Here is a 115,343-nt window from a genome sequence, read left to right on the forward strand (position 1 = left end):
TGACTGCACTATCATCTATGGTGGGTTAAGTTTTTTTATCGCTTGGGCAGTTGTTCCTTGTATGTTTCTTACGGTTCTCATTATATTAGACATTCTATTCCTATATATAAGGTACACCGAATTCTAAATCAAATATACAACTCCCCGCGTTAGGGATAGTAGCAAAAATCCCGCAGCCAAGTGAAGTGTAACGCAACTTGACGAGGACTTGTAGCGAATAGCCCGACCCTATGTAAAAAAGAGGCTACTACCCATTTAGATAATAGCCTCTCTTTTATAGAGGGAAACGCCCAAATGAAGTTTAATCGAAACGGATGGCTTTTACTGGTGCTATTTTGGTTATTATATAGGAGGGAATTAATAATACCAAAAAACAAATAGCAACTGTAAGGACATTAAGCAGAACTATATATCCCCAGTTCAAATAAACTGGCGCTTGATTGACATAATAATTTTCTGGATTGAGTTTGATGACACCAAAATATTGTTGGATCAACAACAACGATATCCCTATCAAGTTTCCCCAAAACAGTCCTCTCACTATAAGGTAAAAGGCATTGTACAGAAATATTTTTCTAACTGACCAATTATTTGCCCCTAAAGCTTTAAGGATTCCTATCATTTGAGTGCGTTCAAGGATGAGGACTAAAAGCGCAACAACCATATTGATGGTGGCGACGAGTATCATGACCGCTAAAATTACTATAATATTAAAATCGAACAATTGAAGCCATTCGAATATATAACTGTATTTTTCGATTATGGTTTTCGTATCTAATGTAGAAGACGTTTGTGCATAAACCTGCTCACCTGTTTCCTGAATAGTATTAAAGTCATCCACAAAAACTTCAAAAGCTCCCACTTGATCGGGACTCCATTTATTAATACGCTGCAAGTGTCGAATGTCACCTATTAAATAAGTAGCATCAAATTCCTGAAATCCAGAATTAAAAATACCTGTGATTTTAAATCTTCGGATGTTTGGTAGTTTGTTTTGACTTTCTTTAATGAAAAACGTATTAAAAGAATCACCTACTTTTAGATTTAACCTTTTAGCCAAGAACTGAGAAATTAACACCTCTTGATTAAGCTCTTTTGAAAAATCAGGCAATTTACCTGAAACCAGATATTCTTTAATATTATTCCATTGGTAATCCTTACCAACTCCTTTGAGGATTACTCCTTCGAAAGCAGTTTCGGTTCTTATTATTCCTGCTTTGGTTGCGATGGCTTGAATGTGACTTATTCCAGAAACTGAAGTGAACTTAGGATAAAAATCTTGTTTTTTAGAAATAGGAACAAGTGTAACTTCCGATTGATTATTATCATAATTCGAAATAATAATATGGCCATTGAAAGCCGAAATCTTGTCTCGGATTTTTTGTTGCAATCCAATACCAGTTGCTACCGAAACAATCATCATGATCATTCCTATGGCAATTGCCGAAATTGCAATTTTTATAATTGGCGCAGATATACTACTTTTATAATCTTTAGCAGTGATAAGTCGTTTGGCAATAAAGTATTCTAAATTCAATTTGATATGGTATCTAGTTTGGTGTTCAAAAATACATTTTTATTATTTGTTTTACTAATCGTGTCTTGCGGAAGTTCCATTAAGATTAAAGAAGGAATAAAAAAATATACAGAAACTCCAATAGAAAATCCCGTTCAAACAGTAAAATCTGGTGCTGCTAATTTTGATGCTTACCTGCCATTATTAAAAGATAAAAAAGTTGGTATTGTAACCAACCAAACAGGCATCTTACCCAACAAAACCCATTTAGTTGATTTCTTTTTAGAAAAAAAAATTGCTGTCCAAACTATTTTTGCTCCAGAGCATGGTTTTCGAGGAACTGCTGACGCGGGTGAACATGTAGTCGACGGAAAAGATTATAAAACAGGATTGCCTATTATTTCGCTTTATGGGGATAACAAAAAGCCCAGCTCCGAACAATTGGCTGGAATAGAAATCTTGGTTTTCGACTTGCAAGATGTGGGCGCACGATTTTACACGTACATTTCCTCTTTACACTATATTATGGAAGCTTGTGCCGAAAACAACATTCCTTTATTGATTTTAGACAGACCCAATCCAAACATAAGTACTGTAGACGGTCCAATTTTAGAAAAGGAATTTACTAGTTTTGTAGGAATGCATCCCGTACCAATACTTCACGGAATGACTATTGGTGAATACGCACAAATGATAAATGGAGAAAAATGGTTAAAACAAGGAATTCAATGTCAACTAACAGTAATTCCTTGTCTCAATTACAATAGAAATCTAAACTACAGTCTACCAGTAAAACCATCACCTAATCTTCCGAACGACCAAGCCGTTGCTCTTTATGCTAGTTTGTGTCTTTTTGAAGGTACAAATGTCAGTGTAGGTAGAGGTACAGAGAAGCAATTTCAAATTTACGGATCCCCTTATTTACCTAACAATGCCTTTAGTTTTATACCAAAACCAAATTTAGGTGCCAAAAACCCATTGTATAATGGAGTACAATGTTTTGGAGAAGACCTAAGCACTCAAACTAAAGTAAATCAACTGGAATTGAAATGGCTTCTAAAAGCATATAACTCTACCTTAGATAAAGCTAAATTCTTCAATTCTTTTTTCACAAAATTAGTGGGAACTAAAAACCTCCAACGGCAAATAGAAAATGGAATTTCAGAAAAAGAAATCAGAGAAAGCTGGAAGGATGACTTGGAAAAGTTTAAAAAAATGAACGAAAAATATTTAATTTATTAAACATTAAGTCTTTACGCGACAGAAAAGGATTAAAAATCACAATAGGGAGATATAATCGTAAATTATAATGGCAACTTCTTCTTCATTTCTTCTACTATATTAAAAGCAGCCGGGCAAATTGCTACGTTCTTTAAGGTTAGATCTGTAATTTGCTGAAACTTCTTTCTGTCCGTATGTGGGAATTCGCGACATGCTTTTGGCCGGACATCATAAATCATACATGCATTTTCATGATCTAAAAAAGTACACGGAACACTTTGCAAAACATAATCTTGGTCTTCATCAACACGCAGGTATTGTTCTATAAATTGCTGTGGCTTTTGCCTCAAATATTTCGACACACGCTCAATATCCGCAGAAGTAAATAACGGCCCTGTTGTCTTGCAGCAATTAGCACATTTCAAACAATCTGTTTTTTTGAATTCAGCATCATGCAAATCCTGCATTACATAATCTAAATTTTTCGGGGTCTTTTTTTTCAGCTTATCGAAATACTTTTTGTTTTCGATATGCTTATCTTTGGCTTCTTTAGGAAGTTCGTTTAAAGTAGGTTTCAAATTGAAAATTTAATTTTTTGCAAAACTAACACTTTTTGAACGAGGATTATAGCTTTATGAATGTTGAATTTAGAATTACAAACAATGAAAGACCTTTTTGGCCAAGCCATACTCGATTATCAAACCAATAATTCTCCAGAGGATTTAATTACTGAGACTACCATATCTGAAGAAGATGAAATGTCCGTTGCTTATTTATTCCGTTCGCACGACGAAATGCCATTAATGGAACAAAAAGCACTAGAACTTGCTAAAGGAAAAGTGTTAGATGTAGGTTGTGGTGCAGGAAGTCACAGTTTGTATTTACAAAACGAAAGAAATTTACATGTAACCTCAATTGATATTTCTACAAATGCCATTGAAGCCTGCACGCTTCGTGGACTTAAAAATGCACAAGTCCAAGATGTAATGACGTTAGAAGATGAAAAATACGATACTATTTTATTATTAATGAACGGTGCTGGCATGTGCGGAAAGTTAAAAAACATCCCTAATTTTCTTTTAAAATTAAAATCATTACTGCTTCCTGGTGGTCAAATTTTACTAGACAGTTCTGATATCATATATATGTTTGATGATGACGAAGATGGCGGGAAATGGATTCCCTCCGCTAATCATTATTACGGTGAAATAGTATTCAACATCTCGTACAAAGGAGAAAAAGAAAAACCATTTGATTGGATGTTTATAGATTACAATACCCTACAAAATGCTGCTTTAGACAATGACCTACAATGCCAATTAATTCTCGAAGGGGAACATTATGATTATTTAGCAAAACTTTCATTTTAAAGTAATACCATAGAAGGAGACAAGATAAAAATAAATCCTTCAATACTAAAAAAGTGCACAAGTTGGCAATTCAAAAAACCAATAGTTTCACACACGGACTATAACGAAAAACCCCAAAACAGGATTAAATGTTTTGGGGTTTAATTTTTAAGGGATATTCAAATATTTATGTGTTTGTAATGATACACGCCATTTCGGATTTTTCATTACATAATCCACAATTAACGGTGTCATTTCTTCTTTTTTGCTCCATTCTGGTTGAAGAAACAAAATAGCATTTGGATTTACTTTTTCGGCTTGTTCTTCAGCAAAAACAAAATCATGTTTATTATAAATAATTACTTTCAGTTCGTGCGCATTATCATAAACGGTTTCTGTCGGTAATTTGTTTTTCTTTGGCGAAAGACAAATCCAATCCCAAGTTCCGGAGAGCGGATAAGCACCTGAAGTTTCAATATGAACTTTTAATTTTTGTTCTTTTAGTTTTTGAGTAAGCAAAGTCATGTCCCACATCAAAGGTTCTCCACCAGTAACCACAACGGTGTCTGCATACTTATTTGCATTTTCGACTATCAAATCAATACCCGTTGGCGGGTGCAATGCTGCATTCCAACTTTCTTTTACATCACACCAATGGCAGCCAACATCACAACCACCTATTCGAATAAAATATGCTGCTGTTCCGGTATGAAATCCTTCTCCCTGAATAGTATAAAATTCTTCCATCAAGGGTAACATCGCACCTTTGTTAACTTCTAATTGTATTTCTTTTGATAACATTATTTAATTTTATTTTAAAGTGCAAAGATAGTTAATTTGAAAAGGAGTTAATTTGAAATCAGTAGCTAATATTACAAACTTCGAAAATGCGTTAGCCATCATCATTGTAATCTATAGTAAGAAATGAGAATTTAATACCAAACCAACATACTCTTTAAATACTAAGAACAAAAAAAACCGATAATCAAATGATTATCGGTTCTAAATATCCTTAAGGTATTTTAACTATTTTAAAATCTTGATGGACTCAGTAGCATAACTATTGGCTGGATCTAAAGCAAGAGTTTTTCTAAAGTACTCAATAGCTTTAGGCTTGTCAGTGTTTGCAAAACTTGCTGCCATATTATTGTAAGATTCAATAATCTTAGCTTTAACGGCAGGTTTAGCAAGTTCTTCTGCACCTAATTCAGTAGTTTTTACTATATAGTCTTCATAATTCTTAACCATTTCATCATCTTTTTCAAGCAGTCTATTCGTTCTCGCTTTATAAAGATAAGCTTCTAAATACGTTGGAGAAGCTACCAACACTTTATCAAAAGCTGCTTGCGCCTTTTCTAAGGCAACTACATCAACTTTTAAACCTTTTTCAATATTTATATTAGCGTAGTAATTAGCTAAACCAAAATATACATTGTCATCAAGAAAATTAGTAGAGTCATTGGTATTTGCACCATTTTCAAATATTGCCGCAGCTTCAGCATACAGTTTTTGTGAAAATAATTTTTTACCAACTTCACTTAATTCTTGAACCGCTAAAGGTTCCATTTCAATTGCTTTTTTGATATCCACTAAACCTGCCTGAAAAGCAATTGGATCAATTGACAATCCATCAACACTAGTTCCTTTTTTAATTCTAGTCAAACCTAAATATAAATAATCTAGTGCTATGGCTTTATTTCCTGGCGAAGTGATAAAACGTTCTAAAGATTTAATAGCAACATCAACATTTCCGTTTTTGTACGCAGCATAACCTAAATAACGATAGATTCTTGGATTAACTTTGTCTAATTCTATCATTTTATTTGCTTCCGCTTCAAGTGCTACATAATCCTCTACTAAAATAAGAAAATCGGCACGACGCATTCTAGAATGAATAGAATAATCTGTTAAGGACATATATTTATCATAGTATCCAATCGCAGTCTTATAATTATCAGCAGCCTGAGATGGTTTATTACGTGCGATTTTGTAATACGTTTCTGCTAACTCTCTGTATACTGGTCCATAATTTGGATTCAGTGCAATTACTTCATTGTATGCTTTTGATGCTTCATCATACGATTTAGCCCCTTTCAACAAAACACCCAATTGCATTTTTGCTCTAAGCAAGCTATTGTCTGCCTGGAAAGCGTTTCTATATGCAACATAAGCTTCGTTTTGTTTACCATCTCCATAATAAGCGTCCCCTAAGGCAAGCTGCAATTGGGCGTCTTGAGCGTTAATAATTGCTGCTCTACTTAAAATTGCGATTGCATTTTTATAGTCTGGTTTCACAGCATTCATATAGGCTCTACCAATAAAAATAAATTCCTCAAAATCTTTTCTTCTCATGTCAGCTGTAGCCAAGGCAAATTTAGCTTGAGCACCAGCAATATCATTTTTATCTAAGTCCATTTGACCTAAACCAATATGATTCAATTTTGCCCCATCAGCAGCGCTTAATCCATTTTGAAAATAAATTTTAGCAGAATCTTGTACATTTTGATTCAGATACACATTTCCCAAAGTAAAAAATGCAGTTCCATTAGATGGCTTGGCTTGAATGATGGATTTTAAGATTGTTTTTGCGCTTTCAAACTGCTCAGCATCAATTGCTTTTTTAGCTTGATTAATATCTTGTGCTTGCAGCGTAAAAGCTGACGCCAAAAAGGCAACACTTAACGTTGTAAATTTATTCATGTTTATTGTAGTTAAATTATTTTTCATCATTTTTTGATTTTCTGTCAATTATAAATTTTCTTCCCGGAATACGTATAGGTAACAGCCCCGATTTTAAAATTATTCTTTGTCCAATATCTCCGCTCACGAACGAAGCGAAACCCATACCTAGTCCTGAATAACCTTGACAATTGATTATATACAAATCACGTGCCAAAGGGTATTTTTTTTCTGCAATATTATTTTGTGAAGGCAAATAGGATTCATTCCCTGAGAGTCCTGTGACTTTTAAAGCATTCACTTTATCAACATACTGAACCATTGCTGGCTGTGGTTGAGACAACCAATTGACCCCAACAACACCAATCATATCTGTATTTTCCGAAACATATTTAATCACTTCATCATTTGTTTTAAAGGAGAAGACCCCACTTTTAGGAATACTCTCAATCCCTGCCAGAGATTTCATGTAGCGTACCGTACTTGAATTCAAATTATCAAAAACCAATCCTTTAATTGAAGGAGTAGGCTTACCCTGCATAAAAGCAATAACCTCTTTTAGTGAAACAATAGAGTCTTTGCTGTTTTTATTAGAAATAAACGCAACTGCATCTGTAGCAAATGGTGTTATTTTAGGGTTAATTTTTTTTGCTTTAAAAACATCTAGTTCTTCTTTTGTCAAATTCCTAGATAAAATAGCAATGGCCCCTTTTTCATTAAATAACGAATTAAGTACTTCAGACTCTGATTTAGCAATAAGCGTTATCTTAGCCTTATACTTACTCTCAAATACAGCTATCTGATCTTCTATAATAGGAGATAAGGTTTCATCGACAAAAAGGCTGGCTTTACCTTTTAATATAGTTTCCTCTTCCTTTGGCGTATTAGTTTGATTGCAAGAATAAACTACTACTAATAAAAAAACAAAATATGGAAGTTTAGCAAATTTTTTCATAAACTAATTGTTATTATCATTAATAATCCGATAGCATCTAAAAGAAGCATAAGCTATAAGTAAAATTCCGGCTGCTATTCTATAAGTAGGTGTCAGATCTATAGGCAAATTATCCATGAAGATAATGAATAAGCCCAAAACAAAGTATACCACAAAAAACAAAATTCCTAAAACAAGAAGAAATCGCTCTTTAAGCGATTTCTTCTTAATATTACTAAGTATGTTATTCAACATTAATCTGCAGATTGAATAGTAATAGGAAGAGAATAAAGAACCCTTACCGCCTTACCGTTTTGTTCACCCGGTGTCCATTTTGGACATTTCTTCAAAACACGAATAGCTTCTTTTCCTGTACCATAACCAATATCTCTTATTACTTTGATATCTGTTAATGAACCATCTTTTTCAACAACAAAAGTAACGTAAACTTTACCTTTCAGACCATCTTCTTCAGGTGTTTGATAATTATCACCTACAAATTTATAAAATTTATTGATCCCACCAGGGAAGTCCGGTTTCACTTCAATACCAGCTGTGTTATAAATCTGGTTATCAACCTCTTCAACAACAGCAGCTTTACCAGTTCCTACAGGCTCTACAGTTAATACTGCATCAGGATCACCTTTGATTGTAACGGCACCTAGTTTCTTATCTTTTACTTCGATAATTTTTGGTGGCTCTTCTGTCACCTCCTCTGCTTTCGCCACTACGGGTTTCACAAATTTAATCACATCCACTTTTGGAGCTGGCGGAGGTGGTGGTGGAACATTTAATTTAGGCTCTTCTTTCTTAGGAGGAAGTTTAATGGCGGTGATTTTGATGTCTGTGTTGATCTCCTCCTCTTCCCCATTAGGAATTAAGTTAATGATAAGAGGAGTTGCAACAGCAATACTAAAAAATACAGCTCCAAAAATGAGTGCTTTAATAGTAGTTTTTCTGTTTGTCCTTCTTAACTCATAAGCTCCGTACGTTTTATTACGCCCTTCGAATACGATATCAAGCCATTGATTTTTTAATATATCTAATTTCATTTTTCTTAATTATTAGGTTATTGGGGAATAAGATTACTCTTTTTTTCCTTCTAACAATTTTTGTTCTTCAGGAGAAAATTCAGGAACAATAGCATAGTTACCAAAATCTCCGATTCCCACAATTGCCATTTCATCAAGTATATCAATCAAATTTTTATAATTGGATTTCTTACTTGGTTTAATAATTACAATCAGTCCATTTTTTGGTTTCCCTTTTGCAGCAGAATATGCCAAAACCTTGGTTTGTCTTGATATTAATTCTTTACGAATCCCATCTTTACCAAAAGTCAAATCTTTAGGACCTGCTAGTGGAGTGGCTAATAAACCAACATAATATACTAACTTATTATCGGCACCCAACATAATTGTCATGGTACGATTTTCATCAACTTTCATGTCAATATTATCTTTGGTAGGATCCTTATCTGGCAACCCTAAGCTCATAGATTGGGGTTTAGACAACGTCGTAGTAAGCATAAAGAAGGTAATTAACAAGAAGGCTAAATCTACCATAGCAGTTAAATCTACTTTTGCATTAGCTTTTTTACTTCTTATTTTACCACCTTTTCCGCCTCCATCGTCGCCAGTATTTAATTCAGCCATTTTAGTGTCTTTTTTATATTAAAAATCTTTTCCTCTTAAACCTGTAACCAAACTAAAGCTATTGATTTTCTGCTCTTGCAAAATATCCATCACTTTTCTAATGGCTGGATATTCTTCTTTTCCGTCTCCTTTAATAGCAACTTGAAGTTCCTTATCATTAACTTCAATATTTGCTTTACGAGCATTAAAAATCCATTCTTTTAGCTGATTATCAGTTGAATCTGAGGGGATGCCCGGCTGTCCAGCCTTACTCCTATCAGACGCGTCCATTTCAATTATTTGCTTAAGACTCTGAATTGGAACACCAAAATCATCCATCCTTGAAAAAGTGCTTTTGTCTTCTTCAGTAAAAGTAACATTGTATTTCTCTGCCATCAACTCTAAGGTTCTCAAGCGTACTTCCCTTCCTTTCAGATCAAAAAACACCATACCTTTACCAACCGTTAAGGTTGCCAAATCAGTTTCAGGTAACTTAGTTTGAACTGTTGAAGTAGGTGTATCTACAGGAAGAGCTTCAGGTATCTTAGCTGTTGAAGTCATAACAAAGAAAGTAAGCAAAAGGAATGCGACATCACACATAGCGGTCATATCTGTAGACCCCGAATTTTTTTTTATTTTTATTTTAGCCATTCTTTTTGTTTTTTAATTGATATAAATATCAATACTTATTATTGCTTCAAACTACCTCTGAATCTTCTATAAGAATTCACAATAGACACCGCAGCTTCATCGATTGAATAGGTCAAATCATCAATTTTAGAAGTAAAGAAATTGTAAGAGATAATTGCTACAGCAGAAGTTCCAATTCCTGTTGCAGTATTAATAAGAGCTTCAGAAATACCAGCTGCAAGAGCTGCTTGATCAGGAGTTCCAGCCGCAGCTAATGCTCCAAACGCTTTAATCATACCAGCTACAGTTCCCAACAATCCAACAAGAGTTCCTAAAGAAACCAAAGATGAAATAATTGTCATGTTTTTTTGCAACATTGGCATTTCAAGTGAAGTAGCTTCTTCTATTTCTTTATGAATAGTCTCGGCTGCTTCTTCACTATTAAATCCTTCTTTCTTAACCGCTTGATACTTTACTAGTGCTGATTTGATAGCATTTGCTACAGAACCTTGTTGTTTGTCACAAGAAGCAATTGCTTCATCAATTTCACCTTGTTTTATACTTGCTTGAATTTTTGTCATAAAACTGTCTAATTTAGTTTTACCAGCTGCTTTAGATATCACGAAATATCTTTCAATAGAAAAAACAAGAACCATTAATAACATTCCTAATAACACTGGCACAACTGCACCACCATGATAAACTTGTCCTAAAGTATTCAATGGAGTTCCTTCATTGTTTCCTCCTTCAAAATTTGAAGGATTACCCATAATAAATTTCCAGATTAACACCCCAACACCAATACATGCACCAATAATCATTCCTGAAACCATTCCTCCACCGTTTGAAGTGCTTTCTTTTTTAACGTTTGCCATTTTTTTTAATTTTAATAGTTTTAAATAATTTATCTTAGTTATATTAAACTTGTAGTGGAGCAAATTTATATTTTTAGTTCAAATAAAAAAACTTTTTTTTATTTTATTACAATTAAATTTATTTCAAAAACATATTTACAGATTTTCACACTACATTTATATCAATATACGCAAACAAATAGGCTGTTTTATAAAAAATAATATATTTTTTTATGATTAATTAACATAATATTTCAACAACAAGCCATTTAGCAGGAAAACTATTATTTTACGGTATTAACAATAAAAAAGCAGGAAAACTGCAGTATACATCGAAATTGTTAGTTTTAGAAAAATATAATATCTTGCATCTGATTTTAAAACTACCTATTATGAGCAGAAAGGAAAAATTTTTTCAACATATATCGCAAGGATATAGTTTTAAAGGCGAAAGCATTATTCTTGGCGGTGCGATTTTAGATGGAGAGGCTTTACCCAATACAGCTGTAAAAGTCCCTTTAAAAACCTTAAACCGACATGGCCTAATTGCGGGCGCTACCGGAACTGGAAAAACCAAAACCATTCAAGTTTTTTCAGAACAGTTATCAAGCTTTGGAATCCCGGTCTTAATGATGGACATCAAAGGTGATTTTAGCGGAATCGCAAAGGAGGGAGAAGAAAAACCTTTTATAACGGAACGCCATGCTAAAATTGACATTCCTTATTCCACCTCAAGCTTTCCGGTTGAATTATTAACTTTGTCTGAACAAAATGGCGTACGACTTCGCGCCACTATTTCTGAGTTTGGACCCGTATTATTTTCCAGAATTCTAAATTTAAATGACACACAGGCTGGTGTAGTTTCTGTCATATTCAAATATTGTGATGACCACAAAATGCCTTTATTGGATTTAAAAGACATAAAAAAAGTAATCAACTACATCACCGAAGAAGGGAAAGATGAAATTGAAGAACAATATGGCAAAATTTCCACATCGACAACAGGAACTATTCTCAGAAAAATAATTGAACTTGAACAACAAGGAGCAGACTTATTTTTTGGAGAAATGTCTTTTGACATAGAAGATTTAATGCGTATTGACGAAAACGGAAAAGGATACATCAATATTTTGAGACTAACTGATATTCAAGATAGACCAAAATTATTCTCCACATTTATATTGAGTTTGCTAGCCGAAATTTATCAACAAATGCCTGAAAAAGGAGATTCAGATCAACCCGAATTAGTAATTTTCATCGACGAAGCCCATCTGATTTTCAACGAAGCTAGCAAAACTTTATTAGAGCAAATAGAGACCATTGTTAAATTAATTCGTTCTAAAGGCATCGGAATTTATTTTATCACACAAAATCCTATGGATATTCCAAGTGGTATTTTGGCCCAGTTAGGTTTAAAAATTCAGCATGCTTTACGCGCATTTACAGCCAATGATCGAAAAGCAATCAAGCAAACCGCCGACAATTATCCTATATCTGAATATTACAAAACTGATGAAATTCTTACTAGTCTGGGAATTGGCGAAGCACTAGTTACTGCATTAAACGAAAAAGGAATCCCAACACCACTTGCAGCCACCATGATGCGTGCACCAATGAGCAGAATGGACATTTTGACAGAAAGCGAAATTCAAGAAATCAACAGCAAATCAAAATTAGTAAAAAAATACAGTGAACTTATAGATCGCGATAGCGCTTATGAAATGTTGAATAAAAAGATTGCCCTAGTAGAGAAAGAAACTAGCCTACGCGAGAAAACACAAGAAACTCAACAACAGCAAAATCAGAGTTCTGACACAGCAAGTGCAGTTGGAAAATCTGTTTTAAAAGTACTAACTAGTGCCACTTTTATCAGAGGCGCTTTTGGAATCTTGACAAAAATGTTTAAAAAATAAGTTTACCTAACCCAATACCTTTCTATTTTTTAAAAAATCAATTATGAAAAAATATTTTATTCAAAATACGCCTTTTATTGTCCCAACCACCGATGGAAAATTAATCGAAGAACATCATGGAAGGGCGTCAACAGCTAACAATGACATTTCTATAGCTCATATGGTTGCACCACCTAAATGGAGTGAACCTTTTCAAACTCCTGATTTTGAAGAATACACTTATATAATTAAAGGTAAAAAGCAATTTATTATTGAGGATGAAATGATTATCCTAGAAGCAGGACAATCGATCAAAATCGAAAGAAACACCCGTGTCCAATATTCCAATCCTTTTGACGAATCCTGTGAATATATTGCCATTTGCACCCCCGCCTTTTCTATAGAAAACGTTAATAGAGAAGACTGATTCTGCAATAAATTGTACCTTTAGATTTCAAAAATATATTTAATATGGGCATTCAAAAGAAAATTGTAATTATAGGTGCTGGGTTTGCGGGTTTGCGCTTGGCACAAGATTTAGAAAACACGGATTTTGACGTTTTATTAATCGACAGAAACAATTACCATCAATTCCAACCTTTAATGTATCAGGTGGCAACCGCTAGACTTGAGCCAGCGAGTATTTCATTCCCTCTCAGAAAAGTATTTCAGCATTCTAAAAATGTACGAATTCGGATTGCAGAGGTACTAAGTGTTGACTCACAAAATAAAATTCTAAAAACTTCTATTGCTGATTTTGATTACGATCATCTCATAGTCTCTTTTGGATGCACAACAAATTATTTTGGAAATGCTGAAATTGAAAAATTTGCATTTCCCATGAAGTCCGTTCCTGAGGCTATTCAACTTCGAAATCAAATTCTACAAACTTTCGAAGATGCTTTAATTGCTCCTAAAGAAGAACTTCAAGCGTTAATGAACTTTGTAGTTGTAGGAGGTGGACCTACCGGAGTTGAACTTGCTGGTGCTTTGGCGGAAATGAAAAAAAACATTCTTCCAAAAGATTATCCTGACAAAGACTTTTCACGATTGACTATTTTTCTACTCGAAGGATCACCCAACGTATTGAACCCAATGAGCGTCGATTCGCAAAAAACTTCTCGAAAATATTTAGAAGAATTAGGTGTAATTGTAAAAACAAGCACCATCGTAAACCATTATGACGGCAAAAATGTAAGCTTACAGAACGGTGAAATTATCAAATCAACTAATGTTATTTGGGCTGCGGGAATTATTGGAAACACCCTTGAGGGCATTCCGAAAGAAAGTATAACCAGAGGCAACCGATTTCTTGTTGACCGATACAATACTATTTTAAATCTGGAAAATGTTTATGCACTTGGAGATATTGCTTTTATGGCTACTCCAAAATATCCTAACGCACATCCACAAGTGGCTAGCGTAGCTATCGAACAAGCCAAAGTTCTAGCGAATAACTTCAAACTTAGTCTAAAGAACAAACCAAAAATTGAATATGAATACCACGACAAAGGCTCCATGGCGACGGTAGGAAAGCGAAAAGCAGTAGTTGATTTACCTAAATTTAGTTTCCAAGGCAGATTGGCTTGGTTTACCTGGATGTTCATCCATTTAATGTTGATTTTAAGTGTCAAAAACAAACTCTCTATATTCATCACTTGGATGTTCAGTTATTTTAATAACGACAGCACCTTACGAGTTTTACTAAAACCCGCATCAAAAAAATAATAAATCTGAAAAGGACTCCTAAAAGAGTAGTCATGGTCGGAAGAAATTCCGACCATTTTTATTTCAAGTTTTAAATACTTTGTCGGGGTCTCCACCAGCAAAGACAATTAAAATAGCGGTTATCAAATCTCTTAGCTCCATAGCAATGCGTCTTTTTGCGGTTTTGTATCCTAGATCGTTTGCTTTTTTATAAATTAAAAGCAGCATTGAGGCAATCATGGTCATATAAACCATAACCTGAATTCCGTTTTTATTCATAGAAACAAGATGACTTAGATTAAGTTCTTGTTTTAAGAATCTAAAAAACACTTCAATATCCCATCTTTTGCGGTAATAATCTGAAATCTCTTTTGCAGAGAGATTAAATTCGTTGGTAAGAAACCAAAATTCTTTATTGTTTTTTTGGTTTTTGATAACCACTAAACGAAATTCAGTTTCTACTTTTTCTTGTCGATAATGTATTTTTTCGCGCTTGTTTAAAATAGGAGTTCCTGTAAAAAGCTTCACTTTACTGTCTTTTAAAACTCCCCAATCATCCCATTTTAAAGGTTTTACTGTTTCAAGAAAAGATTCAATCTCTTCAAACTTTCGGTTTTCTTTTGACCGAATGATGAATTTTACAGATTTTTCATCAAAATCTTTCATCGTTCGTGTGGATTGCAAACCTCTGTCTATCACATAAATATTACCGTGATGTTGTTCTTTTTTGACTTGTTTTAGGATCGCTTCAGGAAGTGCTGCTTCCTCAGATGAATATTTTTGACCCGTAAAAACTTCTACGCCCGAGGGTAAAATTCCATCAAATGAAAAACTGAATTTCACCAGCTTCTTTCCACTTTTTTGATCAATTCCCTCCTTTAATTTCGAACAAGTATCAGCAACTATGGTGCTATCAACACGTATAAGATTGTATTTTTCGATTTCAGACTTGTCATAAAGTTCAGAAAATCTATCGAACATCTGCTGATAAATTTCTTTGAAATAATTAGAATCAATTTTTGAAAGACGTTCAGAAATAGAACTTCTTCGTACTTTTTCATCCTCATCCAATCCAAACAAAGCCTTGAACCCACTGCTGTTAAAAGTGTCTTCTAAAGTTCTTTGACTTAGTTTATCATTGTCAAAAATGCAAAATAGAAGCAAATAAAACAATTTTCTTCCATGCAATACTTTACTGTAATAATCCACCTTAGTGGTTGCTGAAAGATGGCTTAGTAGCGCTTCTGGAATAAATGATAGAACCTGATTTAATGGGATTTTGTGATCTTTAAAGTTTGTCATAAATTACTGTTTTACAGTAATAAATATAATCAAAATTATTAAAACAAACAAGAAAAATACTGTTAAATAATTAAAACAGAAACAAAAAAAGTCGGAAGATTATTCTTCCGACCATGACTACCTAAAAGAGTCCTTTTTTTATTTTAACAGTTCCAAAATTTTATTTTCAACTGCTTCTGAATCCCATATTTCAGTAATATTTTCAATTTTCAACACTTCCTCCATGATTGCATTTTGATAATCTCCTATCGCTAAAGCTTCTGTATAGGGGCGATCACTAAAAGTAACGCGACTGTACAACGGAATCCATTTTTCAGGATGTTTGTCTGAGAATGACTTTTCAATTTTCTTTTGTAAAAGAAAGTTTTCGTCTGCAGTTTTGGAACTCATTTCTAAGAAATTACGATACGAAAGTTCCGCAATCGCATCTGCATTTGGTTTGCGGGATTTTTGGTATTCCGAAAAAACTGATTTCCAATCGTCACCATATTTCTCAATCATTTCATAAAGCACCGAAATATCTTCAAAACCTGCATTCATTCCTTGTCCATAAAAAGGAACAATTGCATGACTGGCATCGCCAATAAGTGCAATTTTATCTTCATAAGTCCATGGATAACATTTCATAGTCACTAACGTACTGGTAGGATTCTTAAAAAAATCTTCGGCAAGTTTTGGAATTACATCAATAGTATCCGGTAAGTTTTTTTCAAAAAAAGCCTCCACTAATTTTATGTCTTTTAAAGATTCAAAAGAATTTTCTCCTTCAAACGGCATAAACAAAGTACAGGTAAAACTTCCATCTAAATTGGGCAAGGCGATCAACATATACGCACCACGAGGCCAAATATGAAAAGAATTTTTATCTAGTTTATGTGTTCCGTCAAGATTCGCGGGAATATTTAACTCCTTATAACCAATAGGCAAAAATTCTTGCGAATAGTCAAACATACTTTGGCGTTGCATGCGGTGACGAATCCTTGAAAAAGCCCCGTCGGCACCAAAAACCATATCGTATTTTTTATCTTCCCAAGCACCACGTTCCGTTTCACCTATATGCAGCGTTGCATCTTCAAGTGAAACATCCCATATTTTTTGTTCAAAAAAGAATTCAGCTCCTGCGGCTTCCGCCAAATCTATCATTTTCCTATTCAAAATTCCTCTAGAAATAGAATAAATCGATTCACCATCCTGACCGTAATTTTGAAAATTGAGTTTATCGACCAAATGAATCGCACGTTTATCCATAGGAATTGCAATCTCACGTACGGCATTTCCTATTCCTACTCCATCCAAAGCTTTCCAACCTCGATTGGACATCGCTAAATTAATGGAACGACCAGAGAACTGTATTTTTCGGATATCTGGACTTCTATCGTAAACGTGAACCGTATGACCTGCTTTACGAAGATAAATAGCCAATAAAGATCCAACTAATCCTGAACCTACAACCGCTATTTTTATGGGAGTTTGCATTATTTTTTTTATAAAAAGTTAAGCAAAATTACTGATTTATTATTTTATGCTCTTTAAAAAGAATTATTTTTTATGGGGAATAAAAACCAATTTTGTTGAAGTTCTAACAATCTCCTCTTTATTGAGCATCATTCGTCTGAATTTACCAGCATTATACAACTCTGCCTGATCGCTATAATGCGCACTTAATGGATTCCCAGATTGTCCCGTCGGCAGTATACTCCAGCTGTTTTCTATATCTGAAAAATCAATAATTCTTCGGGTTGACGGACCTCCTTTTACGATATAATTCCCATCATCAGTAAAATCAAAAAAGAGATTATTAATTACTTCCGTTGAACCTGAAACTTCAAAAGGACCCACGTTGAAAATGCTTCTTAAAGCCGCAACTTTCCCTAACGGATGCTGATGCTCTAAAGTATGTACTTTATTCCAGGTCCAATCAGAAACGGTATTTCCCAGTTGGTTTTCTAAAGCTACAACGGATTCTTTAAATGATTTGGAGACAATCTGACTTCTTGTTTCTTTCTTGTTTTTAGTATTAACATTATCCCACCAAAGTGATTTTTCATTCGTAATTTGTCTCGCTATAATTTGCTTCATGATGTGTGTTCCTAAAAACATCTTGAAATTTTCAGCGCCAAGTTCATCTTCAAAAGTGTTTTTTAAGTAATTAAAAATCCATTTATTATAGATTGTAGGAGCCACATCACTCAGATTATTAGTTCCTTTCCAATCTTTTAAAACAGCCAGAGCTTGTTTTTCATTTTCAGAAAGGGATTCCTGATTTACATTTGAGATTAAATCCCTCACAACTTTTGGAGCTACAGAAGAAGTATTATCAAAAATCATTTTTCCAACCGAAACCATATCCCAATCTGATTTTGGATTCAATAATTGCGTAATTCGTTTGGCTCGATCTTCAGGAAGATAATAACCAGGATACAAAAACCCGTCAATTGGTTCGGGTTGATTATTTGCGGAATAGACATAATTCCATCTAGGATTCACCGCCGAAGGATTTTTGGAGAAATCCAGATATTGCTCTATATCATCCTTTCCACTAGCACCATCCAGAATAAAATTTGGATTTACACCTTCCTTATGCTTATACAATTTCCCGGTTGCCCACCAAGCCACATTTCCTTTGGCATCACCATACATTACATTCAATCCTGGCGCGGCGATTAGTGAAACACCTTTCTGAAAATCTGATTTATTTTTAGCGTGTGAAAGCGCATACACCGCATCGAGAATTTGAATGGGTTGTTGTGTATAAATCCAGGACATTGCCACAGGTTTGTCTTGCTGTAAACCATCAATTAAATCGTTCATAACAGGACCGTGGCGCGTCACTTTTACATTCAAAACTACATCAGTTGAATCTTTTACTTTGATTGTTTTTTTTCGGATTTCGTAGGCACTAAAACCAGTTGGTGTCTTATATTCATTGGCATTGGCTGGATTATTTTGTTCTTGGTACAAATCAATATCATCATTTTCAAACATAGTTAACCCATACGCATATTCTCTGTTGTGTCCCAAAAGCGGATATGGTGTTCCTGCTAAATAACAGCCATACAATTCGAAATCCGGCGTAACGATGTGCGCTTCATACCAAGTGCCCGGTTGCGAAAATCCAATGTGTGGATCATTAGCAAAAATGACTTTTCCGTTTTTCGTTTTCTTTGGAGCAATAACCCAACTGTTACTTCCTATAAATGGCGAAATTGGAGACTGATCCAACAGCAACGCAATTGATTTTGAAATAGAAGCGTATTCTTGAGGCCTGTCTTTGGCATTTTTAATTTTGGTAGTATTAAAGGAACCATCAATACCAAAATCTTTCAGATAATCCATCCCGTATTTATTTCGAATATCAGTTAACAACGGATCTGATTTTTGAGCCATCGCAAAACTAAAAGACATGTATCCAAAAATATTATAGACATCCTTTATGGTAAACTTTTCTTTTTTAACGCCCACCAGACTAAATTCAATTGGTGTCGTTCCTTCCTCCATGTATTGATTGATGCCCTCCAAATAAGCCATTGTCAATTGATAACTGGGACTGTTTTTATCCAAATCCGCAATCGCTTTGGCGGAAGCCTCTTCGATTCCTAAGCCAGCGAAGAATTTGTCATTTTTAAGAGCAACCGAACCAAATATTTCTGATAATCGTCCCGAGGCAATGCGGCGCATCAATTCCATTTGCCACAATCTATCTTGCGCATGTACATAACCCAAGGCCACCATGGCATCTTTTGAAGAAGTTGCATAAATATGAGGAACACCAAATTCATCAAAATAAACAGTAGTTTCTTTTTGAATATTTTTCAAGCGCAACTTGCCTTCGTATTTTGGTTTTAAATAATAACCATAAACTAGTATCGCGATAGCTAAAACTATTACTACCGAAAGTAAAACGAGTAGGACTTTTCTAAGTATTTTCATCATTAAATAAATTGAAAAACAAATATATAGGATTTGGAAGTTATTTAAAACTATTTATTTCATTGTATCCTTTCCAAACGAACAGCAATAAATTATTACACTATTTTGTTTAATTTATTTGATAATCAATTAAACAAAATAGTATATTTGTTTTAAATAAAAGTAACTATGAAAAACATTTCAAGAGATGCCATTTCTCAAATGGAGAAAGTCGAAAGATTGAATTTAATTAATTCATGCACTGGATATAAATCAGCTAACCTCTTAGCTACAAAATCTCTTGAAGGGAAATCCAATGTAGCTATTTTCAGCAGTGTCACTCATTTAGGAAGCAATCCTGCGCTAATAGGATTTATAATGAGACCTACCACTGTACCCAGAGACACATACAAGAACATTCGTGAAACAGGTTATTTTACAATAAACCATATTACTGTAGCTATGATTGCAGATGCGCATCATACGTCAGCAAATTATGAACTGGGTATTTCTGAATTTGATAAAACAAATTTAGAGGAAGAATATAAAAATAATATTGACACTCCATTTGTAAAAGGAAGTCCCGTACAGTTGTATTGCAAGTACGTGAATGAATATTACATTAAAGAGAATGATACGATTCATATTATTGCTTCTATCGAAAATTTATTTTTTGAAGAAGAATTAGAGCATAAAGATGGCTGGTTGCAAATTGATCGAGGAAATGTCGTGGCAATAAATGGACTTGATGGGTATTGTTTACCCACATTAGTAGATCGTTTTCAATATGCTAGAAAAGAAATCCCAAGTACTTCCTTTCCCAAAAAATAAAAAATGAAAAAACTGCGGTTAATCCTTGGTGATCAGATAGATTCACAGCATTCCTGGTTTCAGGAATACGATGAAAACACGATTTATGTTATGGCCGAAATGCGGCAAGAAACAGATTATGTAAAACATCATATTCAAAAAGTGGTCGCGTTCTTTCTTTCGATGAGGAACTTTTACACAACTATAAAAGACCTTGGACATCAAGCAGTCTATTTTCAAATTACCGATGGTACCAATCCACAGGATTTAGAAAAAATCATTGCACTTTGCATCGAAAAATATAAAATCGAAAAATTCGAATACCAATTCCCTGACGAATACCGGCTGGATGAACAACTAAAAAAGATTTGTTCCAAATTAAAAATTGACTCAGAAGCTTTTGATTCGGAACATTTTTACACCACGCGTCACGAACTTTCTGAATTTTTTGAAGGAAAGAAGCTGTTGCTGATGGAAAATTTTTATCGGAACATGCGAAAAAAGCATCATGTTTTGATGGATGGAAGCTCTCCATTAGGCAACCAATGGAATTTTGATGCTGATAATCGAAAAAAATACAAAGGCGAAGTTCCGGTTCCGTCAGAAAAAAATTTCCATACCCATGTTTCCGAAGTTGTTGCACAAATCAAAGAATCAGGAATTACAACTTTTGGAAACATCGATCCAAATAATTTCAGTTGGCCTACTTCACGTGAGCAATCGCTGGAGGTTTTAGATTATTTCTGTAAAAATCTGTTAAAGCATTTTGGTGATTATGAAGATGCGATGCATACCGATGAAAAATTCCTTTTTCATTCTCGTTTGTCTTTTGCTATGAATAGTAAAATGCTATCCCCGAAAGAAGTGATCAAGACCGTTGTTTCGTTTTATCATGCCAATGAAACGAATATAACCATCTCACAAGTCGAAGGATTCGTAAGACAAATTTTAGGATGGCGCGAATACATCCGAGGTATCTATTGGAAAGAAATGCCCAATTATGCACAAATGAATGTTTTGGAAAACACGAACAAGTTACCCGATTTTTTCTGGACGGGAAATACCAAGATGAATTGCATGAGTCACGCCATCAATCAAAGTTTAGATGAAGCTTACGCGCATCATATTCAGCGGCTAATGATAATTGGCAATTTTGCGTTACTAACACAGATTCATCCTGACGAAGTAGATGCTTGGTATCTGGGCGTATATATAGATGCAATTGAATGGGTTGAAATGCCCAACACTCGTGGAATGTCACAATATGCAGATGGCGGAATAATTGCTACTAAACCGTATGTTTCCTCTGGAAGTTATATCAATAAAATGAGTAATAATTGTGCCAAATGCCATTATAAAGTGAAAGAAAAATTTGGTGATAACGCCTGTCCTTTTAATACTTTATACTGGAATTTCCTTGATGAGAAAAAAGAATACTTCAAAGGAAACCAACGCATGGGAATGATGCTGAATTTATTAAACAAAATAAATCCAGAAGAATTATATAAAATCAAAGTAAAAGCGAATGAAATCATCGCCAATATGGATGCGTATTGAATCAAAATTTCTATCACAAAAAAAGAGTGTTTAAATTCTATTAGGAACTTAAACACTCTTTTATATTTTACTAATAAATTTAATTATTTTTGCTACCATCTATAATTGCTCCCGTTCCAGCACCTACTCCAGCACCCGCAACACCACCAATAATAGCTCCTTGCACTTTTTTCTTACTGATAATTGCTCCAGTTGCAGCACCAACTCCTGCTCCAATAACAGCTCCTTTAGCCGTACTACTCCATCCTTTTCTTTGCGTGGTAGTATTTGTTGTGGTGGTCGTCGTCGATGGTGATTGCTTATTCACAACAACAACTTCTCTTTGAGTTTCAATTCTAGCAGCTTCAATTTTGACCATTTCTTGCTTCATCGAGTCAATAACTCTTTGCTTCTCCATTTCAACTTTCATGGAATCAACCGTTGCTACTTTAGCCTTTTCAATCTCCATTTTCCCTTGATTTTGGCAAGAAACTAAGACTAAAGAAACTAGTATAAAATATAATGCTTTCATAATTTAAATTTTTTCAATTTTTAATAACTCAAAGGAACACTTAAACTTGTAAAATGTACTTACGCAATTCAAGTTATTATTTATATAATTTAAAGATTCGCTTTGTTTAGAATTCCTGCTTTCAGAATCTGACCAAACTCATACATATCTTCAAAAGAAGTATATAAAGGTACTGGTGCTAAACGAATAACATTAGGTTCTCGCCAATCAGTGATTACGCCACTTTTCATCAAATAATCAAACAAACTACGTCCTTCTCCGTGCAACAACACTGATAATTGTGACGCTCTTTCCAATGGATTTGATGGTGTAATAATTTCGAAACTACTATCTACTTCTTTGTCAATCTCTTGTAAAATAAATTCTAAATAAGAAGTGATAGTATCTCTTTTTTGAAGTATTACATCCATTCCAATTTCGTCAAACAGTTCTACTGATGCTAAATAAGGCGCCAAAGAAAGTATTGGTAAGTTACTTATTTGCCAACCATCAGCACCATGAACGGGGTCAAAAGTCTGTTCCATCTTGAAGCGACGTTCTTTATTATGTCCCCACCAACCTGCGAACCTTGGCAACTCTGAATTGTTATGGTGTTTTTCATTAATAAAACATCCTGAAGCATTTCCGGGACCTGAATTCATATATTTATAACTGCACCATGCTGCAAAATCTACGTTCCAATCGTGTAATTCCAGTTTCACATTTCCAGCAGCATGTGCTAAATCCCAACCTACATAAGCTCCCGCTCTATGACCTGCGGCGGTTATGGTTTTCATATCAAAAACTTGTCCAGTGTAATAATTGACTCCACCAATCAAAACCAAAGCCAACTCGTCACCAACTTCTTCAATTTTTGCCAAAACATCTTCCAAACGAATGTTGTGTTCGCCTTCGCGACGCTTGATTTCTATAAGCGCATCTTCTGGATTATAGCCATGAAAATGAACCTGACTTTGAAACATATATTGATCCGAAGGAAATGCTTTTTCTTCACAAATAATTTTATATCTGGTTTTTGTAGGTCGGTAAAAAGTAACCATCAACAAATGAAGATTCACGGTCAAGGTGTTCATTACCGTAACTTCGCTTGGCAGCGCCCCAACAATTTTACTCAACGGATTGGCAAATCGTTCGTGGTAGTCCCACCATGGTTTTTCACTGTAAAAATGACCTTCAACAGCGAGATTTGCCCAATCATTCATCACTTCATCTACATACGCTTTCGTACGTTTAGGCTGCAACCCCAATGAATTTCCCGTGAAATAAATCACTTTTTTTCCATTTACCTGCGGAAAAATGAATTCGTCTTGGTATTTATGTAATTGATCTTGTGAATCTAATTTTTTTGCAAATTCAAGGGTATTTTCGAAAGTCATGATATGTGTTTTGTTTTGTAAAAGTACTAAAAAAAGAAAATAGAGGAAAGCAGATAGAGGAAAGAATAAAAAAATACATGACTATACGTTACTTATAACAAGGTATATTTTATGAATAAACTTAGTTATTTTGTCCTTTTGACAAACGAAAAATCTCATTAGCTGCTGTCAAAATATGATTCTTCCTCGTCCCAATGAGAAAATTAAATACAAGTGGATTTAGTAGCTTGCAGTTATAAAAAAATAAATTTATGAAAGAGAACTCCTGAATTTTAAAATTCAATTTGCTAATTGATTACATTTGATTGTATTTAAAATTCTTAGCTATGCTTAAAAACAGTTTGAACGTAATTATTATTGCCATCGCTGTGGTCATTTCCTCGTATTTATTTTCGAATGCTTTTCAGAATCGAAATAAAAGCAACGATACTATAAGTGTGACGGGTTCCGGAAAAAAGGATTTCGTATCGGATTTGATTGTTTGGAGTGGCTCTTTTTCTAAAAAAAGCATGACGCTGAAGGAGGCTTATGCCGCATTAGATACAGACAGAGAGAAAATAAAAAGCTATTTATCAGGCAAAGGAATTGCGCCGAACGAAATGGTTTTCTCAGCGGTAAATTTCAATAAGGATTTTGAAACTACCTTCAATGAAAATGGAACGACAAGACAGCAAATTTTTACTGGATTTACATTGACGCAAAGCGTAAGCATTCAATCTAAGGAAGTGAATAAAATTGAGGAATTATCCCGACAATCCAGTGAGTTGATTAATTCCGGAGTAGAATTCTATTCGTCTCCACCGGAATATTATTACACAAAGCTGGCTGAATTAAAAATAAAAATGATTGCCGAAGCCACAAAAGACGCGAGCATCAGAGCGAAAAGCATTGCTGAAAATGCGGATGCGAGTTTAGGAAGTCTAAAAAAATCAGACATGGGCGTTTTTCAAATAACCGGTCAAAACTCATCGGAAGATTTTTCTTATGGAGGATCTTTTAACACGCAATCCAAAAACAAAACGGCTAATATTACGGTGCGATTGGTGTATCAAGTGGATTAAACTCAGGGGTGTTTTGCAAAACAGTTTTGTGTGAGGGATGGAAGCGGCATCCTTTATTTTCTTTCTTTAAGAAAATAAAGATACAGCGTACAGCCCGACCCGCTTTTTCAGCGGGGACACCCAAATTTAACTTCAGTTAGAATAAAACAAAAAAAAATCTCGCCATTACTGACGAGATTCTATTATTTAAAATCTGGAATGAATTCCGCTTAGATGATCAACATTGCATCACCATATGAATAGAATTTATATCCTTCTTCAATTGCTTCTGCGTATGCTTTTTTCATTAAATCATGACCACAGAATGCGGACACCATCATTAATAAGGTTGATTTTGGCGTGTGGAAATTAGTAATCATACACGTTGGGATAGCAAAGTCATGCGGAGGAAAGACAAATTTATTTGTCCATCCATCAAAAGGATTCAAAGTGTTTTGAGAGGAAACAGAACTTTCAACGGCACGCATGGAAGTTGTTCCTACAGTACAGATACGTTTCTTTTTGGCTTTAGCCCCATTGACAATATCACATGCTTCCTGAGTTATCTTTAATTCCTCAGAGTCCATTTTATGTTTTGATAAATCCTCAACTTCAACTGGATTGAAAGTTCCTAAACCTACATGAAGTGTTACTTCAGCAAATTTGATTCCTTTAATTTCTAGTTTTTTCAATAAATGTTTAGAGAAGTGCAATCCTGCAGTAGGTGCTGCAACGGAACCTTCCTCTTTAGCATAAATAGTTTGGTAACGCTCCGCATCTTCTGGAGTTACGTCTCTAGAAATGTATTTTGGGATTGGAGTTTCTCCAAGTTCTGTTAATTTATTTCTGAATTCTTCATACGAACCGTCGTAAAGAAAACGCAAGGTTCTTCCACGAGAAGTGGTATTGTCGATAACCTCAGCCACTAATGAATCGTCGTCTCCAAAATATAATTTGTTACCAATTCTGATTTTACGTGCCGGATCAACTAAAACATCCCAAAGTCTTTGCTCAGAATTCAATTCTCTAAGTAAAAAAACTTCGATTCTAGCGCCTGTTTTTTCCTTATTTCCGTACAAACGAGCTGGAAAAACTTTAGTATTATTCAGAATCAAAACATCACCTTCGTCAAAATAATCGATAACATCTTTGAACATTTTGTGCTCTATAGTTCCTTTCTTACGATCAATGACCATTAGACGCGCTTCGTCTCTGTTTTCAGCTGGATATTCGGCAAGAAGTTCTTTTGGCAAATCGAATTGAAAATGTGATAATTTCATTTGATAAATTTATGAGTTATGGATTTTGAAGCATGAGTTTTGATCACACGCTATTAAATCGTGTGCAAATATACGATTGTGAGATAGGCGTTGTCAAGTGTTTTGCTGTTTATTTTCAAAAGCCGTTGATTCACTAGCCTTTAAACCGATTATTTTTCTGAAATATCAAAATCTAAACTTTTTAAATCATTCCAAAAATCAGGATAGGACTTAGAAACTACTTCTGCATTTTCGATTAGAATCGGAACTTTTAAAGCTAGTGGTGCAAATGCCATCGCCATCCTGTGATCGTTATAAGTGGCAATTTTGACATTATGATTGATTTCGTTTGAAGCCTCAAGTGTCAAGCTATCATTGGTAACTGCGATTTTTGCACCTAGTTTTGTTAGTTCAATTCGAAGTGCTTCAAGTCTATCTGTTTCTTTAATTTTTAGGGTATGAAGTCCCGTCAAATGGCAGCCAATCCCTAACCCTAGACAAGTGACCACAATCGTTTGGGCGATATCCGGAGTATTGTTTAATTCTAAGTTTAAAAATTGCGGTTTAAAGTCAGGCTGTTTAACTAAAATCATTTTGTTTTCTTCAAAATGCGTTTCAACTCCCATTTGCTTATAAATTTCAACCAAAGCCGAATCGCCTTGCAAACTAGTTTCTTTATAGCTGGTCAATGAAACAGTTGCCTTTTCAGCTAATGCAACCAAACTAAAAAAGTAAGAAGCAGAACTCCAATCGGATTCTACGGTCATAACTTTTGCTGCTACTTCTTGTTTTGGATACACGGTAATGACATTTCCTTCGAAACTGGTTTTGATGTCTAAATCATTCAACAAAGACAACGTCATTTTGATATAAGGAACTGAAGTAATTTCGCCAACCAAAGTGATTTCAATACCATTTTCCAATTTTGGCGCCACTAATAATAATGCCGATATGTATTGACTACTCACATTGGCAGGAATATTCACTTTAGAAGCGGTGATTTTTTGTCCTTTGATTCGAATAGGCGGATAACCCACTTCTTTCTCATAGGAGATTTTCGCACCCAATTGTTCCAAGGCTTCTACCAAAACTTTTATGGGACGCTCTGTCATTCGTTGAGAGCCGGTCAAAACTACTTCGCGACCTTCGCTTACAGCAAAATAAGCCGTCAAGAAACGCATCGCCGTACCCGCATGATGAATATCAACTACTTCCTCGTTTCCTTTTAATGCCTTTTGCATTACTTCGCTGTCATCAGAATTAGAAGTATTGGCTAAAGTGATATTTGGAAATAAAGCTTGTAATAACAACAATCGGTTGGTTTCACTTTTTGAGCCAGTAACTGCAATTTCGGCTTGTAAATTAGAATGGGAAGTTTGTAACAGTAAATTCATGTTTGTAATTATGAGTTATGAATTATGAATTATCAGTGGTCTAATTCAAGTCCGCAATTTACCACTCCGTATTTATAATTCATAATTTATACTTCACAAATTATTTGAGTTTTTCGTTGTTTTTGTGACGGTCTTTGTCTCTAATGGACTTTAAATCCATTTTTTTGTCGAATGCCTCCTGCAGATTAATCCCAGTTTGGTTTGCCAAACACAATACCACAAAAACCACATCGGCTAATTCTTCTCCCAGATCTTTATTCTTATCACTTTCTTTCTCTGATTGTTCTCCATAACGGCGGGCTATGATTCGGGCGACTTCGCCTACTTCTTCGGTCAGTTGAGCCATATTAGTCAATTCGTTGAAGTAACGAACGCCGTGTTCTTTGATCCAAGTGTCAACGTCGAGTTGTGCATTTTTTATATCCATGATTATATTCTTTTTAATACAATTTTTTCATTTTGTTTTTCAATTATTTTCTGATAAAACTCCTTTAATTCACCATAAAAATCGGCATGAAAAATAGCTCCGTTAATTTCCTCACTAATTATAAACTGAATCTTATTCCCTACATTTAGCGTATTAATACTAAAGGTAGCCTCTTTCCCTGCCGTGCTAATTCGCATTACTTTTGGAAGGGATTCTACCACATATCCGACAGGGATTTCTACACTAATATTATACTTATTTTGCCTAGCATATCCAAAATATAAGGGCATTTGCCTCTTCTCCCGAACAAACGGGTTTTTGCTAAGTGTAAAAAACAGCATCGGATTTATAAACATCTTTCCAGCAATTATTTCACAGTGGTTTGTAGTTGCAAAAGTAAATATTTCCGTTACGGGCTTGCTTAAGTCCGTGTTTTCATTTTCTATTTCGTAATCACTAATTTCGATTCCGTTTAAATCATTCTCCAACTTTTCCAGATAACTTTCCCTATTTACACCTGAAAATTTTTCTCTAAATATAAGCGCTTCAGAATTGGTATTCTGAACCCTAAATTTTCCATCTATTTTTCCGTTTGCATCTACAGCGACTAGTAAAGTATAATTCTTTTTAGATGGGATCTCCGGCACAAGATTAATTTCGTCCGACGTCCCATCTTTTCGAATAAGTCTGCCTGTCCAATTTAAGGCATTCAGAGGCAGAACATCAGGAGCTGTAAATTTACTTGTTGCGTCTAGTAAAATTTGTTTTCCTCCAATATTTGCTGCGGCAATTACATAATTAAAAACGGTGCGGTTTGGATAAACGGGAATTCCATGATCTTTAGTACTTACTAAAACAGGGTTAGCATTAATTCCCGCCATTTTCAGCATATTAATCAGAATAAAATTTATTTCCGCACTATTTCCAATTTTGTTAGTGTATGCTTCTTTTACTCCTTTGTCCGTATAATAGCTGTTCTCTTTATTCCAATTCATTTTTTGCTGGACAAATTTAAAAATAATTAGGAGCCTTTCGAATTCCGTTGCTGTAGTACTCTCCTCCTTTTTTAAAATTGTTTTTAAATCATCAAGAAAATACACTCCCTGTTCCAACTCTTTACCAAAATCCTTATTTTCAAAAATTGTTTTAGCAACTCCTTCCCAGGTCGTTGCATAATCCTTTACCGGCTCTTGATAGAATTGTGTTTTTTCTAATTCATGCTGGATCGAGAATCGATAGTTTTCCAGATTGTCAACGTAAGGTTCGTATTTCAAAGCCGGAATATTAGAAGCACTGTACGTACTAATTAGCTGCTTAAAATTTACAGAATCACTTCTGGTGAAATCATTTTTATTTGCATAATGTAAAGTACCACTACTTACTCTTTGCTCTGTTTTTGCTTGCAAAAAACCGTTTACAATCGCTTTATAAACAAAGAAACCGGGGATTTCAGTACAATATTCTGCATAATTAACTGGGATTTCATACTGAAAATTAAAATGTGGAAACTTAACAATATTATCTGACTTTAAGATATACCTAAACTCAATTACAGAGCCCACTTTTACATTTGGCAATGTGATGGAGGCCACATTCCAATATTTGTTTGCGTTAGTCTTAAAACTACCTTCACTATTTAATTTTGTTTTAACGACAACTCCATTTTCTAGATTATAAGTGACTGCATCTGAAAACCGAACCGAATCATCTATACTATTTTCGTATCCCACATAATAGGGGACTTCAAAATTTGCCCAACTCAGCGCTTCTTTTTTGTAAATTTTGATCCTAATCTGAAATTCCGTAGTGATAGAAAAACCTGATTTTTCATTGTATTTAAAGGATGTTTTAGCCTTGTTATAAAGTACCGCCGCCACCGCGCTAGTGTCGATAGAATGTGTTTTTTCCTGTAGTTCAGCAACTGACACTTTTCCCAATTCAAGATTTTGTGAATTTAAATTGACAAAAGAAATCAGAAAAACAAAACCTAAAAACCATTTGTTAAGACGCATCATTTTAAATTTTACTCAATACAATTTTTTCATTTTCCTTTTCCATCATTTTTTGATAAAACTCCTTTAAAGCTGGATAATATTCAGCTGAAATAATTGGCCTATTTATTTGGCTCAAAATCGAAACTTGAATAGAATCTCCAGATAAACTAGTCAAGAATTTAAAGCTCCCTAAGCCGTCCTCCATCAAGATACTTGCCGATGCGGGAAAAGACTCTACTTTGTATCCTGCTGGAATCTGTAAATTAATTGCGTATTTATCTAAAAAAGGAAAACCGAAATCAACAGGATATTCTCTAATTTCTTGTTTAAAAGGATTATTGCCTTGACTAAAAGACAGCATGGGTTTAATATAAATTTTACCTCCTAATATTTCGCTAGAATTAGCCCCAGTAAATGAAATTGTTTCTATTAGAGGTAATTTAAGATCATTTTCATTGGCTCTCAAATAATCACTTACTTCAATTTTATCATTTTCGTTTTCAAATTTTTCTAAATAGGCCTCTTCCTTTAAATCTTTGACGTTTGATCTAAAAATCATAGCATTATGATCTGTTCTTTGGCGTCTTAATTTACCAACAACTTCCCCTTTATCATTTACAGCATAATTCATGGTGATGACATCATTTGATGTTTGTTTTGGCATTAGATCTACTTCTGATGAAGTTCCGTCTTTTCGAATAAGCCTTCCCAACCAGTTGAGATCTCTAAAAGGCAAAACATTAGGACTCGAAAATTTATCTGTAGCATCTAAGAGTACTACATCCGTTCCGTTTTCTACTGCTGCAATAACATAATTAAAAGCCGTTCTGTTAGGAAATAGAGCGATACCATTTGAACGGGTACTAACCAAAACAGGATTTGCTGTCAATCCTGCATGACGCAGCATGGCGGTAAGCATAAGATTTATTTCGGCTACGTTTCCTGTTTTGTTTTTGTACGCTTGTTTGACTCCATCATTACAAGAATAGCCATAGTAATCATTCCATTTTACAGTTGACTTTACGTATTGCAAGATGGCGGTAATTTTTTCTTCAGCTGTATTTAATCCTGCTAATACTGCTTTTAAATCCTCTTCAAAATAACCCGTCTTATTCAATTCTGGTCCAAAATCATCGTAGTTATAAATGGTCTTGACTACCGCATTCCAGTTTGTTGAGTAGGCATTTAAAGGCTCCCCTGGATATTTTGTCATGGCCAATTCTTGCACTAAACTCGACGTATAATTATCAATATTGTTAACAAAAGATTCTTCTTTCATTGCGGGCATATTTTGAGCCAAATAAGTTGTTCTAGTTTCTAAATAATCTATTTTGTCACTACTAAAAGACGTTTGCGTGACTCTGTTTGATGTGGTTCTTTCCTTAGAGTTTAAAGTTATAGAATTTCTACCGTTCTCTACGGTTACTACAGGCCTGATAAATCCTTTCAAATTTGCATTGTAAATAAAATACTCTGGTACATAATTTTTATATTCGGAGTAATTCACTGGAATACTACTCTGAAAATACCAGTCCCGCGGACTACCTGTTCTAACGCTACGAATAGTATATTTAAACTCAATCACCGAACCTTGTTTTATATTAGGCATTGTTATTTTTTTTTGTCCCCAATATTTGTTTAGGACTTCATCAAATTCTCCATCACTTTTGAGTTTTGTTTTTTCAATTTTGTCATTAACTAAATTATAAGTTGTTGCATCCGAAAAGGATACTGTTTCCTTAGCATCATTTACTGTGTAATAACGAATGCTCTTATTAGCCCATTCATACCCTTCTTTTTTGTAAATTTTAATCCGTGCTTTAATCTCCGTAATCATCACGAAACCTTTCTCTTGCGAATATTCAAAACTATTTTTTCCCTTTTCGAATAGAACGGCCGCAACTGCACTAGAATCTTTTGGATGCACCTTCTCTTGCAGCTCTGCAAGGGAAACTTTTCCCAATTCAAAATTTTGAGCTTTCATATTTGACAATGAAAAAAGTAGTATCACTATTAAAAATGCTGTTTTGAATGACATGTTTTATTGGTTTTTGGTTAAAATTATTTTGGCGTTATCGTTTTTCGAAATCTGGTCCATAAAAAGGCGGTATTCGTCATATTCCTTATTGGAATACAATCCTTTTTTAATAAATAAAGTTCGTTTGTAAACTAAAGTAGAGTCGTCTTTTTTAACAATTTCTGATTTGTATTCACCAAACTTAGTTATACTCTCAAAATCGGAGGGAATAAATTCAACTGTAAATCCTGCCGGCAGCGCAACTTCGATTTCGTCCGTATCAATAAATCCTCTTTGTATTTCAAATGGATTCTTACGATTTCTGATTCGTTTGACACTTCCTGTAAATTGATTAAAAGCATTTATAGCAAACATCATTTTGCTACCAGAAATAGTACCATAATTTATGGCATTAATACTTCCATTTTCAGTAAAACGAACCTTCTCTTTATCATTGGAGAAAGTTGTTTTTTCTATTTTCAAATTATTAATAGTACTCCAATACCCTTTATAATGTGCTTCTTTAGCAGTAGGTTGCATATTTTCTATCGCAGCTTTTCTCGCATATTGTGATCCTTCAGAAACTATAGTGATCTTCCCTGAAAAATTCCCATTAGTATCAATTGCATAATTACCTTTACTAATTTGTGCATTATCTTTGTTGTGGTACGTTTTAGTATGAATAATTTCGCCACCGTCAGGTTTCATAACAACGACATCTCTATCGTCTGTAAAGTTGGCCTGATACCCAAAAGGATCATCTTGACTAGTGCATTCTAAAAAAATAGTATCCTCTCCATTGGGAACGCATAAAATAACGTGATTTCCTTGGATGGAGAAAAAATCAGCCTCCATGTTTCGTATATCTTGATCACCAAACAATTCAGTGTAATAAGACGGAACGCCAACCACATCCAATAATGCTCTTGTGTAATTGGACAATGCCTTACAATCTCCATAGCCTAGCCGATCAACATCGCTAGCAAGCATGGGTTTAAATCCACCTATACCAACCTGCACGCTTACATATCTTGATTTTTCTTGCATATATTGATACACGATTCTGGCTTTTTTAATTGGATCTGTTTCACTGCCAACTAATGATTTAATTTTAACTTTAGTTTCATCATTCAAAATGGCTGTACCCATCAAAATATTTTCAGAGAACCATTTTCCATATTCTTTCCAATTTTTGGCAGTACCATCAACACCTTCAAGATTGAAGCTTTCTAACCCCATCATGACCTTTGGAAAAACTTTCGAAACTGGAGTGAAATCCTCGAATTTTTGGGCTAAAACAGTAGCAACCGAATACGATAATTGGGTTGCGGTATCGGTATCTTTTTTAATTTTGAAATTAGAAAAATTAAACTCCTTCTTTTTAAAACCGAGAGTAGCAGGAAAATTCACATTCAAGACGCTTTTCTCTATACTGACATAAAAATCCGAAAGTATGGACCACGTTGGAATAAACGCCGTATTTGAAGTTTCTATTTCACTCTCATACACTACTGTAAAAGGATATTGTGTGGGTGTATACTCAATATAAATATAGCGACCGTCAGAAAAAATGGTACTTCCACCAGACGCACTTTGATCTTTAAAATCTTTTCGTTTTATTTTTTTGATTTCATTTCCCAGAGCATCATAAATGATTGCTTCAATTGCTTTAACCGTTCTTCTTTTATCGTAACTCTCGATGGCATCAATGGCATTAATTCCTTTTTCGTTCAAAACGGTAACGACTCTCTTTGTTTTGATATTCATACTCCTTTGAGACGAAATAACAATGTCAATTTGATTTAAACGCACGACGGCATTAGCATTTTCTGTCAGACTATCTGAAATGTTAAGCGATTGATATTCATTTTTTTGAGCATGAACTGTAAAAGCAACAGTTGTAAAAAAAAGCAAAAACAGCGAAGTAATTTTCATTATAATAATTGAAATTGTGAATAATAAACCAAAAATTCATAAGAGTACCAGTACTTATTTTTGTAAAAAGTATGGAAATTTTTTATTTTGGAATTTCTATTATTCGTGGTATTCAAAAATATACTAAATCTTACAATAAACAAGTATTTTACTCTTTATTTTTGCTATCAATAGTGATGGTGACAGGCCCGTCATTTAACAGAAGTACTTTCATATCCGCACCAAAAATACCTGTTTGTACTTTTTTACCCAGTTCTTTTTGCAAATGGCTTACAAAAATTTCATATAAAGGAATGGCAATTTCTGGTTTTGAAGCTTTGATATACGAAGGCCGATTTCCTTTTTTGGTCAAGGCATGCAATGTAAATTGGGAAACTACAAGTACTTCGCCGTCGATATCTTTGACAGATAAATTCATCAGATCGTCTTCATCACCAAAAATGCGGATGTTCGTAATTTTATTCACCAACCAATCAATATCTTCTTGATTATCGGCATCTTCAATACCAACTAAAACCAAGAGTCCTTTTTGAATATCCGCTACGATTTTGTTATCTATTGTTACGGAGGCTGAGGAAACTCTTTGTATTACTACTTTCATAGCCCCCTAGCCCCCGAAGGGGAAATTATCAAAATTGTAAATAAAAAAATTTGTCATGATTTCTGATTTTATTTTTAACAGTTTAACGTTCCCCCTTCGGGGGTTAGGGGGCTTTTACTCCCTCGTTTTATCACTAATGATTCTATCCTCATTATGAATATCAGTTCTGTAATTTTCATCATCACCTTCCAGAATTTTAAGGTAACTTCTGTAGCGAGACCAAGCGATTTCATCTTTTTCCAAAGCTGCTTTTATAGCACAATGCGGCTCTTCCTTATGCAAACAATTGTTGAATTTGCATTGCTCTTTCAATTTGAAAAACTCAGGAAAATATCCACTGATTTCTTCTTTTTCCATATCTACAATTCCAAAACCTTTGATGCCTGGCGTATCGATAATTCTGGCATCAAAAGACAGATCATACATCTCAGCAAACGTTGTTGTGTGCTGTCCTTGTTTGCTTGCTTCGGAAATCGTTTTTGTTTTTAAATGCAGTGATGGTTCCATAGCATTCACTAAAGTTGATTTTCCAACTCCAGAATGCCCAGAAAACATACTCACTTTGCCAATCATCATTTCCTTTAATTGTTCAATTCCTTTCATTTCAGTAGAAGAAACGCGCAAGCATTTGTATCCAATTTCTTGATACACATGCTGCATGTACAACTGTTCGTCCAGCGTAGCGTCATCAAAAGTATCTATTTTGTTAAAAACAAGAACAGTTTCAATTCCATACGCTTCCGCTGTAACCAGAAATCGATCAATAAAATTAAAAGTCGTTGGCGGATTATTGATCGTAACCAACAAGAAAACCCGGTCAATATTAGACGCTATAATATGCATCTGATGCGATAAATTCACTGATTTCCGTACGATATAGTTCTTCCTGTCATGAATTTTATGAATCGTTCCCGTAACAGTGTCGGATGATTCTTCGAGTTCATAATCCACAACATCGCCTACAGCAATAGGATTGGTACTTTTGATTCCTTTAATTCGGAATTTCCCTTTCATACGGCATTCTATAAAATCACCTTGTTCGGATTTTACGGTGTACCAACTTCCTGTAGATTTGTATACGAGTCCTGTCATTTAGGATTATTTGATTGAAGATTAACGATTTTAGATTTCTGATTTAAAATCTAAGACTTTGCAAAGATAAAGGATTTTTGATTGAAGATTAACGATTTTAGATTTCTGATTTTAGAAACCTATTAATTCCCAAATAGTATCTTCAGTATCAACACATATACAGCTACTTCAATATAAACTCCCATAACCATGAATAAAAAAACCCAAAAACTATAAGCCTTTGGGTTTTTATAAAAATCTGAATCTACGACTCCCGAAATCAGAAATCGTTAATCCAAAATCATTTTAAGCATTCAACACTTTGTCTTGGTGACTGATACTTTCTTGGTGAATTGCTTTGAACATTCTTAGTACAAACTCTTCCGAAAGTCCTTTGGTCTCCCCATCCAAAATCATTTTGCCTAATATTTCATTCCAACGATTGTTTTGTAATACTGCGACGTTAGCTGCTTTTTTCACCAAACCAATTTCATCCGCTACTTTCATACGTTTGCCTAAAAGTTCTAACAAAGTAGCATCAAGTACATCAATATTTGCTCTTAATTTTTTCATTTTCTGCGTAAACTCATCCGAAACATCATCTAATTTTCTAACTTTTAAATCAATAAAAATTTGTTTCAACGCATCAGGAGTCACCTGCTGTGCAGCATCACTCCAAGCGTTATCAGGATCAATATGTGTTTCGATAATCATACCGTCATAATTCAAATCTAAAGCTTCTTGCGTCACTTCAAGAATCATTTTACGGTCTCCAGTAATATGAGATGGATCTATAATTAAAGGTAAATCAGGGAATTTATTTTGCAATTCAATAGCAATTTGCCATTCTGGAATGTTTCTGTATTTAGTTTTCTCGTAAGTCGAAAACCCTCTGTGAATCACACCCAATTTCTCGATTCCGGCATTGTACAAACGCTCTACACCACCTAACCACAATGATAAATCTGGATTTACTGGATTCTTTACCAATACAATTTTCTTAGTACCAGCCAAAGCATCTGCAATTTCTTGCACTGCAAAAGGATTCACGGTTGTTCTTGCTCCAATCCACAAAACATCGATATCATATTCCAAAGCTAATTTTACGTGAGCCGCATTGGCTACTTCCGTTCCCATCAACAATCCAGTTTGTTCTTTTGCTTTTTTCAACCATTTCAAACCTATTTCTCCAACACCTTCAAATCCTCCTGGACGCGTTCTTGGTTTCCAAATTCCTGCTCTAAAAATACTTACATCTGAATCTTTCAATTCATGTGCTATTTTCAACACTTGTTCTTCGGTTTCAGCACTACAAGGTCCTGCTATCACTAATGGATGAGTCAAATTAAATTCATTCAACCAATTTCTCATTTCTTTCTTGTTTTCCATCTTTTCTAAATTTTCCCCACCCCAGCCCTCCCCGAAGGGAAGGGAGCTGTAAATGGACGATTGTTACTATTTAATTGTTATTATGTTATTCTTTTTTCCTGTAAACCGTGACTGAACACTGATCACTTTTTAACGTTCATTCCGTTTAATATTTCCTTTATTTTATTCACACTTTGCATTTCATTGTAAATCGCGTCGTAATCTTCATTTTCTAATAATTCTTTAAACTTTGACAAATTCGAAATGTATTCATCCAATGTTTTTACGACCTGTTTCCTATTTTGTTTAAAAATTGGCGTCCACATTGCTGGCGAACTTTTGGCCAGACGAACCGTACTTTCAAAACCAGATCCCGCCATATCAAAAATATCCTGCTCGTGTTTCTCTTTGTCAATTACCGTTTTTCCTAACATAAAAGCACTTATGTGAGACAAATGCGACACATAAGCAATGTGTTTGTCGTGTGATTTCGGGTCCATATAACGGATTCTCATTCCCATTTCTTTAAACAGATCCAACGCTTTTTCCTGTAATTTGAAAGTCGTTTTCTCTACCTCACAAATGATGTTTGTCTTCCCTTGAAACAATCCTTTTATTGCTGCCGATGGTCCTGAAAACTCCGTTCCTGCTATAGGATGCGTAGCGATAAAGTTTCTTCTTTTAGGATGATTCACGACCGCTTCACAAATAGGCATTTTAGTAGAACCCACTTCAAAAACTATCGTTTGATCACCAATTGCATCCAAAACTTGCGGCAAAATAGTCAATGTCACATCCACAGGAACCGAAACGATTACATAGTCCGCATCGGCTAAATCTTCCAGTGTTGCGGCTGCATCAACAACCCCCAAAACGATGGCTTCCGCCAAATGACTTTCGTTGTTATCAATCCCATAAATTTTGGCTTCCGGATGCAGCGTTTTAATGTCCAATACCATCGAACCGCCTATCAATCCTATTCCTATTACAAATACTTTCATCTCTTATTTTTTTTGTAGCTAATCCTGCTATTCGTTTCAATCTTTTATGCCGAACCCCGGCATAAAAGGATTTCCACTGCTATCAGGGCTAGGGAATCTCGTTATCCAGAAATTTATTTTTCCTCAAACGACTTTTTTTAAGCAAATCTGCTAATAGCTTCCTGTACTTTTTCTTCTTTTACACACAATGCAAATCGTATGTATCCTTCGCCATTGCTCCCAAAAATAGTTCCCGGCGCGATAAATATAGATTTCTCATACAATATTGTATCAATAAACCGTTCTGCAGAGGTTATTCCGTCAGGCAATTTGGCCCAAACAAATAACCCAACACCTTCTTTGTACACTTTACATCCCAATTTCTCAGCCAACAGCTCCGTTAGAATGCGCCTCTTTTTATAAATTTCGTTCATAGAATCAAACCAAATCGTATCGCTTTTCAACGCTTCGATTGCTCCTTTTTGAATCCCAAAGAACATCCCGCTATCCATGTTGCTTTTTACTTTCAAAACAGCATCAATACAAGCTGCATTTCCTAACAGCATTCCCACTCGCCAACCCGCCATGTTGAAAGTCTTGCTCAAAGAATTCAATTCCAAAGCCACCTCTTTGGCGCCTGCCACTTGCAACAAACTCATTGGATTGTCATTTAAAACAAAACTGTATGGATTGTCATTGATTAATAAAATGTTGTGTTTTTTGGCGAAAGCCACTAACTTTCCAAACAATTCTAAACTTCCTCTCGCTCCTGTTGGCATGTGCGGATAACCAATCCACATGATTTTTACTTTCGATAAATCCAGTTGTTCCAAAGCCTCAAAATCAGGTTCCCAGTTGTTGCCTTCTTTTAAATCATAATATACCGGAACCGCTCCTACCAAATTAGTCACCGAAGTATATGTTGGGTAGCCTGGATTTGGTGTCAAAACGTGGTCTCCTTCATTCAAAAAAGCCAGTGAAACATGCATAATTCCTTCTTTAGATCCCATTAAGGGCAAAATTTCATTAGCTGGATTTAATGCAACTCCATAATTATTCTGATAAAAATCAGCCATACCTTGTCGCAACTCTGGCAATCCTTGGTAACTCTGGTATTGATGCGCATTTTCATCTTGCATTGCCAGAACCACTGCATCAATTACAGCTTGTGACGGTTGTAAATCAGGACTTCCAATTCCCATATTGATAATGGGTTTTCCTTCGGAAGCCAGTTGTCTTACTTCTCTTAATTTTGAGGAGAAATAGTATTCTTCAATTATATCGAGACGTTTTGCTGTTGTAATCATTCTTCTATTTTAAATTTCATGTAAATTAACCTTGATCTTTTTCCCCTTCTGGGATTAGGGAGATTTATAATTTCGTGTTCCTATACTCCCCTAGTACTTTGAAATATTCCGCCATAATGACCAATAAAGATTTTGCTTTTGCATAATCTTCATATTTTTCAAAAGTCACATCCACAAAAAAGGAATATTTCCAAGGTGTTTCAATTTTTGGCAACGATTGGATCTTGGTTAAATTCAGTTTACAATCACTCATCACATTCAAAACTGCCGCTAAACTGCCACGTTTGTGATCCAACTCAAATTTGATAGACGCTCTGTTAATTTCGTCTTCTGGTACAAATGAATTCTCTTTTTTGACGATTACAAAACGGGTCATATTATTTTTAATCGTTTGAATTTCCGGCGCTAAAATTTCCAAATCATACATTTCAGAAGCGGTTTTACTGGCAATTGCGGCAATTCCTTTCAACTGATTCTCTTGAATTCTACGCGCGGTTTCAGCAGTATCTTTATCTTCAACTAGTTTTATATTTGGATATTTTTTCAGGAATTCCATACATTGTAAAATAGCCATAGGATGTGAATGGACTTCCAGAATATCTTCCATTTTCTGCCCTTTTAACGCCATTAAATTTTGATGAATTCTCAAATAATGTTCTCCTATGATGTGCAAATTATTTTTGTCAATCAAAGCGTAATTTGGAATAATTGGTCCCGCAATAGAATTCTCAATCGCCATAACTGCCTGATCTGATTTACCTGAAAGAAGGTGATCCACTAACTCTTCAAAGGATAAACATTCGTCCAGAGCAATATTTTGATCGAAATATTCCTGTGCCACCTGATGATGAAAAGAACCCGTTATGCCCTGTATTCCAATTATTTTGTTCATTTTACACACTTTTAAGCAAAAAAAAATCCCGATTTACATCGGGATTGTATATTTATAGTATCAATTTAATTTTTCTAACTAAATAACCATACAACAATCCCTTTCTACCTTCCAGAAGAAATAATAAGAGTTGCTAAAATAAAATCGGTTACTCAACATGTTGTTGTTTTTTTGTATTACTTACTCTGCGAATGTATACATAATTTCCAGCTAACCCAAAAAAAAAGGAGGCTTTTATTGCACTAAAAAAGGATTCACTAAAAAACTGGTTATTAATTATGTAATAATTAAAAAAAGGCTTTAAAAATCTCATTTAGTTAGTGAGTATTTGAAATTTATATCCCTAAAATCTTTTCTAAGCTACATTTTATGCCAATTATAGACAAGACAAACTCGTACCACTGCCTATCAGAGTTATTATAATGCCAAGAAAATATCAAAATGATTTTATTTACAGAGGATTAAATCAGTACTACTTTAAAATCAATATCAAATCAAGCCACTAATTTTTCGGTAAGCCATTTTTTTCCTTCCGAAATTCGGGTCACCAACATCGCAGAAACCAAATCCCCATTGGCATTTAGCAAAGTTGCCATTGGATCTACTAAGGTTCCTATAATCATAGCTGCAGGCAAAGCTTGTTCCATTGGAAAACCATAAACGGTAATCGCCAGAATTTCTCCTATGTAACCTCCATTTGGAATTCCGCCCTCGACTACTGAAACAATTACCGTAATTCCCAATGCCACTAATAACGTAATCGGATCGGTTAAATCTTTTCCAAACATCGCAAAAATCACGGCAATTTTAATAATCGAAGACATGCTCGAACCATCCTTATGCAAAGGCGCACCCAGTGGAATAACTACATTTCTGATGTGAGCCGGAATATTCATTTTTTCGGCACCTTCCAGATTAGCAGGAATTGTAGCAATGCTACTACAAGTTCCCAATGCAGTTAATGAAGGCGTAATATTATTTTTCCAAAACACTTTAAATCCTACTTTTCCGCCAGCAATGAAAGCATACAAACTAAAAAATACAACAAAGTAAAAAGCACAAACTGCATAATACAGTCCCAAAGGTTTTGCGTAGGCGCCAAATAATTGCGGTCCAAAAATCCCAACCTGATATGCAAAATAAGCACCTAATCCTATTGGTGCCGTTTTCATAATGATGTGCAGCAACTGTTTCATCACTTCATTGCCTGAATTCAAAAACCTACTGAAATCTTTCCCTTTTTCACCCGATTGCAAACTGGCAAATCCTATCAAAAATGAAAATATAATGAGCGCTAACATATTTTTTCGAGACAAGAGTTCAAAGAAATCACTTGCAGTTAGCAATTGGGTTATTTGAGAACCCGCGCTACTTTCCTGAATGGTTTCTAATGGAATTTTAGAAATAATAATATCCTGCTGAATAGGAAATAACAAGACAGCAACGAGCATCAAAATAGCCGAAATCAACACGGTGCTTAAAAACACTCCTATAACAATTACAAATAACTTTCCCAGTTTCTCTGTTTTTTCTAAATTGGCAATCGAAGATGCAATCGTAAAAAAAATCAACGGAATAATGGCTGTAAACAACAAATTCAGAAATATATCGCCCAAAGGTTTAATCACTTCTACTCCTTTTCCAAAAACTAAACCCAATATACTTCCTGCCAAAATTCCGCCAAGAAGCAATAATATACTTTTGTAATTCTTCAAGAAATTGCCAAATTGTATTGTTGCCATAGTATTCTATTTTATTGTAAATATATAAATCTATACCACTAGTTATAACCTATTTTTTGACTTTAAAAAGTGGAATTTGCACCCATTTAAAAATTTGAATTAAAAAAATCTTAAAAATCCTTTGAATCAGTGGCAAAAGAAACAACAAATCAATCCATTTTCTGTTTACTTTTGTACCAAATAAAATTCCATGTCAATAGAAGTTAGTAATATATCCAAAAGTTACGGTGCCCAAAAAGCACTGGATAACATTTCATTTTCTGTCAAAAAAGGGGAAATTGTTGGTTTTTTAGGTCCAAATGGTGCCGGAAAATCGACCTTAATGAAAATATTGACCACCTATATTAATGCCGATGAAGGGATAGCAATCGTAAATGGAAACGATGTGAACACTCAACAAAAAGCAGTGCAACTTTCTATTGGTTATCTTCCAGAACACAATCCGTTGTATTTGGATTTGTATGTGAGAGAATATTTGGCTTTCAACGCAGATGTATATAAAGTAGCTAAATCCCGCATTGAAGAAGTGATTCAATTGACAGGTTTAAGTACCGAAAGCCATAAAAAAATAGGACAATTATCTAAAGGATATCGCCAGCGTGTAGGTCTTGCAAACGCTTTATTACACAATCCTGATGTTTTGATTCTCGATGAACCAACAACTGGTTTAGATCCGAATCAATTAATGGAAATTCGAAATGTGATTAAAAACGTGGGGAAAGACAAAACCGTTTTCCTTTCTACACACATTATGCAGGAAGTAGAGGCAATTTGCGACCGTGTTATCATCATTAATAACGGGAAAATTGTGGCTGATAAAAAACTGGACAACTTAATTTCTGCCGACAAGGAACAGGTTATCGAAGTGGAATTTGATTATAAGATCGAAGAACAAGCTATTGCAAAAATCCCCCATTTAAAATCTTTCAAAAATATACATGATTGCTCTTGGGAACTGACTTTTCTATCCGATAAAGACATGCGCCCAGCTGTTTTTGATTTTGCTCACGATAACGGTTTGAAAACATTACAACTGAATCAGAAAAATAAAAATTTGGAGGCTGTTTTTAGAGAAATTACGAAATAAGTGTCAGGTATTCAGTTACGACTATTCAGTATTCAGATAAAAAAGCTTCGTTTTGTCATTCCGACGAAGGAGGAATCTCATCAAGTGTGATTCCTCCTTCGTCGGAATGACAAAATTATTAAAATTAAAAAAGCTTCCAGCCTTTATAAAGATTGGAAGCTTTTGATATAATAACATGAAATTCTAAAAAACCTTACTCGCTATTTGTTTTATATTTTCTGATTTCCCCATTGAATAATAATGCAACACGGGAACTCCGGCAGCTTTCAACTCTAATGATTGTTGAATTGCCCATTCGATTCCTACTTGTCTAATATCTGCATTATTCTTACATTGATCTACTGCATGAATTAAATCTTCCGGCAAATCGATTCTGAAAATTTGCGGCAAAACTTGTAAATGTCTTTGGACCGCTATTGGTTTGATTCCAGGAATAATAGGAACAGTAATTCCCATTTCTCTGGCTTTGGCAACAAACTCAAAATATTTTGCATTGTCAAAAAACATTTGTGTCACCACATAATCCGCACCGGCTTCCACCTTCTCTTTCAAACGTTTCAAATCGGAAATTAGCGATGGAGATTCTAAATGTTTCTCCGGATATCCCGCAACTCCAATACAAAAATTGGCTTTATTATCAACATCCATGACTTCATGCAAGTACTTTCCGCAATTTAGTTGGTTAATTTGCTTGACCAAATCAACAGCAAAATCATTCCCTCCTAATTTAGGAACAAAAGATTGCTCGTCTTTCATCGCATCACCACGCAAAGCCATCACATTATCAATTCCTAAATAATGACAATCGACCAATAAATATTCGGTTTCTTCTTTGGTAAAACCACCGCAAAGCACATGAGGAACGGTATCAACATTGTATTTATGTTTAATCGAAGCACAAATTCCAAGAGTTCCAGGGCGCATTCTGGTTAGTTTTTTTTCCAATAATCCATTACCCTTATCGACATAAATAAATTCCTCGCGAGAGGTGGTTACATCTATAAATGGCGGTTTGAACTCCATCAACGGATCAATATTATCGTATAATTCCTGAATGCTTTTTCCTTTTTGAGGCGGAATAATTTCGAAGGAAAATAATGTTTCGCCTTTTGCTGCTTCTATATGTTGTGTTACTTTCATTCTTTTTTTGTTTAAAGTTTAAGGTTTAAGTTTTAAGGTTTCTTTCGAACAACTTTAGACTTTAAACCTTAAACATCTTTTTAATCTGCAATATTCGGGCTCAGCCATTTCATAGCTACTTCGGTGGACACACTTCTTCGTTTGGCATAATCGATGACTTGATCTTCTTTTATTTTACCTAGTCCGAAATACTTGCTTTCCTGATTTCCAAAATAATAACCAGATACGGATGAAGCGGGCCACATCGCCATACTTTCAGTCAGCGTGACTCCAATTTCTTCTTCCACATTTAGTAATTTCCAGATTGTCGGTTTTTCTAAATGATCTGGACAAGCCGGATACCCTGGCGCCGGACGAATGCCTTTGTACACTTCTTCAATCATGGCCTCCGTACTTAAATTTTCATCGGCCGCGTAACCCCAAATTTCCTTACGGATTTTTTCGTGTAAATACTCCGCAAAAGCTTCTGCAAAACGGTCGGCCAATGCCTTCACCATAATCGAATTATAATCGTCTAAATCTCTTTCGAATTCGGCCGCCCATTCATCCACACCAAAACCGGTTGTTACGCAGAACGCGCCCATATAATCCGTTTTACCGCTGTCTTTTGGAGCAATAAAGTCAGATAATGCGATGTTTGGAGCGCCTTTGGTTTTTTGAGATTGTTGGCGAAGCGTCAAAAAGAGCCCCCTAACCCCCGAAGGGGGAACTTCTACCTTTGTCGATAATTCTTTATTAATAGTATCAATAGTCCCATTTAAATTATTCAGAACTTGATTGTTTGTATATCTGACAACTTTAAATCCTTTTGATTCTAGCCAAATAGTTCTGTCTCTGTCGTATTCAATTTGTTCAGGATCATTATGAATAGAACCATCTACTTCAATAACTAACTTTTTTTCTAAACACACAAAATCAACAATATATTCCCCTACTACATGTTGTCTTCTAAATTTAAACCCTTCAATCCCCTTATTAGACAAAACATTCCACAGCATTTTTTCAGCTTCTGTCGGTTTGTTTCTCATCTCTTTTGCCCGTACTTTTAACCTGTCATACATAACAGGACTTGCAGTTTCCCAAGTCTGCTTATCTACCATTTCAGTAGCTCCCCCTTCGGGGGCGGGGGGGGCTTCGTATATTTCAATATCATCATCATTGACTTGATTCGCAGGAAAAATTCCATAAATTCCTTTGGCTGTCAATTTCTTTTCCTTCAAAATAACGGCTAACATTTCTTTGGCATCTGCAAAAACGGAAGTCGCTTGTTCACCTACAACCTCATCCGTTAAAATAGCCGGGTATTTTCCGAACAATTCCCATGTTCTAAAAAACGGTGTCCAGTCAATATAGGGAACCAAAACATCCAAATCGACTTCGATTGTTTTTGTTCCAATAAAATTAGGCTTCATCGGGTTGTATTTATCCCAATCCAATTGCAATTTATTTTTGCGAGCTTGCTCAATCGTCAGAAAATTTTTGTCACGGGAACGGTTCAAAAACGTTTCTCTAAAGGCATCATACTCCGCTCGAATATCACTTGCATATATTTTTTTATCTTTATTCAGTAAACTTCCCGCAACGGTTACTGCTCTCGAAGCATCGTTTACGTGGATAACTGTTTCTCGGTACTGAGGTGCAATTTTTACGGCAGTATGGGCTCTTGATGTTGTTGCTCCCCCAATCATTATTGGGATTTTCAAACCTCGTTTATCTAGTTCTTTCGCCAGATATACCATTTCGTCTAATGACGGTGTAATTAATCCGCTTAACCCAATGATATCAACGTTGTGTTCTATTGCAGCAGCTATAATTTTTTCTGGAGGCACCATTACGCCTAAATCTACAATTTCATAATTATTACAAGCTAAAACCACTGAAACAATATTTTTTCCAATGTCGTGTACATCTCCTTTTACAGTTGCCATCAATATTTTGCCATTCCCTAGCTTGTCGCCAGCTTCTTTACTAGCTTCAATGTAAGGCAATAAATACGCTACCGCTTTTTTCATAACCCTTGCTGATTTTACCACTTGCGGTAAAAACATTTTCCCCGAACCAAATAAATCCCCAACGACATTCATCCCCGCCATCAAGTTGATTTCGATTACTTCGATTGGTTTTGTCGCTGCTAATCTTGCTTCTTCAACGTCAATTTCTATGAATTCATCAACTCCTTTTACTAGCGAATGTGTCAATCGTTCTTGAATAGTTCCCGAGCGCCATTCTTGAACTGCTTTTTCATTGCTCTTTACATCTCCTTTTACATTTTCGGCAAAGTCCAATAATCTTTCGGTTGCATCATCACGTCTGTTTAGAATTACGTCCTCAACACGTTCTAAAAGATCCTTCGGAATTTCGTCATAAATAGAAAGCATTTCTGGATTCACAATTCCCATTGTCATTCCGTTTTGAATCGCATGGTACAAGAAAACCGAGTGCATTGCTTCCCGAACCGTATCATTTCCTCTAAACGAAAACGACACATTACTCACCCCACCGCTAATATGCGCATGTGGAAGATTTTCTCTAACCCATTTAGTTCCTCTAAAGAAATCCAAGGCATTCAAGCGGTGTTCTTCCATTCCTGTTGCTACCGGAAATATATTCAAATCGAAAATAATATCTTGAGCTGGGAATCCCACTTTATCCACTAATATATCATACGAACGTTGGCAAATTTCTATTCTACGCTCATAATTGTCCGCTTGACCTACCTCATCAAAAGCCATCACAATTACTGCAGCGCCATATCGCTTGATTAATTTAGCGTGATGTATAAATTGCTCTTCCCCTTCTTTTAACGAAATAGAATTCACCACACTCTTACCTTGCACCACTTTCAAGCCCGCTTCGATAATATCCCATTTCGAGCTGTCAATCATGATTGGAACCCTAGAAATATCAGGTTCAGCAGCAATTAAATTCAAGAATTTTGTCATGGCATATTCGCCATCAAGCATTCCTTCATCCATATTAATATCAATGATTTGCGCGCCACCTTCCACTTGTTCTTTTGCAATACTGAGTGCTTCTTCGTATTTTTCTTCTTTGATTAATCGAAGGAATTTTCTAGAACCTGTAACATTCGTGCGTTCACCAATGTTCACAAATACGCTTTCCGGCGTAATGATCAAAGGCTCTAATCCCGCCAATACAAGGTTTTTCCTAGTTTCTTTTTCTGCCATTTTTTATCTTATTTGATCCTTCACGATTTCAGAAAACGTGTAGGTTTCGTATATCTTATTACTATTTTGGGCGTGACCCAAAAAGGGTCGGGCTATTCGTTTCAAGTCCTCGCTACGTTGCGCTATCGCTACACTTCGCTGTGGGCTTTTCACTGCTATCCCTCACGCGGTTCTGTGATAACGACAATATTATTTGCTTCTTTTTGTCATTCCGACAAAGGAGGAATCTCACTAGTTGCTAACGTGGTGTGATTTCTCGTTCCTCGAAATGAAAATCTAAACTACTTTATTTCTCATGAACATTTTCTCTATGTGGGGAATCTCAGCAACCTACTCGAATAACATAGATTCTTCGTTCTCTCGCTAGCACAAGAAATCTACTTGCATTTATCATTATAATAATTTGCAATTTCAAATATATTTTCCTTCGTGAATTCTTTTGTATTAATTTTTTCACTTAATTCCTCACAATCTTTAAAACATTCTGCTGCCATTACTCTAAAGGTTTTGAATGTATTAACTTTTTGATACATTAATCTAGGAATAGATTCATTATTGAAATAACAATAATAATCTGAATAGCTGTTAGAATTAAAATTTCCTCTCAAATTAACTACACTCACTTGACCTCCTAAACCAGGCCCCATGGAGAAACCACCACCACCTTCAAAAGCATGGACTCCATAAATTTTAATCTTATCCTTTTCAACAATCAATTCTGCTAGAACATACTTTTTTTTATCAGTGCTGTTCTTTTCTAACAGGAGCGAAGCTAGAATAAAATCATTTTTATTAATATTCTTCTTTCCGCTATAAACAGTAAATTTTAAGTTATTAATATCCGAAAAACCAATCTTCTCATGATTTTTCTTATTTACATCTTTAAAATCTATATGATACAAACTTACTCTACCAAAACCACTTACTACATTTCCGTTTTTTAATAACACTTTAACTTCTTCATATTTCGTCCCAAATTGAGAATAACTAAAATTTGTAATTAGAACCAACAGTGTAATTGTAAAATATTTTTTCATCATCTAAATAATTTATTATTGTTTTAAGTATTTATTACTTAACTCCATTGAGAACTCACTCTTTTGAGAGCATCGTGAAAGTATCTATTTCAAACCTATTGCTAATGTTCAAAAAGCCTCGCACTGATGAGACTACATCTCCGCCGTTGAAACTCTTGGTTTATACTCCTTAGCAATATCAGCAATCAACTTGATGTGTTGGGGCGTTGTTCCGCAACAGCCGCCTATTATGTTTACTAAATTATCGTCGAGATATTCTTTGATGAATGCTTGCATTTGCTCTGGTGTTTCATCGTACTCTCCAAAGGCGTTTGGCAATCCTGCGTTAGGATGTGCTGATACATTGAACGACGTATTTTGAGACAAGGTTTGCAAATAGGGTTTCAATAAATCGGCTCCTAAAGCACAATTGAATCCTACACTCAACAACGGAATATGCGAAACTGAAACTAAAAAAGCTTCTACCGTTTGCCCAGAAAGTGTTCTTCCTGATGCATCCGTAATGGTTCCCGAAACCATGATTGGAATATCAATATTGCGCTCGTCTTTGACTTCTTCGATAGCGAAAAGGGCAGCTTTTGCATTTAACGTATCAAAAATGGTTTCCACCAATAATAAATCGCTTCCTCCATCAATTAAGGCTTCGACTTGTTGTTTGTAGGCAATGCGTAAATCATCGAAAGTTACGGCTCTGTAACCGGGATCATTTACATCTGGTGACATGCTGGCCGTACGGTTTGTTGGTCCTATGGAACCGGCTACAAAACGAGGTTTGTCTGGATTTTTGGCTGTAAATTCATCGGCTACTTCACGGGCAATTCGTGCCGATTCGTAGTTCAATTCATAAACCAAATCTTCTAGATGATAATCAGCCATACCAATTGTGGTTCCTGAGAACGTATTGGTTTCAACGATATCTGCTCCTGCTTCAAAATAGGCTGCGTGAACTGCTTTTATGGCTTGTGGCTGGGTAAGTGATAATAAATCGTTGTTTCCTTTCAAGGAATGTGGAAAATCTTTGAAACGTTCGCCACGAAAATCCTCTTCGGAAAAATTGTAGCGTTGCAACATGGTTCCCATGGCTCCATCGAGTACGAGTATGTTTTTTTTAATGGCTTCATGGATAAGCCCCCTAGCGCCCGAAGGGGGAACTCCTAAACTGTCTTTTGATATGTTTGACATAATTGTTTATTTCTTGAAAATCCCGGTCTGCACTGAGATTCGTTCTTTTGATTACTAATTACAAAAGTTCACTATTTTAGCTCTTTAGCCCCGATTGCAGTGAAAATCCTTTCTCGTCCTGAACTTGTTTCAGGATCCTGAAACAAGTTCAGGACGAGAAAGATTGCAACGGAAAGCGGGAACAGTATTGGCAAAAAAAACGCCAATTGTTCGCTCCTGATACTGAAATTAATTCAACAGGCTAAAAATATATGTTGTCAAGAAAAGGTTTGAGAAATACTAAGTGAGTATTTCGTGTGTTATCTATCTTAGATACTGAAACTGTTCAGTACAAAGTAGAATGTAGCACCTTCTTTAAAGATAAAGGGTTGCTAAGGTTTCATTGGGTCTTTCCCTCCGCCTTTCGTGATAACTTTCAATAAATATAGGAACAGTGCAAAGTAAAGACATAGCGCTAACAATTGCAAGTTTTTTTTAAAAGTTTCTAAAGCAGTTTGTTGCAAAAATTTAAAAAAAAAGGTTCTGAATTGCAAGGATTTAAACCAACCTTAGCAACTCAGAACCTTTGTAACTTTGTACCTTTTTTATACTATGGCTTTCACCACCGCTTTTGGAGCTTCTTTACGGGTTCCGTCAAACCCGTCAACACCGGAAACTGTAGTGTATTTCAATACATATTTCTTACCTGGATTGATAATTTGGTAGGCTGCCTGGCACATTATAGTTGCTTCGTGGAAACCACAAAGAATTAATTTCAGTTTTCCTGGGTAGGTATTTACATCTCCTATTGCGAAAATTCCTGGAATATTTGTTTGATAATCCAATGAGTTATTTACTTTGATCGCATTTTTTTCAATGTCTAATCCCCAGTTTCCTATGGGACCTAATTTTGGTGTAAGTCCAAAAAGCGGAATAAAATAATCCGTTTCTATGGTTCTTCGTGCACCATTTTCATCAAGTACAACGGATTCGATATGCTCTGCTCCATTGAGCCCTACTACTTCAGCGGGTGTAATCAACCGTATTTTTCCAGCATCTTTTAATTCCTGTACTTTTTCAACAGAATCTAATGCTCCTCTAAACTCATTTCTTCTATGAATCAAAGTCACTTCAGAGGCAACGTTAGAAAGGAATATACTCCAGTCTAAAGCAGAATCTCCTCCACCTGAAATAACGACTCTTTTATCTCTAAATTTTTCTGGGTTTTTGATAAAATACTTAATCCCTTTCCCTTCATAAAAATTGATTCCGTCAATAAGTGGTTTTCTAGGTTCGAAGCTTCCTAGTCCTCCAGCAATAGCTACTACCGAAGCATGGATTTCTGTTCCTTTATTAGAAGTAACAATAAAACTACCATCCTCTTGCTTGTCAATCGTTTCTGCACGTTCTCCAAGAGTAAATCCGGGCTCAAATTGCTTGATTTGCTCCATCAGATTATTCACTAAATCACCTGCTAAAACTTCCGGAAATCCCGGAATATCGTAAATCGGTTTTTTAGGATACAATTCTGATAATTGACCACCCACCTGCGGGAGTGCATCTAATATGTGGCATTTTAATTTCAATAATCCTGCTTCAAAAACGGCAAATAAACCTGTAGGTCCGGCTCCTATTATAAGTATGTCTGTTTTAATCATTTTTTTATTCTTTATGTAATGTAATTGTGCTAAACTATTTAATTGCAAATGAACGAATGATTCTCTCAAAAATAAATGATAAATATCAGTCGACTTCTTTGTTCCTTGTTTTACTCTCTTGGCTCTTTATTCTTTAATGCTTCGGTGATTTCGTTCATTTTCTGTACTTTTTCTTCGAAATTTCCTTTCAGCGTCTTGCGATATTCATTCAGGTTTTCGACCATTTTATTGATGTCATCCGGAATTATTTCTTCAAAAAACTCGCGTAATCGTTTGGCCGTTGTTGGTGATTTTCCATTAGTCGAAATAGCGATTTTCACATTTCCTTTGGTGACAATTCCACCCAAATAATAATCACATAATGGCGGCGTATCAGCAATGTTGCAAATCAAATATCTTTTTCTGGACAAATCATAAATCCTTTTATTCACTTTTAAATCATCAGTACAGGCAATGACCATGTGGCGTTTGCGTAGCATCCACCGATTGAATTTTTTATACGTCAGCTTTACTGTTGAATGGCTTGCCGCCAACGTTTCTAACTCAGGTAAAAATCGCGGGGCCACCACCTCAACATTGGCATTTGGACTCGACTTTAACAAAAAGGACAATTTTTCTAAACCCACATTTCCGCCACCTACAATAAGTGTATTGAGATTGTGTAATTTCAAAAATATGGGATATAACTCATTCCTTTCCATAGACCAAGACCTTATTGTGATACGATTTCAATTCGTTATAAAAAGCTACGTTTTTCTTGCCATCACCTACTACTTCTCCGATAACAATAATAGCTGGAGAACTTAAATTTTTCTCTGTAACAATTTTTTGAATGGTATCCACCGTTCCAATTCCTACTTTCTCCTGTGGAGTTGTTCCGTTTTGAATAATCGCAACGGGCATTTCTCCTTTAGATTCCTTTTGGAACAAAGCTACAATTTGGTCCAATTTACTCATTCCCATCAAAATCACAACCGTTGCCGTTGATTGAGCTGCTAAGGCTACATCTGAAGACAATTTTCTTGCTGAAGTAGTCCCAGTAATCACCCAAAAACTCTCCGAAACTCCTCTTTTTGTCAACGAAATTCCTTGCGACGCAGGAACTGCAATAGAGGATGAAATTCCCGGAACTACAAATGTAGGAATTCCAAAGCTTTCTACGAATTCTATTTCTTCACTTCCACGACCAAAAATAAATGGATCACCACCTTTTAGTCGCACCACATTTCCGTAAGTCAATGCATTGTCAACTATCAATTGATTGATCTCGTCTTGCGTATATTCATGATAACCTTTTCGCTTTCCCACAAATATTCTCAAAGCTTTCTTAGGAGCATAAGACAATAGTTCTTCATTTGCTAGGGCATCATACAAAACTACATTAGCTTCCGCCAATGCTTTTGCACCTTTGATGGTCAGTAAATCTGGATCTCCAGGACCAGCACCTACTAAAGTAACTTGAGGTTCTATTTTATTTTTCATCTTGAAGGTCTTTGGCTCTAAATGTTTCTATGGTGTCAAAAAATGCAATGGCTTCTTGAATGTATTTTGTAGCAAACTCTTGAGACGGTTCATTGTCTCTAATTTGAAACACTAAAGCTTTTAAAGTCGATTGCAATGGAATTTTATTGGTTTCCACAAAAACAGTATCAAATAAATCTATTATTCCTGCTTGATGATTTGTTTTTTGGTTTTCTGAAAGCAATAAGGCTTTGGATCCATTAACAAAACCAGCGTAAGCGTGATAAATAGCATCAGACCATTTTCCTTCTTCGAAAGCTTCTTGCGCAAAAGTCAATTTATCTTTGGCTTCTAATAACAAAGTAGCTACTAAATCAATTACAACCCCGGCGCATTCTCCTACTCCAACAGCTTTCACGTAGTTATCAGCATTTCCCCAATCTACAAAATCAGCTTCGGTAAGATTAGTCAAATCGGCTAAGGGTTTCAACATTTCATAGAAATATTTCTCGCCTTTGGCATCGTAATAATTCAAGAATGATTGTCCATTTCCATTCGCTTCAAAATCATTTAAGATAAAGCGCAACGCATCAGGTCCTCTTCGGCTTGGGATTTTAATTACTTTATCCGAAAATCTTCCGTTTCCATTTCCTAAATTTCCACCACCCAATAATACTTGAAGTGCTGGCGCTACTAATTTTCCAGCATTGATTGACATTCCTTGAAAACCTATTTCGGCCATATTGTGTTGTCCACACGCATTCATACAACCACTAATTTTGATCGTGATTTCCTGATTGTTGCTGTATTGTGGATATTCTGTTTTTAAAACTCTTTCTAGTTCTACTGCGATTCCGGTGCTGCTTGCAATTCCTAAATTACACGTATCGGTACCCGGACAAGCTGTAATGTCTGAAATGGTATTATAACCTAAAGCCACAAAATCTAATTTGGCTAATTCTTGGTAGAAAAAAGGTAAATTTTCTTCTTTTACGTGACGAATCAAAATATCTTGTCTCAAAGAAAAACGCAATTCATTAGCTGCATAATTTTTTATTAGTTCTGCCAATGCTCTTGCTTTATCCGTATAAAAATCACCTAATAAAACTTTGATTCCAATGGCTACATAACCAGCTTGTTTTTGCGCGATTACATTTGATTTTTTCCAAGCTTCGAAAGCTGCTGTGTCTTCGATTATTACTTTCGGCGCTTCCAATAAAGGAGCTGGAATTGCACCATCAAAAGCTGTCGTGTCTATTTCAACTACTTGGTGTGACAAGGCAAGTTTCTCTTCATCGACTAAACATAAGAATTCATCACGACCAATATCCTTGATTAAGAACTTCATACGCGCTTTTAAACGCTTCGCTCTTTCGCCAAAGCGGTCAAAAATTCTCAACACGCCTTCAGTTGTTGGGATAATTTGGTTTACCGGAATAAATTCTGATAATAATTCGGCGTGGCTTGGTTGCGAACCTAATCCTCCACCTAACATTACTTTGAATCCTCTTTCTCCATTTACAATTCTTGGAATAAATCCTAAATCGTGCAAATAACTTAGTGCCGTATCTTTATCAGAAGACGAAAATGAAATTTTAAATTTACGTCCCATTTCCTGACAAACTGGATTTCTCAAGAAAAACTGAAACATCGCGTGTGCATAAGGCGACACATCAAAAAGTTCTTCTGAATCGATTCCTGCTGTTTCGCTGGCCGTAATGTTTCTTACGGTATTTCCACAAGCTTCACGAAGTGTAACATCGTCTTTTTCTAGTTCAGCCCAAAGTTGTGGCGTTCTATCCAAACTTACATAGTGAATCTGGATATCCTGACGCGTTGTAATGTGTAAACGTCCTGTTGAATATTCGTCAGAGACTTTAGTAATACGCGTCAATTGCTCGCTGGTCACTTTACCAAAAGGCAATTTGATGCGAATCATTTGTACGCCTTCCTGACGCTGACCATACACTCCACGAGCCAAACGAAGGCTACGGAAACGCTCATCATCAATTTTTCCATCACGGAATAAAGCAATTTTTCTTTCTAAATCGATAATGTCTTTTTGGACAATCGGATCTTCTATTTCGGTTCTAAAACTTTCCATAATGTATAAATTTTTCCTCCCCCCGACCCCAACCTAAGGAGTGGGAGCCATTGAGGAGCTTGATTCTTGTTATTTAATCGTAAGTACCTGTTCAATAAAAATTATTGCCGCCATTTTAACGTTTAAGCAATAAATATTATAACCACAAAGTTTATCGGTAATCTCTCCCTTCCCTTCGGGGAGGGCTGGGGTGGGGACTAATTTATAAATCCAACTCCCGCTGTGGTATTGGTAGCGACGTCTATTAAAATAAAAGCGCCATTTGATTTGTTGTCGTTGTAGGCATCAAAATACAAGGCTTTGCTTAATTTAATAGTTACTTCTCCTATTTCATTAATGCTCAATTGAGTCGCTGGAGTAACTCCTGAATAATCCGTTGCGATTACATTTTTTACGCTTTCAATTTTCGCCAAAACTCTGTTGGTATTGTGTTGTACCAAATATTTTGTACCTGCAACTAACTTTTTACTGTCCATCCAGCAAATCGTTGTATTGATGTCTTTTTCGATTTTAGGCAACTCATTTGATTTTACAATCATGTCACCTCTTGTTACATTGATATCATTTTCCAATTCCAAAGTAATCGAAGAACCTGCTGTCGCTTCATCAAATTGTTTGTCAAAAAAGTGAATCTTGGTCACTTTAGATTCTGTTAAAGAAGGAAGAACAGTTACCGCATCACCAACTTTGATATTGTTACCGTATAATTTTCCGGCATATCCTCTAAAGTCATGATACTCCTCTGTTTTTGGCCGGATTACGGTTTGAACCGGGAAACGTGCTTTTCCTGTTTCAAAAACATCTTCTGGTTCTAAAGCTTCTAAGTGTTCCAAAACCGTTTGTCCGGTATACCAAGGCATGTTTTCTGATTTATCTGCAACGTTCCCTCCATTGATAGCACTCAACGGAATGTAACTTACGTTTTGCTCTTTGAATGAACTTTTGCTGTTCAATGCCTGAAAATCAGATTTGATTTTGTTGTATACTTCCTCCGAATAATCTACTAAATCCATTTTGTTTACCGCAACAATTACTTCTTTTACTCTCAATAAATTATTGATAAAAAAGTGACGGTACGTTTGCTCAATTACGCCTTTACGGGCATCAATCAAGATAATTGAAACCTGCGAAGTCGAAGCTCCCGTAACCATGTTTCTGGTATATTCAACGTGACCCGGAGTATCGGCAATAATGTAACTTTTCTTGGCTGTCGAAAAATAAATATGCGCCACATCAATGGTTATTCCCTGTTCTCTCTCTGCAACCAAACCGTCGGTAGCCAAAGAAAAGTCCAAATAATCGTATCCTTTTTGCTTGCTGCTTTTTTCTATTGCTTCAATCTTATCTGTAGTCAACGATTTTGTATCGTACAATAATCTCCCGATTAAGGTACTCTTTCCGTCATCTACGCTTCCTGCTGTTGCTATTTTTAAAACTTCCATTTTATTATTGGTTTAAAGTTTAAGGTTTAAAGTTGTTTAACTTCGTTACTTAAATCTTTTAATTTTTAAATCCTTAAATCTTTCAATTGCTATTTTCTAAAAGTATCCTTGTTGTTTTCTTTTCTCCATCGCAGCTTCAGAACGTTTGTCATCAATTCTGGCTCCTCTTTCTGAAATAGTCGAGGATCTGATTTCGCCCACAACTTCTTGAATTGTTGCTGCATAAGAATCGACTGCTGCCGTACAACTCATATCTCCAACGGTTCTAAAACGAACAATTCGTTCTTCAATTTCTTCATCTTCTTCTTGGTACACAAATGGAGAATGAGACCAAATCATACCGTCTCTCAAAAATACTTTACGCTTGTGTGAAAAGTAAATAGATGGAATTTCGATTTGCTCTTGCTCAATATAACTCCAAACATCAAGCTCTGTCCAGTTCGAAATTGGGAAAACACGAACGTTTTGACCATTCTCAATTTTTCCGTTCAAAATATCAAACAATTCTGGACGTTGGTTTTTCTCATCCCATTGACCAAAATCATCACGAACAGAAAAAATACGTTCTTTAGCTCTTGCTTTTTCTTCATCACGACGCGCACCACCAATACACGCATCAAATTTAAATTCTTCGATAGCGTCCAAAAGTGTCGTTGTTTGCAAACTGTTTCTGCTAGAATATTTACCAGACTCTTCCACAACTTTACCTTCGTCAATAGCATCTTGTACGTTACGAACAATTAACTCCAATCCTAATTCTGCAACTAATTTGTCTCTGAAAGCAATAGTTTCAGGAAAATTATGTCCTGTATCAACGTGCAACAATGGAAAAGGAATTTTAGCAGGAAAAAATGCTTTTTGTGCTAAACGCACCAATGTAATTGAATCCTTTCCACCAGAAAAAAGTAAAACCGGCTTGTCAAATTGAGAAATAACTTCTCTAAATATGTATATCGCTTCGCTTTCTAAAGCGTTTGTTTTTAATATTGAACTCATTTTTTTAATTTAAAGATTTAAATGATTGAAAAATTTAAAGATTCCGACAATCATTTATAATTTATAATTCATAATTTAAAATTACTTCTGGTGTAAGCCACATTCTTTATGACTGGATTCCCACCACCATCTGCCTGCTCGGATATCTTCTCCAGGCGCAATTGCTCTCGTACAAGGTGCGCAACCAATGCTTACAAAACCTTGTTTATGCAATGCATTTTGTGGCACATTATGATCGTCTATATATTTTTGAACCTCTTCTAAAGTCCATTTTAATAACGGATTGAATTTGATAATATCAAAATGAGCATCATATTCAAAAAAAGCCAAATCATTTCTGTTTTCGGATTGCTCGGCTCTCAAACCAGTAATCCAGATCGAATTTCCTTTCAAAGCTTTAGTCAAAGGAGCTACTTTTCGAATGAAACAACATTCTTTTCTATTCTCCACCGATTCGTAAAAGCTATTTGGACCTTTTTTATTCAATAACACCTCCACAGCAGTAGTATCTGGAAAATAGGTTTTGATATCTATTGGATACTTTTTCAAAGTCTTATGAAAAACATCATACGTTTCTTGAAACAGTCTTCCTGTATCTAATGTAAAAATGGTAATCGGTAAATTATTCTCTGCAATCAAGGCTGTGATTACTTGATCTTCCTGTCCAAAAGAAGTCGAAAAAACCACTTTATCTTTGAATTCATTAGCTAAAAAAGCCAGAGTCTCTTCAATTGAAAAGTTTGCTGTATTATCTAATAAAGTATTTGTTATCGCTATGCTCATAATTTCTTTTCTCTTTATAATAATTTAGACAGTGTTTTTAAACTCAAAACAATTATTAAAACGCCTACCAAAATCATCATAGGCTTTCTTTTTATTCTATTGACTAAAATAGCGGCAATTGGAGCGGCAATTACACCACCTAAAATCAACCCTATAATCACTTGCCATCCTTGTATCCCTCCAAAAAGCATAAATGTGACACCACTTGCAAAAGCTACTGCAAACTCCGCTGCATTCACAGAACCGATAGTATATCTAGGATTTCTGCCGCGCCCTAACAAGGTAGAAGTCACAATTGGCCCCCAGCCACCCCCGCCGATAGCATCCATAAAACCTCCAAAAGAAGCTAGAATATTCAATCGCTTAGTTTTTTTCTTAATGATATTTTTCTGCATTGCTTTTCTGATGATTATAATTGCCAACGCAATCATATACACTGCTATAAAAGGCTTAATCGCATCTCCGTCAATCACATCCGACAATAAATAAGCACCTGCAATAGAACCTAAAACACCGGGAATTAACAAATGTCGTACTAGTTTTTTATTGATATTCCCAAAGCGATGATGCGAAATAGCCGAAGCTCCTGTTGTAAACATTTCGGCAACATGAACTCCTGTACTGCTGATCGCTGGAGGAATTCCATACGCCAATAAAAAAGAAGTCGAAGTCGCTCCATACCCCATTCCTAAGGTCCCATCTACTAATTGCGCAAAAACACCAATACAGAAAAAGATTAAAAATTCCTGATTAAATCCCGCTATAAAACCATCCCAAGAAAATTCTGCATGATGATTGTACACTAATGTAGCAATTAACCCTACCAATAAAACAACCGGTATAATAACCCACAAACGTTCTTTAAAAGTCGTTTCAGTTTTTTCATTGATAGTAATGGCTTTCAATTCTTGGCTCATGCTTTTTTTATTCAACTGTTTTTAATATTTAAATCTATTGCCCTATCGGAATAGTAGATTATTGTGCAAAAATAAAACTTTTAAGTTAACTACAAAATTTATTTTGTGATTTATTATTTAAAAGGCAATGTCAGCCAAGGTATTACTCTCTAAGATTTTCAGGGTATTATCGCGTACCTCGATCATAAGTTTTCGAACCGCACAAGTAGCCTCATCGGTACAGTCTAAACAAGGCTCATAAAAATTATGGCTTGCACAAGGAAGTAATGCAATTGGCCCTTCAAGAATTCGATACACATGGGCCATATTGATGTCTTTGGGATCTTTTATCAAATAATATCCTCCGCCTTTTCCTTTTTTGGCACCCAGAAAACCAGAATGACGTAAAAGTAATAATATACTTTCCAAAAACTTCAACGAAATATTTTCACTCTTTGCAATTTCAGCAATTTGAACTGGAGTCTGATCTTTCAGGCGCGCCAGAAAAGTCAACGCTTTTACTCCGTATTTTGTTTTTTTTGAAAGCATAATTGATGTTTGATTGAAGATTAACGATTGCTGATTTTTGATAGTTTAAATATCAGAACAATCATACCGTTTTTACAACAACAAAAATATACTTTTTGAATGAAACAAAACACAATTTAAAACTATCTCTAAACCAATAATTCCTCAACTATAGTATTCCCCCTTCGGGGGTTAGGGGGCTAACGCTTGCTCCAAATCAGCAATTACATCTTTTACGGTTTCTAATCCTACAGAAACACGTACTAAACCATCGGTTATACTCACTGCCAAACGCTCCTCGACTGATAATTTACTGTGAGTTGTTGATGCTGGATGCGTAACAATGGTGCGGGTATCTCCCAAGTTTGGCGAAAGCGAACATAATTTTATTCTATCTAGGAAAGCTCTTCCCGCCTCAAGTCCACCTTTTATTTCGAAAGCGACAATATTACCTCCCAACTTCATTTGCTTTTGAGCAATTTCATATTGTGGATGCGATTTCAAAAATGGATATTTGACTTTATTGACTTGAGGATGGCTTTCTAAAAATTCTGCTACTTTTAAGGCATTTTCACAATGTCTGTCCAAACGAATCGCTAATGTCTCTAAACTTTTCGACAAAACCCAAGCATTAAAAGGGGACAAAGCAGGACCTGTCAGTCGGGAAAACAAATAAATTTTGTGAATCAGTTCAGCATCTCCTACGGTGATTCCGCCTAAAACTCGACCTTGTCCGTCCATCAACTTTGTCGCAGAATGCACTACCAAATGCGCTCCCCATTTGATAGGTTGTTGCAAATAAGGTGTGGCAAAACAGTTGTCAATTATTAAAATTAAATTGTGTTTTTTGGCGATTGCTCCTAAAAGTTCTAAATCGATGATATCAACTGCCGGATTGGTAGGCGATTCAGCAAAAAGAATTTTAGTATTTGGGGTAATCAAACCCTCGATAGTTTCAGGTTTGTTAATATCAAAATACGAGGTTTCAATGTTCCATTTTGGAAAATAATTGATAAACAATGAATGAGTCGCTCCAAAAACACTACTTGACGACACAATATGATCTCCAGATTTCAATAAAGCTGCCATTGTAGAATAGACAGCTGCCATTCCAGAAGCAAATGCAAAACCTGCTTCGGCACCTTCCATCGCACACACTTTATGGATGAATTCATTTGTATTAGGATTGCTGTATCGGCTATAAATATTTCTGTCTTTTTCCTCTGCAAAAGAAGCACGCATGTCTTCAGCATCTTCAAATACAAAACTGGAAGTTAAGTACAAAGGTACTGAATGCTCTAAATATTGCGTTCTTTCTAATTGGTTACGAATGGCTTGAGTTTCAAAACCAAATTCTTGTTCGTTCATTTTATTTTCTAGTTTAAAGTTTAAAGTTTAAAGTTGTTGGAATCGCGAAAATCCAACCTCTTATATTTAAACTACAATGATTTATTATTCAAAACTACTTTGTAATGTATCGTTGCGGTTGGCTCTAATGTTTTAGAAACCGAGCAATATTTTTCAAAAGAAAGTTGTGCGGCTTTTGCGGCTTTGTCTTCCTTAATGTCACCTTCTAAATAAAAAACCACATGGATATTTTTAAAAGGTTTTGCTTCTCCAACTTGTACGCGCTCGCCCTCCACCTCAGCTTTGAAAGAAGTGATTTCCTGACGTTGTTTTTTCAAAATTGAAATCATATCAATAGCGCTGCACCCCGCAACACCCATCAATACTAATTCCATTGGACTTGCGCCCATATCGTTTCCACCAAATTCTGGACGGCTATCTACGTTAACTAGATGTCCTCTTTCATTTTTTAATTCAAAGTGGAAGTTGTCGTTTACTCTGTTTAATGTTATTTTCATATATTCCCCTCCCCAACCCTTTCGCCGCGGCGAAGAGGGAGCCAAGACTGGAGGCAGTCCCTTTTTTAATTATTACATTTGTTTGAAAGCGGATAAAACAGATTTTCAAACGCAGATTTTACTTTTAGAAATCCAAAATCGTTAATCTGCAATCATAAATTCTTTATCCACTGCTCAGCAAAGCCTCAATCTTTGATGAGAGTTGAAAGTTCTCCGACCTTTCCTAGTATTCGTTTCCAACTTCAGTTAAAAACTGAAATTAACATCCTCAAAGTCGAAGACTTTGCGGAGCATTAAGGTGTGTCCTTTTTAATTAATTATATTCTTACAAGACTAATAGAAAAAGTAATATTGACATTAGGTAAAATATAAAATTAAACCACCCATCAATAAATAAGGACTTATCCATTGTCCAAAAAGTATCAACACTATTTCTTTCATACATTAGATGAAAAATTTTACTTAGAATATAGTAAATAAATTGTGCAATCAGCGGAACAAATAAAGAATAAACCGCTGTGTTATCACCAATATTATTCAACCAACAAATAGACGCCATTAAAAACAATAAAACATTCACAAGCAATATTCTATAAAACCAAAATTTATTATCCAATTTACTTTTATCGAATAAAAAAACAAAAGTAACATTCAGACCAATTAAAATAAAAATAACATCCATGTTGATTTTTTCTGTTTTTCAATCTCAGATCAAAAATCCCTAATCTGCAATCATAAATCCACTATTCCCCCTTCGGGGGTTAGGGGGCTTTTACCCTTTATCCGATAATCTCAAAATATCTCCAAAAACACCTCTTGCTGTAACAGCTGATCCAGCTCCTGCGCCTTGAATAACAATTGGTCTATCTCCGTAGGATTCAGTATAAATTTCGAAGAAAGAATCAGAACCTTTCAATCCGCCTAGCGCAGTATCTGATGGAACTGAAACTAATTTCACTTCTAGATTTCCTTTATCGTTTTGCAAATCACCTGACAATTCCCCAATGTAACGCAACACGTGATTCGGTTTTTGATCCGCTTTTATTTTAGCATAAATGGGATCAAACTCTGTCAATTTATTCAAGAAATCAGAAACATCTCCTTCACGTAAATGTTCTGGAATCAGATTTTGAATAACAATTTCTTCAAATTCATTTTGCAAGTCTAATTCTCTAGCCAAAATCAATAATTTTCTCCCTACATCATTTCCGCATAAATCTTCTCTTGGATCTGGCTCAGTATAGCCGTTATCGATCGCCTCTTTCAATATTTCGCTAAACGGAGCGTCTTTTGCAGAAAAATTATTGAATAAATAACTCAATGTTCCAGAGAAAACTCCTTTGATCTTCGTGATATTTTCACCTGAAAGATGCAATAATTTAATGGTATCAATCAACGGTAATCCTGCTCCAACATTCGTTTCATAAAGATAACTCTTTTGATTATCCGCCAATACTTTTCGCAATTTTTTATAAAAACTATAACTTAACGTATTAGCCACTTTGTTAGAAGAAATCAAATCAAAACTGCTTTCTGCTAGCGGAATGTAATTTTCGACAAATGTGGCACTTGCCGTGTTATCAATCGCAATCAAATTCTCCAAATGATGCTCATTTGCATAAGCAATTACATCATTGATGGTATACGAAAACCCGTTAGTTTGAATCTCGTTTTTCCAATTTGGAGTAACGCCATTTTTATTTAAAAGCACATTGCTTGAATTCGCAATCGCAAAAACATTCAGTTTGATGTCTTTTCTTTTTTCGATGGTCGCTGCCGATTCTAAAATTTGATTGATCAGTGTTCCTCCTACCAATCCATGTCCGAAAATAGCAATATTAATTTTCTTGGATACTCCAAAAATCTCCCCGTGAATCACGTTTAAAGCTTTATTCAGTTGTGATTTTTTAACCACTAAACTGACGTTTTTACCCGTAACGGTATTGTTGAAAAGAATCGGGACAATTTTATTTTTTATCAACGCCGTATAAGGCTTATGAAACGTACTCAAATCCTGGCCAATGATAGAAATTACCGAAACATCATCCGTCACCGTGATTTTATTCACATCTTTCGAATAAAAATCATTCTCGAATTCTTTCTCTAGTTCAATCATGGCTTTCGTTGCTTTGTCAGCAGCTACGACTAAACCAATTCCTCTTTCTGATGAACCTTGAGAAATAATGCTTACACTGATATCATTGTCGCCCATCACTCTGAAAATACGGGCATCAACACCGGTTTTTCCTAGCAATCCTCTTCCTTCGAGATTCACTAATGATACATTTTCAAGCACTGAAAGCGTTTTAATTCCTTCTTTATTTGAACTGGAAGTGATTAATGTTCCTTTATTTTCATGATTGAAGGTATTCAAAATACGAAGTGGAATGTTTTTTTCCAATAAAGGAATAATCGTTTTGGCATGAAGAATCGTCGCACCAAAATTGGCTATTTCGTTGGCTTCATTAAATGACAAATGATCAATTTTCTTGGCATCAAGTACTAAATCCGGATTTGCGGTATAAATTCCGTCTACGTGCGTGTAGTTCTGTAATTCATCTGCATTTAAATAATTAGCAATTAAGGAAGCGGTGTAATTACTGCCGTTTCTTCCTAAAGTGGTCGTGTCATTATTGGTATTAGAACCAATAAACCCCGTAACAATATTGACCGTTGTTCCGTTATTTTGTTTGAAATAATTAATGACATTTTTCTTCGAAATTTGTTCCAAAGGTTGTGCATCACCAAATTTTGAATCGGTTTTTATCAATTCTCTGGTATCGGCAAAACGGGCATTTATTCCATTTTGAACCAAAATAGCCGTCAGTAATTTTGCCGAAAGCAATTCTCCTTTTGATAAAATCTGATCTTTTATTTTATTGCTGTAATCCCCAATCAGACTTACGCCTTCGAATAATTTTTCTAAAACTGTAAATTCCTCTGATAAATCAACGTCTAGATAATCGTCTTGTTGGTATCTTTTAAAATCCTCAAATAACGGTTTATAATCACCATTCTTTGCAGCAACACTTAAAATGTCTTCCAATTCATCCGTAGCATTTCCTCTTGCCGAAACTACAATTGCAATTTCTTCTCCTTGATTTACTTTATCGGTAATAATCGCGACCACTTTATTTATTCCGTCGCCATTCGATAACGATTTACCTCCAAATTTTAATATTTTCATTGTGTTGTGTTTTTTGGCTTAGAATATATCCTGAAGCAAATTGTGTAATTGTTTGTATTCTATCAAAAAAGCATCATGTCCGTGAATGGAAACAATTTCCTGATAGCTGACCTTATTTTTATATTTTTTTAATTCCTCGTAGGTTGCTTTATTTTCATTTGCCGTAAAAAACAAGTCTGAATTGATTCCAATAATATGAATATCAGCTTCAATTCGAGATGTTATTTCTTCGAATGAAGCACTATTTCTGGTAATATCAATCGTCTTCAATAATTGATTCATCATTTTGTATGATGAAATTTGAAAACGTTTCTGTAATTTTTCACCATGATGTAACAACCAGCTTTCTACATTAAAAATGGCTAATTCCTCATTAATAGTTCGCTGAAATTTTGCCGCAAAAGATTCTGGAGTTCGATAACACAGCATCGCATGAGTTCGAGCATCTTCAATAGGTTTCGAAGAATTTTTCAAAATTTGTTCTTGCAAAAAGCAATTGGCAATAAGCCAATCCGTCGATTTCCAATCCGTTGCAATAGGAATTAAATGTTGTGTGATTTTTGGTTCCAATGCAACCATTTCCCAAGCGATTCCTCCGCCTACAGAACCGCCAATAATCGCATACAGTTTTTTAATTTCAAGAAACCGAATCCCTTCAATAAAAATTCTGGCAATATCTCTGGTATTAAAATCCGAATAATTTTCGATACTAAAACCATCAAATCCATTTCCGGGAACATTAAACGCGAGAATTGTATATTTTGCAGTATCTATAGTTTTGTGTTCTCCAATTAGATCATTCCACCAACCGTTTTCTCCGAGAACTTGCGAATTTCCAGTTAAAGCATGATTCACCAAAACGATTGGAGCGCTGAGCAAAGCTGGTCCAAAAACTTGAAAACTTAAGTTTAAGGTAGCATAAAAAGCGCCACTTTCGGTGGTGATATTTTGTAATGTAATAGATTCTGGTTTATTTTCCAATTGCAAATCTTTTATGATTTTTGACCTGTGTTTGGAAATATTAGAAAGAAAGCTAGAAGTTATCTAGACAAATTCTTAGTGTTATCTTTCCACGTTTGGCGTGGTAGAATGCAGCACCTTCTTCGATAAATCGAAGGGTTGCTAAGGCTTCATCGGGTCTAATCCCTCTGCCTTTCTTTATAACATTTCAATACGTTTGTGAACTTAATGACGCAAATTAACCACTATTTTTTGTAACAACCAAATTTTTATGCGCATTCGATTTTTTTGTTTGGTTTAAATAAAAACCGGAAACTAATAAACATAGAAATGTTATTTTGACGAAGTGACTCTAAACTATTTGGTATTATTACTTCGCCAAAATAACAATTTTGGACATTCTATGGAAAATCTCAAAACCGAAAATAAATTCGGATTTCTTAAATAAAAAGCGCTTCATTCTCTTGTGAATACATTAGAAAAAGCAATGAATTGGGCACGGACTTTTGAGCCAGAGGATCGTTTTTTGAAACTTCAAACCTAGGATGAATCAGTTCGTTTTTAGAAACGTTATCCTTCTCTTTTTTAGGTGTTAGGTCAATCCTTTTTAATAAATCGAAAGTTTTCGGAAAATACTTAGTTGTGCTCATAATTTTAGGTGTTAGGTTATTAAACTCATTTGTGATCGCTACTTATTTTTAAAATTAATTTTAGAAACAAAAAACCCTTTTAGATCCATATCCAAAAGGGTTTTAAGTTGTGTTATGAACTTATACTTTTGGAATCAACAGACATAAAGAAACATCATAGCTTGGACCGTTGTCATCTTATTGGCTGTTACTTTAATCGGGTACTGAAATTTTAAATTAATCATGTATGCTTCTCTTTCTGTAAAAATTAGTCTTTTAGTCTTCAAAAAAAAAGCTTCCCGTTATCTGGGAAGCTTTTGCTATATAATTTGATTTAAAAATTATGCAATAAGCGACCCGCAGGAATTATCCTGTGCGACTTTGAACGTATTGCAAATATTAAATTTCATTTTTTTTATTTTAAAAATCAAATATGCGAATTATTTTCGGAATTTCCAAATAAAAAGCAGTAAAATACTTGGATTCAAACTGGTATAATATCCACTCGGTTTTTAGTAGCCAAATAGGAAACTTTATGCCAGTTGCCCTTTCTTTATACTTTCAAAAACGACTCTCAAATCTGTTTTTAAATCTTCTATATCTTCTAAACCAACAGAAAGACGAATTAAATCCCTAGAAACTCCCGTGGCAACTTGTTCTTCCTCAGATAATTGTTGGTGCGTTGTACTGGCGGGATGAATAATTAATGATTTAGTGTCACCAATATTAGCCAAAAGTGAGAATAATTTTGTTTCGTCGGCGACTTTTTTGGCTGCTTCAAAGCCACCATGCAAACCAAAAGTAACCACGCCACTTTGCCCTTTTGGCAAATAGTGTTGCGCTAAAGCATAATATTTATTGGATTTCAATCCTGGATAATTGACCCATGCAACCGCTTCCTGAGTTTCCAACCACTGCGCGAGAGCCAAGGCATTTTCACTGTGTCTTTGAATTCTTATTGGTAAGGTTTCTAATCCTTGAATGATCTGAAATGCATTAAACGGACTCAGTGCAGCGCCGTAATCACGCAATCCTTCAATTCGAACTTTAGCAATAAAAGCCGCATTTCCTAACGCCTCGTGATACACTAATCCGTGATAACCTGCAGACGGCTCCGTGAATTCTGGGAACTTTCCATTGGTCCAATCAAAATTTCCTGCATCAATAACTACTCCTCCAAGCGAAGTTCCGTTTCCAGTAATGTATTTTGTCAAAGAATGAATAACAATATCAGCCCCGTATTGGATTGGATTTAATAAGTAAGGCGAAGCAACAGTATTATCTACAATTAATGGCACTTGAGCTGCTTTGGCCTCAGCCGAAATCGCTTCCAAATCCAAAACATCTAATTTTGGATTTCCCAAAGATTCCACAAAAATTGCTCTGGTATTTTCTTGAACCGCATTTTTAAAATTAGCGGCATCAGATGGATCTACAAATGTGGTTGTAATTCCTAACCGAGGCAACGTAACTTTTAATAAATTATAGGTGCCACCATACAAACTATTTGAAGCTACAATGTGATCGCCAGCTTTTAACAGCACTAATAATGTAGTAGCAATGGCTGCCGTTCCAGAAGCTGTAACTACTGCACCAATTCCACCTTCTAGGATGGCTAAGCGCTGTTCCAGTATATCATTTGTTGGATTATTTAATCTTGTGTAAATAAATCCAGGCTCCGCAAGGCCAAAAAGATTAGCGGCATGATCCGAATTATTAAAAACATAAGAACTTGTTTGATAAATAGGAACAGCTCTGGTTCCTGCGTTTTTTGTTACGTCGTGCCCCGCGTGTAGTGCGTTTGTTGCAAATTTCTGTGTGCTCATAAGATTTAAATTTTAAGATTAGTTGGTTGTTTTTGTTACTAGTAGTTACTCTTTATGCTTCATTTACAATACTGTTATTAATTTTCGAAATAAAATTTAGCTAAGGTTATTTATTCCATAAAAAAACCCCTGCCAATAGCAGAGGTCTTTCGTTTATAATTTATTTTTAAAAACTATACAACAGTGCACTCTGCGGAGAACTCCGGCATCATAAAACACATATTGACAGTAATAAATTTCATTTTTTTCTTTTTGATGAAACAAATTTGCAAACTTTTCTTGAAACCACCAAATAAAAATAGATTTATTTTTATTGCCCTATAGACCAAGTAGGATATGTTAAATTGTCTTTTATTTAAATTAAAAAACACAAAAGATTAATTTGCAATTCAAAATGGTTTCATACCTTTGCACCCGAATACAAGAGGAAAAATTTGAACTGATTGCAACCTCTTCATAATGAAATCAATTCATTGTGAATACTGAAAATTTTTCAGTAGAAAAAATGCTAAAGCAGGAACCCTCCTTTAGTCCTTTTCAGCAATTATTTTTCCTCGCTTAATTTAAAAATAATAATTATTATGGCCTATTTATTTACGTCAGAATCTGTAAGCGAAGGACATCCAGACAAAATTGCAGATCAAATTTCGGACGCATTAATTGATAATTTTTTGGCATTTGATGCTGATTCAAAAGTAGCTTGTGAAACTTTAGTAACAACTGGTCAAGTAATTTTGGCTGGTGAAGTAAAATCAAATACCTATTTAGATGTACAACATATCGCTCGTGAGGTAATCCGAAAAATTGGTTACACTAAAAGCGAATACATGTTTGAAGCCAATTCTTGTGGAATCCTTTCTGCTATTCACGAACAATCTGCTGATATCAACCAAGGGGTAGACAGAGCAAATCCGGAAGAACAAGGCGCTGGTGACCAAGGAATGATGTTTGGTTACGCAACGAATGAAACCGAAAATTACATGCCATTGGCACTTGATTTATCTCATAAATTATTGCAAGAGTTAGCGATTTTAAGACGTGAAAATAACGAAATTACGTATTTGCGTCCTGATGCTAAATCTCAAGTAACTTTAGAATACAGCGATGACAACAAGCCAACTCGTATTGATGCTATCGTAATCTCGACACAACATGATGATTTTGATGAAGAAGCAACAATGCTGGCTAAAATCAAAAAAGATCTTGTTGAAATATTGATTCCAAGGATTATTGCAAAAAATCCAACGCATGCTCATTTATTCAACGATGCAATCCAATACCACATTAACCCAACTGGAAAATTCGTAATTGGTGGACCACACGGAGATACTGGATTGACAGGAAGAAAAATCATTGTGGATACTTATGGTGGAAAAGGCGCTCACGGTGGTGGTGCATTCTCTGGAAAAGATCCAAGTAAAGTAGATAGAAGTGCGGCTTATGCTACACGTCATATCGCTAAAAACTTAGTTGCAGCTGGTGTTGCTGATGAAATATTAGTACAAGTTTCGTATGCAATTGGAGTAGCTAAACCAATGGGGATTTTTATTGATACGTATGGAACTTCAAAAGTGAATTTGACCAATGGTGAAATCGCCAAAAAAGTAGAAGCTATTTTTGACATGCGTCCTTACTTTATTGAGCAACGCTTGAAGTTAAGAAACCCAATCTATAGCGAAACTGCTGCTTACGGGCACATGGGTCGTACTCCAGAAACGGTTACTAAAACTTTTACTGCTCCAGGAGGATTAACAAAAACTGTGACAGTTGATTTGTTTACTTGGGAAAAACTAGATTTCGTTGACCAAGTTAAAACTGCTTTTGGATTGTAATGTAAAACACTGTGTTAAATAAAAAAGGGGATTTTGTTCAGTCAAAATCCCCTTTCTGTTTTATTAAATATTATACTTTAAAATAAACGTTACGAATCGGGGCAAAATAATGTTTTCATTGGCATTGAAACCATTCACGCTAAACGTATTATTCAATCTTGATCTTGTATCGAGAAGATTATTAGCCTGAATTCTGTATTCAAATTTTGAATCTTTTTTGATGTAATTTAAACTCGCCGTCATAATTTTAAAATTATTGGCCACTCCAGTACTTTCATTTTTAAAACGATTAAATGAATAATCCCAATTGATATTCAACCCATTTAAGAAATAATAATTCAGCTTGACACTTGGCGTTTGCGTTGTGAAACGAGTAGAGGCTTGCTCAGAAAAATTAATTCGGTACCCTAAATCAATGTTGGGATATTTCTTAAATTGTGTTGCCAAAGCAAGGTTATAGCCGTGATTTACATTTTCAATTCCTTGAATGAATTCCTGTGTATTGCCACCTACTATTCTTCGGTTTAAAACAAAATTTTTGTTCCAACTGGCATTAATACCAGCTGTTGCTTTGTAATACTTTTGAAAACTTTTGGAGTAAAATAAATTACCGTTTACACTTTCATTTTCTGCATCTAAATTTAAACGGTCTGACGTAGAATAAATACTTTGGAATGAAATTCCATTTACCACTGGATTTTTTGTTGTCGTATACCCAATATTCCCAAAAATTGTTGTGAAGTTGTATAAATTATATTTGGAATAATTCAATCTATGCGAAGTAACAAGAGAATTTTCCAGTTGTGCATTACCTCTTGCAATGCTGTTGAAATTAGTAAAAATATTACCTTCAACTAACGAATTTACATCATTGAATCCGTTTCTTACATTAAAATTATACGTTACATTTTCAGATTTTTTCAAATCCCAACGCGCAAACATATCCGGTAAAAAACGAGTGAAATTTAATTGAAACGGATTAGCAAACTGTTGATTGTTTGTGTTGTATTGATGAATTGAAAAACCTGGATTAAAAGTAAACTTGCCCACAATAAATTTATAATGCACCCCTAAAAACACATCATTAAAAGTATAGCGAACATCATTGTTATAGGCCGCTTGTTCTACAGGATTAACAGAATTGTCTTCTAAAATTTGTAAAATACTTGAATTATAGGTTTGGAAAGCATTTGTATTTCCTGCCGTTAGATTCAGTATACTTTTATTTGAAATTTGATAGTAATAATCAACTTTAGCATCTAATTTATTGGTTTTAACAAACCTTGACTGTTCAATATTTAAAGTGTTTTCATTTACAAAAACAGCACTTGGATCATTCGGATCCTGCGAGGTACTATTTTGATAGGGATTAACAGATAGCTGCGGATTATAAAAAGGATCTTCATCCTCATATTGATGCTGCATCTCGATTACCCATGTACTTTTTGGATTTTGCGTATAGAATAAATTAAGACTCTGATTGAATGATACCGGAGCTTGTTTCTGAAAAGCAATAACCGTATTAGAATTTGACACCATTGAACCATTGTTCATCGAACTAAAATCCGTTTGGCTATTATCCACATCTTGTTGATCATTTTTTCTAAAGAACGCATCATAATCCAACTGAAAGTTATCATTTGCTTTGTACTTAGACCCGAATTTGGCAATAAATGCATTATTTCTAGAATCCGTTTTATTTTTTCTATTTTCTAAGGTCGCTATATTTGTGGTATTAGGTTCAAAAATACCTCTTTCAGAATTTGTAATAGACTGATTAAATGTAGCCGAATAGGCAGCAAAACCAGATAAAGTCCATTTTTTAGAAACGGAATGATTCAAATTTAAAGCACCAAATTTATCGCTGGCCTTGGCAACATTATCGCCGCCAGAAAGCCCAAAGAAATTTCGATTTAAGTTCAATGTAGTTCCACTTCTACCAATTGTATTTCTAGCACCACCAGTTATTCTAAAAAAATCAGCAGAAGTTAGGGAGACTTCTCCAATAGTATTCAAATTGACAATGGAGTTGATACTCGTCTTTGGGGAATAATAAAATAATTTTGGATTAAAAATATACCCTTTGTCATTCGCTAAACCACCGCTTACATCACCAAACCAAAACTTATCTTTTCCTTTTTTAAGTTTGATATTTAGCGCAATATCATCGTTATTGTTCTCAAGGCCTTTCATTTGAGAAACCTCATTGAAATTGCGCATTACTTGAATTTTATCTACAGCATCCGAAGGTATATTTTTTGAGCCTAATTTGGTATCTCCCTCCATAAATGGCTTTCCGTTAACAAATAGTTTAGCCACTTTTTTTCCCTCCACTTGTACTTGACCATCCGCCATTACTTCAAATCCTGGCAATTTTTTAAAAACATCTTCTAGTTTTCGCTCTTCACCTGTTTTAAAAGAATCGGCATTATAAACAATCGTATCGCCTTTTATAGAAACGGGCATTTCGCGCACAATTTCGACGCCATCTAATTCAATCCCGCCAGATTCCATAGTAATATTTTGCACCATGTTTTCTGATAGTGTTGTCACAGTGACTTCTTTATTTTGCATTCCAAGGTAACTCAACTTAATCACATAAGCAGTATTGGGCTTTAAGTTCAAAACATACTTCCCTTTATCCGTAGTGATTGCATAGCCATCCATAGCTTTGGTGGCTTGATTGACCGCCATAACATTTGCCATTTCTAAAGGCGATTTACCTATATCTTGAATTACACCTTCTAAACGAATGTTTTGTGCGTAAGTAATTGATGCTACAATAAGGGCAATAAACAATAAAATTTTCTTCATCTGATAGTATTTAATGGATAGTGATTTCTAGTTAATTTCCAAAACGAATTTGCATTCCACCATCTCTACCGCCTCGACCTTGGTTCATTTCCCTAAACTCTTCCATTTTTTTCACTACTGCTTCGTCATATTCTTTTTGAGAAATCACTTTTCCTTTAGTTGAAGGTTTAATTTCTCCTTTTTCTTTGGGATTTAAAACGACTTTAGAACACAAAATAATTGTTTTACCATCATTCACTTCCAAAATCAATCCCGGCAATCCCCAATATCCTTCTGGACCTTGATTTACCGGGATTTCTGGTGTATACCAAGCCGTAATCGTAATTTCTTTTGGCAATTCTACAGCATCAAGAAAATTAGTTTTCTTCTCAGCTGTAGGCTTGTCTGATTCTTTTTTATCTTCCTCTTTCTTGGCCTCTTCTCTTTTAGGTCTAAAGTTTCTAAAGTCAGTTGCACTTGGCGCTTTTACAGCCTTTGCTTTGTAACACGTGTAACCACCAATCACTCTGGTCTCCCCTTCCATCTTCCATTGTAAATTGGGTAATGAATCCTTTATAAGAAACTCTTTTCCCATAAACTCTTTATCAATAGTATAGGATTTCTCTTTTACGTTTTTGTAATAGGTTCCGCCACCGCCAGTCATCGAACTCATCATTCGCATTCCACCACCAGCTTGTGCGGTAGCGTCAAGTTTTTCTTCTTCTTTGTAAATTGATGCCGATTTATTAAAATTAAGAATAAACGTTTTTTCAAACATTTTCTTCATTCTTTCTTCAATCATTTTTTGCATATCTGGAGTCATATTTTTATTACCCTCCATTCGAGTTTTAAAATCGGAAGTACTCGTTTTCGATTCATAAACCGCCATTCCTTGAAATTCCTGAGCTTGAAGTCCCATGAATGATGCCACTGCTAATACTAATGTGAAAATTACTTTATACATAACTATTGGATTTTGATAAATAAGACTGAGAAACACTATTTTTGTTACAACTGTCTAGAATTATCCATTAAGACACGAAAAATTATAAATGGTTTAATCCTCCTGAATTTGCAATTGAATCACACCGTCTTCGTCTTTCATCGTTTCTAGTTGTTTTTCAACTAAAATATCATATTCCATTTTAAAAATGAATTTTCCTTTTGTTGGAATTTTGACAATAATCTTTTTTAACGGATTTAAAATTAATTTTGAACATGACCAAATAGCACCATCATCAATGACCTCTAAAATCAATCCAGGCAGCCCTTGATATTTTTCCGGACCATGACTCACTGAAATAGCAGGTGCATACCAAGCAATAATAATTTTCTCTTTTGGTGGCACTGCAGCTAATAAATTTACACTCTTTGAATTATTATTTGAAATTTGATCTACATAATCAGTAAGATCTTTTTCTGAAACTTTCACAATAGCAATTGCTTTATAGCATTCATAGTCACCTATTTTTTTTGTGCTATTTTCTAGTGTCCAATTGTAACTTGACAAACTATCTCTCACCAAATATTTCTTGGAGTCCCACTCGTTTTCAACTTCTTCAATCATTACCTTTTGAAACAAGTTTGAATACAACTTATCAACTGTAGCGTTATCTGAACCGTTTTTCATAGCAACCTTTTGAAGCTCTTGGTAAACTGCTTCTGTTTGATTAAAACGTAATTCAAAAGTTTTTTCAAAACTCTTTTGAATTTTTTGCATTATATCTTGATCCAATGCTTCAGAACCATTTGAAGTCTGAAAAGTAACCTTCCCAGCCATATCTTTTTTGTATTCATAATGTGCAATCCCTTGAAAATTTTGAGAGCATATTGAAGTAGAAAATGCAAAATTCAAGACAACCATACATAAGCTAAATATTCGTTTCATAGTATTTTTTTTTGTTTAGAATACAAAGCAAACACTATTATTCATGGCAAATGGTTAATGAAAGTTAACGTTTGTTAACCACATTTATATTGATCAATAAGTCACTATTTTTGTGAAATGAAAAATGTAAAATCCAATTTTGTAGTTTATTTTATAACTGTTGTAATAGTTGTAACAATTGCCATTCAATTGTTTTGGAATATAAAAAACTACGAAGAAAACAAGCAAATACTGCTTAATGACGTGCAAACAGCATTTGAAAAAAGTGTTGCAAATTATTATGAATTGGACATTAAAGATGATTACGTGATCTTTATCAATCAAGATACAACCCAGAGTGAGTCTGATTTTTTTGAGCAGGTAATTAAAAGCGATGTTTTTAAGGAGGAAATCTCCAAGCGCAAAATGAAGGCTACAAATAAGCCCATTAAAACGAAGCCAAACCTGACGGTAAGTTATGATGTTACTGCGGATTCCCTTCCATCATCACATAATGATTTGATGAAAAACAAGGTTCAAACAAAAATAAAAACCCACAACAAAAATTTAAAAACAAGAATACTAAAAGGCATTAAAAATTTTGACAGCATTACAAACCTTAAAAACAAAAAAAACATTATTTCATTTGCAACTGTAAGAGATTCTATCGATTTCCTCTTGGTAAGCAAATCATTCGATAATCAACTTAAAGATAAGGATATTAAACTTTCCTATACAATAGAACACTACCGCTCAAACGCCCTTTTTGATCATTACAAAAATGATAGTAATTCTATTTTACCTTTAAAAATAAAGTCGAACTCAAAATACCTGCCTAAAAACGAAGAACTTGTTGTACGCTTTTCAAATCCAAAATATGTATTGTTTAAATACAGTTTAGCAGGAATACTGTTATCACTCATTCTATCATTATCTGTTATAAGCTGCCTACTATATTTAGTTCAAATTATAAGAAAACAGAAAAAAATTGACGCCATTAAAAACGATTTAATCAGTAATATAACTCATGAATTTAAAACACCAATAACAACTGCCTCTGCCGCATTAGAAGGAGTAAAGTTTTTTAACAATGAAAAGGATCTTGACAAAACAAATCGCTACATTGAAATCTCGCAAAATCAATTAAAAAAACTTGAAATATTAGTCGAAAAATTTTTAGAAACTGCTTACCTAGAGAATGAACAATTACAATTAGAGAAACAAAGGGAAAACATTGTAACACTATTGTACGAGCTAGTTGATACTTTTGCAAAGTCAAATCCTAATAAAATTTTCACATTCGAAACCAACCATGATAGCATCTTACTTGATATTGACCTCTTTCATTTTGAAAATGCTATTTCAAATTTAATTGATAATGCCGTAAAACATGGAGGCGATGCTATAAAAATTAATCTGGACAAGATCCATGATGAATTAAAAATAAGTGTGAGCGACAATGGAAATGGTATTAAAAAGAAAAATTTATCTTATATTTTCGACAAATTTTTTAGAGAAGCGCAGGGGAACATTCACACTGTAAAAGGATTTGGAATTGGCCTTTTCTACACTAAAAAAATCATAGAAAAACACGGCGGAAACATTCAAGTTGAATGTAGTCCTGCTCTAACCACTTTTAGCATCTACTTCAATGACACAAAATAAAATAACAGCCTTGCTTGCAGAAGATGAAGAAACGCTGGCTCAAATTATAAAAGAAAGTCTTGAAACAAGGAATTTTAAAGTTTTACATTGTCATAACGGACAAGAAGCCATGGATACTTTTTACAAAGTCAAACCTGATGTATTAATCCTAGATGTGATGATGCCTATAAAAGATGGCTATAGTGTTGCGTTAGAAATCCGAAAAACAAATAAACATATTCCAATAATTTTCCTTACCGCGAAATCACAGACACAAGATGTAATTGAAGGATTTAAAAGTGGAGGAAATGATTACCTAAAAAAACCATTTAGCATGGAAGAATTAATTGTCAGAATACATGCTTTATTGAACAGAGAGGAAATAGCTTCAGAGGATACAATCTTTGCCATTGGGCAGTACAATTTTAGTAGGACAAAACAAGAGTTAGTTTTTCAAAATACAATACAAAAGCTAACCAATCGAGAATCTGAACTTTTACATTGCTTGTATCAAAACAAAAATCGCATAATTGAACGGTCTATTATATTGAATCTTTTATGGGGAAATGAAGATTTTTTCACCACTCGCAGCATGGATGTTTTTATAACTAAACTAAGAAAAAAATTAGATCAAGATGGCTCAATAGAAATTATAAACATTCGAAATCAAGGGTACAAACTACTCTGCCCTTAGGAATTATATATTTTTTATCAACTCCTATTGAATAATAGAATAAATGTGGTCTTTGGAATTAAGAAAAGATTTAATTGTACTTTTACCTTCATGAAATATGGAATACTTTGGATTTTTATCTGCTGTTCAGCAATCGTTTTGGGTCAAAACCCAAAGCCATCCCTTGTAAAAATGGACTCTATTCGTTTTAATGGAGATGCCTTTTTAGGATACGATTCTTTTGGTTTTTATTACACGATTAATAACAATGTTTTTTCTAAGATAAATAAAAGAGAAACTTTAGAATATAAAAATGTTTCATTAGGCAAAATCACTAAAGTTGACCTACAAAATCCGCTTAAAATTGTCTTGTTTTATGAAAATTTCAACACCGTTGTCACTTTAGACAATCAATTGAATGAAACACAAAAAATTAATTTTTCAGAAAATCCAATTCCAATCGTAGCAACGGCCATTGGAATAGCCTCTCAAAATCAGCTTTGGGTATACAACAGTATGAATCAGCAGCTGGGACTTTATGATTATTTAAGTGCTACTTACAAAACCATTTCGGTACCTTTTACAGAAAGCATCAAGAATTATGTTTCTGACTTCAATGTTTTTCATTGGATTGACATTAAAAACAACTGGTACATGAGTGATATTTTTGGAAAAATAACCAGTAATGGGAAGGTTCCTGATTTTGATTCCATTTCCATTATTAATCAAAATCAATTTATGTATTCTAAGAACTCCGTTTTGATTTTACATGATTTAGAAAAAGAGACCAAAACTCGAATTGAAATTTCAGAAAAAACGTTTAAAAAATTCTATTACAAGGACCAAATTTTATCTATTTTTACAGCAACAGGAATTACAAATTATAAAATCACAATACCATAATGCACATAGCAATAGCAGGAAATATAGGTTCTGGAAAAACAACTTTGACACGTTTATTAGCGAAACATTTTAAGTGGGAACCGCATTATGAAGATGTGGTTGACAACCCCTACTTGGATGATTTTTACCATCAAATGGAGCGCTGGTCTTTTAATTTACAAATTTATTTCTTGAATAGTCGGTTCCGTCAGGTGATGCAAATTCGCGAAAGCGGTAAAAAAATCATTCAGGACCGAACTATTTATGAAGATGCACATATTTTTGCACCTAACTTATATGCAATGGGCTTGATGACCAATCGCGATTTTCAGAATTATTCTTCTCTTTTTGAATTAATGGAATCTACTGTAAAAGCGCCTGATTTATTGATTTACCTAAGAAGTTCCATTCCTAATCTAGTAGGGCAAATTCATAAACGTGGTCGTGAATACGAGAACTCCATTTCTATTGACTATTTGAGTCGCTTGAACGAACGCTATGAGGGCTGGATTCAAACGTATGACAAAGGAAAATTAATGATTATTGATGTGGATAACATCAATTTTGTGGACAATCCAGAAGATTTAGGAACCATTTTTAATCGCATTGATGCTGAGTTGAATGGGTTGTTTTAGAATCGTCTCCCCAATCCTCTACGAAGGAGAGGGAGCAATAACGGAATAAAAATACATACAAACAATAATGCCTCGCAATTGCGGGGCATAATTGTTTATGAGGTTTTCCAAAAATCTACATCCGTTTCGCATCTCAATAAGTATAAATTAAAAGGTAAAAATTACTTTTCCCAAATAGGGAATTTTTAGCTATCTTTGACGTAGAAAATAACGTATGAGAATAATCGCAAAAAGAACCTTACAAAATTTTTGGGAACAATATCCAAACTCAAAACAGCAATTATTAGCTTGGTATCAGGTATTTGATAAAAAAGTATTTGAGAATTCGAATTCTATAAAATCCATTTTTGGTTCAGCTGATTTTATTGGAAATAATAAAGTCATATTTAATATTTGTGGCAACCATTATCGATTAATCGTGAAAATTAATTATGTAACACAAATTGTCTATATTTTGTTTATTGGAACTCATGTTGAATATGACAATTTGAAAGATATTAAAAACTTATAAAATGGAAATAAATCCTATAAAAACAGAAAAAGATTATGATTTAGCTCTAGAGAGAATAAACATTCTTTTTGATGCTAAACCAAACACGAATGAGGGTGATGAATTAGATATTCTAGTTACCCTTATAGAAAAATATGAACAAATACATTATCCTATTCCTGAGCCAGATCCTATTGAAGCAATAAAGTTCATGATGGAGCAAAACGGACTTACAGATGCTGATTTAGGGGTGATTTTAAACAGTCGTTCTAGAGTTACTGAAATTTTCAAACGTAAAAGAGCTTTAACAATTAAACAAATTAGAGTTTTAACAGAAACACTTCATATTCCAGCTTCAACTTTAATCAAAGAATATGCATTAGAACATTAAATTTATAATTTGAAACACAAATGCCTCGCAAAATTTGCGAGGCATTTATTATTTACAAGACTTTATATTATTTCAAAGAATCAATCTTAGCTTGAACTTCTGCATCAGTTCCTTCAAAACTTTGAATATTTTCTTTCCCGTTAATGGTTGTTTTGATTGTAGCTTTTACTTTTCCATCAACATTTGTTTTTTCGATAGAAACTTCTTTTGACATCATATGATTTGGCATTGCTGCTGCATCCATAAATTTACATGTTTTACTGACACAACCATTGGCCATACATTCTTCTTTAGACATAGACGTGCAGATTTCAGTCGAAGCGCAGCAAGCCGCTTTATCAGAAATGGTATGACTTCCATTCCCTAAAATCGGAGCAATAACCAATCCTATCAAACACGTTAATTTAATCAAAATATTCATTGATGGTCCAGAAGTGTCTTTGAACGGATCTCCAACAGTATCTCCGGTTACCGCTGCTTTGTGTGCATCAGAACCTTTATAGGTCATTTCGCCATTGATCATCACTCCTGCTTCAAAAGATTTTTTGGCATTGTCCCAAGCACCACCAGCATTATTTTGGAACACTGCCCAAAGTACACCGGATACGGTAACTCCAGCCATGTAACCACCTAACATTTCAGCAATTAATTGGTTGTTATCCGCGTAAACTAATTTCCCAAGCAACACAATGGCAATTGGGAAACCAATAGTTAAAATTCCTGGCAACATCATTTCACGCAAAGCGGCTTTGGTAGAAATATCAACACATTTAGCGTATTCTGGTTTTCCAGTTCCTTCCATAATTCCAGGAATCTCTCTGAACTGACGACGTACTTCATACACCATATCCATTGCAGCTTTTCCAACAGAGTTCATCGCTAAAGCTGAGAAAACTACTGGTATCATTCCGCCCACAAACAACATCGCTAAAACAGGTGCTTTAAAAATATTGATCCCGTCAATTCCTGTAAACGTAACATACGCCGCGAATAAAGCCAATGAAGTCAAAGCTGCCGAAGCAATTGCAAATCCTTTCCCTGTTGCTGCCGTTGTGTTCCCTACAGAATCTAAAATATCTGTTCTAGTACGCACTTCTTTAGGTAATTCGCTCATCTCCGCAATTCCTCCCGCATTATCGGATATAGGTCCAAAAGCGTCGATTGCCAATTGCATTGCCGTTGTAGCCATCATTGCTGAAGCCGCCAAAGCCACACCATAAAATCCTGCTAATGCGTATGAAATCCAGATTGCAGCTGCAAATAATAAGACGGTTGGGAATGTAGAAATCATTCCCGTAGCTAAACCTGCAATTACATTTGTTCCTGCACCTGTACTTGATTTTTGCACAATTGCCATAACAGGTTTTGTTCCCAAACCAGTATAATATTCGGTTACCGATGAAATAACAGCTCCAACCACTAGTCCAACGATGGTCGCATAGAAAACGCGCATAGACGAAATTTCTTTAGTCCCTTCGCCAAAGAAATCCATTTTCATGGTTTCTGGTAACATATATTGCACTAAGAAGAAACAAGCGACAGCAGTTAATAGAATAGAAACCCAGTTTCCTATATTCAATGCTTTTTGAACTTGTGCTTCTTTGGCATTATCATCCGTAATTTTTACCAACATTGTCCCGATGATCGAAAATAAAATTCCAAAACCAGCGATTGCCATTGGTAATAAAATAGGTCCAATTCCGCCAAAAGCATCTTGAATATTTCCACCCATATCTTTGATAACATAATTACCAAGAACCATCGCCGCCAAAACAGTCGCTACATAAGAACCAAATAAATCGGCACCCATTCCGGCAACATCACCCACATTATCACCCACATTATCCGCAATTGTAGCAGGATTACGAGGATCATCTTCAGGAATTCCAGCTTCAACTTTACCAACTAAATCCGCTCCAACATCGGCAGCTTTAGTATAAATTCCGCCTCCAACACGAGCAAACAAAGCGATAGATTCTGCACCAAGAGAAAATCCAGCCAGTGTTTCAAGAACAATAGTCATGTCTTCTGTTGAAGTCCAAACGCCATTCATAAAAAAATGAAAGAAAAATATAAAGAAAGTAGTTAAACCTAAAACAGCCAAACCCGCAACTCCCAATCCCATAACGGTTCCACCGCCAAAAGAAACTTTAAGCGCTTGAGGTAAACTTGTGCGTGCAGCTTGCGTAGTTCTAACATTTGTTTTTGTTGCTATTTTCATTCCCATATTCCCCGCTAAAGCCGAGAAGAATGCACCGAAAACAAAAGCAACTACAATTAATATGTGTGTAGTAGGAACGATAAATGAAATTCCCGCCAAAACAATACTGGCACCAATAACAAAGAACGTTAATAAGCGATATTCCGCATTAAGAAAGGCCAAGGCGCCCTCGTAAATGTAATCCGAAATTTCTTTCATTTTACCATCACCTGGATCTTGCTTTAAAACCCATGCTCGTTTTGTAAACATAAATGCCAGTCCAATAAATGCCATGGCTATTGGCAAATAAATCATTATTGTATTCATAATTTTGGTTTGGTTTTTGGTTAATATTAATAGTGTAACGAAACGAATTTAAACAAAAAAGCAATACTCTTAACAGAATATTGCTTTTTTTGTAAAAATTATGATGTAAAATTATTTGATGCTAAATAATCCTTCTGGTTTATTTTCAATTTGATTAAAACGCTCCGTACATTCTTTAATAATTGCATACGCTTCATTTACATCTCCCCAACCACCTACATCAACTTTTTTGTTTTCAAGGTCTTTGTACACTTGGAAAAAGTGCTCAATTTCTTTTAATAAATGAGGATTCATGTCTGATAAGTCATTTAGTGAATTCCAAATTGGATCTGAAACTGGCACACAAATTACTTTTTCATCTGGTCCTTTATCATCTGCCATGTGAAAAACACCGATAGGTTTTACTTCCATTACACATCCAGGAAAAGTAGGTTCGTTTACTAAAACCAGAACGTCTAATGGATCTCCGTCTAATGCTAATGTTTCCGGGATAAATCCGTAATCAGCAGGATACATCATCGAAGAAAATAACATTCGGTCAAAACGCATTCTTTTTATTTCGAAATCATATTCGTATTTATTTCTACTTCCTCTTGGTATTTCGATTAAGACATCGAAAGTTGTTAATTTGTCTGCAGTCATTTTAGTTTTTTCTTTTCTATATTTATGGGTGCAAAAGTAAGGAAACTATCTCTTTTTACAATAAATAATTACTGTTATCTCTACATTAAATTTTAACAATGAGTACTTTAGTACACTACGGTTCTATTTCTTTTATTCAAATAATGATGCCACAAAAGATAGGTAGCCATAGAACGATAGGGACTCCACTGCTTTGAATGAACTTCCATAGCTTCTTTATCATGAATATCCAGCAGTTCCTTAATGGTATTTACGACCGCAATATCTCCCAATGGCAATAAATCCGGGTCTTGCAGACAAAACATTAAATAGACATCAATGGTCCAGTTGCCTATTCCTTTGATTTTGATAAGTTCTTCACGCACTTGTACTGCTGTTTTTGAAGGCAAACTTTCTAAATCAAGCTCTTTATTTAATATGGCTGTCGCCAAAGCTTTGATATAAGACGTTTTTTGACGGCTTACGCCAAAATTCCTATATTCCTCCTCCGAAATAGGAAGCAAAATCTCTGGTTCTAGGACTTTTAGACTGGCTTTTATTTTTAAAAAGGTAGCCTTAGCGGAATCAATGGACACTTGTTGCTCCAAGATCAATAAGACTAAAGTTTCAAAACCTTGTGGTCTTCTCGGGATGACAGGCATTCCATATTGGTCGATAATAGACTTGAAAATAGCGTCTTTACTTATAAGATAATTGATGGCTTCTTTCATAATTTCATCTTTTTTTAGCCCGGAGGGGAACGACATCCTTTTTAGAATGTGATTTTTATTCGCTTTTTAAAAAGACATCGTATATACTAGAGCTTAGGTAGGAATAGCTCCTAAAAATTAAACCCAAACGATCCTTTTACCGTAAAACGATTCGTATCCGGCGTGTTGAGATAATTCCCCCGCCAGGCAAAATCGATACGGATCAGCTTAAAGATATTTCCAATCCCGGCACTATATTCCCAATACACTTTTTCGGGTGCATTGTAGGCTAAACCAGAGGCATTAATCGCTCTGTTTTCATCCGAAATAGTACCATAAACCCCTTTTACCGATACAATTTCTCTCCAATTAAGTTTGCGCATGAATGGAATTCTCGAGAAAAGACGCCCATTAAAGTTGTGATTCCACTGTAAAGTAGCATATTGATCTGATAAGAATTCATAAAAATTAAGATTACTGAACGTATTTTCCAGCGTAAAAAAAGTTTGATTTCCTGGAATAACGCTCATTAATCCCAAAGGAACAGTGCCAAACGTTTTTCCCACTTCCATAATAATATTCGTGCGACCTAAAGGCCCTATGATAATAGGCTGTTTGTAGTATAATTGCAATTTATCATATTTGAAATCGCTATCCAATAACCCTTTAAAACCATGACTATAATTGACAAAAAAGCGACTGTACGGACTATCGACATTCTCCCGTTCTACCGCAAATCCAATGGTTTTTCTTTTAGGAGTGTATTCAACCTGGAAATTAACTTCTGATTGTTTGACATCGCTTTTTGTTACAGCATTTGCAATATCGGTGTAATAATCTAAACTAAAGGTAGGAGAAGCAGACTCGAGCGTGCGATAGGAAATTCCAGTTTGGAAAATCAAATTTTTAACCGGCTCTATTTCAACTGCAATATTGCTAAGATTAATGTTTGTCAATTTTCCGTTATTACCTGATGAAAATACAGAAGAAGAGGCAAAGCTTCGTCCCAAAATATCATAGGTAGTCGTCAAACTCGCACCAATTTGCTCGATATCCCGTCTGTTTCCTCCAGACAAAATGATTCGTTTTTTCTTATCGACCATCCATTTTCCAGACAATCCGTATTTGAATTTCTCATCTTTAAAACCATACGCAGTATACCCTTGCAAACGCCAAGTGTCATTGGTTCCAAAATACGTCCTTCCTCCCGCTCGCAAACGAACCCCTTCAACTTCGTTATAACCAAATGTGGAAAAAATAGGTCCATAATCAAAATTTCCAAACTGTAAAAAGCCGCTTGCCAAAACTTGCACTGTGCTATAAATTTGTTTGAATTTCTTGACCGTTTGCAACGTATCGAGCATTTTATACACGCCCAATTCATCTTTAGTCAAATTCTCAAATCGATTTTCATCCCAATATTCCTCTGATTTATTAAAAACATCGGCATCCATGTAATTGACCTCCTCTTTATAAAAAGCAACCGGTTTTTCTTTATTAAACTGATGGTTTCTGTAAAAAGTGGTTCGTTTTCCATAAACTCCTTTGGAATTTTCTTTTTTATTTAAAGCAAAATCCGACATCAAATAATCCTTTGTCAATAAAAAAACAGAATCGCTGACTACCTCAAATTCTTGCTCTAAATAAATATCTTTTACCCAGTTAATATTGGCACTTTTGGTCACCGCCATATTTATTTTCTTGATAGCGAAAGTGGAATCATTGACCCAAAAATCACCTTTGAAAGTCAACTCGTTTTTACGTCTTGGATAGAAAACAATATTAAAACACCATTTATCATCAATATAAGCACTGTCTTTCAACACGTAATTGTACACATCAATCCCTGTTTTAGATAACGGACTGGTGAAACTTTTATCAAAAAAAGTCAAGTAATTATTGTAAATATCATAATTGGAATACAAGTCCTTTACAAAAGTCAGAATTTGCTGGTTTCCGTTAAAACCAGATGTTTTACTGGCTTTTATTTTCTCTTTCAGTTTCTTGAGTTTGTTATCTCCAAAAACATCAGTCAAGGATTCGTTGACAAAAATGGGCAGGTACGTCTTACCCGTAATTCTTGAAGTATCCATTTGATTGAAAATAAATTCCATCCCTTTGAAAAGTTTGCTTTTCATGAAAGCACTGTCAATAGAATTCATGTCAAATTCTATTTTCTCATACTTCTCCATTTGGTATTGATCGTACAAATACAGTCCATTTTTGCGTTTTCTTTCCCAAATTTTTCTTAGAATATCTAGCGCTGGATTATCTTTTTTTGATGTTTTCCCTGCAAAAACAACAACTTCGTTTAAGCTTTCGGCTTCACTTAACTGAATTTTAAAATTATAATTTACTGCCTTGTCTAACGTTATTTCTTTTTCAGAAAATCCAACTGAGGAAATAATCAAGGTGAAGTATGCTTTTTGCGATTCAAGATAGAACTTACCATCCTCATTTGTCACAATTCCTTCACTGGAACCTTTGAAAACTACATTAGCAAAAGGAATCGGCTGATTTTGCTTATCAACCACAACACCGCTTACTTTTGTTTGTGCAAATACGGCATTTGCGGAAACAAACAAAAAAACCAAGAGAAACAAGACATTCTTTTTCATAGTCATTCAAAAAAAAAACTTCATCAAAGATATTGATGAAGTTTCAAATATAGTTAATTACAGTATTTGATTATTCGTGGTTTAACATGCCAATTGTTAAATTGTAGCTAAAGCAGAATGCATCAAAAACAGTTATTTTTTATACATTACTTTTTTAACCGCTTTTACAACGTCACCCGCATTTGGCAACCATTCTTTCAATAAAACTGGAGAATAAGGTGCTGGAGTATCCGCAGTTGTAATCCGTTGAATAGGCGCATCCAAGAAATCAAAAGCGCGCTCTTGAACAATATACGTAATCTCCGAAGCGACACTAGCAAAAGGCCAAGCTTCCTCAAGAACTACCAATCTATTTGTTTTTTTAACCGACGTTAAAATCGTTTCATAATCCATAGGACGTACGGTTCTCAAATCGATAATTTCACATGAAATTCCTTCTTTGGCTAATTCATCAGCAGCAATATGAGCTTCTTTGATGATTTTTCCAAAAGAAACAATAGTTACATCAGTACCTTCACGTTTGATATCAGCCACTCCAAGCGGAATTACATATTCGCCATCTGGCACTTCTCCTTTATCACCATACATTTGTTCTGATTCCATGAAAATCACAGGATCATTATCACGAATAGCCGCTTTCAACAATCCTTTTGCATCATAAACAGTAGATGGAACCACCACTTTAAGACCTGGAGTGTTAGCAAACCAGTTTTCAAGAGCTTGTGAGTGTGTCGCTCCTAATTGTCCTGCCGAAGCTGTTGGACCACGAAAAACGATTGGCACATTAAATTGTCCACCAGTCATCTGACGCATTTTGGCAGCGTTATTTATGATTTGGTCAATACCTACCAAACAAAAGTTGAACGTCATGTATTCCACAATCGGTCTGCATCCGTTCATTGCTGATCCTACTGCAATACCAGTAAAACCAAGCTCTGCGATAGGAGTGTCAATTACTCTTTTCTCACCAAATTCAGCAAGCATTCCTTTAGATGCTTTGTAGGCACCATTATATTCAGCAACTTCTTCACCCATTAAGTATATGGACTCATCGTGACGCATTTCTTCACTCATCGCTTCGCAAATGGCCTCTCTAAATTGTATCGTTCTCATATTTTTTTATATTTTGTCCTCCTGAGCGCAGTCGAAGGATAATTTTCGAAAAGCAAAAATAAATATTTTATATCACTTAAAAGCATAAATCACGCTAAATTAATTTAGCATTTACTATGATAATTTTCAGGAGCTATTTCCGGCTATCCGCTGTATCTTCCTGTGGCTAAAGGAGCCACAGGAAGGATGCCGCTACTATCCGGGCTACGAAATCGATGTAATAAACCTTAATTATTTTAGTATGATAGTTTTACTAGAACTGACAAATGATTATAAACGATTTTAAAAACACAACTAACTTGAATTTAAAATTATAAAAAAAATCAAGTTTTTTCTTGCAAGAGTTGTTTTTTTTTTTTTTATTTAGCATGTATAACCTTAAAACATTATACTATGAAAAAATTATTATTTACAGCAGTTGCATTAATTGCTTTTTCTGGATTAGCGGTAGCCAATAACGAGTCAAAAACTGTTAGCAACACTGAAAAATTACCAATAACAAGAGAAGAAAATACAAAAACGAACACTTTAGAAGAGAAAGATGTTTGGTTTTGCTATAAAGTTTCAGAATCTACAAGTTATAATGGTTTAAATGGCGTAACAACCGTTACAACTACTTATCATTGCACTTGGTATTCCTTAGCGGCTGAATAAACCGAACATTTTAAATATACAAATACGAAAGGGTGAAACTCCCTTTCATTTTTTTAATCAAACCACATATGAATTATAATTTTTTTTCAATCGTACTTATATTGTTTTTTAATTTTACAACTGCACAAACTCTAAAGGCAATTCTTATAGAAAAACCAATTAAAGGAATTGGAGACGAGACAACACTTTCTGACAAAGCACTTAAACCAATGATTTTTTCCTATCTATATTCAGAAAATAAATCAATACAAAATTTAATTTCTAACGAAAAATCCTCAATTGATACAACCTATATTGAAAAATATGGAATAAAACACCAAACAACTTCGTCCATAAGTCGACCTTCCTCTTTCAATAGATTTAAAGATTTCAACTTAAAAAAATTAAAAATTGTTTTTACTCAAGATAATAAGGACATAAATATAAAAGAATCATTACCCGTATTTAAATGGAAATTAATTAGCGAAAGCCAAACTATTAACGGTTATGTTTGTAAAAAAGCAACAACAATCAATACCACATTCAACTCCAATCAATCCATCGTTGCTTGGTACACTGAAGATATACCAATTAACGATGGACCCATGCACTACAGCGGCTTACCCGGATTCATAATACAAGTGGAGATTAGTGACATTACAGTTTTAACTTTTGACAAATTGGTTTTCAACAAAGAAAACACACCAATCGAAGAACCTAACAACAGAGCTACAGAAATGAGTTTCAGTGACTATTCGAAACAAAGTAACAAATAATGATTCATTTTTTTCAGGATATTTGTTCACTAAAAAAGCAGTTTCTCTGCTTTTTTTTATTGTTTGCTGTACCTATATTTTCTCAAAATAACGTGACCGGTTCAGTCGTGGACATCTCCAGTAAACCAATAAGTCAGGCAACTATACAATTAAAAGATATTAAAAATGATCAAATTTTCGCTTTTTCCTTTTCTGACACTTCAGGAAATTTTCGCCTAGTGGTATACAAGAAAGGTTTATATATACTAAAAATAAGTTATTTGGGTTTAAAGTCTTTCACAAAGGAAATTGAAATAACAAATAATTTGCTAGACGTAGGCAAAATTACACTCGAAGAAAACAAAATTGATCTGGAAAATGTAATCATTAAGAACGAGGCTGCGGGAATGACTGAAATTGGCGATACACTAAGATACCGGATTGAAAAATTTCTAAATGGTACCGAAGAAACTTTGAAAGATGTCATCAAAAAATTACCCGGCTTAGACATAGACTCGCAAGGCAAAATCAAGGCAAATGGAAAAGAAGTAGACAAACTGTTAATTGATGGAGAGGAATTTTTTATTAATCAACAAAAAATAGCCACCGAAAACATCACTGCTGAAATGGTTAAAAATATTGAATTAATAAAAAACTATACTGAATTTAATACTATTAAAAAAAACAATAAATCTGAGATTACTGCATTAAACATCAACATCAAAGAACAATTTAAAAATAAACTTACAGGAAACGTATCCGCGGGAGCTGGCGATAACAAATATAAAGTACACGCCACACTATTCAATTTTAGCAAAAAAACGTTATTTAGTCTGATTAGCGATTCTAATAATACGGGGGAACTTTCCATGAACATTGACGATTACACCAAATTTACAAACCAAAAAGAAGAGGGTACTATTGGTGAAACCACATTTTCGAAAAATGATAATTTACCTCGGTTTTTAACTATTGGCAATAATGTAAAAGAACGATCCTCCTATTTCACTGGTTTAAATCTGAAGTATTCACCCAATAAAAAAACGCAGGTAAACTTCTACTCGATTTTTAATAGTGTAGATCAAATTGAACAACAGTCAAATACGCAATTCTACTCCTCCAACTCTGGTGTTTTCTCCAATAAAGACAGCAGATTTAGTACTGAAGAAACCGTTTTTACTAATTCCTCTATAGATATTGCCCATAAACCAAATGAAAAAACATTAATCAGCTATAAAGGGTTCTTTTCGGGCATAAATAAAACCAATTCAATTGAAATTGACAACAACGCTAACCAATTAAATAATGCGACAGAACTAACAGACTACACATTCAATCATCAATTGAATTTCGCTACTCTTTTCGAAAATAACAGAGGCTTTACTTTTTCTTTAAAACAGCAAATTCTCAAAAAATCAAACCTTTTAAATATCAAATCCAACCTTCCTTTTTTAGCTTTAAACTTTGAGAATAATGCTTACAAAATCATTCAGAATAGCGACTTAAACAAGAACAATATAGATGTGAATGCCAATTACACCTTCAATGTAAAAAAAACAGCTAACTCACTTTTCATGGAGTCCTCTTCAAGAAAAGATAATTATAAAAGTACCGAAAAGCAGTTTTCGCAATTTGAAAATGACGTAGTCACAGAAAACAGCATTCAAAGTTTTGGATTACAAACTAAATTTAAATTTTCAGCCAAAACGACATTCTCATCTGCTTTATCCTACTCCAGAATTCAATTTAAAATGGATAATTCAACCGATACAAAGTGGTTATTTACACCCAAAATAAGCTTAAAAACAGACTTTAGCTCCAATCATTATATCAAATTATCTTTTTCTAGAAACATCGGCCTCATACAAGCAGAAAATCTAATACCAAACAGTGTTATTAGTGATTACAGAACCATTTACTCAAATGTAAATCTTAGATTAAACAGTGTATCACCAAACAATCAAGTAGGAATTGATTATTTCTATTTTGACAATAAAAGAAAATTATCCATTATTTCTAATCTTTCATATTATAAGGCAACAAATATCATTTCCAATAACTCCAGTGCCGATGCAGCGGTAAATTTGATTCAATATCAGCTGGCTCCATTTGAGAACCATTTTAACTCGATGCTTTATTCAGAGAAAACACTTTCTTTCGTTCCCTTTTCAATTAGAGCAAGTGCTTCCTATTCCTCTAGTTCTAAAATTTTATTTTCAAATAACCTTAATCAAAATTTAAAAACAGAATCGACTTCTGGATATATATCTTTTATCTCAAGATTAAGACAAACCAGTTTACAATTTGAAACCGGAGTGGCTGTATCAAAAGACGTATATAAAGATGTCTTTTTTAATAATCATATTACAATATTAAATCCATTTATTGAAACAAGTTTTAAAATCTCCAATACTATATCATTCGTAAATAAATTCTCTTACAAAAAAATAAGCGCTTCCACTTCATCTAACGAAATTTATCAGCTCAGTCCCAGACTCCGTATAAATTTCCCAAAGTCAAAAGTCGAATTAAGCATAATAGCACACGATATTTTGAACATTAAAAATTACGAACAAATCTCGCTAACTCGATTTGATAATTTTACAGAGGAAAGAATTTCACAATCACTAACAGGTTATTATTTACTAAATATTAAATTTAAACTGTAAAGTAACGAAAACGTAGTAGTTAACTAAAAATATTATGCACGCATAGTATATTATTCAAATTAATATTTTAAATTTGTAAAAGAAATTACGAATAATTAAATATATAGGTATGAAAATATTAGTTTGCATCAGTCACGTTCCTGATACTACTTCAAAAATTAACTTTGTCAACGGCGATTCTGAATTTGACACAAACGGCGTTCAATATGTGATTAATCCAAATGACGAATTTGGTTTAACACGTGCAATTTGGTTTCAAGAACAACAAGGCGCAACCGTTACTGTTGTCAATGTTGGAGGACCAGAAACAGAACCAACTTTAAGAAAAGCATTAGCAATAGGCGCTAACGAAGCCATTCGTGTGAACGCAACTCCTACTGACGGATTTTTCGTTGCCAAACAACTTGCCGAAGTAATCAAAAATGGAGGATACGATGTAATTATCGCCGGAAAAGAATCTTTAGATTATAATGGCGGAATGGTTCCTGGAATGATCGCTGGAATTCTTGGATACAATTTCCTAAACTCTTGTACAAGTCTTACTGTGGATGGAACTAATGTAAAAGCAGTTCGTGAAATTGACGGAGGAAAAGAAACTGTCGCTACGTCTTTGCCTTTAATTATTGGTGGACAAAAAGGATTAGTAGAGGAAAAAGACTTGCGTATTCCAAACATGAGAGGAATTATGACTGCAAGAACAAAAGCATTGACAATTCTGGAACCAGTTGACGCTACTGTAAATACGAAAGCAGTAAAGTTTGAAAAACCAGCTCCTAAATCAGCGGTGACATTAATTGCTGCTGACAATTTAGATGAGTTAATCAATTTATTACACAACGAAGCGAAAGTAATATAATTAGGAATTAAAAATTACGAATTACGAATTTTTGAAATCTTTAAATTTTTCAATTATTTAATCTTTAAATCTAAAATCATTATGTCAATATTAATATACGCGGAATACGCAGAAGGTAAATTCAAGAAAGTAGCATTCGAACTAGCTTCTTATGCGAAAAAAGTAGCTGAAACGTTAGGAACAACGGTTACTGCTGTAACGGTAAATGCAGGAGATGTTTCGGAATTATCAAAATATGGAGTAGACAAAGTTTTAAAAGTAAACAATGATAAATTATCAGGATTTACAGCAAAAGCTTACGCTGATGTCATCAAACAAGCCGCAGAAAAAGAAAACGTAAAATTAGTTTTGCTTTCATCTACAACGGATAGTATTTACCTTTCGTCACTTGTTTCAGTAGCTTTAGAAGCTGGATATGCATCAAATGTGGTTGGATTACCACTTTCAACCTCTCCTTTTCAGGTAAAAAGAACGGCGTTCTCCAACAAAGCATTCAATATTACTGAAATCGCAACAGAAGTAAAAGTGCTTGGACTTGCTAAAAACTCTTATGGAATTTTTGAAACACCTTCAACATTAACGGAAGAAGATTTTAACCCAACCATTGGAGATAATGATTTTGGTGTAAAAGTAGAATCAGTTGAAAAAGTTTCTGGAAAAGTTTCCATTGCTGATGCTGATATTGTAGTTTCGGCAGGTCGTGGATTAAAAGGTCCAGAAAATTGGGGAATGGTAGAGGAATTAGCTACAGTTCTTGGAGCTGCAACGGCTTGTTCAAAACCAGTTTCTGATTTAGGATGGAGACCTCATGGAGAACACGTAGGACAAACTGGAAAACCAGTAGCGACAAACCTTTATATTGCAATTGGAATTTCTGGAGCAATACAACACATTGCAGGAATCAACTCTTCTAAAGTAAAAGTCGTTATCAACAGCGATCCAGAAGCACCATTTTTCAAAGTGGCTGACTACGGAATTGTGGGAGATGCGTTTGAAATTGTTCCACAATTAATTGAAAAATTCAAAGCTTTCAAGGCTCAGAATTAATAAGGAAAAATATATCATTACATTATTTAAAATGCTACTTAAATCAAGATATTTGTATCTTTGCTTTTAAGTAGCATTTTTTTTACTCAAATTGCTACTTACTTTTTATTAAAAAAAAGTACGTTGTACTTTTCCATCAAAACAATTATGAGCTTAGTTAAATTATCTATAAAAGGAATTTCATACAGTCAAACTCAAAACGGAGCCTACGCTTTGATCTTGAATGAGGTTGACGGTGAAAGAAAATTACCCATTGTCATTGGTGCTTTTGAAGCCCAATCCATCGCCATTGCCTTGGAAAAAGAAATAAAACCACCACGTCCTTTGACTCATGATTTGTTCAAAAACTTCGCAGAACGTTTTGATATCGTAGTCAAACAAGTCATTATTCATAAATTAGTTGACGGTGTTTTTTATTCCAGTATCATTTGTGAAAGAGATAAAATTGAAGAGATTATTGATGCAAGAACTTCCGATGCCATTGCGCTAGCATTGCGTTTTAATGCTCCCATTTTTACATACAAAAACATTTTGGACAAAGCCGGCATTTATTTGAAGTCAAATCCGTTAGATCCAAATAAAGATTCTCAGGAAATTGACGATGTACTTTCTAATCCAGATACTTTTGGACGAGAAGAAGAAAGCAATCAGTCTGGAGAAACCTACTCGAAACACAGTTTACAGGAATTAAATGAACTGCTTGATCAGGCCGTTTCCCATGAAGATTATGAGAAAGCCGCTAAGATTAGAGATGAAATTTCGAAAAGATAACTGTAGTCTTGATTTTACGATTGTATTATTTGACAAATATAACGATTAACTACAAAAAGATTCACTTGTAGCTTATGTTCAATTTTTTACTGTATTTTTATGGTCAACTGTTTTAAAACTAATCTATGAAAACCAAATTTGTCTTAACCGCCGTTACCTTATTTATTTCTACAGTCATATTCGCTCAAGATTATTATTTACACTGCGGGAAAATTCTAAACACACAGTCTGGCAAAGAGTTATCCAACCAAACCATAGTTGTTTCTAAAAATAAAATCGTAAGAATCCAAGAGGGGTTTGTGCTTAAAACAAATTCTGAAGACATAGAAGTAGATTTGAAAAACAAATATGTCCTCCCTGGTCTTATCGATTTGCATGTTCACATTGAAGGCGAACACGACACAAGAAGTTACATGTCAAAATACTTAGACAATGAAGCAGACATTGCATTTCAAGCCGTTCGTTGTGCAGAAATAACCCTTTTAGCCGGATTCACCACCGTACGTGATTTAGGAGGAACTGGCGTTAATATCTCCATAAGAAATGCTATTAATAAAGGAATCGTAAAAGGTCCAAGAATATTTACTGCAGGAAAGTCTATTGCTACAACAGGTGGCCACGCTGATCCAACCAACGGAAGCAACCGAAAACTCGTAGGCGATCCAGGACCACATGAAGGCGTAATCAATTCACCTGAAGAAGCAGTAAAAGCAGTAAGAGAACGCTACAAAGAAGGGGCTGATGTTATTAAAATCACCGCTACTGGTGGCGTTTTAAGTGTTGCAAAAAGCGGTAAAAACCCTCAGTTTTCTTTAGACGAAATCAAAGCAATAACAACAACTGCCAAAGATTACAATATGCTTACTGCCGCACATGCCCATGGTGATGAAGGAATGCAACGAGCCATATTAGGCGGTATAAAAACCATTGAACACGGCACCTTTATGAGTGAAGAGACTATGGAATTAATGAAAAAATACGATGCTTATTTAGTTCCTACTTTAACGGCGGGAAAAGAAGTTGAAAAAAATGCAGAAATTAATGGTTTTTATCCTGAAATAGTGGTTCCTAAAGCCCGAGAAGTTGGACCACAAATTAAAGCTACTTTTGCAAAAGCATACAAAAAAGGAGTGAAAATTGCTTTTGGAACCGATGCTGGAGTTTTTGCTCACGGTACAAATGCAAAAGAATTTGGCTACATGGTTGACGCTGGAATGCCTGCATTAGCTGCTATTCAATCAGCAACCACAACTAATGCTATGTTATTAGGCATTGGAAATGAAGTAGGTCAAATCAAAGAAAACTTTTTGGCAGATATTATAGCTGTTGATGAAAACCCTTTAACAACTATCAAAACACTAGAAAAGATAGTATTTGTAATGAAGGACGGAAAAATATACAAAAACTAAAACCGTTTACGGAACAACAGAATAAAGATACAATGAAGCAATATTTAGATTTAGTGCAACACGTAATGGAAAACGGTTGTCAAAAAGGTGACCGTACTGGAACGGGTACAAAAAGTGTATTTGGTTACCAAATGCGTTTTGACCTGTCTGAGGGTTTCCCAATGGTTACCACTAAAAAACTACACCTGAAATCTATAATCTATGAATTACTTTGGTTCTTAAAAGGGGATACCAATATTAAATATCTTCAAGAAAACGGCGTTAAAATTTGGGATGCTTGGGCTGATGCCAATGGCGATTTAGGTCCTGTTTATGGGCACCAATGGCGCAATTGGAATAGTGAAGAAATTGACCAAATCTCCGATCTAATTAAAGAACTAAAGACCAATCCAAACAGCCGCAGAATGTTGGTTTCGGCTTGGAATCCTTCGGTGCTTCCTGACACTACAAAATCATTTGATGAAAATGTAGCCAATAATAAAGCCGCTTTACCTCCTTGTCACGCCTTTTTTCAGTTTTATGTTTCGGATGGTAAGTTATCCTGTCAGTTGTACCAGCGAAGTGCTGATATTTTCTTAGGCGTTCCTTTTAATATTGCTTCATACGCATTACTAACCATGATGATTGCACAGGTTTGCGACTTACAGCCCGGCGAATTCATTCACACTTTTGGTGACGCACACATTTACAACAATCATTTTGAACAACTTGATTTGCAATTGTCTCGTGAACCTAAACCATTACCAAAAATGATTTTGAATCCCAATATAAAAGACATCTTCGCCTTTGATTATGAAGACTTCACACTAGAAGGTTATGACCCACATCCTCCAATAAAAGGCAGTGTTGCAGTATAATATAACAAATAAAACGGTGTTTTAGTTAAACTACTAAAACACCGTTTTCATTTCCGGCAAACTCATTCCACTTAAAAGAATCTGCTTCTGGCTCGTTAACAAAGGTTCCATCAATCAGGTATTTGAATTCATAAGCAGCATCTTTATCTATATCAAAAACTCCTTTAAAAGTTCCATTTTTTAATTTACTTAAAACACCTTCGGCTACATTCCAATTGTTGAAATCTCCAATAACAGAGGCGTGATTTGCACCTTCTGCTTTCACTGAAAAGGTAACTTTACAAACGGGTTTTGTTTTTACAAATTGTTTTTTAATCGACATAACTATTTCATTTTTAAGTTTCTGAAACAAAGTAAATAAAACATATTGAAGTTACAATAGACAGCGCGACGATTTAATAGAATACCCTAAACTATGTTAATTTATAGATAAATTAAGAATTTAAAGCAGCTAAAATTTACTATTCGAAAATCAAAAAACACATCCTCCCAAAATAATACAGAGCCAAAATAGCGACTTTCAAAAATAAATTTTATCTTTATAAACTAAAATTAGATTGATGGAAAAAGAAATACACGAACAATATGAGTATGCGAGAAGAAGAATAAAACAAAAGAAACGATTGTATTATCATTTTGTTCTTTTCGTTTTAGGAAGTTTACTATTGTTTGTAGCCCATAATTTCCTTGATAGTACTGTGGTTACTGACTGGTATCTTTGGATTATTACAATATGGTTGTTTCTCTTTATTCTACATTTTATCAAAATTTTCATCACCGATCGATTTATGAATAAAGATTGGGAAAGAGAACAAATAGACCGCCTTGTGGCTTTGCAGAAAAAGAAAGTAGAAAAATTACAGATTCAGATAGAAAACGACGAATCAAATAATAGTACAAAACTATGATTATAATGATTGCGGCAGCTGCCGAGAATAACGCATTAGGAAAAGATAATAAAATAGTCTGGCACTTGCCAAATGATTACAAAAGATTTAAGTTACTGACATCTGGCCATCATATTATAATGGGACGGAAGACTTTTGAGAGCCTCCAAAAACCATTACCAGACAGAACTCATATTATTGTTACAAGACAAAAAGACTATCAAGCCGAAGGCTGTATAATTGTTGACAATATTGAAAAAGCACTGAAGGCATGCCCTGAAGACCAAGATTCGTTTATTATAGGAGGTGGCGAAATTTATACTATAGGACTTCCTTATGCGGATAAAATAGAACTTACGAGAGTACATGCACGTTTTGAAGCTGATGCTTTTTTTCCTGAAATTAGTGATACACAATGGAAAATTGAAGCTTCCGAAATTAATGAAAAGGACGAAAAGCACAAATATGATTATACCTATTTAACTTTCATTAGAAAATAAAACAAAAAAAACATCCTTTTTACGGGATGTTTTTGTTTTAACCACTGATTTAAAGAAATGACCTAGTCTTGGAAGAGTATTTGATAACATAAAATAAAAATTACAAATACTAATAGTGCTCCAGAAATGGAGATTATAATATTTGATGTTTTTTGAGAATACATCTCAAAAAAGCCCTTAATACCAAATACCACGAAGGTACTAAAGACGAAAAAAATTAAAATTTCCAAAAACAAATTTAATCCTAAGAACGTATGTTGCGCTTTAAATACAATACTATTTTGTAAAACAGTACTTTCAAAACAACTTACAAGAACAAATGAGATAACTAGCGCTAAAAATATCCATTTGATTTGGCTCATCGACTCTTTTTTAATCATATAATATGGTTACTTTCTTGAACACCAAAATTGATTAATAAAAACCAGAGTTACAATACCCACTTTTAGTGATATTTCAATTAAAACCCGTTTTTTTTTAAGTACCTTATTTTAGCCCTATAAAACCTAAAAACGGAGTGTGAATAAAACTTAATTCTAATTTTTAAAACCCATTTTAAGTTTATCAAGTTTATCCTATCTTTGTACAAACAAAAAAAGATGTCCCAAAAGATAACTCCCTATAAAGATTCAGCCTTAGGCAAAAAAGAACAGGTTGCGCAAATGTTTGACACAATTTCTGGAAATTATGACAATTTAAATCGTGTCATTTCTTTTGGAATTGACCTAAAATGGCGAAAAAAAGTATTACAAATAGTCTCTAAATCCAATCCAAAAATAATTTTAGATATTGCAACCGGAACAGGAGATTTAGCAATCCTAATGGCACAGACTAAGGCCGAAAGAATAATTGGCTTAGATATTTCTGCTGGAATGCTGGACGTAGGTAAGAAAAAAATTATTCAAAAAAATCTATCTTCTACTATTGAAATGGTGCTTGGCGACTCCGAAAACATGTCTTTTGAAGACAACTACTTTGATGCCATCACAGTTGCCTTTGGCGTTCGTAATTTTGAAACATTAGAAAAAGGATTAGCTGAAATTTTAAGAGTTTTGAAACCAAATGGTGTTTTTGTAATTTTAGAAACATCGGTACCAGATAAAACACCTTACAAACAAGGGTATAATTTTTACAGTAAAAATATCTTACCTATAATTGGGAAATTATTTTCTAAGGATGACGTTGCTTACGGATATTTATCAGAATCTGCGGCGGCTTTTCCTTATGGAGAGGCTTTAAACAATATTTTAAGAAAAACTGGGTTTATAGATGTTGTAGCCTTACCTCAAACTTTTGGAGTAGCTACTATTTATTCCGCTACTAAAAAATAATACAGAAGATTTTAGTCTAAACATGAAAAAAATATTTGCCTTACTCTTTTTTGCCTGTATGCTAAATGGATATGCTCAAAGGTCTAAAAACATCTTTAGTAGAGATCCTATTGTTAATTTAGAGAATTTTCAAAAAAAAAGAGTCTACTATGGCTTTTATTTGGGTTTCAATTCTTATGATTTTAAGATCGATTATAAAACAGAAACCCCGGATATTCTCGTTACAAAAACCACGGGTTTCAATGTAGGAATCATAGGTGATTTAAAATTACAGGAATACATTAACTTGCGATTTGAACCCGGACTATATTACACCAAAAGAGATTTAAATTATCCGAATTTTGCCAATAGTGGAGATGCGTTAAGAGAAATAAACAGCACGTACATCCATTTCCCCTTATTATTGAAACTCTCCTCGCTTAGAACTGGAAATATCCGTCCTTACGCATTGGGAGGATTGTCTGCTACTTTAAATTTATCCAGCAATGCAAAAATAATGGATGATAATTTACAGCAACGTTTTCGTGTAAAATCATGGACCACTAACTACGAACTGGGTTTTGGAATTGATCTTTTTTCAGAGTACTTTATATTTTCACCGTCAATAAGAGGTGTTTTTGGCATCAATGATGAATTAATTCGAGATAACGATCCTAACAGTCCTTGGACAGGAAACATAGAATCGCTAAAAACCAGAGCCGTATTTATCAATTTTTCTTTCCATTAGGAAGTAAATTCTAGTAGACTGGCAAAAGCATTCGTTTCATCAAAACCAACTAAGCTCGGCGAAATTCACTTAATACTATAGCCGTTGCGGTTGCTACATTCAAACTTTCTGTTTTTTGAAGATTCCCAAAACGAGGAATTGTAAGGCGGTTTTGAACTAATTTTTCAAGAGAAGCAGAAATCCCATTGGCTTCATTACCCATAATTATAACTCCTTGCTCTGGCAAGACCGATTTATAGATATTGGCACCATCCATAAAAGTTCCAAAAACTGGCAGTGTAGTCTTCGTCAAAAAAGCATCCAAATTAATATAATTTACATTGACTCTAGCTATAGATCCCATAGTAGCCTGAACCACTTTTGGATTAAATAAATCTACTGTTTCTTTTGAACATAAAACTTGCTGAATACCAAACCAGTCACACAAGCGCAATATGGTTCCTAAATTTCCTGGATCCCTTATTGAGTCTAGTGCTACGATCAAACCGGTTTCCTGAATTGGTTTTTCTAAAGGCATTTTAAAAAGGGCTAAACAGGTATTAGACGTCGTCAACGCACTGATTTTTTTTAAATCGGATTCTAGAATGATGGTTTTTTTTTCCTTGAATACTTGGTCGAAATCGTTTTGAGTCGTGTACAAATGTTCCAATTCAAAATTAGAATCCAGTAGCTCCTGAATTCCTTTTACACCTTCGGCAAAAAATAATTTATTGGCAATTCTATATTTTTTTTGCTGCAAACTCGTTATAAGCTTTATTTGGTTTTTACTAACCATAAAATAATGTACTTTTGAATTAAATATTTTAGAACACTTGAAAAAAATTTATACAAAAATAACTGCATTTATCGTAATTGCAATACTAATTTGTGCATGTAACGCTGTAAAAAGAGTTCCGGAAGGAAAACTACTGCTTACGAAAAACGAAATTACTGTAAACGACAAAGTAATCAAAGAAGAAAATATTTTTAATCAACTGTCCCAGAAACCCAATAGCACTTTACTAGGATATCGCTTGCGTTTAAATCTGTATAACCTAGCCAATCTGAATCCAGATTCAACCTACCAGGCTAAGTTTATAAATAATCCTGAAAAATTTAAAAGAAAATCAAAATGGTTGTCAGAGAAGCAGGTCAATCGCTTGGGCAAATCATTCTGGTATCACGGAATCCATGATTTTTTGAGAAAAACTGGGGAACCTCCTATAATTATTGACAAGGAAAGGGCAGACAAATCATTGCTCCGTTTAAAATACTACTATTTCAACAATGGTTTTTTCAATGTACAAACCGCTTACACAATAGATACTTTGAAGGTAAAAAAGGCTACAATTAAATATGCAATAACACCTGGAAATGCTTATTTTTTAGATTCGTTACGAGCGACTATTGCAACCCCGGTTTTAGATTCCTTGTATCAAATAAATAAATTTAACACTTTTGTAAAATCTGGTAATCAATATAAAACAGAAGATTTCGACAATGAAAAAAACCGTATTACCACAAATTTCAGAAATAATGGTGTTTACAACTTCCAGCCAAATTATGTAACTTTTGATATTGATACTATTAAAAAAATGAATCAGGCAAACATAACCTTAATGATCGCTAATTATTCCTATCAAGACGGCGATTCTACTAAAACCGAACCTTTTAAAATATACAAAATAAGCGATGTGAATATATATACTGATTATTCTCCCAGTAGTAGCTCATTGAATATTAAAGACAGCACCACCTATAAAAACTTTAATCTGTACAGTCAGGAAAAGTTGAAATACAAACCAAAAGCAATTACTAATGCGATTTTCATCACTAAAGGAGGCTTATATGCAGACAATAAAACCGTTTTAACAACGCGCTATCTGAATAATCTTAAAATTTTCAATTATCCGTCGATACAATACGAAGTTGACAAAAGAGACACCACCGCGCAGTCATTAATTGCCAAAGTATATTTGACTCCAAGAAAAAAATACAGTTTTGGAACTACGCTGGACGTAACGCATTCAAACATTCAAGATTTTGGTATTGGACTAAGTGTATCAGAGACGATTCGAAATGTATTTAATGGTGCTGAAACTTTGGAAATTGCAGCCCGTGGCAACATTGGTTCTTCAAAAGATTTAGCAAATCCAAAAAATAATTTCTTCAATGTTTCCGAATATGGTTTGGATTTAAAACTAAATATTCCAAGAATTTTTATGCCATTTAATACCGATAAAATCATTGCCAAAAGTATGATTCCCTCTACTTTAATAACCGTTGGTTTTGCAAAACAAAGAAATATTGGTCTAGATAAAGAAAATTTCACAGGAGGACTTTCCTATAATTGGACTCCAAAAATAAATCAAACAGCACGATTTGATCTTTTTAATACACAATTTGTACGAAATTTAAATCCTACCAATTATTTTAATGTTTACGGATCTTCCTACAATGCTTTGAATGAAATAAGCAAAGCATACAATACGAATACATCTTATTACAACAATGCCATTGACAAAGATTTACTAATTGAGCAAGGCACACGCGGTTTTACAAATGATGTCCTTTCTGGTAATGCAACTTTTTTAAAACCATTAGAAGCCGCAGATGTCGAGTCCGTAAAAAGTATTGAAGAACGAAGACTGAGACTTACAGAGAATGATTTCATTTTAGCAACCAGTTTTACTTTTTCAAAAACAACAAAAAAAGATTTAACAGATAATAATTTTTACCTTTTCAAAACCAAAATAGAATCTGCAGGAACCATTCTATCTGCTTTTGCAAAAAGTACAAATCAAAAGAAAAACGTTAGTGGCAATTACGAAATATTCAATTTAGAATATTCCGAATATATAAAAACGGAATTTGACTATATTAAGCATTGGGATTTATCGAAAGAAAAAATTCTAGCCTTCAGATCCTTTTTTGGAATTGCTATTCCGTTTGGGAATTCTAATTATATTCCGTTTTCTAGGAGTTACTTTTCCGGAGGATCAAATGACAACAGAGCCTGGCAACCCTATGGTTTAGGGCCTGGTAGCAGTGGTGCTTTGGATGATTTTAATGAAGCAAACATGAAGATAGCTATTAGTGGCGAATTCCGCTTTAAACTTTTAGGAAGTTTAAAAGGAGCTATTTTTGCCGATGCCGGAAACATCTGGAACGTATTGGATAATGTCGTGGATGAGAAGTCCACATTTACGAGCTTCAGTGACTTGAAAGATATGGCTTTGGGAACCGGATTTGGAATTCGGTATGATTTAAGCTTTTTTGTGATTCGTTTTGATTTAGGATTTAAAACGTACAATCCAGCTAATGAAACCAACAAAAGATGGTTTAGAGAATACAACTTTTCGAACTCCGTTTTAAATTTTGGAATAAATTATCCATTCTAATGCTAATTAATTCTTATTTTTGCAAAACTAAAAACTAAAAAAATAACTAAAAAAAGTACAATGGCACACAATATAAAACCAGGCGTAGCTACAGGAGATCAGGTTCAAGAAATTTTTAATTATGCAAAAGAAAAAGGATTTGCACTTCCGGCAGTAAACGTTACGGGATCAAATACTATCAATGGCGTTCTTGAAACTGCAGCAAAGTTAAACGCACCAGTGATCATTCAATTTTCTAATGGAGGAGCACAATTTAACGCTGGAAAAGGACTTTCGAATGCTGGTGAAAAAGCAGCAATCGCTGGCGGAATAGCAGGTGCATTACACATTCATACTTTGGCAGAAGCTTACGGAGCAACCGTAATCTTGCATACTGACCACTGTGCAAAAAAATTATTGCCTTGGATTGATGGTTTGTTAGATGCTTCAGAAGCGCATTTTGCTAAAACCGGAAAACCTTTGTTCTCTTCTCACATGATTGATTTATCTGAAGAACCAATCGAAGAAAATATCGAAATCTGTAAAGGATATTTAGAAAGAATGAGCAAAATGGGAATGACATTAGAAATTGAACTGGGTATCACTGGTGGTGAAGAAGATGGTGTTGACAATTCAGATGTAGACAGCTCAAAATTATACACACAACCAGAAGAAGTTGCTTATGCATACGAGGAACTTTCTAAAGTAAGTCCAAGATTTACAATTGCTGCTGCTTTTGGTAATGTACATGGAGTTTACAAACCAGGAAATGTAAAATTGACTCCAAAAATCTTAAAAAATTCTCAAGATTTCGTTCAAAATAAATTCAACACAGGACACAATCCAGTTGATTTCGTTTTTCACGGTGGATCAGGTTCTACATTGGAGGAAATTAGAGAAGGCATTAGCTACGGTGTAATAAAAATGAATATTGATACTGATTTACAATTTGCATTTACAGAAGGTATTCGTGACTATATGGTAAAAAACATCGACTATTTGAAAACTCAAATTGGAAATCCAGAAGGTGCTGATGCTCCAAACAAAAAACATTACGATCCGAGAAAATGGTTACGTGAAAGTGAAATTACTTTCAACACACGACTAGAACAAGCATTTGCTGACTTGAACAACGTGAATACATTATAATAAAAAGTTTAAAGTTTCAGGTTTAAGGTTTCAAAACTTTAAACCTTAAACCTGAAACAACAAAAACAATAAATATGGCTTGGTTTAAAAGAAAAGAAAAAGGGATTACCACTGCTACCGAAGACAAAATGGATATTCCAAAAGGACTTTGGTACAAATCGCCTACTGGAAAAATTATTGATGCCGACGAACTCGCCCGCAACTTATTTGTAAGTCCCGAAGATGGTTTTCACGTTAGAATAGGGAGTGCTGAATATTTCCAAATTTTATTTGACAATAATGAATTTGTTGAATTGGATAAAAACATGACTTCCAAAGATCCTTTACATTTTGTAGATACCAAGAAATATGCGGATCGCTTAAAAGATGTTATGGAGAAAACCAAACTGAAGGATGCAGTACGCACCGCAGTTGGAAAATCAAAAGGAAAAGAGGTAGTTATTTGCTGTATGGATTTTGCCTTTATTGGTGGTTCTATGGGAGCAGTGGTAGGAGAGAAAATCGCAAGAGGTATAGATCACGCCATTAAAAACAAGTTGCCTTTTGTAATGATTTCAAAATCAGGAGGAGCCCGAATGATGGAAGCAGCTTATTCGTTAATGCAATTAGCCAAAACATCTGTAAAGCTAGCTCAACTTGCCGAAGCTAAACTTCCTTACATTTCACTTTGTACGGATCCAACCACAGGAGGAACTACCGCTTCCTACGCAATGTTAGGAGACATCAACATCTCTGAACCCGGAGCATTAATAGGATTTGCAGGACCCAGAGTAGTTCGTGACACCACTGGTAAAGATTTACCGGAAGGCTTCCAGACTGCTGAGTTCTTACTTGAACATGGTTTCTTAGACTTTATAACTCCTAGAAAAGAATTGAAAGATAAGATTAACTTATACATCGACTTGATTCAAAACAACGTTATTAGATAAATAAAATCCCGAGCAATCGGGATTTTTTGATTAAAATAAGCTACAAATTAAAACGGCTTTCAATTAAATTTGAAAGCCGTTTGTATATAAAATTTAGAAATTAGATTAGAATTTACATCCCGGTTCTAATTGCTTCCACCGGATCTAATTTAGATGCTGCAATAGCAGGAAGTATCCCTGAGATCAATCCAATTATAGCCGCTAATCCAGTTCCTAATATAACATTACCCATACCTAAAACGAATTCAAAATCTAATGCTTTTGTTAAAACAACAGAAATAATCCAAACCAATAAAAGTCCAATTACACCTCCAATAACTGAAAGGATAACTGCCTCAAATAAAAATTGAAACAAAATAAATCTATTTTTAGCCCCTAATGATTTCTGGATCCCAATAAGATTAGTCCTTTCTTTTACAGAAACAAACATAATATTAGCAATCCCAAAACCCCCTACAAGTAAGGAAAAACCGCTTATAATCCATCCTACAAGGTTCATTTGTCCCAAAATACCATCAATAAGATCGGTAAAACCGGAGAACACATTAATAAAAAAATTGTCAATCTCTCCTGCTTTCAAACCCCTAAAGCTTCTTAATTTTTGAGATATCTCTCCTTTATAAGCTTCCATATCTACTCCTTTTTGTGGCTTGAAAATAATAACATTGGTTAAAGACGTATTATTATCTCCATACAATTGTCGGACAAAATTGACCGGAATATAAGCAGACGTATCATTACTATCACCAAATAAACCAGAACCTTCTTTTTTAAGAACCCCTATTACCGTAAAACGTTTGCCATACAAACGCACATTTTTCCCAATGGGCTCCGCATCTTCAAATAAGGATTTTGCAATTTCATTTCCCAAAACAATGACCGTAGCTCCCGAATTAGCTTCGGATTCATTGTAAAAACGTCCTTTTTCGAATTCAAGACCCTGAATGTCTATAAATTCATGAGAAACCGGAACAATATTAATAGCACTAACCGTTTTAGAATCATATTTAATAGACTCTCTTCTAGTAAATATTTGATAGGCCATTTGATCTGTATTAGTCATACTTCCTTTCATATAAGTATATTCATCGTACTTAACATTAGGGAATTGTTCTCTTTTCCATTGTGGAATTTCAGAAGGGCCAAAAGAAAACTTGATTAAATAAATAGTATTTTTATCCAAACCGCTCAAATCTTTTGAGATTTTCCTATCTAATGAATCTACCGCAGCAAGTACTGCAATAATCGAAAAAATTCCTATGGTAACTCCTAACAAAGAAAGCAAGGTTCTTAACTTGTTATTTGTCAATGCATTCATTGCAAAACCAAAACTCTCTTTTAATAATCGAAGGTAAACTAGCATACAATCTGTTTTGTGTTAAAGTAAAATTGAATAAATATTAATCAAAAACCTAATGAAAAAGCGTTTCGTTACCGTGTTACGCTACTATTTTGATCGTGCCTATGAAATAGCTACAAAAATTATAATTATCTCAATTTCAAATGGCTTTATTTTGACATTAAAAAACTATTTTTGCATTTTATAACTATAACTACATAATGAGCACAACTAAAACAATTCAATCGGCCTTAATCTCTGTTTTTTCAAAAGAGGGATTAGAACCTATAGTAAGACAACTAAACAGTCAAAATGTTACACTTTATTCTACCGGTGGGACAGAAGATTTCATAAAAAACTTAGGAATTCCTGTAATCCCAGTAGAAGATGTGACCTCCTACCCTTCAATACTAGGTGGTAGAGTCAAGACGTTGCATCCTAAAGTTTTTGGAGGAATATTAAATCGTCAAGATAATGAAAGTGATGTTCAACAAATGCAAGAGTTCAACATTCCCCAAATTGACTTGGTTATCGTTGACTTATATCCTTTTGAAAAAACGGTTGCTTCAGGAGCAGCTGAAGCCGATATCATTGAAAAAATTGATATTGGTGGTATATCGTTAATTCGCGCTGCTGCAAAAAATTTCAAAGACACTGTCATCGTAGCATCAGTAGATCAATATAGTTTACTACTAGACATGATTACGGAGCAAAATGGCGCAACGACATTGGAAGACAGAAAACTGTTGGCAACTAAAGCATTTCATGTTTCTTCTCACTATGACACCGCTATCTTTAATTACTTCAACACTGACGAAACCATTTATAAAGAAAGTATCGCAGGTGGCCAAGTTTTAAGATATGGAGAAAACCCACATCAAAAAGGATTTTTCTTTGGCGATTTTGATGCTATGTTCAACAAAGTTCACGGAAAAGAATTATCATACAACAATTTATTAGATGTAGATGCTGCCGTAAATTTGATTAATGAATTCAAAAATGACGGACCCACATTTGCCATATTAAAACACAACAATGCTTGTGGTTTAGCTACAAGAACTACAATTAACGAAGCGTACTTAGCAGCACTTGCTTGTGATCCAACTTCAGCTTTTGGTGGTGTTTTGATTTCCAATACCAAAATTGATATCGCAACTGCTACTGAAATAAACAAACTGTTTTGTGAAGTTGTAATTGCTCCAGAATATGATGCTGAAGCTACAACGATTTTACAAGAAAAGAAAAACCGAATTATATTAGTGCAAAATGAGGTGGCTTTGCCACAAAAACAAGTAAGAACGTGCTTAAACGGAGTCTTAGTTCAGGAAAGAAACAACATCACTGACAATAAACAAGCGTTAACAACCGTTACTATAACTACGCCTTCAGATCAAGAGATTCAAGATTTAATATTTGCCTCAAAAATCTGTAAAAACACAAAATCCAACACGATTGTTTTTGCAAAAAACGGTACACTTATTGCTTCAGGCACAGGACAAACATCCAGAGTTGATGCCTTACTTCAAGCCATTGAAAAAGCTAGAAATTTTGGATTTGATTTACAAGGAGCATCAATGGCCAGTGACGCCTTTTTTCCTTTCCCAGACTGTGTGGAAATAGCTAAAAATGCAGGAATAACAGCGGTAATTCAACCTGGTGGATCTATTAAAGATGAATTGAGCATCAACTATTGCAACGAAAATAAAGTTGCAATGGTATTTACGGGAACGCGTCATTTTAAACATTAATTTGTTTAACTTTGCTCGTTTCAAATTTATAACATTTTAACCCTTAAAAAACTTATGGGATTTTTTGATTTCATGACCGAGGATATTGCGATAGACCTTGGTACCGCTAATACTTTAATCATACACAATGATAAAGTAGTAATTGACAGCCCTTCAATAGTTGCCCGCGATAGAATATCGGGCAAAATCATTGCTGTAGGTAAAGAAGCCAGCATGATGCAGGGTAAAACACATGAAAACATTAAGACGATTAGACCTTTGAAGGATGGTGTAATTGCTGATTTTGATGCTTCCGAAAAAATGATAAGCTTATTCATAAAAAGCATTCCAGCATTAAAGAAAAGAATGTTTACTCCCGCACTGAGAATGGTGGTTTGTATTCCTTCTGGAATTACCGAAGTGGAAATGAGAGCGGTAAAAGAATCCTGCGAAAGAGTGAATGGTAAAGAAGTTTATTTGATACACGAACCTATGGCTGCGGCAATAGGTATTGGAATTGACATTATGCAACCTAAAGGAAATATGATTGTTGATATTGGTGGTGGAACAACTGAAATCGCAGTAATAGCGTTAGGAGGAATTGTATGTGACAAGTCAGTAAAAATTGCTGGTGATGTGTTTACAAATGATATCGTTTATTACATGCGTACTCAACACAATCTTTTTGTTGGAGAAACAACTGCTGAAAAAATAAAAATTCAAATTGGTGCTGCTATCGAAGATTTAGAAACTCCCCCAGAGGACATGTCTGTTCAAGGTAGAGATTTATTGACTGGTAAACCAAAACAAGTAGAAGTTTCGTACCGAGAAATTGCAAAAGCACTAGATAAGTCTATTCAACGTATTGAAGATGCCGTTATGGAAACCTTATCTCAAACACCCCCAGAATTAGCTGCAGATATCTACAATACAGGTATTTATCTTGCTGGCGGAGGATCAATGTTAAGAGGTCTTGATAAAAGAATTTCGCAAAAAACAGATTTACCTGTATACATTGCTGAAGATCCATTAAGAGCTGTTGTCAGAGGAACCGGTATGGCACTTAAAAACATAGTAAAATTTAAAAGTATCCTGATAAAATAACAAAAAAAGAATTCTAAATTCGAATTTTACTACATTTTGTCAGTAGAATGGAATTTAGAATTTGATTTTTGATTTATTTAAATATTTAACTTTAAACAATGCAGCAAATATTTAATTTTATTTTTAAAAACAGTAACAGAATACTGTTTTTGCTGCTTTTGGGTACATCGTTAGCACTTACGATTCAATCCCATTCCTTCCACAGAAGCAAAATTATAAGTTCTGCTAATTTCTTAAGTGGCGGCGTTTATGAAAAAGTGAATAACCTAAATGAGTATTTAAATTTAAAAACGCAAAATGAAGCTCTTGCATTGGAAAACGCAAAGCTAAAAAGTCTTTTATTTAATCAAAAAGATACTTTCGCTCTAAAAAAACTAGACAGTCTGAAAGGAGTGAAATCAGAAGATATAGTTGTTTCTAAAGTCATAAAAAACTCCTATAACGTTTATGAAAACTACCTGACATTAAACTCAGGAGAATTAGAGGGTATAAAACCAGACATGGGAGTAATAAACGATTTAGGGATCATAGGAATCATTGAAAACACCTCCGCAAAATACTCGACAGTAATAAGTATTTTGAATAAAAGAACACAAATTAATGCTAAAATTAAAAAGTCAAACCATTTTGGTTCATTAAATTGGAATGGCAAAAGCACCGGTTTTGTGCAACTAACAGATCTTCCTAGATTAGCGTTGATAAAGATTGGGGACACCATTGTTACTGGTGGACAATCAGTTATTTTTCCTGAAAACATCAACATTGGAACTATCGCAAAAATCTATAGAGATACGCAAACCAACTTTTATACCTTAGATGTAAAACTTTTTAACGACATGACCAATTTAGGCCATGTGTACATTCTAAAAAGTAAAGATCGCGAAGAAATTAAGAATCTAGAAAAAAGAGAAAAAGATGAATAGCACCTTGTTAGTCAATATTTTCCGATTTATTCTGCTGCTGGCTATTCAGATCATCATATTCAACAATATGAATTTTTTGGGGTACATCAGCCCATTTCCATATATTTTATTCATTATATTATACCCGGTAAATGGCAACAAATCAGGCTTGGTGGCTGCCAGTTTTTTACTTGGAATCATCATGGATTTATTCAGTAATTCTGGAGGAACGCACGCTACGGCTTGTTTAGTTTTAGCCTATTTCAGGCCTTCAATTTTTAAATTTGCGTTCGGATTAAGTTATGAATATCAAACTATAAAGTTAAATGATGTTTTGACACCACAACGATTTTCATTTATATTACTATCGGTCATTATTCATCACTTTACCTTGTTTTTACTGGAAGCATTTCAAATATCTTACATCTTAGACACCTTAATTACCACATTATTAAGTACTGTTTTTACGATTATTATTTGTATCATCATCATATATCTTATTAAGCCAAATAAAAGATGAGAAAAGCCTTACTGCCGTCTTTAATAATTCTAGCTACTACGCTACTTGTGATGCGAATATTTTATTTGCAGGTGGTTGACGATACCTTGAAATTAAAATCGGAAAATAATGCAATTAAAAAGAAATTTGAATATCCCGAAAGAGGTTACATCTACGATAGAAAAGGAAAGTTATTAGTAGCCAATCAGGCATCCTATGACATTATGGTAATCCCTAGAGAAGTAAAAAAAATAGATACTTTGGAATTTTGCCAATTACTAAATATTACCAAAGAATCTTTTATCAAAAATATTAAAAAAGCTAAAATATATAGCCCGCGCCTTCCCTCTGTTTTTCTATCACAGTTAAACAAAAGTGAATTTGCTGCATTTCAAGAAAAAATAAGAAAATACGAAGGATTTTATGTTCAAAAACGTTCTCTTAGAGATTACGAAGTCACCTTTGGAGCAAATATTTTTGGATTTATCACTCAGGTGAATGAAAAATTAGTCACTAAAAACCCCTACTACAACAGTGGGGATTTAATAGGACGACAAGGCGTTGAAGAAAGTTATGAAGATCTTTTACGTGGAATAAAAGGCGTAAAATACATTCAAAAAGACAAATACAATAGGGAAATTGGCTCTTATAAAGATGGAAAATATGACACTATCGCAGTTCAAGGAGAAGATATTAATCTCACTATCGATGCTGAAATTCAAAAGTACGGCGAAGAGTTAATGATCAATAAACGAGGTGGAATTGTTGCAATCGAACCAAGAACTGGCGAAATATTAGCCCTTGTTACTGCTCCTTCTTATGACCCAGGAATATTAGTGGGAAGACAACGATCTAAAAATTATACTGAACTGTACCGTGATTCTATAGCAAAACCACTTTATGACAGAGGCTTACTGGCCGAATACCCCCCTGGTTCGCCATTCAAAATTTTAACTGGACTTGTAGCGCTACAAGAAGGCGTTATTGATGCCAATTCTACTGTGTTTTGCAATCGAGGTTTTAGCTATGCGAGAGGCCGTTTTATGGGATGCCATTGTCATGGAGGTGCGCTTCAATTGCATAGAGGTATTTTTGAGTCTTGCAACTCTTATTTCGCAACCGCTTACATGAAAACGATAAATAAGTATGCAAAACCCGCACAAGCAGTTGATATTTGGAGTAATCATGTGAAAAGTTTTGGATTGGGACAATTCATGGGGTACGATTTACCGACTGGGAAAAGAGGAAAAGTACCAGATTCAAAAACGTACAAACGCATCTATCCTAACGGAGGCTGGCGAAGCACTACTATTGTTTCTAATTCTATTGGACAAGGTGAAGTGCTTATGACACCTATTCAACTGGCAAATATGATGGCAACAGTAGCTAACGAAGGATACTATTATACGCCTCATATCATCAAAAAAATTGAAGGTCATAAAATTGACGAAAAATTTACCACAAAACATGTAACGACAATTGATAAAAAATTTTTCGCACCAATTATCAGCGGTTTATTTGATGTTTACAACTTAGGGACAGCTAGATCATTGCGAGTTGAAGGAATTGATATTTGCGGAAAAACAGGTACAGCAGAAAATTTTGCTAAAATTGGCGGAATTCGAGTAAAAATGGAAGATCATTCGATTTTTGTAGCTTTTGCCCCAAAAGACAATCCAAAAATTGCAATAGCTGTAATGGTAGAAAACGGAGGTTATGGAGCAACAATTGCAGGACCAATTGCAAGCTTAATGATCGAAAAATACCTCAGACAAAAAATCACTAGACTAGATTTAGAAAAAAGAATACTTACAACAAGTTTACAAGGTCGATATGCCAAATTAGGCGGACTTTCTGAAGCGGTAAAATTACAATTGAGAATTAGTGATTCTCTTCTAAAAAAGAAAACAATAATTCCAACTGTAAAAGTAAAAATAGACTCTACCAAAGTATAAAAACAAGCTATTAAATCCTGATGAAAAACCAAAGTATAACAAATAATATTGACTGGATAAGCATCATCATTTATGCGCTATTAGTTATTTTGGGTTGGCTAAACATCTATTCGTCTTCCTTATCATCAATGGAAGATACTTATGAAAAACAATTGATTTTCATCGTATTAACGATTCCTTTAATTTTCGTTGTGCTGTCGGTTGACGGGAAATTCTACGAGAAATATGCGAGTATCATTTTTGGGATTTCATTATTAACATTAGCGGGTTTATTTTTATTTGGAAAAACGATCGCAGGACAACGTTGTTGGTATGCCATAGGAAGTTTTACGATACAGCCCTCTGAATTTGCAAAAGCAGCAACTGCATTAGCATTGGCAAAATATTTAAGCGATACCCAAATCAATCTTAAAGATGTTGCCCGACAATGGCAGGCGCTAGCAATTATCATATTACCAATTTTACTTATCTTGCCCCAACCCGATCCAGGGAGTGCATTAATCTATAGTATATTCATCATCGTTCTATACCGTGAAGGACTTCCTTCTTGGTATGTTTGGACTGGATTTGTAACTATTTTTCTGTTTGTACTAACATTGGTATTAGAACCCCAATATGTAATTCTCATTGCATTAGCGGTACTAATTATGGTCCACTTTAAATCTCGATTAGCAGATAGAAATATCATTTTGAGCAGCATTCTATTAGTGTTAATTTCAGGATTCGTTCTCTCCGTGGACTATGTATTCGACAATATATTTAAACAACATCACAGGGATCGTTTTAATATCCTTTTAGGGAAGACGGTCGACATGAAAGGCATTGGATATAATACCAATCAATCTGAAATTGCCATAGGTTCAGGCGGATGGTTGGGAAAAGGATTTCTGGAAGGGACACAAACTAAAGGAGGTTTTGTTCCTGAGCAACACACCGATTATATTTTCACAACAGTGGGCGAAGAATGGGGTTTTGCAGGTTCTTTGGTAGTCATAGCACTTTTTGCTGGTTTGCTACTTAGAATAATCTATTTGGCCGAAAGGCAAAAAACAAAATTCAGTAGGGTGTACGGCTATTGTGTTGCAGGAATTTTATTTATGCACTTTTTTGTAAATATCGCTATGGTTGTGGGTATTTTTCCAACGATTGGCGTTCCGCTGCCCTTCTTTTCATACGGAGGTTCAGGACTTTGGGGATTTACAATTTTGTTATTTATATTTATAAAAATGGATGCCAATAAAGTAAACGAGTGGTAATTCAACAGCTTTAACTTAAAATAAATTATACAGTAACTAATCTTATTTGTTGCTGTGTTTCCTTAGAACAAAAGATAGAAATAATAAATGTATTCATCTAATTGCTAATTTAACGCAATCTACAAGTGTAGATTTTCGTTTAAAATTAAATGGTAATTTACAATTAACACGGTCTTTAATAGCTACCATTAAGCCAAGCTACATTTTAAATTCACAACATCAACTTACTTTTTTAATTCTAAACAATGTGCCTTACAATCTTAAAAAGATAAATGCCCAATACATTCTTCAAGATGTATTGGGCATTTTTAGTATTAAGACTTAAACCTTCTATAAAAACTACTTAAGATTTAGCCAGTTTATCTTTTTTAATCTTAACAGGTATACTGTTTTTAGAAACTGATTTCGATTGTAAATCATCTAAAACATTAAGGGCTTCTTCAACATAAATATCCTTAGACAAAGCTTCATGCCATCTCTCTCTCTTTTCTTTCAAAGTAACATCTTTATTCATCGCATCCGTCTCATAAGGCAATGATGTAAAAGTCAATGAATTTTTATAGTCTACAATAGGTTTGTATTTTTTTGCTTTCTCTTCAATTTCAGATTGAGCGATTTTGAATTTATCAATATTCAAACTATAAACATTCTCTTCGCTTCTACTGTCTATCCATTTCGCATTTTCTTCAATTAATTGAAATTGGGAGTTAGCACTAATTCTGCTTTTACTATTCGCAATGGCTTTATTAAAGTTGGTATTTTTTTCCCAAACAGTATATTCTGCTTGATCAATTTTATCCCAAGGCATTGCATTATCTACATCACGCTCACCCATTTTTAGATAAGCATAACGATCCGGCATAACAATATCGCTGCGTACGCCTTCTAATTGAGTTGAGCCACCATTTATTCTATAGAATTTTTGAGTGGTCGTTTTAATAGCACCTAAATCACCAACAGAACTACTACGCACAAATTGATTCAAATCAATCACATTTTGCACCGTTCCTTTACCATAGGTTTGTTTGCTTCCAATAATGATTCCTCGTTTATAATCTTGAATGGCTGCTGCCAAGATCTCAGAAGCGGAAGCAGAAAAACTATTCACCATGATCACTAATGGGCCGTCCCATTCAATTTTTTTATCTCGATCGTACAATACTTCTTTTTTTCTACCTGCTGATTTAATCTGAACAATTGGTCCTTGTTCGATAAATAATCCTGCAATATCAACAACAGTAGACAAAGATCCACCACCATCATCCCGAACATCCAATACGATTCCGTTTACACCTGCATTCTTTAATCGATCGACTTCAATGGCAATATCTTTTCCGGCATCTCTTCCATCTGCATTTTCAAAATCAATATAAAATTTAGGCAAATAAATCACTCCGTACTTTAATCCATTTTTGTTTACAATACTGGATTTTGCATACGTTTCTTCGATTTCTACAATGTCTCTAACTATTGAAATAATTTTGATGGTTCCGTCCACTTTTTTAACGGTAAGACGAACTTCTGACCCTTTTGGTCCTTTTATTTTTTTCACCACATCATCAAGACGCATCCCAACAACATCTACAGCTTCGCCATTTCCTTGTGCCACTTTCATAATTAAATCACCGGCTTCCAACTGCTTTCCTCTCCACGCTGGACCGCCAGAAATAAGCTCTGAAATCTCCGTTAAATCATTTTTCTTTTGTAAACGCGCACCTATACCTTCTAACTTACCGCTTATACTCACATCAAAACGCTCTTTCTCTTCAGCCGCAAAGTAGTTTGTATGCGGGTCAAAACGGGCCGTTATAGAATTTATATAAACTGAAAACCAATCGTTTCTATCCAAATCTTTTATAAAACCAAAATACTCATCAAGCGATTTAGCTGAACTTTCTCTCGTTTCTTTCTCTAAAACATCAAAGGATTTTATACTATATTTAGGATCATTTTTTTTCTTGTCCTCCTCTAATTTTTGTTTATCAATAAGAGAAGAAAGTGTAGACAATTTGATTTGTTTTCTCCATTTA

Annotated in this window: 95 protein-coding genes and 2 riboswitches (1 of these 97 running past the window's edge); of the genes, 37 read left to right on the forward strand and 58 right to left on the reverse strand. The window is 34.6% G+C overall.

Annotated elements, in window-relative coordinates:
• Positions 1–301 precede the first annotated feature (301 nt).
• A complete protein-coding gene (locus tag E0F91_RS10195) occupies positions 302–1,537 on the reverse strand; it encodes an ABC transporter permease (protein WP_132066443.1) in 1,236 nt (411 codons plus the stop codon).
• Between the two features lie 6 nt (positions 1,538–1,543).
• On the opposite strand from E0F91_RS10195, the gene E0F91_RS10200 reads away from it, so the two are divergent.
• On the forward strand, positions 1,544–2,758 hold the full coding sequence (locus tag E0F91_RS10200; protein ID WP_132066444.1) for an exo-beta-N-acetylmuramidase NamZ family protein: 1,215 nt from the start codon (positions 1,544–1,546) through the stop codon (positions 2,756–2,758).
• A 62-nt stretch (positions 2,759–2,820) separates the two neighbouring features.
• Here the strand turns inward: E0F91_RS10200 and E0F91_RS10205 are convergent, their stop codons facing one another.
• The gene (locus E0F91_RS10205) at positions 2,821–3,315 is read right to left on the reverse strand and encodes a YkgJ family cysteine cluster protein (protein ID WP_066082878.1); all 495 of its coding nucleotides are present in this window, start codon (positions 3,313–3,315) and stop codon (positions 2,821–2,823) included.
• 84 nt (positions 3,316–3,399) lie between these two features.
• Between E0F91_RS10205 and E0F91_RS10210 the strand changes: the two genes are divergently transcribed.
• On the forward strand, positions 3,400–4,107 hold the full coding sequence (locus E0F91_RS10210; protein WP_132066445.1) for a class I SAM-dependent methyltransferase: 708 nt from the start codon (positions 3,400–3,402) through the stop codon (positions 4,105–4,107).
• A gap of 147 nt (positions 4,108–4,254) precedes the next feature.
• Here E0F91_RS10210 and E0F91_RS10215 read toward each other — a convergent pair whose 3' ends face one another.
• The 7 genes from E0F91_RS10215 to E0F91_RS10250 form a co-directional block, all read right to left on the reverse strand.
• Positions 4,255–4,887 (reverse strand): 7-carboxy-7-deazaguanine synthase QueE, encoded by a 633-nt coding sequence (locus tag E0F91_RS10215; protein WP_132066446.1) that lies wholly within the window; start codon positions 4,885–4,887, stop codon positions 4,255–4,257.
• Between the two features lie 225 nt (positions 4,888–5,112).
• On the reverse strand, positions 5,113–6,786 hold the full coding sequence (locus E0F91_RS10220) for a tetratricopeptide repeat protein (protein WP_132066447.1): 1,674 nt from the start codon (positions 6,784–6,786) through the stop codon (positions 5,113–5,115).
• 16 nt (positions 6,787–6,802) lie between these two features.
• The gene (locus tag E0F91_RS10225; RefSeq protein ID WP_132066448.1) at positions 6,803–7,720 is read right to left on the reverse strand and encodes a PstS family phosphate ABC transporter substrate-binding protein; all 918 of its coding nucleotides are present in this window, start codon (positions 7,718–7,720) and stop codon (positions 6,803–6,805) included.
• Positions 7,721–7,953: 233 nt separating this feature from the next.
• Positions 7,954–8,751 (reverse strand): energy transducer TonB, encoded by a 798-nt coding sequence (locus tag E0F91_RS10235; RefSeq protein WP_132066450.1) that lies wholly within the window; start codon positions 8,749–8,751, stop codon positions 7,954–7,956.
• A gap of 33 nt (positions 8,752–8,784) precedes the next feature.
• The gene (locus E0F91_RS10240; protein ID WP_132066451.1) at positions 8,785–9,354 is read right to left on the reverse strand and encodes an ExbD/TolR family protein; all 570 of its coding nucleotides are present in this window, start codon (positions 9,352–9,354) and stop codon (positions 8,785–8,787) included.
• A gap of 18 nt (positions 9,355–9,372) precedes the next feature.
• Positions 9,373–9,984: an ExbD/TolR family protein gene (locus E0F91_RS10245; protein WP_132066452.1), complete on the reverse strand. Its 612-nt coding sequence runs from the start codon at positions 9,982–9,984 to the stop codon at positions 9,373–9,375.
• Between the two features lie 38 nt (positions 9,985–10,022).
• Positions 10,023–10,838 (reverse strand): MotA/TolQ/ExbB proton channel family protein, encoded by an 816-nt coding sequence (locus tag E0F91_RS10250; protein WP_132066453.1) that lies wholly within the window; start codon positions 10,836–10,838, stop codon positions 10,023–10,025.
• A 371-nt stretch (positions 10,839–11,209) separates the two neighbouring features.
• Here E0F91_RS10250 and E0F91_RS10255 point away from each other — a divergent pair, with 371 nt between their 5' ends.
• Genes E0F91_RS10255 through E0F91_RS10265 form a run of 3 tightly spaced genes read left to right on the forward strand, consistent with a single transcriptional unit; the run spans position 11,210 to position 14,437 of the window.
• The gene (locus E0F91_RS10255) at positions 11,210–12,730 is read left to right on the forward strand and encodes a helicase HerA-like domain-containing protein (RefSeq protein ID WP_132066454.1); all 1,521 of its coding nucleotides are present in this window, start codon (positions 11,210–11,212) and stop codon (positions 12,728–12,730) included.
• A gap of 43 nt (positions 12,731–12,773) precedes the next feature.
• Positions 12,774–13,136, forward strand: a complete 363-nt coding sequence (locus tag E0F91_RS10260) for a cupin domain-containing protein (RefSeq protein WP_132066455.1) — start codon at positions 12,774–12,776, stop codon at positions 13,134–13,136.
• A 44-nt stretch (positions 13,137–13,180) separates the two neighbouring features.
• Positions 13,181–14,437, forward strand: coding sequence for an NAD(P)/FAD-dependent oxidoreductase (locus E0F91_RS10265; RefSeq protein ID WP_132066456.1), 1,257 nt, complete (start codon positions 13,181–13,183; stop codon positions 14,435–14,437).
• Positions 14,438–14,500: 63 nt separating this feature from the next.
• On the opposite strand, the gene E0F91_RS10270 is transcribed toward E0F91_RS10265, so the two are convergent.
• The 3 genes from E0F91_RS10270 to E0F91_RS10280 form a co-directional block, all read right to left on the reverse strand.
• Entirely contained in the window at positions 14,501–15,718 is a 1,218-nt protein-coding gene (locus E0F91_RS10270) for an IS4 family transposase (RefSeq protein WP_132066457.1), read from the reverse strand.
• A 138-nt stretch (positions 15,719–15,856) separates the two neighbouring features.
• Entirely contained in the window at positions 15,857–17,194 is a 1,338-nt protein-coding gene (locus E0F91_RS10275; RefSeq protein WP_132066458.1) for an FAD-dependent oxidoreductase, read from the reverse strand.
• Between the two features lie 63 nt (positions 17,195–17,257).
• Complete coding sequence (locus tag E0F91_RS10280) at positions 17,258–19,648, reverse strand: penicillin acylase family protein (protein ID WP_132066548.1); 2,391 nt, start codon at positions 19,646–19,648, stop codon at positions 17,258–17,260.
• 168 nt (positions 19,649–19,816) lie between these two features.
• On the opposite strand from E0F91_RS10280, the gene E0F91_RS10285 reads away from it, so the two are divergent.
• Both E0F91_RS10285 and E0F91_RS10290 read left to right on the forward strand, forming a co-directional pair.
• Positions 19,817–20,458: a flavin reductase family protein gene (locus E0F91_RS10285; protein WP_132066459.1), complete on the forward strand. Its 642-nt coding sequence runs from the start codon at positions 19,817–19,819 to the stop codon at positions 20,456–20,458.
• Positions 20,459–20,461: 3 nt separating this feature from the next.
• Positions 20,462–21,994 carry a cryptochrome/photolyase family protein gene (locus E0F91_RS10290; RefSeq protein WP_132066460.1) on the forward strand — a complete coding sequence of 511 codons (1,533 nt, stop codon included), beginning with the start codon at positions 20,462–20,464 and terminating at the stop codon, positions 21,992–21,994.
• 79 nt (positions 21,995–22,073) lie between these two features.
• Here E0F91_RS10290 and E0F91_RS10295 read toward each other — a convergent pair whose 3' ends face one another.
• Both E0F91_RS10295 and kynU read right to left on the reverse strand, forming a co-directional pair.
• A complete protein-coding gene (locus tag E0F91_RS10295; RefSeq protein WP_132066461.1) occupies positions 22,074–22,505 on the reverse strand; it encodes a YMGG-like glycine zipper-containing protein in 432 nt (143 codons plus the stop codon).
• Between the two features lie 89 nt (positions 22,506–22,594).
• Complete coding sequence (gene kynU / locus E0F91_RS10300; protein WP_132066462.1) at positions 22,595–23,881, reverse strand: kynureninase; 1,287 nt, start codon at positions 23,879–23,881, stop codon at positions 22,595–22,597.
• Between the two features lie 326 nt (positions 23,882–24,207).
• Between kynU and E0F91_RS10305 the strand changes: the two genes are divergently transcribed.
• The gene (locus E0F91_RS10305; protein ID WP_132066463.1) at positions 24,208–24,942 is read left to right on the forward strand and encodes an SIMPL domain-containing protein; all 735 of its coding nucleotides are present in this window, start codon (positions 24,208–24,210) and stop codon (positions 24,940–24,942) included.
• 209 nt (positions 24,943–25,151) lie between these two features.
• On the opposite strand, the gene queA is transcribed toward E0F91_RS10305, so the two are convergent.
• From queA to E0F91_RS10370, 13 genes are all read right to left on the reverse strand, one after another.
• Positions 25,152–26,201: a tRNA preQ1(34) S-adenosylmethionine ribosyltransferase-isomerase QueA gene (gene queA / locus E0F91_RS10310; protein ID WP_132066464.1), complete on the reverse strand. Its 1,050-nt coding sequence runs from the start codon at positions 26,199–26,201 to the stop codon at positions 25,152–25,154.
• 149 nt (positions 26,202–26,350) lie between these two features.
• On the reverse strand, positions 26,351–27,574 hold the full coding sequence (gene aroA / locus E0F91_RS10315; protein ID WP_132066465.1) for a 3-phosphoshikimate 1-carboxyvinyltransferase: 1,224 nt from the start codon (positions 27,572–27,574) through the stop codon (positions 26,351–26,353).
• A 100-nt stretch (positions 27,575–27,674) separates the two neighbouring features.
• Positions 27,675–28,001, reverse strand: coding sequence for a nucleotide pyrophosphohydrolase (locus E0F91_RS10320; RefSeq protein ID WP_132066466.1), 327 nt, complete (start codon positions 27,999–28,001; stop codon positions 27,675–27,677).
• Positions 28,002–28,003: 2 nt separating this feature from the next.
• Positions 28,004–30,016, reverse strand: a complete 2,013-nt coding sequence (locus E0F91_RS10325) for a DUF3857 domain-containing protein (protein WP_243698877.1) — start codon at positions 30,014–30,016, stop codon at positions 28,004–28,006.
• A gap of 1 nt (position 30,017) precedes the next feature.
• A complete protein-coding gene (locus tag E0F91_RS10330; RefSeq protein WP_243698878.1) occupies positions 30,018–32,033 on the reverse strand; it encodes a transglutaminase family protein in 2,016 nt (671 codons plus the stop codon).
• A gap of 3 nt (positions 32,034–32,036) precedes the next feature.
• Complete coding sequence (locus E0F91_RS10335; RefSeq protein WP_132066468.1) at positions 32,037–33,947, reverse strand: DUF3857 domain-containing protein; 1,911 nt, start codon at positions 33,945–33,947, stop codon at positions 32,037–32,039.
• Positions 33,948–34,095: 148 nt separating this feature from the next.
• On the reverse strand, positions 34,096–34,548 hold the full coding sequence (gene dtd, locus E0F91_RS10340) for a D-aminoacyl-tRNA deacylase (RefSeq protein WP_132066469.1): 453 nt from the start codon (positions 34,546–34,548) through the stop codon (positions 34,096–34,098).
• Positions 34,549–34,662: 114 nt separating this feature from the next.
• Positions 34,663–35,640, reverse strand: coding sequence for a ribosome small subunit-dependent GTPase A (gene rsgA, locus E0F91_RS10345; protein WP_132066470.1), 978 nt, complete (start codon positions 35,638–35,640; stop codon positions 34,663–34,665).
• Between the two features lie 285 nt (positions 35,641–35,925).
• Positions 35,926–37,008, reverse strand: coding sequence for a bifunctional 3-deoxy-7-phosphoheptulonate synthase/chorismate mutase type II (locus E0F91_RS10350; protein ID WP_132066471.1), 1,083 nt, complete (start codon positions 37,006–37,008; stop codon positions 35,926–35,928).
• Between the two features lie 122 nt (positions 37,009–37,130).
• Positions 37,131–37,988, reverse strand: coding sequence for a prephenate dehydrogenase (locus tag E0F91_RS10355; protein WP_132066472.1), 858 nt, complete (start codon positions 37,986–37,988; stop codon positions 37,131–37,133).
• Positions 37,989–38,125: 137 nt separating this feature from the next.
• Positions 38,126–39,274, reverse strand: a complete 1,149-nt coding sequence (locus tag E0F91_RS10360; protein ID WP_132066473.1) for a pyridoxal phosphate-dependent aminotransferase — start codon at positions 39,272–39,274, stop codon at positions 38,126–38,128.
• Positions 39,275–39,338: 64 nt separating this feature from the next.
• Positions 39,339–40,166 carry a prephenate dehydratase gene (locus tag E0F91_RS10365; protein WP_132066474.1) on the reverse strand — a complete coding sequence of 276 codons (828 nt, stop codon included), beginning with the start codon at positions 40,164–40,166 and terminating at the stop codon, positions 39,339–39,341.
• Positions 40,167–40,660: 494 nt separating this feature from the next.
• The gene (locus tag E0F91_RS10370) at positions 40,661–41,908 is read right to left on the reverse strand and encodes a dicarboxylate/amino acid:cation symporter (RefSeq protein WP_132066475.1); all 1,248 of its coding nucleotides are present in this window, start codon (positions 41,906–41,908) and stop codon (positions 40,661–40,663) included.
• A 190-nt stretch (positions 41,909–42,098) separates the two neighbouring features.
• Between E0F91_RS10370 and gldA the strand changes: the two genes are divergently transcribed.
• Complete coding sequence (gene gldA / locus E0F91_RS10375; RefSeq protein WP_132066476.1) at positions 42,099–42,995, forward strand: gliding motility-associated ABC transporter ATP-binding subunit GldA; 897 nt, start codon at positions 42,099–42,101, stop codon at positions 42,993–42,995.
• A gap of 183 nt (positions 42,996–43,178) precedes the next feature.
• Here gldA and metF read toward each other — a convergent pair whose 3' ends face one another.
• From metF to E0F91_RS10465, 19 genes are all read right to left on the reverse strand, one after another.
• Positions 43,179–44,135, reverse strand: a complete 957-nt coding sequence (metF, locus tag E0F91_RS10380; RefSeq protein WP_132066477.1) for a methylenetetrahydrofolate reductase [NAD(P)H] — start codon at positions 44,133–44,135, stop codon at positions 43,179–43,181.
• Positions 44,136–44,215: 80 nt separating this feature from the next.
• On the reverse strand, positions 44,216–47,323 hold the full coding sequence (locus E0F91_RS10385) for a vitamin B12 dependent-methionine synthase activation domain-containing protein (protein WP_132066478.1): 3,108 nt from the start codon (positions 47,321–47,323) through the stop codon (positions 44,216–44,218).
• 377 nt (positions 47,324–47,700) lie between these two features.
• Positions 47,701–48,363 carry a hypothetical protein gene (locus E0F91_RS10390; RefSeq protein ID WP_132066479.1) on the reverse strand — a complete coding sequence of 221 codons (663 nt, stop codon included), beginning with the start codon at positions 48,361–48,363 and terminating at the stop codon, positions 47,701–47,703.
• A gap of 129 nt (positions 48,364–48,492) precedes the next feature.
• A complete protein-coding gene (locus tag E0F91_RS10395) occupies positions 48,493–49,542 on the reverse strand; it encodes a homocysteine S-methyltransferase family protein (protein WP_132066480.1) in 1,050 nt (349 codons plus the stop codon).
• A gap of 296 nt (positions 49,543–49,838) precedes the next feature.
• Positions 49,839–49,957: riboswitch (SAM riboswitch) on the reverse strand.
• Positions 49,958–50,126: 169 nt separating this feature from the next.
• Positions 50,127–51,179: an NAD(P)/FAD-dependent oxidoreductase gene (locus tag E0F91_RS10400; RefSeq protein ID WP_132066481.1), complete on the reverse strand. Its 1,053-nt coding sequence runs from the start codon at positions 51,177–51,179 to the stop codon at positions 50,127–50,129.
• Between the two features lie 110 nt (positions 51,180–51,289).
• Positions 51,290–51,880, reverse strand: coding sequence for a precorrin-2 dehydrogenase/sirohydrochlorin ferrochelatase family protein (locus E0F91_RS10405; protein ID WP_132066482.1), 591 nt, complete (start codon positions 51,878–51,880; stop codon positions 51,290–51,292).
• Positions 51,867–52,661 carry a uroporphyrinogen-III C-methyltransferase gene (cobA, locus tag E0F91_RS10410; RefSeq protein ID WP_132066483.1) on the reverse strand — a complete coding sequence of 265 codons (795 nt, stop codon included), beginning with the start codon at positions 52,659–52,661 and terminating at the stop codon, positions 51,867–51,869. Before cobA ends, E0F91_RS10405 begins: the two co-directional genes overlap by 14 nt.
• Complete coding sequence (locus tag E0F91_RS10415) at positions 52,651–54,744, reverse strand: HEPN domain-containing protein (RefSeq protein ID WP_132066484.1); 2,094 nt, start codon at positions 54,742–54,744, stop codon at positions 52,651–52,653. Before E0F91_RS10415 ends, cobA begins: the two co-directional genes overlap by 11 nt.
• A gap of 197 nt (positions 54,745–54,941) precedes the next feature.
• The gene (locus E0F91_RS10420) at positions 54,942–56,186 is read right to left on the reverse strand and encodes a sulfate adenylyltransferase subunit 1 (RefSeq protein ID WP_132066485.1); all 1,245 of its coding nucleotides are present in this window, start codon (positions 56,184–56,186) and stop codon (positions 54,942–54,944) included.
• Between the two features lie 96 nt (positions 56,187–56,282).
• Entirely contained in the window at positions 56,283–57,182 is a 900-nt protein-coding gene (cysD, locus tag E0F91_RS10425) for a sulfate adenylyltransferase subunit CysD (RefSeq protein WP_132066486.1), read from the reverse strand.
• Positions 57,183–57,263: 81 nt separating this feature from the next.
• The gene (locus E0F91_RS10430) at positions 57,264–57,965 is read right to left on the reverse strand and encodes a phosphoadenylyl-sulfate reductase (RefSeq protein ID WP_132066487.1); all 702 of its coding nucleotides are present in this window, start codon (positions 57,963–57,965) and stop codon (positions 57,264–57,266) included.
• 14 nt (positions 57,966–57,979) lie between these two features.
• On the reverse strand, positions 57,980–58,882 hold the full coding sequence (locus E0F91_RS10435; RefSeq protein ID WP_132066488.1) for a sulfite exporter TauE/SafE family protein: 903 nt from the start codon (positions 58,880–58,882) through the stop codon (positions 57,980–57,982).
• A 117-nt stretch (positions 58,883–58,999) separates the two neighbouring features.
• Complete coding sequence (locus tag E0F91_RS10440; protein ID WP_132066489.1) at positions 59,000–59,410, reverse strand: RrF2 family transcriptional regulator; 411 nt, start codon at positions 59,408–59,410, stop codon at positions 59,000–59,002.
• A 171-nt stretch (positions 59,411–59,581) separates the two neighbouring features.
• Positions 59,582–60,757 (reverse strand): trans-sulfuration enzyme family protein, encoded by a 1,176-nt coding sequence (locus E0F91_RS10445; protein WP_132066490.1) that lies wholly within the window; start codon positions 60,755–60,757, stop codon positions 59,582–59,584.
• A 71-nt stretch (positions 60,758–60,828) separates the two neighbouring features.
• Entirely contained in the window at positions 60,829–61,254 is a 426-nt protein-coding gene (locus tag E0F91_RS10450; RefSeq protein ID WP_132066491.1) for an OsmC family protein, read from the reverse strand.
• A gap of 772 nt (positions 61,255–62,026) precedes the next feature.
• Positions 62,027–64,441 carry a bifunctional aspartate kinase/homoserine dehydrogenase I gene (gene thrA, locus E0F91_RS10455; protein ID WP_243698879.1) on the reverse strand — a complete coding sequence of 805 codons (2,415 nt, stop codon included), beginning with the start codon at positions 64,439–64,441 and terminating at the stop codon, positions 62,027–62,029.
• A gap of 18 nt (positions 64,442–64,459) precedes the next feature.
• Complete coding sequence (locus tag E0F91_RS17995; RefSeq protein ID WP_243698880.1) at positions 64,460–65,422, reverse strand: alpha/beta fold hydrolase; 963 nt, start codon at positions 65,420–65,422, stop codon at positions 64,460–64,462.
• A gap of 78 nt (positions 65,423–65,500) precedes the next feature.
• Positions 65,501–65,608: riboswitch (SAM riboswitch) on the reverse strand.
• Positions 65,609–65,841: 233 nt separating this feature from the next.
• Positions 65,842–66,051 carry a hypothetical protein gene (locus tag E0F91_RS10460; RefSeq protein WP_132066492.1) on the reverse strand — a complete coding sequence of 70 codons (210 nt, stop codon included), beginning with the start codon at positions 66,049–66,051 and terminating at the stop codon, positions 65,842–65,844.
• Between the two features lie 512 nt (positions 66,052–66,563).
• Positions 66,564–67,856: an O-acetylhomoserine aminocarboxypropyltransferase/cysteine synthase family protein gene (locus tag E0F91_RS10465; RefSeq protein WP_132066493.1), complete on the reverse strand. Its 1,293-nt coding sequence runs from the start codon at positions 67,854–67,856 to the stop codon at positions 66,564–66,566.
• A gap of 581 nt (positions 67,857–68,437) precedes the next feature.
• Between E0F91_RS10465 and metK the strand changes: the two genes are divergently transcribed.
• Positions 68,438–69,688, forward strand: a complete 1,251-nt coding sequence (gene metK / locus E0F91_RS10470) for a methionine adenosyltransferase (protein ID WP_132066494.1) — start codon at positions 68,438–68,440, stop codon at positions 69,686–69,688.
• Between the two features lie 63 nt (positions 69,689–69,751).
• On the opposite strand, the gene E0F91_RS10475 is transcribed toward metK, so the two are convergent.
• The 3 genes from E0F91_RS10475 to E0F91_RS10485 all read right to left on the reverse strand — a co-directional run bounded on the left by E0F91_RS10475 (position 69,752) and on the right by E0F91_RS10485 (position 74,369).
• Entirely contained in the window at positions 69,752–72,502 is a 2,751-nt protein-coding gene (locus tag E0F91_RS10475) for a carboxypeptidase regulatory-like domain-containing protein (protein ID WP_132066495.1), read from the reverse strand.
• Between the two features lie 31 nt (positions 72,503–72,533).
• Positions 72,534–73,445 carry a GLPGLI family protein gene (locus E0F91_RS10480; protein WP_132066496.1) on the reverse strand — a complete coding sequence of 304 codons (912 nt, stop codon included), beginning with the start codon at positions 73,443–73,445 and terminating at the stop codon, positions 72,534–72,536.
• A gap of 93 nt (positions 73,446–73,538) precedes the next feature.
• A complete protein-coding gene (locus E0F91_RS10485; protein WP_132066497.1) occupies positions 73,539–74,369 on the reverse strand; it encodes a GLPGLI family protein in 831 nt (276 codons plus the stop codon).
• A gap of 117 nt (positions 74,370–74,486) precedes the next feature.
• On the opposite strand from E0F91_RS10485, the gene E0F91_RS10490 reads away from it, so the two are divergent.
• The 6 genes from E0F91_RS10490 (at position 74,487) to E0F91_RS10515 (ending at position 79,063) form a co-directional block, all read left to right on the forward strand.
• Complete coding sequence (locus tag E0F91_RS10490) at positions 74,487–76,013, forward strand: sensor histidine kinase (RefSeq protein ID WP_132066498.1); 1,527 nt, start codon at positions 74,487–74,489, stop codon at positions 76,011–76,013.
• Entirely contained in the window at positions 76,000–76,686 is a 687-nt protein-coding gene (locus E0F91_RS10495) for a response regulator transcription factor (protein ID WP_132066499.1), read from the forward strand. The genes E0F91_RS10490 and E0F91_RS10495 overlap by 14 nt, the downstream gene beginning before the upstream one ends.
• 90 nt (positions 76,687–76,776) lie before the next feature.
• Entirely contained in the window at positions 76,777–77,568 is a 792-nt protein-coding gene (locus E0F91_RS10500; protein ID WP_132066500.1) for a hypothetical protein, read from the forward strand.
• A complete protein-coding gene (locus E0F91_RS10505; protein ID WP_066082982.1) occupies positions 77,568–78,182 on the forward strand; it encodes a deoxynucleoside kinase in 615 nt (204 codons plus the stop codon). The genes E0F91_RS10500 and E0F91_RS10505 overlap by 1 nt, the downstream gene beginning before the upstream one ends.
• A gap of 214 nt (positions 78,183–78,396) precedes the next feature.
• Positions 78,397–78,693 carry a type II toxin-antitoxin system HigB family toxin gene (locus E0F91_RS10510; protein WP_132066501.1) on the forward strand — a complete coding sequence of 99 codons (297 nt, stop codon included), beginning with the start codon at positions 78,397–78,399 and terminating at the stop codon, positions 78,691–78,693.
• A 1-nt stretch (position 78,694) separates the two neighbouring features.
• Positions 78,695–79,063 carry a helix-turn-helix domain-containing protein gene (locus E0F91_RS10515; RefSeq protein WP_132066502.1) on the forward strand — a complete coding sequence of 123 codons (369 nt, stop codon included), beginning with the start codon at positions 78,695–78,697 and terminating at the stop codon, positions 79,061–79,063.
• A 67-nt stretch (positions 79,064–79,130) separates the two neighbouring features.
• On the opposite strand, the gene E0F91_RS10520 is transcribed toward E0F91_RS10515, so the two are convergent.
• The 5 genes from E0F91_RS10520 to E0F91_RS10540 all read right to left on the reverse strand — a co-directional run bounded on the left by E0F91_RS10520 (position 79,131) and on the right by E0F91_RS10540 (position 86,652).
• Positions 79,131–81,590, reverse strand: a complete 2,460-nt coding sequence (locus tag E0F91_RS10520; protein ID WP_132066503.1) for a sodium-translocating pyrophosphatase — start codon at positions 81,588–81,590, stop codon at positions 79,131–79,133.
• 111 nt (positions 81,591–81,701) lie between these two features.
• Positions 81,702–82,232, reverse strand: coding sequence for an inorganic diphosphatase (locus E0F91_RS10525; RefSeq protein ID WP_131909433.1), 531 nt, complete (start codon positions 82,230–82,232; stop codon positions 81,702–81,704).
• Positions 82,233–82,339: 107 nt separating this feature from the next.
• A complete protein-coding gene (locus tag E0F91_RS10530; protein ID WP_132066504.1) occupies positions 82,340–82,942 on the reverse strand; it encodes a DNA-3-methyladenine glycosylase family protein in 603 nt (200 codons plus the stop codon).
• Positions 82,943–83,052: 110 nt separating this feature from the next.
• Positions 83,053–85,539, reverse strand: coding sequence for a DUF5686 and carboxypeptidase-like regulatory domain-containing protein (locus tag E0F91_RS10535; protein WP_132066505.1), 2,487 nt, complete (start codon positions 85,537–85,539; stop codon positions 83,053–83,055).
• A gap of 132 nt (positions 85,540–85,671) precedes the next feature.
• The gene (locus E0F91_RS10540; RefSeq protein ID WP_066082989.1) at positions 85,672–86,652 is read right to left on the reverse strand and encodes a pyruvate dehydrogenase complex E1 component subunit beta; all 981 of its coding nucleotides are present in this window, start codon (positions 86,650–86,652) and stop codon (positions 85,672–85,674) included.
• 393 nt (positions 86,653–87,045) lie between these two features.
• Between E0F91_RS10540 and E0F91_RS10545 the strand changes: the two genes are divergently transcribed.
• The 8 genes from E0F91_RS10545 to E0F91_RS10580 all read left to right on the forward strand — a co-directional run bounded on the left by E0F91_RS10545 (position 87,046) and on the right by E0F91_RS10580 (position 95,649).
• On the forward strand, positions 87,046–87,306 hold the full coding sequence (locus E0F91_RS10545) for a hypothetical protein (protein ID WP_132066506.1): 261 nt from the start codon (positions 87,046–87,048) through the stop codon (positions 87,304–87,306).
• A gap of 68 nt (positions 87,307–87,374) precedes the next feature.
• Positions 87,375–88,061 carry a GLPGLI family protein gene (locus tag E0F91_RS10550; protein WP_132066507.1) on the forward strand — a complete coding sequence of 229 codons (687 nt, stop codon included), beginning with the start codon at positions 87,375–87,377 and terminating at the stop codon, positions 88,059–88,061.
• A 92-nt stretch (positions 88,062–88,153) separates the two neighbouring features.
• Complete coding sequence (locus E0F91_RS10555) at positions 88,154–90,709, forward strand: carboxypeptidase-like regulatory domain-containing protein (RefSeq protein WP_165930119.1); 2,556 nt, start codon at positions 88,154–88,156, stop codon at positions 90,707–90,709.
• 109 nt (positions 90,710–90,818) lie between these two features.
• The gene (locus E0F91_RS10560; RefSeq protein WP_132066509.1) at positions 90,819–91,565 is read left to right on the forward strand and encodes an electron transfer flavoprotein subunit beta/FixA family protein; all 747 of its coding nucleotides are present in this window, start codon (positions 90,819–90,821) and stop codon (positions 91,563–91,565) included.
• Positions 91,566–91,646: 81 nt separating this feature from the next.
• The gene (locus tag E0F91_RS10565; protein ID WP_132066510.1) at positions 91,647–92,612 is read left to right on the forward strand and encodes an electron transfer flavoprotein subunit alpha/FixB family protein; all 966 of its coding nucleotides are present in this window, start codon (positions 91,647–91,649) and stop codon (positions 92,610–92,612) included.
• 147 nt (positions 92,613–92,759) lie between these two features.
• Complete coding sequence (locus tag E0F91_RS10570; RefSeq protein ID WP_132066511.1) at positions 92,760–93,383, forward strand: bifunctional nuclease family protein; 624 nt, start codon at positions 92,760–92,762, stop codon at positions 93,381–93,383.
• A gap of 125 nt (positions 93,384–93,508) precedes the next feature.
• The gene (locus tag E0F91_RS10575) at positions 93,509–94,792 is read left to right on the forward strand and encodes a metal-dependent hydrolase family protein (protein WP_132066512.1); all 1,284 of its coding nucleotides are present in this window, start codon (positions 93,509–93,511) and stop codon (positions 94,790–94,792) included.
• A 32-nt stretch (positions 94,793–94,824) separates the two neighbouring features.
• Entirely contained in the window at positions 94,825–95,649 is an 825-nt protein-coding gene (locus tag E0F91_RS10580) for a thymidylate synthase (protein WP_132066513.1), read from the forward strand.
• Positions 95,650–95,674: 25 nt separating this feature from the next.
• Here the strand turns inward: E0F91_RS10580 and E0F91_RS10585 are convergent, their stop codons facing one another.
• Positions 95,675–95,971 (reverse strand): isoamylase early set domain-containing protein, encoded by a 297-nt coding sequence (locus E0F91_RS10585; protein WP_132066514.1) that lies wholly within the window; start codon positions 95,969–95,971, stop codon positions 95,675–95,677.
• 238 nt (positions 95,972–96,209) lie between these two features.
• Here E0F91_RS10585 and E0F91_RS10590 point away from each other — a divergent pair, with 238 nt between their 5' ends.
• The 4 genes from E0F91_RS10590 (at position 96,210) to porT (ending at position 99,094) form a co-directional block, all read left to right on the forward strand.
• Positions 96,210–96,557: a 2TM domain-containing protein gene (locus tag E0F91_RS10590; RefSeq protein WP_132066515.1), complete on the forward strand. Its 348-nt coding sequence runs from the start codon at positions 96,210–96,212 to the stop codon at positions 96,555–96,557.
• Complete coding sequence (locus E0F91_RS10595; protein ID WP_132066516.1) at positions 96,554–97,036, forward strand: dihydrofolate reductase; 483 nt, start codon at positions 96,554–96,556, stop codon at positions 97,034–97,036. Before E0F91_RS10590 ends, E0F91_RS10595 begins: the two co-directional genes overlap by 4 nt.
• Before the next feature lie 599 nt (positions 97,037–97,635).
• Positions 97,636–98,367, forward strand: a complete 732-nt coding sequence (gene ubiE / locus E0F91_RS10605) for a bifunctional demethylmenaquinone methyltransferase/2-methoxy-6-polyprenyl-1,4-benzoquinol methylase UbiE (protein ID WP_132066518.1) — start codon at positions 97,636–97,638, stop codon at positions 98,365–98,367.
• Positions 98,368–98,389: 22 nt separating this feature from the next.
• A complete protein-coding gene (gene porT / locus E0F91_RS10610) occupies positions 98,390–99,094 on the forward strand; it encodes a type IX secretion/gliding motility protein PorT/SprT (RefSeq protein WP_132066519.1) in 705 nt (234 codons plus the stop codon).
• A 49-nt stretch (positions 99,095–99,143) separates the two neighbouring features.
• Here the strand turns inward: porT and E0F91_RS10615 are convergent, their stop codons facing one another.
• Positions 99,144–99,869: a TrmH family RNA methyltransferase gene (locus tag E0F91_RS10615; RefSeq protein WP_132066520.1), complete on the reverse strand. Its 726-nt coding sequence runs from the start codon at positions 99,867–99,869 to the stop codon at positions 99,144–99,146.
• 37 nt (positions 99,870–99,906) lie between these two features.
• On the opposite strand from E0F91_RS10615, the gene tamL reads away from it, so the two are divergent.
• The 3 genes from tamL (at position 99,907) to accD (ending at position 104,531) form a co-directional block, all read left to right on the forward strand.
• On the forward strand, positions 99,907–102,474 hold the full coding sequence (gene tamL / locus E0F91_RS10620; RefSeq protein WP_132066521.1) for a translocation and assembly module lipoprotein TamL: 2,568 nt from the start codon (positions 99,907–99,909) through the stop codon (positions 102,472–102,474).
• Between the two features lie 60 nt (positions 102,475–102,534).
• Entirely contained in the window at positions 102,535–103,602 is a 1,068-nt protein-coding gene (gene fbaA / locus E0F91_RS10625; protein ID WP_132066522.1) for a class II fructose-bisphosphate aldolase, read from the forward strand.
• Between the two features lie 74 nt (positions 103,603–103,676).
• Positions 103,677–104,531 (forward strand): acetyl-CoA carboxylase, carboxyltransferase subunit beta, encoded by an 855-nt coding sequence (accD, locus tag E0F91_RS10630; RefSeq protein WP_132066523.1) that lies wholly within the window; start codon positions 103,677–103,679, stop codon positions 104,529–104,531.
• A gap of 112 nt (positions 104,532–104,643) precedes the next feature.
• On the opposite strand, the gene E0F91_RS10635 is transcribed toward accD, so the two are convergent.
• On the reverse strand, positions 104,644–105,894 hold the full coding sequence (locus E0F91_RS10635) for an ABC transporter permease (RefSeq protein WP_132066524.1): 1,251 nt from the start codon (positions 105,892–105,894) through the stop codon (positions 104,644–104,646).
• 197 nt (positions 105,895–106,091) lie between these two features.
• On the opposite strand from E0F91_RS10635, the gene purH reads away from it, so the two are divergent.
• From purH to rodA, 6 genes are all read left to right on the forward strand, one after another.
• Complete coding sequence (gene purH, locus E0F91_RS10640) at positions 106,092–107,618, forward strand: bifunctional phosphoribosylaminoimidazolecarboxamide formyltransferase/IMP cyclohydrolase (RefSeq protein ID WP_132066525.1); 1,527 nt, start codon at positions 106,092–106,094, stop codon at positions 107,616–107,618.
• A 54-nt stretch (positions 107,619–107,672) separates the two neighbouring features.
• Positions 107,673–108,701, forward strand: a complete 1,029-nt coding sequence (locus E0F91_RS10645; RefSeq protein WP_091204281.1) for a rod shape-determining protein — start codon at positions 107,673–107,675, stop codon at positions 108,699–108,701.
• A 98-nt stretch (positions 108,702–108,799) separates the two neighbouring features.
• Positions 108,800–109,624 carry a rod shape-determining protein MreC gene (gene mreC, locus E0F91_RS10650; RefSeq protein WP_132066526.1) on the forward strand — a complete coding sequence of 275 codons (825 nt, stop codon included), beginning with the start codon at positions 108,800–108,802 and terminating at the stop codon, positions 109,622–109,624.
• A complete protein-coding gene (locus E0F91_RS10655; protein WP_132066527.1) occupies positions 109,617–110,123 on the forward strand; it encodes a rod shape-determining protein MreD in 507 nt (168 codons plus the stop codon). Before mreC ends, E0F91_RS10655 begins: the two co-directional genes overlap by 8 nt.
• Positions 110,120–112,057 (forward strand): penicillin-binding protein 2, encoded by a 1,938-nt coding sequence (gene mrdA / locus E0F91_RS10660; protein WP_132066528.1) that lies wholly within the window; start codon positions 110,120–110,122, stop codon positions 112,055–112,057. The genes E0F91_RS10655 and mrdA overlap by 4 nt, the downstream gene beginning before the upstream one ends.
• Positions 112,058–112,077: 20 nt before the next feature.
• Positions 112,078–113,313 (forward strand): rod shape-determining protein RodA, encoded by a 1,236-nt coding sequence (gene rodA, locus E0F91_RS10665; protein WP_132066529.1) that lies wholly within the window; start codon positions 112,078–112,080, stop codon positions 113,311–113,313.
• 343 nt (positions 113,314–113,656) lie between these two features.
• On the opposite strand, the gene E0F91_RS10670 is transcribed toward rodA, so the two are convergent.
• A protein-coding gene (locus tag E0F91_RS10670) for a carboxy terminal-processing peptidase (RefSeq protein ID WP_132066530.1) crosses the window boundary here: on the reverse strand, positions 113,657–115,343 show its 3' portion. 491 nt of this gene lie beyond the right edge of the window; the window shows 1,687 of its 2,178 coding nt (coding positions 492–2,178); its start codon lies off the right edge, out of view; it ends in the stop codon at positions 113,657–113,659.

This window comes from Flavobacterium sandaracinum, from assembly GCF_004349135.1.
GTDB classification, from domain to species: Bacteria; Bacteroidota; Bacteroidia; order Flavobacteriales; family Flavobacteriaceae; genus Flavobacterium; species Flavobacterium sandaracinum.

Excerpts from the sequence above, each read along its gene's own strand:
- E0F91_RS10500 (WP_132066500.1), top strand. The coding sequence starts at position 76,777 with ATGAAATATGGAATACTTTGGATTTTTATCTGCTGTTCAGCAATCGTT.
- E0F91_RS10655 (WP_132066527.1), top strand. The coding sequence starts at position 109,617 with ATGAATAGCACCTTGTTAGTCAATATTTTCCGATTTATTCTGCTGCTG.
- purH (WP_132066525.1), top strand. The coding sequence starts at position 106,092 with ATGAGCACAACTAAAACAATTCAATCGGCCTTAATCTCTGTTTTTTCA.
- E0F91_RS10290 (WP_132066460.1), top strand. The coding sequence starts at position 20,462 with ATGAAAAAACTGCGGTTAATCCTTGGTGATCAGATAGATTCACAGCAT.
- gldA (WP_132066476.1), top strand. The coding sequence starts at position 42,099 with ATGTCAATAGAAGTTAGTAATATATCCAAAAGTTACGGTGCCCAAAAA.
- E0F91_RS10350 (WP_132066471.1), bottom strand. The coding sequence starts at position 37,008 with ATGGAAAACAAGAAAGAAATGAGAAATTGGTTGAATGAATTTAATTTG.
- E0F91_RS10505 (WP_066082982.1), top strand. The coding sequence starts at position 77,568 with ATGCACATAGCAATAGCAGGAAATATAGGTTCTGGAAAAACAACTTTG.
- E0F91_RS10295 (WP_132066461.1), bottom strand. The coding sequence starts at position 22,505 with ATGAAAGCATTATATTTTATACTAGTTTCTTTAGTCTTAGTTTCTTGC.
- metK (WP_132066494.1), top strand. The coding sequence starts at position 68,438 with ATGGCCTATTTATTTACGTCAGAATCTGTAAGCGAAGGACATCCAGAC.
- E0F91_RS10255 (WP_132066454.1), top strand. The coding sequence starts at position 11,210 with ATGAGCAGAAAGGAAAAATTTTTTCAACATATATCGCAAGGATATAGT.
- E0F91_RS10250 (WP_132066453.1), bottom strand. The coding sequence starts at position 10,838 with ATGGCAAACGTTAAAAAAGAAAGCACTTCAAACGGTGGAGGAATGGTT.
- E0F91_RS10390 (WP_132066479.1), bottom strand. The coding sequence starts at position 48,363 with ATGATGAAAAAATATTTTACAATTACACTGTTGGTTCTAATTACAAAT.
- E0F91_RS10530 (WP_132066504.1), bottom strand. The coding sequence starts at position 82,942 with ATGAAAGAAGCCATCAATTATCTTATAAGTAAAGACGCTATTTTCAAG.
- rodA (WP_132066529.1), top strand. The coding sequence starts at position 112,078 with ATGAAAAACCAAAGTATAACAAATAATATTGACTGGATAAGCATCATC.
- E0F91_RS10200 (WP_132066444.1), top strand. The coding sequence starts at position 1,544 with ATGGTATCTAGTTTGGTGTTCAAAAATACATTTTTATTATTTGTTTTA.
- E0F91_RS10210 (WP_132066445.1), top strand. The coding sequence starts at position 3,400 with ATGAAAGACCTTTTTGGCCAAGCCATACTCGATTATCAAACCAATAAT.
- aroA (WP_132066465.1), bottom strand. The coding sequence starts at position 27,574 with ATGAATTTACTGTTACAAACTTCCCATTCTAATTTACAAGCCGAAATT.
- E0F91_RS10360 (WP_132066473.1), bottom strand. The coding sequence starts at position 39,274 with ATGATTACAACAGCAAAACGTCTCGATATAATTGAAGAATACTATTTC.
- fbaA (WP_132066522.1), top strand. The coding sequence starts at position 102,535 with ATGGCACACAATATAAAACCAGGCGTAGCTACAGGAGATCAGGTTCAA.
- E0F91_RS10570 (WP_132066511.1), top strand. The coding sequence starts at position 92,760 with ATGAGCTTAGTTAAATTATCTATAAAAGGAATTTCATACAGTCAAACT.
- E0F91_RS10545 (WP_132066506.1), top strand. The coding sequence starts at position 87,046 with ATGAAAAAATTATTATTTACAGCAGTTGCATTAATTGCTTTTTCTGGA.
- cysD (WP_132066486.1), bottom strand. The coding sequence starts at position 57,182 with ATGAGTTCAATATTAAAAACAAACGCTTTAGAAAGCGAAGCGATATAC.
- E0F91_RS10565 (WP_132066510.1), top strand. The coding sequence starts at position 91,647 with ATGTCAATATTAATATACGCGGAATACGCAGAAGGTAAATTCAAGAAA.
- dtd (WP_132066469.1), bottom strand. The coding sequence starts at position 34,548 with ATGAAAGTAGTAATACAAAGAGTTTCCTCAGCCTCCGTAACAATAGAT.
- ubiE (WP_132066518.1), top strand. The coding sequence starts at position 97,636 with ATGTCCCAAAAGATAACTCCCTATAAAGATTCAGCCTTAGGCAAAAAA.
- E0F91_RS10280 (WP_132066548.1), bottom strand. The coding sequence starts at position 19,648 with ATGAAAATACTTAGAAAAGTCCTACTCGTTTTACTTTCGGTAGTAATA.
- E0F91_RS10540 (WP_066082989.1), bottom strand. The coding sequence starts at position 86,652 with ATGAGAACGATACAATTTAGAGAGGCCATTTGCGAAGCGATGAGTGAA.
- E0F91_RS10645 (WP_091204281.1), top strand. The coding sequence starts at position 107,673 with ATGGGATTTTTTGATTTCATGACCGAGGATATTGCGATAGACCTTGGT.
- E0F91_RS10580 (WP_132066513.1), top strand. The coding sequence starts at position 94,825 with ATGAAGCAATATTTAGATTTAGTGCAACACGTAATGGAAAACGGTTGT.
- E0F91_RS10420 (WP_132066485.1), bottom strand. The coding sequence starts at position 56,186 with ATGGAAGTTTTAAAAATAGCAACAGCAGGAAGCGTAGATGACGGAAAG.
- E0F91_RS10435 (WP_132066488.1), bottom strand. The coding sequence starts at position 58,882 with ATGAGCCAAGAATTGAAAGCCATTACTATCAATGAAAAAACTGAAACG.
- E0F91_RS10490 (WP_132066498.1), top strand. The coding sequence starts at position 74,487 with ATGAAAAATGTAAAATCCAATTTTGTAGTTTATTTTATAACTGTTGTA.
- E0F91_RS10510 (WP_132066501.1), top strand. The coding sequence starts at position 78,397 with ATGAGAATAATCGCAAAAAGAACCTTACAAAATTTTTGGGAACAATAT.
- E0F91_RS10430 (WP_132066487.1), bottom strand. The coding sequence starts at position 57,965 with ATGAGCATAGCGATAACAAATACTTTATTAGATAATACAGCAAACTTT.
- E0F91_RS10220 (WP_132066447.1), bottom strand. The coding sequence starts at position 6,786 with ATGAATAAATTTACAACGTTAAGTGTTGCCTTTTTGGCGTCAGCTTTT.
- mreC (WP_132066526.1), top strand. The coding sequence starts at position 108,800 with ATGCAGCAAATATTTAATTTTATTTTTAAAAACAGTAACAGAATACTG.
- E0F91_RS10525 (WP_131909433.1), bottom strand. The coding sequence starts at position 82,232 with ATGACTGCAGACAAATTAACAACTTTCGATGTCTTAATCGAAATACCA.
- E0F91_RS10595 (WP_132066516.1), top strand. The coding sequence starts at position 96,554 with ATGATTATAATGATTGCGGCAGCTGCCGAGAATAACGCATTAGGAAAA.
- E0F91_RS10615 (WP_132066520.1), bottom strand. The coding sequence starts at position 99,869 with ATGGTTAGTAAAAACCAAATAAAGCTTATAACGAGTTTGCAGCAAAAA.
- E0F91_RS10385 (WP_132066478.1), bottom strand. The coding sequence starts at position 47,323 with ATGGCAGAAAAAGAAACTAGGAAAAACCTTGTATTGGCGGGATTAGAG.
- mrdA (WP_132066528.1), top strand. The coding sequence starts at position 110,120 with ATGAGAAAAGCCTTACTGCCGTCTTTAATAATTCTAGCTACTACGCTA.
- E0F91_RS10460 (WP_132066492.1), bottom strand. The coding sequence starts at position 66,051 with ATGAGCACAACTAAGTATTTTCCGAAAACTTTCGATTTATTAAAAAGG.
- E0F91_RS10355 (WP_132066472.1), bottom strand. The coding sequence starts at position 37,988 with ATGAAAGTATTTGTAATAGGAATAGGATTGATAGGCGGTTCGATGGTA.
- E0F91_RS10285 (WP_132066459.1), top strand. The coding sequence starts at position 19,817 with ATGAAAAACATTTCAAGAGATGCCATTTCTCAAATGGAGAAAGTCGAA.
- E0F91_RS10585 (WP_132066514.1), bottom strand. The coding sequence starts at position 95,971 with ATGTCGATTAAAAAACAATTTGTAAAAACAAAACCCGTTTGTAAAGTT.
- E0F91_RS10515 (WP_132066502.1), top strand. The coding sequence starts at position 78,695 with ATGGAAATAAATCCTATAAAAACAGAAAAAGATTATGATTTAGCTCTA.
- E0F91_RS10520 (WP_132066503.1), bottom strand. The coding sequence starts at position 81,590 with ATGAATACAATAATGATTTATTTGCCAATAGCCATGGCATTTATTGGA.
- E0F91_RS10335 (WP_132066468.1), bottom strand. The coding sequence starts at position 33,947 with ATGAAAATTACTTCGCTGTTTTTGCTTTTTTTTACAACTGTTGCTTTT.
- E0F91_RS10475 (WP_132066495.1), bottom strand. The coding sequence starts at position 72,502 with ATGAAGAAAATTTTATTGTTTATTGCCCTTATTGTAGCATCAATTACT.
- E0F91_RS10240 (WP_132066451.1), bottom strand. The coding sequence starts at position 9,354 with ATGGCTGAATTAAATACTGGCGACGATGGAGGCGGAAAAGGTGGTAAA.
- E0F91_RS10405 (WP_132066482.1), bottom strand. The coding sequence starts at position 51,880 with ATGGAAAGGAATGAGTTATATCCCATATTTTTGAAATTACACAATCTC.
- E0F91_RS10415 (WP_132066484.1), bottom strand. The coding sequence starts at position 54,744 with ATGGAAAGTTTTAGAACCGAAATAGAAGATCCGATTGTCCAAAAAGAC.
- E0F91_RS10270 (WP_132066457.1), bottom strand. The coding sequence starts at position 15,718 with ATGACAAACTTTAAAGATCACAAAATCCCATTAAATCAGGTTCTATCA.
- E0F91_RS10330 (WP_243698878.1), bottom strand. The coding sequence starts at position 32,033 with ATGTCATTCAAAACAGCATTTTTAATAGTGATACTACTTTTTTCATTG.
- E0F91_RS10275 (WP_132066458.1), bottom strand. The coding sequence starts at position 17,194 with ATGCAAACTCCCATAAAAATAGCGGTTGTAGGTTCAGGATTAGTTGGA.
- E0F91_RS10305 (WP_132066463.1), top strand. The coding sequence starts at position 24,208 with ATGCTTAAAAACAGTTTGAACGTAATTATTATTGCCATCGCTGTGGTC.
- E0F91_RS10445 (WP_132066490.1), bottom strand. The coding sequence starts at position 60,757 with ATGAACGAACAAGAATTTGGTTTTGAAACTCAAGCCATTCGTAACCAA.
- kynU (WP_132066462.1), bottom strand. The coding sequence starts at position 23,881 with ATGACTTTCGAAAATACCCTTGAATTTGCAAAAAAATTAGATTCACAA.
- E0F91_RS10535 (WP_132066505.1), bottom strand. The coding sequence starts at position 85,539 with ATGAAAAAGAATGTCTTGTTTCTCTTGGTTTTTTTGTTTGTTTCCGCA.
- E0F91_RS10550 (WP_132066507.1), top strand. The coding sequence starts at position 87,375 with ATGAATTATAATTTTTTTTCAATCGTACTTATATTGTTTTTTAATTTT.
- E0F91_RS10560 (WP_132066509.1), top strand. The coding sequence starts at position 90,819 with ATGAAAATATTAGTTTGCATCAGTCACGTTCCTGATACTACTTCAAAA.
- E0F91_RS10320 (WP_132066466.1), bottom strand. The coding sequence starts at position 28,001 with ATGGATATAAAAAATGCACAACTCGACGTTGACACTTGGATCAAAGAA.
- cobA (WP_132066483.1), bottom strand. The coding sequence starts at position 52,661 with ATGAAAAATAAAATAGAACCTCAAGTTACTTTAGTAGGTGCTGGTCCT.
- queA (WP_132066464.1), bottom strand. The coding sequence starts at position 26,201 with ATGAAATTATCACATTTTCAATTCGATTTGCCAAAAGAACTTCTTGCC.
- E0F91_RS10260 (WP_132066455.1), top strand. The coding sequence starts at position 12,774 with ATGAAAAAATATTTTATTCAAAATACGCCTTTTATTGTCCCAACCACC.
- thrA (WP_243698879.1), bottom strand. The coding sequence starts at position 64,441 with ATGAAAATATTAAAATTTGGAGGTAAATCGTTATCGAATGGCGACGGA.
- E0F91_RS10635 (WP_132066524.1), bottom strand. The coding sequence starts at position 105,894 with ATGCTAGTTTACCTTCGATTATTAAAAGAGAGTTTTGGTTTTGCAATG.
- E0F91_RS10400 (WP_132066481.1), bottom strand. The coding sequence starts at position 51,179 with ATGATTAAAACAGACATACTTATAATAGGAGCCGGACCTACAGGTTTA.
- E0F91_RS10225 (WP_132066448.1), bottom strand. The coding sequence starts at position 7,720 with ATGAAAAAATTTGCTAAACTTCCATATTTTGTTTTTTTATTAGTAGTA.
- E0F91_RS10265 (WP_132066456.1), top strand. The coding sequence starts at position 13,181 with ATGGGCATTCAAAAGAAAATTGTAATTATAGGTGCTGGGTTTGCGGGT.
- E0F91_RS10450 (WP_132066491.1), bottom strand. The coding sequence starts at position 61,254 with ATGAAAATAACATTAAACAGAGTAAACGACAACTTCCACTTTGAATTA.
- E0F91_RS10440 (WP_132066489.1), bottom strand. The coding sequence starts at position 59,410 with ATGCTTTCAAAAAAAACAAAATACGGAGTAAAAGCGTTGACTTTTCTG.
- E0F91_RS10245 (WP_132066452.1), bottom strand. The coding sequence starts at position 9,984 with ATGGCTAAAATAAAAATAAAAAAAAATTCGGGGTCTACAGATATGACC.
- E0F91_RS10395 (WP_132066480.1), bottom strand. The coding sequence starts at position 49,542 with ATGTCAAACATATCAAAAGACAGTTTAGGAGTTCCCCCTTCGGGCGCT.
- accD (WP_132066523.1), top strand. The coding sequence starts at position 103,677 with ATGGCTTGGTTTAAAAGAAAAGAAAAAGGGATTACCACTGCTACCGAA.
- E0F91_RS10590 (WP_132066515.1), top strand. The coding sequence starts at position 96,210 with ATGGAAAAAGAAATACACGAACAATATGAGTATGCGAGAAGAAGAATA.
- E0F91_RS10485 (WP_132066497.1), bottom strand. The coding sequence starts at position 74,369 with ATGAAACGAATATTTAGCTTATGTATGGTTGTCTTGAATTTTGCATTT.
- E0F91_RS10465 (WP_132066493.1), bottom strand. The coding sequence starts at position 67,856 with ATGAGCACACAGAAATTTGCAACAAACGCACTACACGCGGGGCACGAC.
- E0F91_RS10495 (WP_132066499.1), top strand. The coding sequence starts at position 76,000 with ATGACACAAAATAAAATAACAGCCTTGCTTGCAGAAGATGAAGAAACG.
- E0F91_RS10480 (WP_132066496.1), bottom strand. The coding sequence starts at position 73,445 with ATGTATAAAGTAATTTTCACATTAGTATTAGCAGTGGCATCATTCATG.
- E0F91_RS10215 (WP_132066446.1), bottom strand. The coding sequence starts at position 4,887 with ATGTTATCAAAAGAAATACAATTAGAAGTTAACAAAGGTGCGATGTTA.
- porT (WP_132066519.1), top strand. The coding sequence starts at position 98,390 with ATGAAAAAAATATTTGCCTTACTCTTTTTTGCCTGTATGCTAAATGGA.
- metF (WP_132066477.1), bottom strand. The coding sequence starts at position 44,135 with ATGAAAGTAACACAACATATAGAAGCAGCAAAAGGCGAAACATTATTT.
- E0F91_RS10370 (WP_132066475.1), bottom strand. The coding sequence starts at position 41,908 with ATGGCAACAATACAATTTGGCAATTTCTTGAAGAATTACAAAAGTATA.
- E0F91_RS10235 (WP_132066450.1), bottom strand. The coding sequence starts at position 8,751 with ATGAAATTAGATATATTAAAAAATCAATGGCTTGATATCGTATTCGAA.
- E0F91_RS10575 (WP_132066512.1), top strand. The coding sequence starts at position 93,509 with ATGAAAACCAAATTTGTCTTAACCGCCGTTACCTTATTTATTTCTACA.
- E0F91_RS10325 (WP_243698877.1), bottom strand. The coding sequence starts at position 30,016 with ATGATGCGTCTTAACAAATGGTTTTTAGGTTTTGTTTTTCTGATTTCT.
- E0F91_RS10365 (WP_132066474.1), bottom strand. The coding sequence starts at position 40,166 with ATGAACAAAATAATTGGAATACAGGGCATAACGGGTTCTTTTCATCAT.
- rsgA (WP_132066470.1), bottom strand. The coding sequence starts at position 35,640 with ATGACAGGACTCGTATACAAATCTACAGGAAGTTGGTACACCGTAAAA.